This is a genomic window from Profundicola chukchiensis (assembly GCF_029664245.1).
In the GTDB taxonomy this organism is placed as follows: Bacteria; Bacteroidota; Bacteroidia; order Flavobacteriales; family Weeksellaceae; genus Profundicola; species Profundicola chukchiensis.
Map to the genome: position 1 here is coordinate 346029 of NZ_JANAIE010000002.1, position 112796 is coordinate 458824.

A 112796-nucleotide genomic window follows, 5' to 3' on the forward strand; every position below is an offset into this window, starting at 1 on the left:
GAATCGTATCTTTGGTTTCTTTAATACTAACGTGATAATTCTTGATACGTTCAAATGATTTCGCCATTTCATTTAATTCATGATAATGAGTGGCAAAAAGTGTTTTAGGTTTTCCTTTATTTTCATGAATAAATTCTGTAATCGACCATGCAATAGAAATTCCGTCGTAGGTGCTTGTTCCGCGACCAATTTCATCTAAAATAATAAGACTGCGATCGGTTAAGTTATTTAGAATTTGAGCTGTTTCATTCATTTCTACCATAAAAGTAGACTCACCTTGAGATAAATTATCGCTTGCACCTACTCTGGTGAAAATCTTGTCAACATAGCCAATCTGAGCAGCTTTTGCAGGAACATAACTTCCCATCTGTGCCATCAATACGATTAGAGCCGTTTGTCTCAATAAGGCCGATTTACCTGACATGTTGGGACCTGTAATCATAATGATTTGTTGGTCGTTGTCGTCTAAATACAAGCTATTGGCGATATAGGGTGAACTTGCCGGCAACTGTTGCTCGATGACTGGATGTCGTCCATCCTCAATATGCAATGATTTAGAATCATTAATTTCTGGTTTTATATAATGATTCTTCTCGGCTAAACCTGCAAAATTCAACAAGCAATCTAAACTTGCTAAAGCGTGCGCTGTTTTTTGAATTTCAGGGATGTAAGGAGCTATATTTTGTATCAATTCTAAAAATAAATCCGTTTCAATTCTTAAAATTTTGTCTTCAGCGCCAAGAATTTGCTCTTCATACTCTTTTAACTCTTCCGTAATATATCTTTCGGAGTTAACTAAAGTTTGTTTCCTAGTCCAATCGCTAGGAACTTTGTCTCTATGCGTATTTCGAATTTCTATATAATAACCAAAAACTTTATTGAAATCTACCTTAATGCTAGGAATTCCAGTTTTTTCACTTTCACGAAGTCGCATTTCTTCTAAAAATTCCTTTCCTCCATGTAAGATGTTTCTCAATTTATCTAAATCCTTCGAAACACCTTCTGCGATTACATTTCCCTTATGAAGAAAATGAGGTGGATTTTCGGTTAAGGTTTCTTTTAATTGACTAAATAAACTATTAAAATTATTGAACTTAAAGTTTATTCCCTTTACCTGAGCAGGATTATATTCTTTAAGAATTTCATTAATTTCTTGAATCGAAGCAATACTTTCTGTTAAGGTAGTTAATTGCTTAGGTGTAATTTTACCAGTGGCAATTTTGGAACAAAGTCGCTCTAAATCTGCCATATTCCGTAACTGCTCCCTTAAAGCAATAGAAACTTCTGTGTTCTGCAATAAAAACTGAACCGTATTTTGTCTTTTTTGAATCGGTTCAATTTGACTTAAAGGCAGCGCCATCCATCTTCTCAACAACCTAGCTCCCATAGGAGTAAGCGTATGATTCAAAATTGAGAAAAGCGTCACCGAATCTTGGTGAGGCGCATGAAATAGCTCTAAATTTCGAACGGTAAAAGCATCTAACCAAACAAAATCTTCATTTACAATTCTATGAATGTTATTGATGTGGTTTAAATCAAAATGATGGGTTTCATCTAAATAAGCAAAAACAGCTCCTGCTGCTGTAATTCCTAAATGCATGTCCTCTACACCAAATCCTTTAAGAGATTTTGTCTGAAAATGCCGTTTCATTTTGTCGTAGGCAAAATCATATTGAAATGCCCAATCATCTAAACCAAAACGACTAATATTGGAAGTAATAAATTCAGGAAATTGTCTTTTCTGGAAAATTATTTCCTTTGGCGAAAAGTTCTGAATCATCTTCTGAACTGTTTCTTGATCACCTTCTTGCAGGAAAAACTCACCTGTAGAAATATCTAACAAAGCAGCTCCAAAATTATTCTTCTCTCGGTGAATCGACATTAAGAAATTATTGGAAGAAGACCCCAAGACTTGGTCGTTTAAAGCAACACCAGGCGTTACGAGTTCGGTTACACCACGTTTAACGATTGTTTTCGTAGCACTGGCATCCTCTAATTGATCACAAATCGCCACGCGTAGCCCCGCACGAACCAATTTTGGCAAATAGGTATCTAACGAATGATGTGGAAAACCCGCTAACTCAATATAAGCTGCCGCTCCATTTGCTCTTCGAGTAAGAACAATATCCAAAATTTTGGCAGCCTTAATTGCGTCCTCACCAAAAGTCTCATAAAAATCACCGATTCTAAACAATAACATAGCATCAGGGTATTTAGCCTTGATTTTATTGTATTGCTTCATTAATGGGGTTTCCTTTTTCTCCTTCTTCGCCATTCCACAAAAATACAATCTTCTTTTAATAATAAAATCCCTTATCTTTGCGTTAACTAAATTAAAGAAAAATACTTATGAGAAAATTATTGTTATTATTCGGTGCATTAACATTCTTGTCGATGAGCTTCATTAGCTGTTCTAGCGATGACGACGGACCATCTGACACAGTAAATAATAGCATCTACGGAACTTGGAAGACAGATTACAAAGTAGTAAATGATATGTTCGTAGAAGGATCAGACCTATGTGATGAGAAGCTAGAGTACAGATTCTCTAACAACGGAAGCTACACCTTAAAAACATTTACAGGAGATAATGAAGATGATTGTTTAATGGATACTGAAACTCACGGATCTTGGGAGTATTTAGGTTCTGATAAATATTTAATTCACAGCAATAATGTTACTATTACAGATAACAACAGAGATATGTACACTTTCTATTTAGACTTCAGAAATAGTAACGAAGTTAGATGGTACACTTTAGCTGACCATAATGCTGATAACAGGACATTTATCGTGTTGAAAAAATAAGCTTTTGTTTATTAAAAAACTTAAAGGTGCTATTTTAGCACCTTTTTTTATTTGAATACTATGAGAAAATTAAAACTTGAAGAACTGGGAAGAGTTGATGTTGAAACTTATCAGCAGCAAAGCAAAATACCTGTTGTGGTTTTATGTGACAATATTAGAAGTATGCATAATGTTGGTTCTATCTTTAGAACAGCTGATGCTTTTAGCATAGAAAAAATACATTTATGTGGCATCACCGCTCGCCCTCCTCATAAAGAAATCAGAAAGACAGCACTAGGTTCAACAGAAAGTGTTGTTTGGGATTATCACGAAAATGCGTCAGAGATATTAAAAGATTTAATATCGCAAGACTATACACCTATCGCTATTGAGCAAGTAGACAAAAGTGTTTCTTTAGAAAGTTTTGCAGTAGAAAACGAAAAGAAATATGTAGTTATACTAGGAAATGAAGTTGAAGGAGTTCAACAAGATTTAATTGATATGTGTAACATTGCCCTAGAAATCCCACAGTCGGGCACCAAACATTCACTCAATGTTAGTGTTTGCTCAGGCATTGTGATGTGGAAGTTTTATCAGGCATTCTTGGATCGCATATAAAATTGAGTTTTTAGGATATTTTCAAAAATTACTTAGTTCACTTGTTTATTTAAGTCAACATAATCACATAATTGTTAATTATTACTAAAAAAACTATATATTTGAGTGAATCTCAACATGATAGTTTTTGTGCGAATTTTCATTTCATATTTACTCCTTTTAATTTCGTTTTGCGCTTATGGCCAAGAAAACGAAAGGGAAGATTTTGATATTAAATTCCACGTAGAACAAAAGACGGACGACTTTAACACTGTCTTTGCACCTCTATATTATGAAAAAGATACGCTGAGGTTTCAAGAATTATTGAAATTATCTAAAAGTAATGATTATGCCATAGGGGAAATTATTGCTTTAAATTTACTAGGAACATATTATCGAGATCAGGCGCAGTATTTCAAATCCGTAGAACTACACAATCAAGCTCTCAATTTAGCAAAAGATAAAAACCTAACAGACGGAGTACTTTACTCCAACAATATGTTGGGGGTTGTTTTCCGAAGAATGGATGATGTTCAAAAAGGCCTGAGATATCATTTTAAAGCCTTAGAAATTGCTGAAGAGGTTGAGGTTAAAAATGATTTCACCATTAGAAATACAGCAATCGCCGTAAATGGTATCGGGAACTCCTATTTAATACTTCAAGAATATGAGAGTGCGAAGAATCAATTTCGAAGATCGTTTGAAATTGAAAAGTCCATTAACAATCATTTAGGCCTAGCTATTAATTATCAAAACATTGGATACTCTTTTGAGAAGTTAAACCAGCTAGATAGCGCACAACTAAATTATTTTCAATCGTTAAAAGAAAATAGTTTTATCAATAATGATATCGGTAAAATGATATGTTACAACAGCATCGGTCGTGTTTTTCTACTTAAAGAAAATTACAAAGAAGCCCTTGTTTTCTTAGATCGCGCTGAAGTCATTGCTGAAGAGACTGGTGATAGTTTTTATACGGCTACCATTTATTACCTAAAAGGATTAACATTATTAAACCTTGATCGTAAAAAAGATTCCAAACGTTACTTGAGCAAAAGTGTTGAACTCAGTACAAAACATAATTTAAAATCAAACCTTTCTGAGACTTATAACGCTTTTGCAACCTACTACGAACGTATTGGGGACTATCAAGAGGCTTTAAAGTATGTAAGAAAGAGCAAGGAAGTTGAGGCTGATTACTTAAATGAAAATAATCTAAGAATTAAAAATAATCTTGAGATTTCTTACGAAACAGAGCTAAAAGCCAATCAAATTTTAAATCTTAAAAAGGAAAAAAGTCAAATAATAGAGGAAGCTAGTAAAAAGCAAAGGACTATTTTATTTTTAATTTTATTATTAGCTGTACTTGCTTTATTAGGGATGCTATTTTATCAAAGAGATAAATTAAGAAAGGAAAAACAACTACTAGAGTTAGAACAAAAAGTTCTTCGCGCTCAGATGAATCCTCATTTTACCTTTAATGCGTTGAACTCAATTAAAACCTATATCATTTCACAGGATACTGAAGAAGCTGTAAAATACCTTAATAAATTCGCAAAACTTATTAGAGGGGTTTTATATTCTAGCGAAAAGAAGGTGGTTTCTTTGGAAGAAGAACTAGAAACTGTTGAATCCTATCTAAGTATAGAGCGCCTACGCTTTAACGATCCTATTGAATACCAATTAGATATTAAAGATATTGATCCCGCCAATGTGGAAATTCCTCCATTGCTTCTACAACCTTTTATAGAGAATGCATTATGGCATGGACTCGCCCCCAAAAAAGGTGAGAAAATTATACGCTTAGAAATTTTTAAGCAATCTAAAAACATTGTCTGCATCAATATCATCGATAATGGTGTCGGTCGAAAAAACTCCAAGAGTTCTGATAAGGAGAAAGGTTATAAATCTTTAGGTGTTGCTATTTCAAGAAAACGACTCAGCAATCATTTTAATATTAAGAATGATGACACCACTTTAATGTTTACTGACCTCAAAGATGAGAACAATAATGCAACTGGCACTAAGGTTACAATTTGCATCCCTATTCGCTCACATGATTGAGTAGTAAAGTAAATATATTTTTAGTCCTTTTCATTAATCAGCGAAACCTGTGGCTGAGCTAATAAGGAATCATTGATTTGTTTTTCAACAAAGACATTCGCCCTTTCAGTATCAACTTGATACTGATTATAATAAGTAGAGAAATCATCTGTTTGTTGATCACTTTCAAAAGCTGATGTGTGACAAGATGTGATAAATAAGAAGCATATAAGAGTAAAGAGTAGAGTTTTCATAACATAAATAGGTTTTACTAGGTTGATTAATTAGTTTATATCTATAAGTTAGAGTTTTAGGTTATGTAAATATCAGCAATCTTTTCCTTACTTAAAGAGGAAAATGTATAAACGGTAGGAAAAACTGTATAAACTGCCTAAAACCGATGATTAAGTGTAATTTTATCAATCTGAAGATTTAAAGTTTCTAGTTAAAGGCTGTGTGTTTTGTTGAATTTTAAAGCATAGAGTCAACTTTGATAACTCCGATTAAAATCAACTTCATAAAAAAAGTGTCGATTTCTCGACACTCCAAAAAAATTAAATAATATAAAAAATACTTTTACGCAAATAATTGCCGAATCATAAGATGAGATATCAACATTATATTTTAAAATCTACCACAATAAATATGGAAAACATTTACACTTTCATCATAATCACCGTGGTAGATTACAGAGTTAGTTGAATTCTCATAAGACAAATATGATACATTTTTTCAATTCCTAGTTCAAGAAATGTATGAAGTGTATGAAAAATTGTATAAACGGTCAGAAATCGTTGATTAAGTGCATAAAACTCGTTTTTAACTGTATTTAAAATTTGACGAAAAATCTTTAGATTTCAATAATATATTAAGACTTCTAAGTCTCGCACTATTGTTGCAGTTAACTGAACAAAAACCAATCATTTATGAAATTATTATTAATAGGCGCTGGAAATATGGGTTTAACCTATGCAGAAGGCATGCTAACCTCATCATTACTCAACGGGAATCCCATTCGCGTACATGATAAATCCCCAGAAGTGAAAGAGAAAATATTAAAAGATGATCGATTTATCTTCGAGGAGGATTTACAAACTGCACTTCCAGAAGCTGATATCGTTTTCTTAGCAGTGAAGCCCTATCATAAAGAAGACGTTTTCGAAGAAATCAATGAGTTAGTGAAACCTGGGCAAATGTTTGTGTCGCTTATGGCGGGAGTAAACATCAAAACCTTATCAAAGGGCCTGAATGCTAAAAAGATCGTTAGAACCATGCCTAATCTGCCTGCACAGGTTGGAAAGGGTGTTACTTCCTTTACAGTCTCCAAGCATGTCTCTAAACTAGAAGCTAAGCTCGTGAAATCCTTACTGGACACGACTGGTGTTTCAGTTAAAGTGAAAAATGAAAAATTCATTGATGCTTCTACCGGAATTTCGGGTAGTGGCCCAGCTTATGTCTTTTATTTTATGGAATCTATGATGCAAGCCGCCAGAGACATGGGCTTTTCAGAGAAAGTATCTAAAGTGCTAGTTTCTCAAACTTTTGAAGGAGCTGTTGAGCTATTCAACCAAAATGACTTATCACCAAAAAAATGGATGGACCGAGTAGCATCTAAAGGTGGAACAACGCGAGCAGCGCTCGACTCAATGGAAGACAACAATATCCGGGAATTAATTCATGATGCTGCTTATGCCGCATTTGATAGAGCCGTTGAGCTTGGCAAAGAGTAATTAAAACAACAAAGGCTTTTAGATAAACTAAAAGCCTTTATTTTCGGACAAACAATCTTTTTCATCGAGTAGCATTACTTAATTCAGGTCTGAGACATTTAGTTTTTCTATATAAGAATACAACTCGTCCGTTGTCATATTCTTTCCGTTTGCATTTACAAAAAACCGATCATCTACTGTAACTCTAATAGATGAGTCATTTTTATCTTTATAATAAGTTTCAACAGATTGAACTCCATTTCGATCTACTATCTCTTCTTTTTTGGTATCAGATTCAGATTCAAAGTTACCATATAAGGCACCTAGCATACCCTGAGAGGCATATACTGCTGAACCAGTTTCACCCGCTCCGTCCATGATCGTAACCTCTAAAGACCTTTCTTCATTTTCATAAGACAACTCTCCAGTAGAGCCCATAACTGTATTAAATTTATAGGAATTTCTTTTTAAATCCCCTAAATCATCAGGCATCCAATCTTTAAATTCATCACTGGTAATCGGAGTTAACTCTTTTAGTGATTCCATTCGAGATTCGATATTCTTGGCATTCTTTTCCATATTTGAAACATTTCCTACCATCGTAGAAGCTGTATTCACTTTGCTTTTAACATCCTTAATTTTATCCATCGTCTCGCTCTCACATGAGTAAGTTATGACCAACATTAAGGCAAATAAGCTTAAATATACTTTTTTCATTTTCTTTAATTTTTAATTGAATTATTCTTTTAAATACCCTCTAACCATTCGTTATACTTCTCCCCTAATACTGGAACAGGCTCCATTTTTCCGTTAATGGCATTCATTAAACCCATGATCCAAAGAAAAATTATGAAAAGTGAGCCTAGAATGGATATAATCCAACCTATAATCGGTATCATTCCGACGATCATTAAGGCTAAACTCGTTAGTCCAATTCCGAGCGACTGTCGAATATGGTAGCTGGTAAGCTCTTCTTTATCCTTATTTGAAATAAAGGCGATAATCAATCCTATAATAGTAATGTATGCAATAATATGCATTGAACTATTAGCTTTTGTAGTTGTTTGTGTTTCCATTTTGTTTAGTTTTTATTGTTTTTTAAATTCTACTCTTCTATTTTTTGCTTTTCCTAAAGACGTTGAGTTGCTAGCAATAGGCTCTGATTCTCCTTTTCCTACAACATTAATTCTATCAGAGTCAATATTGTATTTAGTAATTAAATATTTCTTAACCGCGCTAGCTCTATCTAGAGATAATTTTTGATTTGTATTGGCATCACCATCACTATCAGTATGCCCAATGATTGTTAGTTTCCAATTATCAGATGAATTTTGCATGAGTTCACCAACTTCATTTAATATCGAGTTAGAAGAAGGTTCTATATAATCAGATCCAGTTGCAAATAATATATCACTAGAAGAAAAACTCCCTTTCTCCATCAGGTCTTTTTGAATACTACTTCTTCTATCTGTATCGCCCGCTGCAATTACTACATTCGAGAAATAGAAATAGTTATAAATAGTATCTCCATCTCCATGAGTCATAGCGTTAATTATTAAATTGTTTGCATACTCAGGTTTAAATACTTTTGGCATATCAGATACTTTAGTACCATCCACATAAACACGTACGCGCTCATTATTATTAACTTGAATAGCCACATGAACTTTTTTATCAAAGGGATATTCATATCCCGTTTTCATCCAACCCGTAGTTCTATTACCTACTTCAAGAGAAGGTTGTTGTTTATGACTATAGAACATAACTCCAAATCCGTCCGTTGAAGACATAGAATGATGAAATCCTTTCTTATTTTCGCTAAACCCAAGCCCTGCGATAGCGTATCGCACATCGCTCGGAAGGATTATATCCATTTCGAAAGTGTAATTTGCAGGCATTGGCTTAGGTAACTCTAAATTGATTACACTCTTAGCTGGAACCTTCAACCATTTTCCTGGAATTCCAGATAGTTTCTTAATATCTCCACCTAAATTCGTGTCCCACTTAGCCGGAAAATCTCCAATGGCATCTTGTAAAAAATCATCTTGAAAGATTATTTGATCACCACGCACAAAGCCAACTTCATTCACACCAATTTCTTTTAATGATGTATCCTCTAAACTTCCTCCTGTTGGTTGAGGGTTATTAGGGCTTTGCTGATTTGTAGTTTTAGACTTTTTCGATTTAGATTTCTTTTTCCCTAAAACAGTATCAATGGCATCATCTGTAGTCGCAGAGGCCTCTCTTTGAGATCGATTTTCTAAAGTTCTTTCTACGCCACGTTCAGCAGCCTTTTTTACTTTTTTCCAAATTTGCGCATCAGCCTGAGTACTTATTGACAAGCTAAAAACGAGTGCTATAATTATTTTAAGTTTCATTTTGTTAGGTTTTATTAAGAACATTTACCCAAGGAATTAGGTTGGTTAGTTAGTCGATATACGTTTTATAGGAATTTCCTTGGGCGATGTTCATAAATTTAATTAATCTTATTCCATACGAAATTGAGGAAAATTTGACCTATTTAGAGCAAAAATTGTATGAAGTGCATGATTTATTGTATAAAATGCACGAAATCGATGATTAACGGTTTTTTGCAAATATTAATTTTAGCCCAAAATCACCTACTTCTATCGTTTTAGTAGGTTGAAATTTAATTTTAAATCAAATAATTGATTAGATTTAATGGTGAGAAAGCCAATTTTATAGTTCTTAAAGCAGATTTTTAAATAGATGGTTTGAACCGTTTATACATGAAATCCTACCGTTTATACTGGAATTCATACCGTTCATACAATTTAATGGACACTTGGTTTATTTTTTAATACTTTTAATCAAAATTGACAATGCGCTGTATAATAATAGATGACGAAGTAAATGCTATAAAAGCACTACGTTGGGAGATTGAAAATTATCTACCAGAATTAACTATTGTATCAACATTTAATTCTGCAATTGACGCTTTAGAATATTTAAAGTCTCATCCAGCTCCTGATTTAGTATTTCTAGACATTGAGATGCCAGAAATGAATGGCTTCGATTTTATTAATAGTGTTCCAGATAGAGAGTTTGAAATTGTTTTCACTACCGCCTATAGCGAATTCGCATTAGAAGCAATTAAAAAAGAAGCGGTTGATTATTTATTAAAACCGATCGATTCTGAGGATTTACGAAAAGCCGTTGAAAAATTAAAGAAAAGATTAGCGCCTATTCAAAAGCAAGAGAATATAACCGAAAATTTAAAAGCTATTAAAGGTTATAATTCAAATGAATCTGATAAGGTTAAGATTAGTTTTGATGGTAAGATTAATTTCATGAACCCTGAGGAGATTGTCTATTTAATGAGTGATGGAAACTATTCTAAGCTTTATTTACAAGATGGCAAAGAGATTCTATTGACATTTAAACTCAAGGAAATGCAACAAGAATTACCAGAAAAATATTTCTTTAGAGTGCATAAGTCATACATAATTAATGTTCAAAAAATAAGTTCGTTTTATAAAAACGAGAACTTTATAGTTTTAAATGAAAAGATAAACATTCCTTTAGCTAGAAGTAGAAAGGCAGAGTTTATAAGGAAATATTTATAGAAATTGGTTTTTGAATTACACATATTCCTTTGGCATATTACCATGGCAGTCTTATTTGTTTATGGTTGTATCTCAATGGCATTGTTTTTCACCTCAAGGAGAAACTTATTCTTGTTTTATTCACTCTATTTGTTTCTTCTTTCCATTTATATATTTGATAAAAACAGCTATACTTTTCAGATTCCAGCCAATACTTTTACCAAGATTTTCAATTGGTATATACAAGTTATTTATCATGTGGCTTACATATGGTTCAGCGTTTCGTTTGTCAATTACCTAACACATTATCCTGGGCATAGAAAGGTTATAAAACAGTATTCATATATACTCCTTGGCTTAGGAAGTATCATGTTCGTTTACACGCTAATCACCGCCAATGTTGTTTTATATATAGACTACTTTACATATATTCACGTGCCGCTGATAATTCTGGGAATTATTTATGGAATTTATAAAACCTTATTGGTTAAAGAGCCGATGACGTCCTTCTATTTTCCAGGCCTGATATCTTATATCATATTTTCACTTAGTGCGCTATATCTTACACTTTACCCCGACCCAAGCATTTCATTTGAGCCAATATCGTATTTATATATTGGGATTTTGATTGAAACAAGTTTGTTTGCGATTGGTATTGGATATTATACACAACAAATTTATTCTAAATCTCTTTTGGTTGAAAAAGAACTGAATACTGCACAAAATGAATTAAGAGAAAAATTAAGATTACAACTAGATCAAACGGAATTAGAAAACACGATTAGCAAGCTTAAGATTAACTCACTACAAGGCCAAATGAATTCTCATTTCATATTCAATATTCTGAATTCTATTAAAACCTTTATAGCTGAGAATAATCAAGAAGCTGCCATTAATTTTTTAAATAAATACGCCAAATTAGTGCGAGAGTATTTAAAAGGGAGTGATCTTGAGACCAATGATTTAGAGGATGAAATCAACACCGTTAAACTTTATGTTGAATTAGAAAATATGCGCTTAAATAATTCACTTGATTTTAAACTAAACATCAGCGAGGAACTCAATCTGAGATCCATAAAAATTCCTACGCATGTTTTAATTCCTTTTATTGAAAACTCTATTTGGAAAGGATTATTTAGACAAAAAGAGCAGAAATTTCTTTCTCTAGATATTGGAAAAGAGAATAATATGGTTGTGATTCGTATAGAAGATAATGGGATTTATAGCGCTCAAGAGTCCTCGAGAAATAATTTAAACTTGGTAAAGAGCATGCAAGTGGCTGAAAAGAAGATCGATACCTTCAATAAATCCAATGAAGACAAAATCTCATATTATCATGAACTCAAAGAGGATGGCGGAATTCAAAAACTTGAAGTTCCAATACCATCCTCTTTTAAAATTCAGATTTAGTGTCGATTAGTTTTAAATCAATATTCTCATCTTAGAATCCGAACTTCGCTCCTATCATAAAGTTTCTTCCAGCTTGTGGGAAATAATAAGGTCCTTCGTAATAATATGCATTGTTAACATATAACTTATCGAAGATATTGTTTACCATTAATCTCAAGTTTAAGTCATGCTTATTAAACTTAAAGGTATAGCTAGCTAAGAAATCAGCTAGGAAGTAAGAATCTAATAAACCATCTTCTGCCTCGAAATTGGTTATAAACTGCTCAGAAACATATTTATTAGTTAAATTCAATTTTAAAGCTTCTACTGGATAAACATCAAGTCCAAATGAAGTAACAATTTCTGGCGTATATGCAATTTTTGTACTTCCCATATCTACAATAGTTCCATCATCTTTCAGCAACTGATAATCTAAGTTTCTACTATGATTATAAGCAAAGTTTCCGAATAGATTCACTTTGTTTTGTAGTACTCTTTTGCTGAAATCTAATTCAATTCCAGATCTAAAGCTTTCTCCCACATTCTCTCTTACAGGGTTTCCAACATCATCAATTTGCCCTGTTAAAACTAATTGATCTAAGTAGTACATATAGAATACGTTCACACCAAAGTTCAACCAATTTTGAGTTCTAAATCCAAGCTCAAAATCGTGTAAAGTCTCAGGTTTTACTTTGTCAACATTTGCTAAAATATCTGAACGAGTTGGCTCTCTATGTGTTAATCCATAGCTTAAATACATTCTACTTTGAGGCATTCTATAAGTAATACCCGCCTTTGGGTTTACGAAAGTCCAAGAGAAATCATAAGGCACAAAGTCTTTAAATGAATTATCCCCGCCATTCTTATAATCTGCATCATAGTTAATCGTTCTTACCTGAACATCTCCGAACAATTCGAAATTATCCATTTTGTAGTTCGCTTTAGCATAACTAGAAAACTCTGTTTTCAAAGACTCATTCTCATAGTATCTGTGTCCAGCAGCAAAATTTACATCTGAATCAACTAAATCCTCTACGGTTCCATAATGGCCACCGATATAGTGATTTAAAGCAGCTCCAAAATATAAATCGAAGTCATTTAAGTTTTTAGCTTCTAAGTTAAATACTCCACCAAAGAAATGATTATCTAAGTATTGTCTTCTAATCACATCCGCTTCATCATCTGATGCTAACCAGTAATTTGATAATGTAGCATCTTGCTTATATTCTTCGTAATATCCTTTTCCACGGGTCCAATGAAGTGTAGCTGTAGAACGCCATGTATCATTCCATTTTTGTCTCCAATAAGTATGTAAGTGGTTTTGAACATAATTATCTGTTTGATTATCATAGTAATCAACCACATTCCAGTTTTCATCGTAGATAGCACCTGCTGGGTTATGCGTTCTATCATCTTCCATGGTTTGACCATCTATACCATACCAGGCTTGATATGTTTTTTGTGCTCCAAATAAGTTCATTACTTGGAATTCCGTTTTCTTATTTGGTCTATAATAAGCGTTTAAGGCAGCAGAAAACAAATCGCTGCTAGCTCTGTCGATATAACCATCTGTCTGGATATAACTTACTCGGGTATCTACATTAAATTTATTCTCTGCAAAATCACCTGTTCCCGCATTTAAACCATATTTCATAGTATTAAAACTACCATATGCAGCTTCTAAATCGGCATAAGGCTTTCTATTTCTGGCATTGGTTTCTAAATTCACGCTACCGCCAAAAGCTGCAGCACCATTGGAAGAAGTTCCAACCCCTCTTTGAATTAAAACATCCTGTGCAGAAGAAGCTACATCTGGAAAGTTAACCCAGAAAATTCCGTGAGATTCACTATCATTAACGGGAACTCCGTTAAACGTCATATTCATCTGATTTTGATCAATCCCACGAACACGCATAGACGTATATCCAATTCCGTTACCTGCATCAGATGTACTAACTACCGATGTCGCGTTCTTTAAAAGAATAGGCAAATCTTGACCTAAACCCTTCTCTCTTAGGGTTCTATTTGTAATTTTCTCACTAGTAATTGGAAGTTCAGCCATAGCATGTACGGCTGATAGCTGAATCGTATCGCTCTCCATTAATTCCTCTACTTCTTGCGCAAAGCCAAGTGTGCTTGCTCCAAGAATTGAACATAAAAAAATCCTCTTCAACATTTTAAAATTGTTTAGAAAAGGAGTACGATCGTTCACGAAATCGAAAAACTTAAATTCCTTGGCAGCATTACCTGCCCAGGTTCTAGAGTATTATCTCAGCTTTTGCGAACAAAAGCACCCCTTTTAATTATTCTGCAAATCTAGGTATAAATATTCGAATAAATCGAAAATAATTCAATAAACTAAAGTCTTAAATAAATTTACCTTAATCGTTGAGGTCGTAATTATCATCGTCTTTCTTAATATACTTATAGTAAATAAATAAGCCGATCACCATTCCTACGCCTCCACCAAAGGCATTCATTAAGGCTTGTTCTTGTGTTGCACCATCTTGTCTAATCATAACAATATACATTACAACCACTGCTACAACAAAGCTAAAGGCAAAAAATGGCCAATTCAATTTTTTCATAGACACAAATATACAGAATTAGGGATTAGAGCTAGAAATTAGAGTAAAATTAATGCCTCGAAAACCAAGTCACTTTCTTCTGAATGCCTAAATTAAATCAGATATAATTCATCTTTTTAAATTCATCTTTCATCAACGAACTCCTTATCTTTGCAAAAATTTTACTTCCATGCAATTATTAGACGGTAACAAAACTTCTAAACAGATCAAAGAAGAAATTAAAACTGATGTAGCTAAACACGTAGCAGATGGATATCGTCCACCTCATTTAGCCGCTGTTTTAGTAGGTAGCAATCCTGCAAGCCAAAGCTATGTTAACTATAAAATCAAAGATTGTAGCATGGTTGGATTTAAATCTACCTTGCATGAATTAGCTGATGATGTTAGCGAAAAGGATTTATTAATTTTAATTGATGAATTAAACCGTCAAGAAGATTTAGATGGTTATATCGTTCAATTACCTTTGCCTAAGCATATTAATGAAGACAAAATCATTCAAGCGATTGATCCAATTAAAGATGCTGATGGATTCCACCCAACCAACTTAGGTAGAATGGTCTTGGATTTACCAACCTATTTACCAGCAACTCCTTACGGAATTATGGAAATGCTAGAGCGTTATCACATCGATACCAATGGTAAAAATGTTGTGGTTTTAGGTAGAAGTAACATTGTTGGTAGACCGATGAGTATTTTGTTAAGCCAAAAAGGTAATCCAGGAAATGCTACGGTTATACTTTGCCACAGTAGAACAGAAAATATTAAAGAATTTACGCTAAATGCAGATATTATTATTGCTGCATTAGGTGTTGCTAACTTCTTAACTGCTGATATGGTGAGCGATGGTGCAGTTATTGTAGATGTTGGAATCAACCGAGTAGAAGACAATACTTCAAAAAGTGGCTTTAAGTTAATTGGTGATGTTGACTTTGACAATGTTAAAGAAAAAGCATCTTATATAACACCGGTACCTGGTGGTGTAGGTCCAATGACGAGAGCTATGTTATTGAAAAACACATTACACGCTTACAAGCGAAATTATTTAAACAAAGAAGATTAATATATGACACAATCCCTAAGTGAGGAACAGAAAAGACGAATGAATGAAGGGACCTTGTTACCCATCATGGAGCATTTTTACACTTTACAAGGTGAAGGTGCACATACTGGCGTTGCATCCTATTTTATTAGAATAGGTGGATGCGATGTGGGTTGCCATTGGTGTGACGTAAAAGAAAGTTGGGAAGCAGGAAAACATCCACTCACTGAGGTTGATAGTTTAATAGACGAAGTAACTAAATATACTAAGACCGTTGTATTAACTGGCGGCGAGCCATTAACTTGGAACTTAGATTACATAACTTCTAAGTTAAAGGAAAAAGGCTGCAGCATTCATATCGAAACTTCGGGAGCCTATCCATTAAGCGGACAATTAGATTGGATTTGTCTTTCTCCAAAGAAAACCATGCATCCAAAACCTGAAGTAATTGCTAAGGCCAACGAGTTGAAATGCATTGTTTATAACCATAGTGATTTTGATTTTGCAGAGAAGTTTGCAGCTCAAGTTTCTGATTCTTGTGAATTGTACTTACAGCCAGAATGGAGCAAAAGAGAAGTTATGATGCCTAAGATTGTTGACTATATTTTAGCCAATCCAAAATGGAAGGTTAGCTTACAAACACATAAGTATTTAAACATTCCATAGATCTTAGAATATTTAGATTTAACCTATAAAAAAAGAGCGAAGTGATATACTTCGCTCTTTTTATTTATTATTTCTTTTGGGGAGGATATTTACTCAATAGCTTATTCATAGCTGTAGAAATAACCTCTGTATTATCTGCGTTTGGTGAAATATCTTTTTCAAATACACCTTGCCAAACCAAATTGTTAGTTTTAGAATCTACCATTTCTATGATATAGTTTTTATGAAGACGTTTTCTAGAAATCGGAATTCCTACAGAAACACCAACTCCACCTCGTCTACCATAGTTACCCGAACCTATTCCGATATTACCAGCATTGCGCTTAACTTCATTTTCATGTGTTTTAATATCGATTAATAAATCAGGCGCCTCTACCTTGGACATTCCTTTGGCGTTTAATTCATGTTCAATCGCATTTAAAATCCTAGTTTGATCTAAACCGTTTGTTTTTCCCCACTGAATATTTGTATAAAAATTATAAGTTTTATACTGAGAAAAATCTACGTTTCTGTCGTAATCTGTAGCTACATCGGCTGTTCCACAAGAAGTAAGAACAAAAAACATAGCAACTAGAGATAATAAATATTGAATTTTCATGATCATACGATTATATTCACTTCTCGCTCTAACTCTATGCCAAATTTCTCCAACACATCTTTTAGGATTTTCTCTGATAAATCATACACATCCTGTCCCGAACCATGGTTATGATTTATTAAAACCAAAGCTTGTCTCTCATGAACGCCCACTTTGTCATTTCTGAAACCTTTCCAACCTGCTTTTTCAATCAACCAACCTGCTGGAACTTTAGTTCGTCCATCCTCTACAGGATATCCTGGAATATCAGCGAAATCCCTTTGAAGAAGTATATACTCTTCGTTCATTATCGTTGGATTCTTAAAAAAAGATCCCGTATTCGGAATTTCTTTAGGATTTGGTAATTTACTTTCTCTAATAGCAATTACCACCTGACTCACCTCTTGAATACTAGGTTTTTTAATCCCCATTTCTTCTAATTGAGCTTGAATAGCGCCATAAGAAGTTTTTACTTCATGATAGTTTTTAGTCAACTTAAAAGTAACAGAGGTAATAATATATTGTCCTTTTAAATCATTTTTAAAAACTGATTCTCTATAACCAAATTTACACTCGGCGTGAGAAAATGTTCTTATCTCACCAGTTGCAATTTCAATAGCTTCAAGTTCAACGAAATTATCTTTAATCTCAACACCATAGGCGCCTATATTCTGCATAGGTGACGCGCCCACCTTTCCTGGTATCAATGATAAATTCTCTAATCCACCGAAATCATTTTGAAGGGTGTACATAACGAATTCGTGCCAGTTCTCGCCAGCATTCGCTTTTACCCAAACATGTGTTTCATCTTCTTTAACTACTTCTCTTCCTAGAATATTGATATAAAGAATCGTTCCTTTAAAATCTTGAAGAAATAAAACATTACTTCCTCCACCCAATATATAAAGAGGCGATTGGTAGTTTTTACTAACCAATAATTCCTTCAAGTCATTTATCGTATTTATTTCAATAAAATAACCTGACTGCACCTCCACTTGCATGGTGTTATAGTCGCGAAGAGAAAAATTGGTCTGTGTTTCGATCATCTAGATTTATTAATCAAGTATTACCTATCTAGCTCTATAAGCCTCTAATCCTTTTTCTAAAATTTTAACCGCTTTATCTAATTCAGATATTTCTAATACATAAGCGATTCTAACTTCATCTAAACCAGAATTTGGTGTTGAGTAGAAACCTGTATTGGGAGCAACCATAACGGTTTCACCATTGTATTCAAAGTCTTCTAGCATCCACTTAGCAAAATCTTCTGCGTTCTCAACAGGAAGTTTAGCAACACAATAAAACGCACCTTTTGGTTTTGGAACAAATACACCATCAATTCGGTTTAGCGCATCAACAACAAAGTTTCTTCGCTGTGAATACTCAGCCTTAGCTTGCATTAAATATCCCGCAGACTCCCTATGTGCAGCTGTTGCAATAATTTGGCTCACTAGAACTGGACTCAAACGAGCTTGTGCAAACTTCATTGCTGCTGCCAATAACTCTTCATTTCTACTAATCATAGCCCCCAAACGAATTCCGCACATACTGAAACGCTTAGATTCTGAATCTATAACGATTGCATTTTGCGCTAAATCTGGGTAAGCTAAAACGGATATATGATTTTCATCGTAAGTAAATTCACGATAAACCTCATCTGAGATTAAATACAAATCATGCTTCAGAACTAAATCACGAAGTTTATCTAATTCTTCTTTTGAATATAAATATCCAGTTGGGTTTCCTGGGTGACAAATAACAATCGCTCTTGTTTTGTCTGTAATCTTTTTCTCGAAATCAGCAATATCTGGTAAAGCAAAACCACTTTCAATTGAAGCAGAAATAGGAACTACATTAACGTCTGTTTGCACAGAAAAGCCATTGTAGTTTGCGTAAAAAGGCTCTGGAATAATGATTTCATCACCAGCATTCGCAATTAAACTTAAAGTAAATAACAAAGCTTCTGATCCGCCATTGGTTACCATAAAATTACTTGGAGTAAGATCAGAAAAACCTTTTCCGTGATAATAAGTAGTTAATGCTTCGCGATATTCTAGCGTTCCTTCTGATCGTGTATAGGCCAAAACCGGAATATTCCATTCGTGCATAGCCTCAATAGACTGAATTGGACTTGGTATATCGGGTTGGCCAATGTTTAAGTGATAAACATTCAATCCTTTCTGCATGGCAATATCTGCACTCGGCATCAATTTTCTGATTGGCGAAGCAGGCATTTGATCTGCTTTATGTGATAATTTCGGCATAAAAAAATATTCTTCGGTAAAAGTAAGAAATATGGTATTGTTTTTGTAAATTTAAACAGAGAAAATATTAAAACTAATTAACTAACATTAAAAAATTGAATATTATGAGTAGATACAATGAAACTGGAGCAATCCTAGGAAGTCTTTTTGTAGGCGCATTAGCAGGAGCAGTAGCTGCCTTATTATTAGCACCACAAAGTGGAAAAGAAACTAGAGACAAATTAGCTGACGAAGCTGAAAAGTTAAAAGAAGAAATCGAGAAATATGCTAGCGACTTTAGCGACAAAGCTAAACAAGCAAAAGCAGATCTTGAAGACAAGCTTAAACGCACTGAAGCTCAATTGAGAGATGTTGAGGAAGAGTTAGGAGTATAATAATATTATACCTTAACTATGCTAGGACTTAACTCAATTAAAACTTACGTACAGGACCAAATAGCCTTGGTGAAACTTGAAGGAATCGAGGCTGTTGGTCGTGTAGTATCACGGATAGTTTATCTTCTATTAATTACCATGTTTGCAATGTTTTTTGTATTGCTACTTAGCTTTGCAGGAGCGTTTTATTTAGGTGAAATATATGGAAGAGGAAATGGGTTTTTGATGGTAACTGGAATATATCTATTGTTGATAATACTTCTAGTGATATTAAAAAAGCCAATACAGAATTTAATCTTAAATATCTCAATCGCTGCTTCTATGGCAGACAATAATGATGACTAATTATGGCGAATACTAAAATAAATACTTTAAACGAGCTAAGAGCGAGAAAAGAACAATTAAAACAAGAGTTGGAAGGAGGTTTTGAAAATCCTTTTGATAATGTTAAACAACTTCTTGGGAAATACACCTCGGGTGATGCAAATCCAGTTGCTCTTTTTGATAAATCCGAAAATGGACGAAATGAGCTTATGGATGAAGGCGTTAAAGCTATTCTAACGATTGTTGCGAGTACAGCCGTTACTAGATTTAAATTAGGCCCGATTCCAAAACTATTAATTACAACGGGTGTTGCGATCGCAACTCCTTACATAGTAGATAAAATTCAAGAAAAAATTCGTGGAAATAAGAATTAAAAATTAAATCTTTCACGTTTTTATCACTTCAATTTTTTACCTTTAATACATTATGGGTAATGGATTGAAGTTTTTTTATGCCTTCGCTATTCTAGGAATATTTTCCTACAGCCAAATTACAAGCGATTTTCAATCTGATAAAAATTGCTTTACTGTTACTTTCACAGAAATTAATAACCTTATCATCTTCCCAGTAGTTCTCAATGAATCGACTGCTATGAATATGATTCTAGATAGCGGCTCTCCATTTACCCTCATCCTAGAAACCGCTGGTTTAGACGAACTCACCATTAAAAAAGGAAAGAACATTACCATAGGTGGGCTGGGGCATGGTTACACTATTGAAGCTTATGATTCTAGGTTCAATCATCTAAAGGTTGGAAAAGCGCTGAAAGAGGATACAAACCTTATTCTTATCATTGACTCTCCGATCAATCTACAGAAATTTCTCGGAATGCCAGTTCATGGTGTGGTAGGCTATGATGTTTTAAAAGATTTTGTGGTTGAGATAAATTATATCTCGAAAAAACTAAAATTCTATAAACACGATTACTTTTACGCTAAAAAGAAACATAAAATCAGAAAGCATGATTCTTTTCCACTAACTTTCCATGAGAGAAAACCCTATATTCAGGCTAAAGTGGGATACAAATCCTATCATGCAGAGGCTGCTAATTTATTAGTTGATACGGGTGGATGGGATGCAGTTTGGTGGTTTGAACAATCTGAACCACATATACCTTTACCTACTCGAAATTATCAAGATACTTTGGGTTATGGAATCAACGGCCCCATTACAGGTCATCGCAGCAAGACAGACTATATAGAATTAGGCGAATATAAATTTAATCGTCCTACCACGAGTTTTCCAGATAGTGCTTCTATCGCTTATGCCATTTCACATAAAAGCAGAAATGGTAGTATTGGAGGTGAAATTTTAAAACGATTTAACGTTGTGTTTGATTACAAGAATCAACTTCTATATTTAAGGCCAAATATTAACTTCAAGAATGCATTTCATTATGACATGAGTGGTCTTAAATTAGAGAAACCCTTTATTCCACTACCATTTTTAGAAATAGTTTCAATTAGACCAAATTCTCCGGCCTATCATAGCGGTTTAAAAAAAGGGGATTTATTGGTTTCAATAAATGGTGACGACATCAAGCAAGGAGAATTAGGGAAAGTAAATAAACTTTTCTCCTCAAAACCAGGCAAAAAAATAACCGTCTCTTTGTTAAGAGACGGTCAAAAGCTTTCTAAATCTTTTTATTTAGCAGAGCCGTTTTAGCTTATAGCTGCTCTACTACTCTACCTTTAATTCTTACAATCTTACGTCCGTTTTCTTGTGCGTTAGAATGAACTTCGATGGTTTTGTTAAAAGGTCCAACACGTTTTGTGTCATATCCAACTTTGATCTTTCCAGATTCTCCTGGAGCAATAGGCTCTTTTGGATAATCTGCAACAGTACAACCACAAGATGGCTTCACCAGTCTAATTACCAATGGCTTATCACCAGAGTTTTTAAACGTATAAGATCTCGCTCCATCTGCACCTTTGGTTATATCTCCATAGTCAATAACTTCTTGCTCAAATGCAATCTCTTGTGCTTGTAATCCAACAAATGCAACAAGAGTGAATACTAGGGAATAGAATAATTTTTTCATAATACTTATTTTCAATTACTTTTAAAGAAATTCAAATTTAAAGAAATTTTTTTTAAATCTAACTTATCTTACTTTTGCAACTCATCACAAAGTTATTCAAAATACATACCAATCTATGAATATTCCTTCAAAGTACAACCCTAAGATTACCGAAGAAAAATGGTATAACTTCTGGCAGGACAATGGTTTCTTTCACTCAGAGCCCGATGATCGTCCATCTTATACGATTGTAATTCCACCTCCAAACGTTACAGGTGTTTTACACATGGGGCACATGTTAAATAATACCATTCAGGATATTCTTATTAGAAAAGCTAGAATGTCAGGCTTTAATGCTTGTTGGGTACCTGGAACCGACCATGCTTCAATTGCCACAGAGGCTAAAGTTGTACAAAGACTAAAAGAAAAAGGTATTTCTAAAGCAGACTTAACAAGAGAAGAGTTCATGGACTATGCTTGGGAGTGGACACACGAGCATGGTGGAGTGATTTTAGAACAACTTAAGAAGCTAGGTGCTTCTTGTGACTGGGACAGAACTAAATTTACTTTAGACGAAGATTTATCTGCATCTGTTATTAAGGTTTTTGTTGATTTATACAACAAAGGTCAAATTTACCGAGGCTTTAGAATGATTAACTGGGATCCTCAAGCTAAAACCAATATCTCGGACGAGGAGGTAAATCACATAGAGCAAGCAGGTAAATTATACTACGTTAACTACCCTATAGAAGGTGAAGATGGCGAATTTATTACCATTGCCACTACGCGTCCTGAGACTATCTTAGGTGATACTGCAATTTGTGTTAATCCCAATGATGAGCGTTTCACTAAATATCACGGTAAAAATGTGATTGTTCCTATCGTTGGCAGATCAATTCCTATCATTCAAGATGATTATGTAGATATGGAATTCGGAACGGGTGCCTTAAAAATTACACCTGCTCACGACGTAAATGACTACGAAATAGGGAAAAGACATGAATTAGAAATCATTGATGTACTTGATGATGATGCTAATCTAAATGAGCATGGACTTCACTATCAAGGAAAAAACAGATTTGTCGTTCGTAAAGAGTTTTCTAAAGAATTAGAAGAAAAAGGATTCCTAGCGAAGGTTGAAGATTATAAAAATAAAGTTGGAACTTCTGAAAGAACGGGTGAAGTTATTGAACCTAAATTATCAGTTCAGTGGTTCTTAAAAATGGATGAGATTACCAAGCCAGCTTTAAAAGCTATTGCTGATAAAGAAATCAACTTATATCCAGAAAAATATAAAAACACTTGGAATCACTGGTTGGAAAACACTTTCGACTGGAACATTTCTCGTCAGTTATATTGGGGACATAGAATCCCTGCTTATTTCTACGGTGAAGGAATGGAAGATTTTGTTGTTGCAACCACCCCAGAAGAAGCTTTAAAGTTAGCTCAGGAAAAATCTGGAAAAGATTTAAAATTAGAAGATTTACGTCAAGAAGATGATGTTTTAGATACTTGGTTCTCTTCTTGGTTATGGCCTATCTCTGTATTCAATGGAGTATTAGAGCCAGATAATAAAGAAATTAACTACTACTACCCTACGCAAGACTTGGTTACAGGACCAGATATTATTTTCTTTTGGGTAGCTAGAATGGTAATGGCCGGATACGAGCTAAGAGACGAAAAACCATTCTCTAATGTTTACTTCACAGGAATTGTGAGAGATAAACAAAGAAGAAAAATGTCTAAATCTCTAGGAAACTCACCAGACCCTATTGAGTTAATGAACAAATACGGTGCAGATGGTGTTCGTGTTGGTTTGATGTTGAGTTCTTCTGCTGGAAACGATTTATTATTTGATGAAGATTTATGTTTACAAGGTCGAAACTTCGCCAATAAAATCTGGAATGCTTTCCGTTTGACACAAGGATGGGAAACAGCAGATCTTGAGCAAGAAAAAGCTGCAGCTACAGCAAATCAGTGGTTTGAATCTAAAATGAATGAAACCATTGCAGATATGGACGCCAACTTACAGAAATTCCGTATTTCTGATGCCTTAATGAGCTTATATAAATTAATTTGGGATGATTACTGTTCAACTTATTTAGAAGCAATTAAACCTGCTTACCAACAGCCTATCCCAGCAGCTACACAAAAACAAGCTACAGAGTTTTTAGAAAATCTGATTAAGTTATTACATCCTTATATGCCTTTCATTACAGAAGAAATCTGGCAATTAATGGAAGACAGAAATGCAGAAGATGCTTTAATTGTTGCTGATTATCCAAAAACTAAAGAAGTTGATTCAGCTATTTTAGAGAAGTTCAACGTTTCTACCGATGTGGTTTCAGGAATTAGAAATATCAGAAATGAGAAAAACATTCCTAACAAAGAAGTTTTAGAATTATTTACAGATAGTGACGAAACTTTCTTTTCAGAAATTATAGAAAAGCTAGGAAATGTTAATTTAAACATCTCAACCGAAGTTCCAGAAAATGCGCAGTCTTTCAGAGTGGGCACCCAAGAGTTTTCTATCCCATTAGAAGGATTTATTGATACCGAAGCAGAAATCGAGAAATTAACGGATGAGAAAAAATATTTAGAAGGTTTCTTAAATTCAGTTCGCAAAAAACTAGGTAACGAAAAGTTTGTTAATGGTGCTCCAGAAGCAGTTGTTAATGCTGAACGCAAAAAAGAAAGTGATGCATTGGAGAAAATTGCAATGATTGAGGATCAGTTGAGTAAATTGAAATAAATTCAATCAAACTAAATATAGACAACTGCTACAATTTAAAATTGTAGCAGTTTTTTTATGTTGAATTTCAAGCCTTTACTCTGATAAAAACTCCTTCAGAGGCTCAACACTCGTTTTAGGAATTTCCTCCATAGGAACGTGACCTGCTTCATCAAAAATCACCAACTTACTATTTGGTGTATTCTCATAAAACTGTTTTGCATCCTCTACGGGAAGTACATTATCTCGCTGTCCCCAAAGGATTAAAATAGGCTGCTTAATGTTAGAAATCTTATCTATTCTTGGGTCAACTTTGTCTTTAACGAATTCTAAAGTTTTACTAATATCTACCATAGCCTTCATATTTCCCTCGCGCTTAATTAAATCTATGTATCTATCAACTGTTTTAGAATGAATTCTATCTCGATTGGCATAAACTTCTTGCACCGTTCGTTTAAAAACCGAACTCGGCGCATAATTTCTAATCATGTAATCAATCTTGGGAATTCTAGCTAAATGTGTCAACATGAGAAGTTTCTTATTTGTAATTCTACATCCAGCTGCATTGATTAAAATAAGTTTTTCTACCATATTTGGATAATCTAAAGCAAAATTCCATGCAATATTTCCACCCATTGAGTTGCCACCAATAATGCACTTTTCGACTCCAAGTTCAGTCAAAAACTGCTTCAGAAAACTGGTATATCGATTTGTGCTATAATCAGCATCTGGAAATGCACCCGTCAAACCAAATCCCGGTAAATCTAAACGTATAATCCTAAACTCACTACTCAATCTATCTACCCAAGAATTAAAAGTATAAAGATGAGCTCCAAAACCATGCAGCAATACCAATGGTGTCCTATCATCAGCTATACCTTCATCACGATAATGAACCTCTAGGTTATTCAATTTTAAAAACTGAGAAGGAGCTTGAGCGTATTTTTCTTTAAGATCTTCTATACCTAAAGGCTTTTTGGTACTAAAATTAAATTTCATCATCTAAGGTTAAACTAAGTTCTTAATTACTTTTAATGTATAATATCCCTGCAAATTCAAGTCCTATTTATTCAAAATCATAAGATTAAATCAAAACTTAACGATTCCTTTAATTTATAAATAAAATTCAAGCCCAAGCTTAGTTCAAGTGAACTCATCTAAAATTCATATCTTTGTAGGGATATGAGCAAACTTTTTAAGGGACATACAACGCGCAAGTTCAATTATATTCCTCGTTATTATGACAAGGAAAATAACGACTTGATTTACAATCGTATTGGCGATGGTAAATTCGCGCAGAATTATGTTAGAAAAAAGAAAATGAAGGGAGATCAAGAATTAGATAACGAAAAGCGCATTGACTTTTCTAGTTATAGAGTTCGTCCCAAAAGAAGTAAATCTTCGCCTCAGTTTAATACCATGATAATTTTGGTAGCACTCATGCTTTTGCTAGCTATCATGTGGATTATTACCAACCCCAACTTTACCAATATTTTTAGCGAATGAGTGATGTGATTCGATTATTGCCTGACCATGTTGCAAATCAAATTGCTGCAGGTGAGGTAGTACAACGACCTGCGTCTGTGGTAAAAGAATTATTAGAGAATGCCATTGACGCCAAGGCAACTTCAATTCAATTAATCATAAAAGAGGCCGGCCGACAATCTATTCAAGTGATAGATAACGGTAGCGGAATGTCTGTAACAGATGCGCGTATGGCCTTTGAGCGCCACGCAACTTCAAAAATATCTACTACAGATGATATTTTCCACATCCAAACCAAAGGATTTCGTGGAGAGGCACTAGCTTCGATTGCGGCAGTTGCCCAAGTTGAACTTAAAACTAAACAAGAAGATGAGGAAGTTGGTCATTTATTGAGGATTCATGGCGGAGAAGTCAAGGCACAAGAAGCCACAGTTACGCCAACTGGAACGATGATTAGTGTTAATAATCTATTTTTTAATGTTCCAGCGAGACGAAACTTCTTAAAATCAAATCAAGTAGAGTTTCGTCATATTATGGACGAGTTTCATCGTGTTGCTCTATCGCATGAAAATATTGACTTTAGCTTAATTCATAATGACAATGAGGTTTTTAGACTTAATGGAACTCATTTAGCACAAAGGATTTTACATGTCTTTGGCAAAAAACTCGAAGGTCAATTAATTCCGATTTCAGAAGCCACCGATATCGTTAAAATATCAGGATTCATCGGAAAACCAACCACTGCTAAGAAATCCCGTGGCGAACAGTTTTTCTTTGTTAATCATAGATTTATCAGAAGTGGCTATATGCACAAAGCAATTCAAAATGCTTTTGAAAATTTAATTGCTCCAGGCGAACATCCTACTTATTTTATTTTCATGGAAATCGATCCAGAAAATATTGATATTAATATCCACCCTAGTAAAACAGAAATTAAATTTGTTGAAGAAGCAGCCATTTATGCACAACTTAGAGCGGCTACTAAACATGCTTTGGGTCAGTTTCAGGTAACTCCAACGATTAATTTCGATCAACCTGATTGGGATTTACCTGTAGTGAATAAGCAAAAAGAAATTAAAGCTCCACAGATCAGTGTAGACAGAAACTATAATCCTTTTCAAACACAGCCAAAAACTACTTATATACCCTCCACTCCTTCTCCGAAGCCAGGCGGGTCTTATAATTATTATGAATTAGAAAAGGAGCCCGAACCAACTCAGGCATTTTTTCTAGAGAAAGAAGAAACTAAATCGAACCAGTTAATGCAATGGCAAAATGCCTACATTATTACTGAATATGCCGGAGAGCTTATTATCATTGACCAACATAGAGCGCATCAGAGCATTCTATATCAATCATTTATAAAGAAAAGCAAGGGTAATATTTTGAGTCAACAACTGCTTTTTCCAATTGAAATGGATTTATCGAAAAATGAATCCTTAAAAGTAAAAGACGCAGAGCAATATTGGATTTCCTTTGGTTTTGACTTAGAAATTGAAGAAGAATATTTAAGAATTAAAGCCATTCCAGGGGATTTACAATCTGAAATGATTACTCCATTGTTCACAGATTTTCTATCCGCTGATTTAGATATAGAAGAAGTTGAATACAGTTCTATCTTGGCTAAATTCATGGCTAAGGCGGCAGCTATTAGAAAAGGAACTCCAATATCACGTGAAAAACAACAAGATCTAGTGCAACAACTATTTGCTTTAGAGCAGTTTAATTATTCTCCCTTTGGAAAAGTAATTTATAAATCCTTTACTTTGCAGGATATCAAAAAGCAATTAGACTAATTTACAGGTCTTTAATAACTAAAATCCTATGTTTCAAAATATACCAACCATTACAAAGAACTTGCTGATTATAAATGCATTATTCTTTTTAGCCAAATTTGTATTTGGTGAAACAGGTTATAATTTAGATGTATTTTTCGGTGCATTTTATCCAGAGTCAGTTAACTTTAAAAGTTATCAGATTATTAGTCACATGTTTATGCATGGTGACACGATGCACTTTTTCTTTAATATGTTTGCCTTATGGATGTTTGGTAGCGCTGTAGAGAAAGCCTTAGGTGAGAAAAGATATGTTATTCTCTACTTTGTAGCAGGATTGGGTGCATTTGCCTTATTTAACCTTACCAATTACTTTTCTATTAACGAGTTTAAAGCTGCCGTAACCAATCAAGGCTTAATTGATTCAGTGAATCAATTTGCCAAGTTAGAAGTCTTAGGAGGAAGTACATCAGATCAGATAAATAATAACTTTAATACTTGGCTTCAAGCTAATAATACGGTACCAACAGATGCCAATCAAGAATTATTTTTAGGCTATTCAATCCCAATGGTTGGAGCATCTGGAGCGATTTTCGGCGTTTTAGTTGCCTTTGGAATGATGTTCCCAAATGCTATTTTAATGCTCATCTTCCCTCCGATTCCATTAAAAGCCAAATATTTTATTCCTATTTACATCATTATTGAACTTTACTTAGCGGTTCAGGCACATCCAGGCGACAATGTGGCACATTATGCACATTTGGGTGGTGCTTTGCTAGGATTTATAATGATTAGATACTGGAAAAAAACAAGTTTAAATTAATAATGCAACAAATCTTAGAAGATTTAAAAAGGAGATACGCTAATGGTCATTTGGCCATGAAACTAATTTATATCAATGTAATCATCTACATTGTGGTTGCCCTTTTGGGGTCGATTAGTCCCATCAATATTGTAGAGCACTTAAGTCTAAATGATAATTTTGAATCATTACTAAAGAAGCCTTGGTCGATTGTTACCTATATGTTTTTACATAATGGATTCTTTCATTTACTATTCAACATGATCATGTTGTACATCATGGGCGAGTTCTTTTATCGCTATTTTGGCGACAAAGCTTTCGCGAGATTTTATTTTATTGGAGGAATATGTGGAGGAATTTTATTTATGCTATTTTATCTCCTGCTAGAATCTCTAAACTTGACTGCAACCATAAATAAAACCATGCTAATAGGTGCTTCTGCGGCAATTTATTCTGTTTTATTTGCCATGGTTGCCTATCAGCCTGATTTAAAAGTTAGATTATTTTTCTTTTCTCAACCCATTAAATTGCTACACGTTGCTATCGGGTTTATTGCATTAGGCTTTATCATGAGCGCTGAAAATTTAGGTGGAAACATTTCTCATGTTGGTGGGGCTTTATTCGGGTACTTCTACATGAAGAAATTTGAACGCGGTAATACTTTACTCTCTGATTTTCAAGATAAATTGAGTAATCTATTTAAGAAGAGACCAAGTAAATCTACCTTTAAAACAGATGACAAACCGCCTAGAGATGATTACGACTACGCGGATTGGAAAAAGAAGAATGAAGATAAGACTAATCGAATCTTAGAAAAGATTTCAAGGTCTGGATATAGTAGTCTAACTGCCTCTGAAAAAGAGTTTTTATTCAAACAAGGCAAAGGAAAATAGTAATTTTTAAATTCTTACTTGTAACTTCAAAACTTATTGATTAAATTTGCCATCCTTAAGCTCACAAACGGTTCCGTGGCCGAGCGGCTAGGCATAGGTCTGCAAAACCTCGTACAGCGGTTCGAATCCGCTCGGAACCTCTACAAAACCCTTAATAATTAGATTATTAAGGGTTTTTATTTTATCTTCCATTTAATGAAGAATCTATACTACATAAACAATCTCGATTGGTGGGTACTTCTTCTACCTCATCCCAAAATTGCGTCTAGATTCGATTATGAGGTTTATAAAACAAAAACTTCTTGTTTTCCACTTTTAAAAGGCATTAAAACCGAAAATCACCCCATTCGTGTTCAACAAATTTCTGTAGGCATTACCAAAAAGCAAGTACAATTGCTTGACATTGAATTAAATAAATTAATTGAGGATCTATTATCTTAAATTATAGCTTGTCTTCAAGATTTCTTAACTTTGAAGCTGATTATTTTACTATGTCAACAAGCATTGAAACAGCTCCAAAAGAAACTAATACTCCACTTGCAAAACCAAAATGGTTACGCGTAAAGCTACCTACTGGTAAGAAGTATCGTGAGTTAAGAGGTTTAGTAGATAAATACGAACTAAACACCATTTGCCAAAGTGGTTCTTGTCCAAACATGGGTGAATGTTGGGGAGATGGTACAGCTACCTTTATGATATTGGGTAATATCTGTACACGCTCTTGCGGTTTTTGTGGTGTTAAAACAGGTCGACCGCTAGCGGTGGATTATACGGAACCAGAAAAAGTTGCCAATTCTATTAAATTAATGCAGATTAAACATGCTGTATTAACTTCTGTAGATAGAGACGACATTAAAGACATGGGATCGTTTATTTGGGCAGAAACAGTGAATGCAGTACGTAGAATAAGTCCTGGCACAACCATGGAAACTTTAATCCCAGATTTCCAGGGGATTCATCAGCATATCGACCGTCTATTGGAAGTTTCACCAGAGGTTATTTCTCATAATATGGAAACCGTTAAACGATTGACAAGAGAAGTAAGAATTCAAGCGAAATACGAACGCAGTTTAGATGTTTTAAAATACCTTAAAGACCAAGGTCAGCGCAGAACCAAAACAGGCTTAATGCTTGGTTTAGGGGAAGAAAACGAAGAGGTTTTTGAAACTATTCAAGACATTAGAAATGCTGGCGTAGATATCATTACGATTGGACAATATTTACAACCAAGTAAAAAGCATTTACCAGTTAAAAAATTCATTACACCAGAAGAGTTTAAAGAATTTGAAGTATTTGCAAAAGGGCTTGGGTTCAGACATGTTGAAAGTTCTCCTTTAGTAAGATCTAGCTACAAAGCAGCAAAACATATTGAGTAATCACAAGTTACTTAGTTATTGCATAGCACCCTTTTATTCTTGTATTAGATAATCTTAGTGGTATAGAATTATCTAATTCTTAGACTTATCTAATTTACAATTTGATTTTTATTTGATTGTATAGAAACTTTTTGTTTTTAAATCTCATAAGATAGACGTAAATTAGAAGTATGAAGAAAAACACAACAGCTCATGTAATTATCATCGGTGATGAGATTTTATATGGTCATACGATGGATACGAATTCCCACTTTTTAGCAAAGGAATTTAGTAACATTAGTATTGATTTAATTCAGATTTCGGCGATACAAGATAAAAGAGAAGATATAAAAGATGAAATCCACAGCTCTAAAGCGGATATCATCTTAACTACAGGTGGATTGGGGCCCACACGAGATGACAGAACCAAATATGTTTTGTCTGAAATATTAAACCAGCCATTAGAAATGCATTCTCAGGCATTGCGATGGACGGAAGAGTATTTTAAGAATACGCTAAAACGCCCCATGAACGCCCTCAACAAGAATCAAGCATTGGTTCCCGTTGGCACTATTCCTATTAGAAATAAGGTAGGGACCGCGCCAGGCTTATGGGCTGAATATGGCCGAAAATTGCTAATAAGTCTTCCGGGAGTTCCCTTTGAGATGAAATATCTAATGAAAAATGAGATTCTCCCTCGTCTACTGAAAAAATATGAGCCAACTTTTATTGAGCATGAGTTTGTTCAAACCTTGAACATTCCAGAAAGTGAATTAGCTGAAGTCCTTCGTAATTTCGAACAACAGCTTCCAGAAAATATTACGCTGGCTTATTTACCGAGAGGAAATAAGATTAAACTTAGATTGACTGGTAAAGGCGATGTTCAAAATAAATTACAAGAACAATTATCTGAATACGCTGAACTCTTAATTTCTGCAATTCCAGAGGAAAACTTTTTAAGCCAAGATGCTTTAACGGTAGAAAGAAAAGTAGGTGAACTTTTATTGCAAAATAATAAGACGATTTCAACTGCAGAGAGCTTTACATCCGGTAAAATTGCAGCTGCTCTAACAAGCATTAGTGGTAGTTCGCAATATTTTAAAGGTGGATTTATTGCCTATTCTCCCGAACTGAAGGAACGCCTTCTGAATGTCTCTCCAGAGCTTATGAAGGATAAAGGCGTTGCCAATGCCGATGTTGCCTTAGAAATGGCTAGAGGAGCTCGAGAAACGACAAAATGTGATATTGGGATTAGTTCAACAGGTGTTGCAGGACCGTCTAATGACCAATTTGGGATAGAACCTGGAGTTGCCTTTGTTGCTATCAGCAGTAAAGAGAAAGAGCGTGTTTTTGAGTTTAATTTTCCGCATTTAGAGAGAAAAGATTTCACATTAAAAATGACTGAAGCAGCACTGCAAAAGCTTTATATTTTCCTTAGAAATTAAACTAAAATTGATGTTAAGCGTTTAACAACTTAAACAACGACAAAAGCGCACAATTACTTAGATAATTGTGCGCTTTTTTATTATCTCCTTTCAATCTATACAGCATAAAATAAAAATTTACTATTGTAAACTTTTCCAGTTCAGTTTACCTTGAACCATAACCTACCTATTTACACCATCAATACAAGGATTACAGAATCTCGCAAAAGCAGAACGCTTAGTTTAACTCTGATATATATATAGCTATATAGCCTTCATACTACCCAACTATGATAACTATCATTCAACCCAAAGTCCTATAACTAACAAATATCATTACTTAAATAACTGTATTTCAGTAATTTTGAAATAGATAAAACAAAGGTTTATCTCCATTCAATAAACAAACAGAGTTTTATTGAAGTGCTTTGAAATCCTAAAATAAGAAAATGTAAATTTTACTTATATAAATTTTAATTTAAAGAAAAACTAATAAAACCTAATTTTTAAATTTAATTACTATGAGAAAAAAAATTGCACTTTTGTTTTTAGTAGGGTTAACACTAGGAAGTGTAAACGCACAAGTAGGAGTAGACACTGAAACTCCAACAGAGATGCTTGACGTAAACGGTAAACTGAGAGTTCGTAGCTTACCTAAGAAAGGGGAAAGCATTAATACACTACCAGATGGTACCGAAGGAACCAATACTTTTAAATCCACTGGGATGGTAGTTGCCAATGACCAAGGAGTATTAGGCGTTGCTCCTTCTAGCTACGGAATCGCAAGCGTGTGTATTAATTCAGACCAGGGTACAAGCCCACAAACATCATCAATCATCGAGCTTGATGGCATTTCTATCAGATATAGCATTAATGATAACTGGTCAAATCCTGCCTTAGCACGAATACAAGGCACAACGGACACCCCTAGACAAGTGAGTATGACACTGCCTATTGGAGGCGCTGGATTTAACGGAAGACAATTCGTAGACCTAACCACAGGCTCTTGGGAACGTCTTGCTGCATTGAATTACGACACGGAAGAAGCTGGAACAGGACTAGTAATAGATCATACCAACAATAGAATGTACAGATACTCCGCATATGGCTGGAAAGAAAAAATTAACAGCCCGGGTAGCTTCTGTCATGCCTTAGAAAGAATTGGAGAATTGTAAAATCCTAAAATTAAATTAGCAACAATGCCTTTTGAATGATTCAAAAGGCATTGTTTAATTAAAGATTTTATTCAGAAAATTACAAATAATATTTATACCACACAGTTAATCTAAAGAAACTGAAATAAGGACAGCATTGATAATTGGATTACTTATTGCTGTAATACCTAAAAATCAATTACCATGGCTGATACTTATTCTAACATGTTGCCACTTGGCACAAAAGCACCGAACTTCGATTTAATGGATGCTAAAGAAAATAGATCCTTTAGTTTGTCAGATGTAAATTCCGACAAGGGTTTACTTATAATTTTTGGATGTAACCACTGTCCTTTTGTCTTGCATGTAATGCCTAAATTAAATGAAGTCGTAGGCGAATTTCATGAAAAAGGAATTAGTTCATTTATGATCAACTCAAATGATCCAAAAATTAAACCTGAAGACTCATTTGAAAAAATGGGTGAGTTTGTAGATAAATACAACCTTAATATGCCTTATCTATATGATGAGACTCAAGAAGTAGCTAAAGCTTATGATGCTGCCTGCACGCCAGATATCTTTTTGTTCGATAAAGATCTTAAATTAGTTTATAGAGGCCAATTCGATGATTCTAGACCAGGCAAAGGTGAAGCAACCGGTGATGACCTTAGAGCTGCATTGGAAGCACTAGTATCAGGGAATCCGATTTCTGAAGCTCAGAAACCGAGTATAGGTTGTAATATAAAATGGAGAGAAGCTTAAAATTAGCTTCGTTTAGAAAATATCTAATAAACCATCCGGTAGGCTTACTGTGATGGTATTTTTATTGTGATCTACTGAAACTATAAATTCATCAATAACAGGAATTAGGATTTCCTTTCCATCAGGTGAATTAACTTCAAATAAATCTTGTGCTGTAGTATCTCTTACATTGACGATTTCTCCAACAACAACGCCTTCTTCTGTTAGCATTGAGTAGTTTTTGACCTCGTGATAATAGAATTGATCCTCGTCTAAAGGTGGCAATGTTTCGAGAGGTAGATAAATACTTCTACCAATTAGGGTTTCTGGATCTTCGAAATCTTCAATAATAATTCGAAGGTGATTCCCTTTGTGAAGTTTAGCTTTTTTCAAAAAAAATGGAACCAATAATCCATTCTTTTCAATGAATATTGATTCCAAGTTTTTGTATGCATTAGGCTCGTCTGTATCTAAGTGTACATTTAGTTCACCTTTATAGCCATGAGCTTTGGTGATTGTTCCAAGAAAGTAACAATCTTCTAGTTGCATTTATTAATCTTCTTTACCTTCTTCTGAAGCTTCTTGAGCTACGTCGTCGATAGATTGTGCACCTTCTTCAGCTTCTGTAGCAGCTTCTGCTTCTGCAGCAACTTCTTCCTCAGCAGCTTCAGCAGCTTTTCTAGCTTCAGCAACTTTTCTTTCAGCCTCTAATTGAGCAGCTTTTTCTTCTTGTTGCTTTTTAGTTAAGCCTTCTTTCTTAGCTTCGATTTTGCTTTCTTTGCTTTCTAACCAAGCATTGAAACGCTTTTCAGCTTCTGCTTCGTCAAAAGCACCTTTAGCTACACCACCCATTAGGTGTCTTTTTAACATCGCACCTTTATAAGACAAGATGTTACGAGCTGTATTGGTAGGTTGAGCTCCTTTATTTAACCATTCAACTGCTTTATCGATGTCTAAATCAATGATAGCAGGATTTGTAATTGGATTGTAAGTACCTAATTTATCGATAAACTTACCATCTCTTTTTACTCTTGAGTCAGCTACAACAATGTGGTAAAATGGTCTACCTTTTCTACCGTGTCTCTGTAATCTAATTTTTACAGCCATAATTTTTCTTTAATTTTGAGGATCTCTGTCCTCGATTAATGTTATAAATTTTTCGTGTGCAAATATAGAGCATTTATTATGAATCAAAAAGAAATATTAAACAAAATAAAAGCAAGTGTTTTTAATTTATTAAAAAACGAAGGAACAGGACACGATTACTTTCATATTGAACGAGTTGTAAACAATACAAAAAAGATAATTTCACATGAAAGTTGTGATCATTTCCATGCAATTCTACTAGCTTATTTGCACGATGTTGGTGATTATAAATTACATAATGGCGTAGACAAAACTGCAGAAATTGTTGATCAAATACTTTCTCCCATCATTCAAGATAAGGAATATATAAAAAAAGTTATAGATGACATACAGCTCATTGGTTTTAAAGGTGGACTCAATCAAAAGCCAAAAAAAATAGAAATTCAGATTGTACAAGATGCCGATAGACTAGATGCTATTGGAGCTATTGGCATTGCTAGAACCTTTGCATATGGTGGTAGAAAAGAGAGGTTATTATATGATCCTAATTTTAAACCCGAAAACTTCAAAAGCGTAGAAGATTATAAAAACTCGAAAGCGCCTACAATTCAGCATTTCTATGATAAATTATTAAAACTTAAAGATTTAATGAACACAAAAACAGGAAAGGAAATGGCCGACGAGCGTCATCGTTTTATGGAAGTATATCTAGAGCAGTTTTATAACGAATGGAATGCCTAACTTTAATTTTATCATTAAATTGAAACTTTCTAGCCAAAACTAAAACAAGTTATATGTATAAAACTGCATTTTTAAAATTAAAAAATCTATTAAAAGAAATTGGTAGCAATATCGTTTTCATTCCAGCGGTAGGTGGATTCTTTGGTTCTGTACTTGCGGTTATCATGTACTTTATGGAAGACTTTGGGATTTCATCGTTTTTAATTGAAAGACTTCCCTATTTAGTTATAAACAATTACGACACTGCTTCTACCCTATTAAGTACTTTTTCTGCCGGGGTATTATCTATTTTAGTGTTTAGTTTTTCCATGGTAATGCTTTTGCTGAACCAAGCCGGAACAAATTTCTCTCCTAGAGTTTTACCAGGATTAATTTCTGTAAAACGACATCAATATATAATTGGACTTTTTCTAGGATCTATTCTATACAATACCATTGTTTTAGTTGGCCTACGTCCTACCACAGATAAATATCAACTTCCTGGATTTTCTGTGCTTTTAGGCATCGCAATTACCACTTTCTGCTTATTTGCTTTTATTTATTTTATTGATTCAATTTCAAGTTCTATTCAGGTTCAGAATATTATTTCTAAAATATTTGGACAAGTAAAGGATCGCATGGCCTACATAAAAGAAGACGAAGGGAATTATAATGATGAATTGAATGTCACAGAAAGTTGGACTTGGATTCAAGCTAATGATTCAGGGTATCTACAGGGAATATTAGATCAAGACTTATTAGAATTTGCCCAAGAAAATAAAGTTGAAATTTCAATTGATAGAATTGAAGGAGCGTTTATAATGGAGGGTGAAAATCTAGTAAGAATAAGTAAGGAACTTAATGATGAACAAGTAGAAATGCTTCTCAATTGTTTGATTATTAACAGAAAAGGTGAAGATATTGACCAGAATTATCTTTATGGATTTAAGCAAATTACTGAAATTGGTGTTAGAGCTATGTCGCCTGGTGTGAACGATCCTGCAACGGCAATCACCACGATTGAATATTTAACTGAACTTTTTGCCTTTAAAATGACTATGAATGAAGGGTTTCGTTATTTAAAAGATGATAAAGAGCAAGTTTGGGTTCAATTAAGAAGCGTGACATTAAAGGAGCTTTTATATCAAATTATGGTGAGTTATAGAACCTACTGCAAACACGATATGAGTTGTGTTCAGAAACTTCTAATTATGCTATTGAAATTGAAATCTCTGCCTTATGCGACTGAAGAGCAGCGTAAAACTATTGATGCAGAAATTGACTTGTTAAATTTTGATGTTAAAGAAAATATTAAAAACCCTACAGACTTAGCTTTTTATAAATCTATACAAGAAAACTCTCATCAACCATTTATTCAACAGTAAGGTATAGATAAAGAAAAATCCCTTTGCAATTGAATTACAAAGGGATTTTTAATTTTTATAATTATTCTTAGAATTTAAACATCACACCACCCATGGCCGTTACGCCTTGTACAGGGTAATCAAGAAACCTGTCATAATTCTTATTCAAAGCATTTTGGATTTCGATAAACGCTGCCCAACGATCTAAAATTAAATACGTTGCATTTAAGTTTAAATCAATATGTGGTTTAATTTCATAAACTGGCAATTCCGAAGGAGCGAAAGTCATCGATCCATGTTCTGTAGCTTTCACTTGGTCAACATAGAAAAGATCTCCACCTAGAATCAAACGATCATCTAACATTTTATAGTCAGCAGAGATAGTTGCTTTAATAGCTGATTCTCCCCAAGCCTCTTCGAAATTATCTAAAGAATACCCTTGAAACATCAATTGACCGCCTAAATTTAAATTAGCAACTCCTAAATAATTCACATTAGCTTCTATCGCGGTTCTTTTACCGTCGTCATATATAGTAGAAAAGGAATTACCTTGTTTATAAGGCTCTCCAAAACTCAAATAGCGAGAGAAAAATGGCATGTTTTCTAAATCTTGATATTTAGCAGACGCATCATATTTAAAATCAGCTCCAATATCACCTCTTACTCCAACATAAACTTCCATTTTATTGATAGTAGATCTTAAGTCTTGATTTGGTAATAGATATGGGTTTTTATTATACATAGCCTGATATCTATTTTGTTTAACTCCACCTAGAATACCACCATATAAACCAAACTCTGGAACTGCTGTAACGAATACTTCAGCCATTGGAAACACATGAAACTCACTAATATCTGCCTCATATTCTGAGTTATACTGTAAGTTAGCTCCTACTTTTAAGTTTAAAATATCACCACCAAAATGCAACATTGGAGCAATTCCCAAAGTCATTTGAGTGAATTTATTATCAGCAATTTGCTCGAACTTTGTATTCGCAAAGTTTAAATTAACGTCAGCTGATGCACCTAATTCTAAATCGCCCAAGTAGGTAAGTTCAGTTAAGTTCTCTCTTCCGAGGCTTGCTAAAACATCAAAGTTTGTTTCATTGGCATCATATTTATCTCCAAAGAAACCAGCTTTTAAGCTTACTTTATCTAAAAATGCATGATTGAATGCATCATATTTTGCGCTAGTATATACATTTGTATATCGTTGAGAAACGTCATCTAAGCCTGCATTTTCAATTTCTTGCTGTGTCAATGAAGTTCCATAGTAATTTAATTTATGCATTCCTCCACCCAAGCGAACATCAGCCTGTGCATTCTCAAAATTCATTTTAAAGAACCCTTCAGCCGCCATTTTAGAGTTTTGGGTATCTAGCTCAACATCGGGAATACTACCATTAGTTGATAGATATTCTAAAGATGCTCCCACACTTTTATCATCATCTAACTCATATTCGGCATAGCCATCCAAGATTAAACTTGCTCGGTTACCGTATCCCAATCTAATGTAATTATTATATGGATTTTGGTCATTTACCGGCAACTCTTCAGCGCCAATAGTGGAAGTCTCAAAGTCTGATTCAGCTTCAACGTCTTTTAATGCATATTCTACATACATTTTATCGGTTGCCACACTATCAATTTGTGGGGTTTGTTTAATTTTTTCAGCAGCTTCTACTTTAGGCTCATAATTTCTTTGAACCGTAACTGATTGTTGCTCAAAATCCTCATCTCGATTTACAGTTGTTTCGCCTTGCTGAATTTGAGCAAAAGCAATCGATCCAAATAAGAGGCTTATATATGTTATGTGTTTTTTCATTGTATAAATTTGAAATCTATATATTTTGGTTTAATCGACCTTTAACGGTCAAAGACTTAGCTTTAAAAATATTTATCTTTTAATTTTCTTTTTTAAGCTAGTAGCCTCCTCTATCACATCTGGATAATCCTGATAATTTTCAATCACAGCATCCAAGGTTGCATTGGCTTGATAGATATCTTTAAGATTGTAATAGTTATCCGCCATTACCACCAAAGCCTTACTTCCCCAATATTGTTGCTCTGAATATCTTGATGCCAAACCAAATACAACTTCGTTTGAATCTGAATATTTTTTGTCTTTGTTTAAGAACCAAGCTTTGTAGTATAAAGCCTCTGCCTTAACTGCACTAGAAGCTGCTTTTTCTAATTTAGCATAAGCGTCTCTCGCTTGATTTTTCTTGTTAGAATTAAATAAACTTCTTGCTAAAGTCAATTCTGCTTCTTGTAAAACGGCTGTTTCGTTCTTAGCATTTGCCAAAACCATGTTCGCCATATCTACAGCCTTAGAATGCTGACCTTTTGCACTGTATAAACGCATTAAGTGAATTTCGGTAAATGTTTTATAAGCTGGATTGCTAGTGATTTTATTCAAGTTTTCTAAAGCAAGAAGTGCTTCAGTTTCTTGTTTCTCTTGAATATAAATCTGAGATAATCTCAACAAAGCATCCTCTTGGAACTCATTATTAGATCCCGCTACAAATAATAGAGATTCTTGTGCTGCACTATAATTTTCGGTTAAGTAATAACTCTCACCTAAACTATAATGTGCTGCATTAGCATAAGCAGATTTTGGATATTTACTTAAGAATGACTTTAATTGCGCAATCGCATCGTGATATTTTTTATCATCAAAAGTCTTTTTAGCAGATTGATAAGCTAAATTTTCTAATTCAGATTGATCGATAGCATAATAACCTAAGCTATTTGCCCAACGCTCGAATTCACTTAAATTATTTTCTTCAATATAGATGCGTTTTGCATTATCCACAGCTTGAAGCGCCAATTGAGTTCTAGGGTAATCCTCAGCCACCGACTTGAACTCACCCAAAGCTTGACTGTTCTTCTCCTCGTTGTAATAAACCAAACCTTTGCGCAGTTTAGCTCTTGCCACCATTTCGGTCTTACCATGTCTAATCAATGCATCTAATTGATTCATTGCTTTGGTATTATCTCCTTTTCTTAGGTAAGCCTCTGCCAATTCCAAACGAGCATTCTCGAAATACTTAGAGGTTTGATAGTCTTTAATAAAATTTTCTAAAGCGACAATCTTCTCATCATTTTGACCTAAGATTCCTAAAACAACAGCGCTATTAAAGGCTGCTTCATCAGATAAATTTGATTTTTGCTCGGCGATTTCTTGGTATAAACCTAAAGCTTTAGCTGTCTCTTTGCTACCAATATAAGCATCGGCTAAACGTAATTTGGCATCTGCTTTAAACTCTCCCGGAGGATTTGTGGCAATATATGTTTCAAAAGCATCAGCTGAGTTTTTATACTGTCTTAATTTTAAATAAGTATAACCCAATTGATACTCTAACTCTTTTGTTTCAGGCACTTTATGACCTAAAGTTTTAAATGCTTTGAAATTAGTTAGTGCCCTATCAAACTTATCTTGACGATAGTTTGCCTCACCTTGCCAAAATAATGCTCTTGCTTTGAATTCCACTTTTGAATTAGAAGCTGCTGCCATAGCAAAATAAGGTTCTGCCGGTGCAACTTTTCCTTCTTTCATCAATTCAGTTCCGTATAAAAATGCCGCTTGTTGCTCGGCTGCACTTTGATGAGAAGTTTTGGATTTAACTTTAGCTAAAACATCTAATGCATTCTTATAGTTACCAGAACTAATAAATGCATCTACCAAATATTCATTGATTTCTGAGTTGTATTTAGAACGCGGATACTTTTCGGTAAAAGCTTGTAGAACTTGAGGAGTTCCAACAAAAGGGTTACCGATTTCATAACTCAATTTTGCATAGTTGTAAGCAGCATCCTCTTGAACTTCTTTATTAAAGTCCATTTCTGATGCCGACTTAAAGGCAGTTAATGCTTCTCGCTGCATTTCACTTTGCAAATAAGCATTACCTAATTGATAATAAGCAGTTTGAGCTAAAGGATTCTTTTCTCCAGTAATTTTATTAAATAATGAAATTGCAGTAGGATAATCATTCTTTTGGTAATATGCATATCCTAATTGGTAATAATCTGCATTCGTTTTTTCACCTGTATAGGCTTCTAGATAAGGAATTGCCTCATCATATTTTTTAAGTTTAAAGTAACTTTCTCCAACAATTTTAGAAACTTCAGATTGGATAAATTTATCTCGATTCTGATTTAATAAAGTTTGCCCATCCGCAATGGCTTGGTCATATTGTTCATTATTGAATTCAATCTGAACCATGTAAGGCAATACTTTGGTTTCATATTTTGGATTGCGATTACGTAACTCATCAAAATAGGTAAAGGCTTTGTCAAAATCTTTATCAGCGTAGTATATATGTCCAACATAATAACTCGCCTCGTCTTGATATTTACCCGATCTTGTAAGTGGTTCTAATTGACGCAAACCTTCGCGTTTATTACCTTTCATTACACTTACATAACCCAATTTGAATTGATATTCCATACGCTTACGCTCTGGCAAGTCGTTTAGATTACCCATTCTCAGATATTGATAAGCTTTGTCGTAATCCCCATTTCTAAGATAAAAACTTCCTAACTCCCACGAACCTTCTCGTACGTAGATGCTTTTAGGATAATTATCTTGAAACGCCAGGAAACGCTCTTCTGCACCGCGCTCATTATTAATCAAAGCCACCAATGAGGCATAAAATTCAGAAGCTTCTTCAGTATGCCTTGGCACATCTTGGTTATCAAGAACCTTTTCGAATTTATCTTGAGCTGCTTTATAGGTTTCAGTTAGATAAAGGTATTTAGCCTTCCTGAAATCTTTGTCTTGATCAAAATTTATATGGGTAGTTTGTGCATAAGTCCACATAGAAGCGGAAGCCAGCACACTAAGTAATATCGATTTTTTTCGCATAGGAAAAATTTAAGTAATAAAAATATCAACTTCTATGCTAACGTTGTGCCAATGCGTTTAATTGTATCAACAACTTACTAAAGTTGAGTTAAATCATATAGGACTCACACTACAGTTATGCATAAATTAGGATCTCGTTTTTAAGTTATAACAGAAAAACAAAGACCAAAAAAAATGTCATCTTTAATAAAAGATGACATTCGTAGCCCATAGGAGAATCGAACTCCTGTTTCCAGGATGAAAACCTGGCGTCCTGACCACTAGACGAATGGGCCAAAAGAAAGTAATTAATTACTTCTTTATGATAATGAATTAACGTGTTTCGTTAATTTACTTTTTAAGTTACTAGCTTTCTTCTTGTGGATAATGTTGCGTTTAGCTAACTTATCGATAAGAGAAGAAACTTTTGGTAAACGATCTACCGCTACTGTTTTATCAGTCTCCTCACGCAATTGTGTAATTGCAGTACGAGCAGATTTGTGGTAGTATCTGTTTCTCAAGCGTCTTACTTGAGATTGTCTAATTCTTTTTAAGGCTGACTTATGATTTGCCATAGTCTAATAATTTTCTTTTTAGTAGCCCATAGGAGAATCGAACTCCTGTTTCCAGGATGAAAACCTGGCGTCCTAACCACTAGACGAATGGGCCATTTATTTTTCAAATGGTGTGCAAATTTAAATCAATATTTCTAATTCACAAATATTATTCGAAAAAAATTCACTTTTTTCTCAATTTATTTTTTGCACTAAAAATTAAAGCTCTGAAATCCACCTTTATAAGTGTATTAAATACACACCTAAAATCTTGCATTAAAATCACAGAAATGCCTTAAAATTTTGGTAAATATATTTTTTTCGTGTTAAAGTGTTGCTAAATAAACATAATAAGTTTGGCTGATACCTTTATAAACTTAAATTCGCAGCTAGTTAGAAAGTTAGAAATAAGTATGAAGTTTATTATCACCCTACTATTTGTAGGCCTATTTTTAGGTTCTTGTAGTACTCAGAGTTATTTAACACAACAAAATTACAACGTTCAAAACAACAAATCAGGATTGGTGGCAGCCAAAACGGCCTTAGAAAGACCCATGATTACCCCTGATGAGTTGAGAGAAGAAATTTTCACAAACCATGCCAAAACGGCCGAAGAATTAGAGAAAAATATTTTTGTATCTAGTTTAGAAAGTTCTTTCAGTAATATACTAACTGAAGCTAAATCATTTTTAGGGACTCCTTATAGATATGGAGGGACTACAAGAAACGGAATCGATTGTTCTGCATTTATGCAACAAATCTATGAAGTAGAAGGTATTGAATTACCAAGAGTATCTTCTCGCCAAGCTAAAGTTGGACTTCCTGTTAACAAAAGTGATTTACAAAAAGGAGATTTGATTTTCTTTTCTACTACATCTAAATATAGAATTACTCATGTAGCCATGGTGATGGAAGTAAAAGAAAACGAAATTAAATTTATCCACTCAGGATCATCAAAAGGAGTTTCGGTTGAATCTTTAAACCACCCTTACTGGAGCGCTCGTTATAGAACAGCTCGTAGACCAGAGAAGTTTGCACAACCAATGATGGTTAAAATGTCTGAACTAGATAGCGTTCAAGAAATTGCTACTAGATACCCATAAAACATAAAATATCTGTTTTTCTAGATTTAGAAAAACATTTTAAAGCTTCACATTTAAGACTTAATAAAAGTTGGAATGTGAAGCTTTTTCTTTGCCTTATATTTTTATTGTTAGCCTTGAGCCCAAACATTCTTAAAAATAATTATCAAAGCATCTTAAAACTTCTCTATTTTTGTCGATATGAACATTAAAATCAATAAATATCTAGGCATCGTAGCTATGTGCTATGTTCTAGTTAATGTTTTACAATCTCTTTTTATGCCTCTTATTAACGATGAGGCTTATTATTGGGTATGGTCTGAAAATCTAGATTGGGGTTATTTTGATCATCCGCCTATGGTAGCGCTTTGGATTAAGATAGGTTTTACTTTTTTTGAAAGTGAATTAGGAGTAAGACTAATTACTATACTTGCTGGAGCTCTTGGCTATTATTTTCTAGGTAAGATGCTGCAGATAAAGAATATTAACCAATTTTGGCTTTATACTGCTTTATTTACATCTTTTGTGTTATTCCAAGCCTTTGGTTTTATAACTACACCTGATGCTCCACTGCTTTTCTTTGGGATTTCATATTTCATTTTCTTGAAAAAGTTCCTAGAACAGCCTAATTATCTTAATTCATTAGGTTTAGGATTAATCATGGCTTTATTACTCTACAGTAAATATCATGGAATTCTTCTGATAGTTTTTTCACTGCTTCCATTGAGCTTGAAATTAATTAAGAATAAATATTTCTATGTTGCTGTTCTGTTTGGAGTCTTATGCTACGTACCACATCTTTGGTGGCAATTCGACAACGAATTTGTATCCGCTCAATATCACTTGGTAAGAAGAAATGTATTCAATCAATTTAAGATTAGTAATACCACCGACTATCTCGCGAGTTTAGCCTGGGCAAGTTCTCCGCTCCTATTTTGGTTCACAGGAAAAGCCTTATTTAAAACAAAATATAATACTGACTTTCAAAAAGCTATGCTAGGAGGATTTGCAGGAATTGTAGTTTTCTTTATCCTCATAACTTTCAAAAGATATATTCAAGGTCAGTGGTCCTTATTGGCTTTTATTCCACTTCTTATTATTACTTATCAGTATTTTAAAGATAGACCTAAGGATATTAAGTGGATTAAAATTTTAGGATTTGCGACAATAATTTTAATGATTGGCGCTAGAATCTACTTTATTATTCCTAACGTTCCTTTCAAAACACAATATCATGGTTGGAAAGAGGCTATGCAAAAAGCAGGAGAAGTGGCAGAAGGAATTGCTGTTTTTGAGAAGTATCAATACACCTCCTTATATAAGTTCAACAACTATCCGAAACCTGATGCTCGTAACTTTATTACCATAGAAAATCGCCATTCTCAGTATGAATTATGGGATTCAGAAGCTGATTTAGAAGGTCAAGACATTACTTATTTTTCAAGATATATTAAAGCTAATGACAGTATACAAGTAAACTCTAGGGACAACGAGGTTTTCTATTATAGGAAAATTAAAAACTTTCACACAGCTTATTTCCTAGAATTAGAAATGAAGAATTATCGCATAGAAGAAGGTGTACTATCTGGTGAAATAGAAATTCACAATACAGGTGATTTTGCAGTAGATTTAAGCCAGGAAAATCAATTCTCATTGATTCAAGCCTATATTGAGTATCCTTACTCTGAAAGAATTAAATGTGAAAAGAAAGTAAGCTATGATGATGTTCTAGTGGAGCCTAACGAAAGAAAAACTATAAATTTCTCTACCGAGTTATGTAATGTTTTACCAGGAGACTATTTTACTTATTTTGGTTTTGTGAATCAAAATGTTCCACAAAAGAAACAATCTAATTACGTTGAAATAAAAATTGATTAATTTGCAATATGATTAAGGCACAAAACATTCATAAGAAATTCGGGGAATTAGAGGTTTTAAAAGGCGTATCCTTATTGGTTAAAAAAGCCGAGGTTATTTCGATTGTGGGTGCTTCTGGTGCCGGAAAAACAACTTTACTACAAATTTTAGGCACATTAGATAGACCTAGCACGCCAAAGGAGTTCGACACGAAGATCGAGATTAATGGAATTGATGTGACATCTTTAAACGATAAAAAACTTTCTAAATTTAGAAATGAACACATCGGTTTTATTTTTCAATTTCATCAATTATTACCAGAGTTTACCGCTTTAGAAAATGTTTGCATTCCGGCCATGATTGCTGGCAAGAAGATGAAACAAGTAGAAGGTCGCGCCCAAGAATTATTAAAATACTTTGGGATGTCTCATCGTGTTTCCCACAAACCCAATCAGTTATCTGGAGGTGAACAGCAGCGAATTGCCGTAGCACGTGCCTTAATGAATCAGCCGAGTGTTGTGTTCGCTGATGAGCCTTCAGGAAATTTAGATTCGAAAAATGCAGAAGAGCTTCACCAGTTGTTTTTCGACTTACGTGACGAGTTCGATCAAACCTTTATGATTGTAACTCACAACAAAGAGTTAGCTGATATGGCCGATAGAAAACTCGAAATGCTCGACGGAAATCTGATGCGCTAAACCCCATTTTTCAGATTTTTTTCATAGATTAGTTGAAACAAATAAATTCAACTATTATGACAACACTTATTATTCTATTAGTTTTACTAGGAGTTATCGGTTTCGCTGTTATGTATGGCGTGGGGATTTACAACCGTTTGGTAAAACTTAAGGTCTTAGTCGAGGAAGCATGGAGTGGCATTGACGTACAGCTAAAAAAACGTCATGACTTAATCCCCAACTTAATTGAAACCGTAAAAGGTTATGCTACTCACGAGAAAGAAACTTTTCAAAATGTTACCGAAGCTAGAAATCAAGCTGTAGCAGCAAAAACTGTGGAACAACAACAAGCCGCAGAAAACAAATTAAATTCGTCTTTAATGAATTTATTCGCGGTTGCTGAGCAGTATCCAGATTTGAAAGCCAACACTAATTTTATGCAATTGCAAGATGAACTGACAAGTTTGGAGGCCGACATTGAAAAGTCTAGAAGATACTATAATGGAACGGTTAGAGATAAAAACATTTTAATCGACACTTTCCCGAGCAATATCGTAGCTAACATCTTTGGATTTGTTAAGTCTGCTTTCTTTGAGTTAGATAATGTTGCAGAAAGAGCGGTACCTAAAGTGAGTTTCTAATGAAATCCCTTATACTATCTTTATTTTTAGTCTTTTCCACCTTAGGTTGGTCACAGACCGAACAAGTCACGCGCTTTCATTCCGAAATCAAAATAGACACCAGCGCCCTAATTACAGTATCCGAGGATATTGATATTATATCTGCTGGAAATATTTTCAAGCGTGGAATTGTACGCTATCTGCCTATGCATAAAACTGATAGCCTAGGAAATAAACTGGCTATGAATTATGAAATATTATCTGTTTTTAAGGATAATAATATAGTCTCTTATCATACCGAAAAGAACAATGACAACTTAGTTATTTATGTAGGTGATAAAAACAGTTTTATTCCCAATGGCGAGCATAGCTACACAATAGTTTATAGAGCAGAAAACACCTTAGGATTCTTTTCTGATTTCGATGAGTTATATTGGAATGTAAACGGTTTCGGATGGGATTTTGCCATAAACGAGGTTTCAGCCAATGTTTATTTGCCCAATAATGCCGAACCTATTCAAGTGAAGTGTTATACAGGTAGAGCTGGCTCTACGGCCTCTAATTGTACTTCGACACAAAAAGATGATCATGTCCATATCTCATCTACACAAATAGGTAAGAATCAAAACTTAACAATTGCAGTAGGTTTTGAGAAAGGAATCGTTAATGAACCTCCACCTCCTCCACCGCCATCTTTTTTAGAAACTTATGGACTATTTATTTTAGCATTATTATTCTTCTTGGGCTTAGGTGCCTATTATTTAATAACATGGCAAAAACATGGTATAGATCCTCCGAAGCCTACAGTATATCCTTTATTTGAGGCACCTGAAAATTTATCACCTGCTAGCGTAGGAATACTACATAAAGAAAATTATTGGAGTGACTTAATCACTTCCTCTATTGTTAGCTTAGCTACCAAAGGATATTTAAAAATTGAGGAAAACACTAACAAAGCCCTTTTCGGTTTAGTTACTTCACGAACATTTAACCTACTAAAGTTGAAAGAACCTAATGATTCTTTACCTCTAGAAGAGTTGGAGATTATGAATAATCTTTTCGCTACTAGTAGTTACAAAACATTAAATGGCACCTATGATTCTGAATTAAAAAAAGTAGTCGATAAATACCAAAGTAGTATTAACAAGAAACATAAAAAGTTAATTAATGAAGGAAATAATTACAAATTCGTCATTTTACCTGCAATTTTGATCATAATTTTTATGGCCATAGGTATTTTCCTAGGTTTTAAAACTAATTCTCTAGACATTCAACAATTTATTTATGGAGCTATTAGCATCTTTCCTTTTATATTCATTGGATTTATCTTCACATCTCGTTTATGGAGCTTGAAATGGATTTTTATTATCGTATGTGTGGTAGCGGTTGGATTGTTCATTGTATATATGATGAAGAATCCGCTTACGAAAGATAATCTTAATTTGTATTCTTTATTTGGATTTTTAACTTTTGGTGCTATTTCTTTAGGAGCCTACATCAAACTAATCAAGCGCCCATCTGAGGAAAAACTAAGAATTCAATCACTGATTGAAGGCTTTAAAATGTATTTAACTACCGCTGAAACTAAACAACTACAGCACTTTAATCCACCTGAAGTTACTCCCGAAGTTTTCGAGAAGTTTTTGCCATATGCCATTGCGCTCGAAGCCGATGATGTTTGGGGGTATAAATTTCAGGAATTTCTAGATAAATCTGCCTTGGACAAAACAGCTTATCAGGCAGGTTGGTACTCGGGTTCCTCGTTTAATGCCTTGAAATTTGGACATTCATTGAACTCAAATTTATCAAATTCTTTGAGCGCGTCCTCTACTCCACCATCTAGCTCTAGTAGCGGTTCTGGTGGTGGCGGATTCTCCGGTGGCGGAGGAGGTGGCGGCGGAGGTGGCGGCTGGTAAACTCAAATAACTTAAACTCAATATGATGAAGAAATTTAAATTACATTCAATTGTTGACGAAAGTCAATTAAACAGTATTAAAGAATTGGCTGAAGAAATTTGGCCTTCTACCTATAGTCCCATTTTATCTAATGGACAGATTAGCTATATGATGGATTTAATGTACTCCGAACGTGCTTTGCAGGAACAACTGGAGAATGGAGTCCTATTCTATCTAGTTCTGTTTAATGATAAAGAAGTAGGCTATACAGCGGTTGAACCAAATTATAAAGATGGTGATCAACTCTATATTCATAAACTTTATATCCTACCTCAGCTCCAAGGCATTGGTCTTGGCAAAAGCGTAATAGAAAGTATTGCCGAGATAGCTAAGAAAAAGAAATTAAGTTGTATTTCTCTCAATGTAAATCGATATAATAAGGCATTGTATTTTTATGAAAAACTTGGCTTTAAAATAGAGAAAGAAGAAGACATTGATATTGGCAATAATTACTACATGAATGACTATGTAATGCAAAAAAAGGTTTGATTCCGAGGAATCAAACCTTTTTTATTATCTCTTAGATTATAAGATTTAATCGAATAATTCTTCTAATACGTCTCCCTCAGATCCATTTGGAATTGAAATATTCAACAATTGAGAAACCGTTGGAGCAATTTGAGTAATCAATTTCTTTTTAGCTGATTTTCCAGGTTTAATTCCCCATCCAAACCATAAATTCGGCACATGTGTATCATACATATAAGTAGAACCGTGCGTAGTTCCTGTTGCAAAATACTCCATATACTGAGGATCTAATAAAACTACCAAATCACCATTTTGCTTTGGATCAAAACCGTTTGAAATTAAAGTTAAATGATAATCACTCGCATTACCGTTTAAGATATTGTCTCTAGAGTAAGCTCGAGCAACAAAGTCCTTTTTCTCTAAAAATCTTTGAATTTCTTTTATAATTTGATCGTAATCCTTGTTTTGAGCCAAAATGGTTTCTTCATTTAAGAATACATTTTGATTTGAATAGTTATTGTAAATTCCTTCACCAAACTTCTCATCCACAAAAGCTTTCAACTCTTTATCTAAATCTTTTCTGTTTAGGTTTTCAACCATATAACCGTGATCCGATAAATAATTTGGATTTTCAGCTGCAGCATGATCCGCAGTTAAAAACATTAAATAATTTCCTTCTCCAACATGTTGGTTTAAATAAGAAATTAAACCCGCTATCGTACGATCCAATCTTAAATAGGTGTCTTGAACCTCCATAGAACGAATTCCAAAACTATGTCCGATATAGTCTGGCGACGAAAAACTAATAGCTAAGAAATCTGTTTCAGTTCCTTGACCTAATTTTTCATGCTTGATAGCTTCCTTACTCAATTCAGCGACAACTTCGTTACCATAAGGAGTAGTTTTAATAATGTCTAAGTCCCCTTGCAATGCTGCGATTTCTTTTAAGTTATATGGAAATGTAGGTTTCGTTTTTGGCTTAAATATTCTTTCGTATCGCGTATCATCAGCTGTACTTTGAGTATAAGTATTAGCTGGTTTTAATAAGTCCCAACCTTGGTTGATATATTTTTGAACTTGCTTCTTGTCATTGTATTTATTTACCCAATCTGGTAATTTATCAAAATAGAAACTACTTGAAATAAACTTTCCATGAGTATCCATCCAATAAGCTGCATCAGCAAAATGACCTGCTGGTAGAATCGCTCCTCTATCTTTTAGTGAAATACCGATTACCTTAGATCTATGATTGGTAGCAAGTTTCAATTCATCTGTGACAGTAGTTGTCTTCAATCTATGTGGTGACATACGACCTACCTCATCATCAGCCTTTGTCCCAACACTGGTCATAGATAAATCCGTAGTACAATAAACGGTTTCTTTTTCGCTTTTATGATACCATGAATTCCCAACGATTCCATGCACTGCAGGAATAGCTCCAGTATAAACCGAGGAATGGCCAGGCGCTGTATAGGTTGGCTTATAATTGAATTGCGTATTTTGAAAGCTATAACCCTCTTTCAATAATTTCTTAAATCCATCTTCACCATAATCATCATAATAACGATATAGATAATCATATCGCATCTGGTCAACAACCACACCTACAACTAATTTAGGGCGTTCATTTTGTGCAAATCCTATCGTTAAAAACAGAACGAAGAACTGCGTTATCCACTTTTTCATATCTTAAAAATTATAAGGCTAAATTACGGAATTATATGCGTCTGCCTAAGCAGCTTGCTTGAATAAATTCTTAAGAAATTTAATGCATAAAAAAATCCTCTACTTCCAAGAATCTAAATCATCATGAAAATAGAGGATTGTATCATTTTAAAAAATGAATTCTAGTATCTAATCCACTTTAACCACTCTTTGAAAGATGGTTTTTTACCATACATTAAGATTCCAATTCTGTAGATTTTAGCGGCAAACCAAACCATGGCCAATACCGTTCCTATTAACAGAGCTATGGATAACAATAGTTCCCAAATCGGAACACCATAGGAAATCCTAGCCATCATAGCTACAGGAGAAGTGAATGGCACCATTGATAACCAAAATCCAACCGGACCGTCGGGATTTTGAATAATTGAAATCGCTCCATATACACCTAACATTAATGGAATTAAACCTACCCACATAAATTGTTGTGTTTCGGTTTCGTTGTCCACTGATGCTCCAATCGCTGCAAAGAATGAGCTATATAATAAATATCCGCAGAAGAAATAAATAAGGAATGAAATAATGATTAAAGGGTAATTCAAGCTAAATAAAGTATCAATCACATCTTGAATATCACCTGTAATCGAGTCAACTTGCATTCCCTGTGATTGAGCCTGCATTTCGCCAACCATTTCCGCTCCACCACCAAAACTTCCAACTAGAAGTGGGAAAAGAGCCATGATTACTAGAATAATTCCAATCCATATAATAAACTGAGTTAAAGCAACGAAAGTGGTTCCCAATATCTTCCCTAGCATCAAGTTAAAAGGCTTAACCGAGGAAATGATAATTTCAACAACACGGTTGTTTTTTTCTTCAATTACACTACGCATTACTCTTACGGCATATATCATGATGAACATAAAGATTGCATACATCAATACATAAGAAAGCGCAGATTTAACTCCTTCTCCCATTTGGCTGGTTTGTGAAGTTCCAGAAGCTGAATCCTTTTGAACCACCAAAGAGATAGGGAATTTAGCATTCGCTAGATCCTCGTCTGTAATCCCTTGTCGAGAAAGGTTGATGCGTTCGAGTTCATTACTTAATTTACTTTGCAAGGATGAAATTTGCATGACACCAAAACTCTTATTAGAGCTTAATTCGATTCCATTTTTTAACGAGCTAAATGTGCTATCAGTTTCGGGTATATGCAAAACAGCTTGCAAATACTGACTATCTTTTAATGTATCCTTTAATCCTTTTAAATCTTCAACAGGATAAAAAGCGTAGCGATCATATTCTGTAGACTTAAAAGTGGTTGTGAATAAACCTGACTCATCTACAATCGCCATGTAGTTGGTTTCTTGATTGGCTTGGGTTAATAAAACCACCAAAGCCACCAAGGCTATCATCAATAAAGGTGTGAAAATCGTTAATAAGATAAAAGACTTCTTTTTTACCTGAACCAGAAATTCTCTTTTTGTAACTAACCAAATTTGATTCATATTCTTATTTTACAGCGTTTATAAACACATCATTCATGGTTGGGATTTCCTCTGCGAATTCCCTCACATTTCCTACTTGTGTTAGTTGATTGAGTAAATTATTATTGTTGTGATCGTGAGATAAAACATAAAAGGAAGTCATTCCATGATGTGTTTGTAAATCACGAATTTCGTATGAATTAGACAAACTATCCATTGCTAATTGATTGTTTATTTCTAATTCAACTTTGAATTTACCTTCTTTAAATTGATTTCTGATTTCTCTAATAGGACCGTCTAGCACCTTGTTCGACTTATTAATTAAAGCCACATGATCACACATTTCCTCTACAGACTCCATTCTGTGTGTTGAGAAAATAATGGTTGCACCTTTATCTTTTAATTCAATAATCTCATCACGAATTAAATTGGCGTTAACAGGATCAAAACCACTAAATGGCTCATCGAAAATCAATAATTCTGGTTCGTGAAGAACGGTAACAATAAACTGAATCTTTTGTCCCATTCCTTTGGATAGTTCACTCAGCTTTTTATTCCACCAATCTCCAATATCTAATTTATCAAACCAAAATTTAAGTTTCTTAACCGCTTCAGCATGGGATAAACCTTTTAATTGAGCTAAATAAACTACTTGTTCACCAACCTTCATGTTTTTATAAAGCCCACGCTCCTCGGGCATGTAGCCAATTTTAGAAATATGTTTAGGATGAAGAGGTTCGCCATTCAAAAACACTTTACCCGTATCTGGCATCGTGATCTGATTGATGATTCTAATAAAAGTTGTTTTCCCTGCTCCATTGGGTCCTAAAAGACCATAAATAGTGCCCTTAGGAATAGAAAGACTAAAATCATTTAGAGCGACTTTGCTACCAAATGACTTTGATATATTCTGTGCAACCAATAAGTTGTTATTGTCCATGCATTCGTTTTATATATAAGACCCAAAATTAATGAAAATGTTACACTTTAAGTATAAAGTCGAAGGTAGGTGGTGAGGGTAGTAGAATGATGTAGAAAATTTGAATTTTAAAGGTTCAATGGGAAACTACCTCCAAAACAGTGAAAGATGACTCGAAAACTTAAAATATTAAACCTTGAGTCTTAAATTACCAATAAAAAAACCGCCTCATTTGAGACGGTTTTAAAATATAATTTAATTTGATAAATTACTGAGCAATAATAACATATCTACCGGTTAGGTCATTAAACCAAATATCATAAGTTCCTGCAGAAACCGGAATATTTGGACCACCTTCAGTTCCTTGTCCAAATGGGAAGTCTACTGCACCCCAATTATTATCCCAACCATCGTTGGCTCTAAATTTAATCTCACCATCACCTAAAGTGATTCCATTTACATACCATTGGTGAGGATCGAAAGCTGATTGCGTCATATCTTGATCGCTATCCCAACCATTGGCTGTTGCATCTCCAATAATACCAATTGTTGACCACTCTGCCGCTGAAGAAGCGTCAAAAGGCTCCATCGTAAAGCTTCCGCCACTACCATCTGTTTGGAAAGTAAATGTATAGTATCCCTCGCTAGGGCTATTGAATACATCAGGATCGTTTCCACTACCATCATTCATAGATAGGCTTGAACCATCATTAGTTCCCCATTGTGGTTGCCAAGATCCTAATTCTTCAATCACCTTAAATCCACCTGGATTAAATTTACCAGTAAAATAAGCTGTTGATGGATTGTTTGGATCATTAAATAATGGTTGATTATTATTTCCTGGATCCCATCCAGCTGCAACTGCCTCTCCTACTAAATAGAAGAACTTAATACCAGATTCGTGAGTAGTAATTGAAATTCGAACAGGTGCACTCATAAACTCTAAAGACTCACCTGTATTAGCATTAACGTTAGAGATAATTCTAATATCCACTTCACCAGTTGTGTTTTCAGCGATTCCCAATGCAGTAGCATAAGAGTTTAAATCTGAATGAGAAACACTAATACTTGTATTTCCTGTGTTGCTTAAAGTAGCAGGACTTCCAAAGTTGGTGTCAGCCAAAGCCATTTGTACAACATAATTAACGCTTGCATCTGTTCCTACATAAGAGAAATCATCCCAAGATATCATTAATGCTTCCTCGTCTGGTGTTTCTGGGTCTAATGTAACTGCCGCCCCACCTTCAGGTGTAATAATTACTGGCCCTGCTTGTGGATATGATTTAACGGTAAATGATACCTCATTTGAAGTTAATGTACCGTTAGTAACTCTCAAATAAACTGGAGTAGCCAAATAAGGCGTAAAGTTTAGTTGATTTACATAAGCATTTAAGGCTGCCATGCTCACTCCAAAGTGGTTATTGGCAGTCGTCCCTAAATCAATCACATTTTCAAAAGCAGCATCATCTGACATTTGAACTGTGTAGTCACCTGAAAAGTTTGAATAATCATCCCATGAAAGCATTACTGCATTCGCTTCAGGTGTATTAATATTTAAGTTAACATTGGTGATACCTGGATCTACCAACCTTAAATCATTTGCTTCTATTATTGGATCTATATCGTCATCAGAACACCCCACAAATGTAAGTGGGATAGCTAATGCGATGAATAATTTAAATATTGTTTTCATATTATTTAGTCTTGTGGAATTAATTGATACTCTCCTGTCAAATCATTAAACCAGATATTATATACTCCTGATGTAACTGGAATATTTGGTCCACCTAATTCACCAACACCGCTATAAGACGTAGTTGATCCCCAACTTACATCCCAAGCATTATTTGCACGGAATTTAATTTCACCATTCTCTAATTCAACATTATGTAAAAACCAGTTATGTGGATCGAATTCAGTATTTCTCATCATTGCCGTATCTCCATCCCAACCAGTAACTGTTGCATCTCCAATGATTCCAACTCTATCGTAAATAGTTGCGCTAGAAGCATCAAAAGGAGTAATAGTATAAGTCAATGTATTGAAGTTGATTCCGAAAGTATAGTATCCAGAAGCTGGAACACCAAATCTACCTGGGTCTCCATCTTGAGTTCCTGGGTTACCTGCTACATCGCCAGAAGTTGCGAAAGCATCTTCTCCTTCATTACGAGCATCACCCCATTGTGGTTGCCACATACCTAAAATTTCGATTAGTTTAAATCTACCTTCATTCATATCACCAGCACTAGCGCTATCGAAATATCCCGTGAATGAAAATTCATTCTCACTATTCGGGTTTCTGAATAATGCTTGGTTGTTATTGTTTGGATTCCAACCAGCAGCTGTTGCGTTACCTACTAAATAATAGTCATTAAAACTATAGGTAGTATAAGGAGTCATTTGAAAAGAAACCACATTAGATTCCATGGCCAATTGTCCTTGATCACCAAGGCTAGAAATAACTTTGGCATAAAGTGTTCCCACTTCGTTAGGCGCCATTCCCATTTCTTGTACTAAGACGTTAATTTCTTCAACCGTCCAAGTTTTATTTCTATTCGATGTATTAAAAACATTGTTTGGGTTTTCGAAAGCTTCGCTTAAAGAAAATAGAATTTCATACTGTGGAATTACTTGAACATTATAATTTGCATGTGACCATATTAAAGTCAAAGCTGGGTTGTTCTTATAATTCGGATCTAAGTTTACCGCATTGCTTTCCGCCTCCAATACAATCGGAGCAGAAGTTGCGCTTGCTATTACCTTATCGTCATCATCTTGGCAGGACCAAATGAATAAGATGGGGATTAATAGCATTATGTATTTAAATATATTTTTCATTCTTAAATGTATTATTTATTAATATCCAGGATTCTGTACATAATTTGGATTGGCTACCATAGCATCTGTAGGAATAGGGAATAATTTTCTATAACTTGGAACAGAAGTACCTGTTGGCACACCTCCTTTGAAAGGCCACAAATAATTACCTGTCGTAAACAAATCATATCGAATTAAGTCAGTTCTTCTGAACCCTTCCCAATATAATTCTCTCGCTCTTTCGTCTAAGATAAAGTCTAAAGTCAAGCTAGATGTATTGATATTTCCACTTGCATCACCGTAAGCTCTAGTCCTTAATTCATTAATTAAGTTTACAGCAGTACCAGTGTCACCTCCACCTCCGCGTAATACAGCTTCGGCATAATTTAAATAAACTTCAGACAATCTGATTAATGCTAAATCTGTATCCGTGAATGTGTCATCACTTCCTCTTGTTCCATCACTTTTTAAGTTAGAAAACTTAACGACAGCATATCCGTCTTGGAATGCGTTTGGAATAACACCGATTTCATATGAATGATCGGTTGTGTAGAACATCGCTCTTTTGTCTGACCATGCAATTGGATAACCATCAGCATCGTATTGAGAAGCTTGGAATTTCTCTACCAAAGCTTTGGTTGTTCTCATTCCGTCCCAACCACCGTTAATTCCTAAAGCAGATGGGTCCATATCACCACCTGTTGCTCCGTGAATTAAGAAAGTTGTTCCACCATAGGTTCTAGAGTTAATCCCATCGAATCTAACAGGAAAAATAAACTCATTTTGAGCACCATTGGTATCATTATCTGCCAAGAATAATTCGTCGTAAGCAGTTCCATTACCGTTCGCATCATTCATGTTGATTTGGTAAGATGAGTTAATAACCATTTCTGAATATGTAACTGCATCATTATAACGTGGAGTTCCTGTGTACACCTCAGCGTTTAAGTACATTCTAGAAAGTAATGCCCATGCTGCTGCTTTGTCTACTCTACCATATTCGTTAGCTCCTGGCTCTTTAAGACCTGCAACTAAATCTAGCAATTCAGATTCAACAAAGTTGAAAACCTCAACTCTTGAACTTTGAGTTGGTAATTCAGCTGAAACTTGTGTTACGATAGGCACATCACCATAAACATCTAATAAAACTGAATAAGCATAAGCTCTTAAGAATCTTGCTTCGGCAATAAAGTGTGTTACCTCTTGAGAATCTAATTGACCAGCTTTGTCAATGAATGAATTCGTAAAAGAAACTTCCTGCGCTAATCTAAACCAAAGTCCAGTTACGAAATCATTTCCTGCTCCCCAGCTCATGGCATGGAAATCTGGTAAACCTGGGTCTCCCCAACCAACTACCGCCTCATCTGTTGTTAAAACCTGATGCGTGTAGTGCATACGTGTAAATTGAGAAGTTCCCTCATCAATCCCTCCAATATCTGGATTACCCGCTGGACCTTCTTGACCTGTTAAGGCTAAAGCTGCATATAATTTTGCTAAAGCTCCTTTAGCTTCCTGTTCGTTCGCAAATACGTCTAACTCAGTTGATGAATCTGGATCTAATGGTGTTTGATCTAAATCGTCTAAGCACGAAGTCATACCAAATGAAAGGATAACTACTGCTAAATATGTTTTTATATAATTTAATTTCATTTTCTTAAATTTTAAAAGTTAACATTTACACCAAAACTCCAAACTCTTGGTCTTGGATAAAAATTATTATCAATTCCACCAAAAACTTCTGGATCTAATCCTGAGTAATCTGTGAAGATAGCTACGTTATTAACTGATCCGAAAACTCGCATATCAACATTATTGATTAATCCTTCTGGCAATGTATAGCCCAAAGTAATATTATCAATTTTGTAGAAAGAAGCATCTTCTAAATAATAGTCACTCATTAAAACTTCTTCCGTCATCGCTGTGAAGCCAGAATTAGCTAAATCACCTGCAACGTTTCTAATGATACCATTTTCGAATAATCTTCCGGTGTATGCATTAGCCGAAACAGTGTTATTGTAAACATAGTTTCCTAAACTTGCTCTAGAAGCTAAAGAGAAATCAAAGTTTTTGTAGCTCATGCTGGTATTGATACCCATCGTTACATCAGCAAAAGGAGTCTTGCTAATATATCTATCGTCATCGTTGATTTGTCCGTCGCCGTTTCTATCAACTACCGCATTATCTATTGGGTTTCCGCTTTCGTCGTATACCTGTTGGTAAACATAGAACGCATTAGCGCCATAACCTTCTTGTTGTGTTTGAATTTGGTTACCTGTACCACCCGAGATTCCTCCAGTGTTGGTTGGTGTATTTAACTTAGTAATCTTGTTATCATTAAAGTTAACATTGTAACCGATTTTCCAGTTAAATTCTTCTGCTTTAATTACATCATAATTTAATGCAAACTCAACTCCTTTGTTTTCCATGTCACCGAAGTTAGATTCGATAACGTTACCAAAGTTGGTGAATACATCAATTACAGTTGCAGCAATTAAATCTTCAGATTTTCTAATATAGAAATCAACATAACCATTTAATCTATTATTGAATAAACCATAGTCGATTGCGATATTGGTTGTATTACTAATCTCCCATCTTAAGTTGTCGTTATAAACGTTCGGTCTAACGGTTGGAATAAAGGCATCACCAAAATGATAATAAGCACCTTGAGTGTTTCCAGAGTAGTTCAATAAGAATTTATAATCTCCTAAACCATTTACGTTACCAACTTTACCATAACCAGCTCTTAATTTTAAAGTATTCAACCAAGGAATTCCATTAAAAGCATCTTCTTTATGCAAGTTCCAAGCAGCTGCTACTGAAGGGAAATAACCCCATCTATCATCTGGATTTAATTTAGATGAAGCATCCGCTCTCAGGGTTGCAGTTAATAAGTATTTATCGCTTAAGTTAACACTTGCACGCCCAAAGAATGATTGTAAATTAGATCTCCAAGGAGTAGTTTTCTCTGGATTCTCATTACCATCTGAATAACGGATATAGTAATTAGTGTTTCTGTTATAGAAATCTTGATATGAATATCCACCAGTTAAAGAGAAGTTACTATTCTCAGCAAAATCTTTGTCATAAACCATATAGTAATCTAACAACTTGTTGATTCTAGCATTTGAATACTTACTGAAATCTCCAGCCCAACCTACTGTAGCAGAAGGGTGCATTTCTGATCTCTTAACTCTACCGTGAGAGTTTGTAACATCATATCCAACATTTAAAACAGCTGATAAACCATCTACCCAAGGCAAAGCATAATCAAACTTAGCATTAGAAATCAATCTTCTAACTTCTGAAGTATCATCTCTGTACTCTAACATCGATAACGGGTTCACGTTTACCACATCACTCAATAAAGTATTTGTTCCTTCGCGATTCCAGTTCCAGAAAGAACCATCAGCATTGTAAATAGGTTTTGTTGGATCAAAGCTAATCGCTTGTCCAATCGCTCCTTTATCCGCAAATTGATTCTCGATATAAGAAGCTTTTGTGTTTAATTCAATTTTTAATGCATCATTGAATAATTTTGGAGACAAACTCAAAGCACCTGTATAACGATCCATTTGATCAGTTTTTAAGATACCCTCGTTTGTTGCATATCCCATAGACGCTCTAAACGGAACACCGTATGCTCCACCCATAACGCTAAAGTCGTTGGTCCAACCAAATGCATTTTGGAAAATTTCTTTTTGCCAATCCGTGTTTTCTGAACCTAATTGAGCAATTTGACTTGCATTTCCATATTGGTTAACCCAATCTCTAACCTGATCACCTGTAAATACATCTACGTAATCAATCACTTCTGAGAAGGATACTTGTGAAGATAACTGATACTTAAGCGCTCCTGTTTTTCCTTTTTTAGTTTCAATAATGATAACACCATTACCACCACGAGAACCGTAGATGGCTGTTGCAGATGCATCTTTTAAAACAGAAATACTAGCGATATCATTTGGGTTGATAGAGTTCAAAATGTTTCTTGAACCTCCTACTCCATTTTCGCTAATTGGCACACCATCGATAACGATTAAAGGCTCAGAGTTTAAAGATAAAGAACCAATACCACGAATTCTGATACTCTGACCTTCACCTGGAGCTCCACCTCCGGAAGTAATATTTACACCAGCTGATTTACCTTGAATCATTTGTTGTGCAGAAACCACAGGACCTTTATTAAAATCTTCTTCGGTTAGTAAATCCACCGAACCTGTTAAGTCACTTTTCTTAATAGCACCATATCCAATAGCGACAACTGAACCAAGTTCAATTGCTCCAAGTTTATAGTCTTTAGTAATTCTAGCACCTTCTTGGTAAGCAAAAGAATCATTAGCCTCGCTACCATCTATACCCAGTATTGAAAGCTGAATACTACCATCTACTGCATCTAATGCAGTTACCTCTAGCTCGTAATAACCATTGAAATCTGATTCAACTTCAACATCTCCGGCTCGAACCAATGCACTTGTCGCTGGAAAATCATTGGCATCTGTAATCGTTCCCTCAATAACCATCTGTGCTTGCACAAATGTGATAGAACCTACCAATAAACAAACAGCCAAGGCATATTTCATAAAAATATTGCTCATGCTCATATGTTATAATTTTAACATTTATTTTTTATCATTATGTATCAAATTTAACAATTTAAAAACAAATAACAATGAAATAAATGTATATAATACACTTTAACAATATTATTGATATACAGCAGATTGCTATAACAAAGTGTACATAGTACAATTCCTTAATTTTTCTATCCCACTAGGGAAAAAATTGTGAAATAGAAAAATTCATAAAACAAAAAAAATCACCTCTCGCGAGGTGATTTTTTATATTCTTAGTTTGCCTTTAAATTAAGACAATACTTCTTTTACTTTAGTTGCTGCTTCTTCTAATGTAATTGCAGAGTGAACTTTTAATCCAGATCCGTCAATCATTTCTTTAGCTTCTACTGCGTTAGTTCCTTGTAATCTTACGATAATTGGAACTTTGATAGCATCTCCCATGTTTTTATAAGCATCGATAATACCTTGTGCTACTCTATCACAACGCACAATACCACCGAAGATGTTTACTAAGATAGCATCAACATTATCATCTTTTAAGATAATTCTGAAAGCTTTCTCAACACGCTCAGCATCTGCAGTACCACCAACGTCTAAGAAGTTGGCAGGACTACCACCAGCTTGCTTAATCATATCCATAGTTGCCATTGCAAGACCAGCTCCGTTTACCATACAACCAACGTTTCCGTCTAGTTTAACGAAGTTTAATCCAGCTTCACCAGCTTCTACCTCTGTTGGGTCTTCTTCTCTTTTGTCTCTTAACTCAGCTAAATCTTTGTGACGGTACATTGCGTTGTCGTCTAAAGTAACTTTACTGTCAACCGCCATAATTTGGTTGTCAGAAGTTTTTAAAACTGGGTTAATTTCGAACATAGAAGCATCTGCACCTACGTAAGCGTTATATAATGAGTGAACAAATTTCACCATTTCTTTGAATGCTTGTCCGCTTAATCCTAAGTTGAAAGCAACTCTTCTTGCTTGGAATCCTTGTAATCCAACAGCAGGATCAATCTCCTCAGTGAAAATCTTATCTGGCATAGATTCAGCTACCTCTTCGATATCCATTCCACCTTCTGGAGAGTACATAATCATATTAGTTCCGTTCGCACGGTTTAGTAATACAGATACGTAAAACTCTTCTGGCTCGCTATCACCTGGATAATAAACATCCTCTGCAACTAATACCTGATGAACTTTTTTACCTTCAGCAGAAGTTTGTGGCGTCACCAACTGCATTCCAATAATGTCATTAGCAATTTCCTTAACTTGATCTAAATTCTTTGCCAACTTAACGCCGCCTCCTTTTCCGCGTCCTCCAGCATGAACTTGTGCTTTGATCACATGCCAGCCTGTTTCGGTTTCTTCGGTTAATTTTTTAGCTGCTTCCACAGCTTCTTCTGGTGTTGTTGCAACTATTCCGCGCTGAATTTTAACGCCATATTTACTCAACAATTCTTTGCCTTGATATTCGTGAAGATTCATGAATGTTTAAAATTTTAAGATTTCCTACAAAAATAGCCATTCTCATGAGAATTTACATTTTAAATCCTAAAAATTATTGAAATTGGACTTAAATTATACTTATTATTATTCAATATTTTCTTTAAATAGGTACTATCAAAAACTCATATCATTGCTAAATGGCAAAGTCAAAGACTATTGAATATAGACTCCTTTCGCCGAAAACATGATAGGAGGATATGCCAATTTTTTCCAAAAGGCATCAGGAAGTTTTGGTCGCATAATTAATATATCTTCTGTGTCTAAACAGGAAAATTTAACCTTACCCTGCGGTATTGCATCATCAATGTAAATTGCAATAAACACTTCGGAATGAGCGGGAATTAAAATTTTATCATCAAATTCTATTCGATTTTCACCTCTTTTGAAAACTGATAAAGGTATCTTCTTTAAATCTTCATCTATCCTATTTTTGGGCATTCCATATTCGCCATCCCACAACTGAAAGACGATATTAGCTTTATCCCAATTCATTTTACGGAAAAATAAACTTATTTCAGTAATATATAAGTCAGAAGCTTCATTATTTTTTAAGCTTAAAGCATATTCACTTTGATGGCTAAAGCCAATTGCATTACCATTTTTCTTCTGGGCATCTATGCTCGCTTTTTCGACATTAGAAATGAAAACACTATCTAAAACAATTGTGTCATTTATCTGAGCTACACCATTTAATGAAAATAAAATTGTAAAAAAGGAGAACATAAATGTTCTCCTATTGCTATTTAAAAACAAGTTTAACATCCTATCCAATTACCTGTTGGCTCGCTGGATCCAATTGGTACCCATAAAAAATAAAATTGTTGAAATTCTGCTTGTTGATAAACACCAGGAGATACTTGCATACAAGGTCCATAGGTTGTTTCCGTTCCAATAAATTTACTTTCATTTGAAGATGAATCATTTCCAGCTAAACTAAAACTAAAGGTAATAATAAAGAATAAAGAAAAGAAACTTCTGGTAATACTTTTTGACATAATAAAATTTTTTAATTGTTTAAGGAAACAAAAATCTAAAACCAAATTTTTTTTCGATAGAACAAATAAAGTTATGAACAATTAATGCAAAGCGTATTATTCATCACAAATAGTCAGCGCAAATTATTTCTCCTTTTCCTAAAACTCATATCTTTGTGAAATGGCGAAGTCAAAGACTATTTATTATTGTCAGAATTGTGGTGCACAACACGCTACTTGGATGGGAAAATGTTCCCAATGTAAAGAATGGAACACGATAATTGTTATGATTGTACAAATGTAAAAGTAAGTTTTCAATATGAAAATTTAACAGTTAAAGATTTGTACGATTTTTTTTTATAAATATTTGAGGATTAAAAATTATAGATATGTACAGAATGTCTTAATCAAGTATAAGATCTTTATTAAATCATTTTTGATTTTTTTTAAATAAAGAAACTATAAATGGAGCAACAAGACCACCAATTATAATTGACACAATTAATATTGTAATTTCAATTTTACTCATATTACCTTGTTATTAATTTTGCAAGTCTACCCACCGCACCTGTTGAACCAGAAACAGCACCGCCTACTGCAGCCCAACCTACCATACCCCAATCTACACTTCCTGTCAACACGTATTGACCAGATGCCGCAATACCACCACTTATCACTGCGCCTGCTATATCTAAACCTACCCATGGTGCTATTAGCAAACTGTTTTCTTTTAATATAACATCTCCATTCGGACCATTACTGGCTAAAATAAAATTAGGTTCAGGTAATATATAAGTAACTGAATTTTCATTTTTCACCCACCATTCCATAGATTTTATGGATATAGCTAGTGTTATTGCCAAAACATGACCAGCATTTTCATTTTTAGCATATTTTTTTGAGTTAAATTCGTCTTTATAACTGTTTAATTCTTTTAAAATTTCTGATGCTGTATTCAGCCCATCTATGTTATTATCTATAAGCTCTTTGATTTTATTAAGCGTTGAAAGTTCATATTCATCAATTAATTCATTTCTTAAGGAATTAGATAGTAATGTAGAATAAGTCGGTTCATTATCTTTCAATCCAGCACTTTCATTTAATGAACTTATTGACTTAAACGCTTTATTACTTAAATCTTTATAAGCATAAGCACCTTCGTTTAAATAATTATAGAAATTATCCTTCACCATAAAGTACTTATACTTTTCTGAGTTTGAAATATCTAAATTATATTCTGCGTAAAATTCAATTAGTAATCTATTTACATAATCTACATTTTCATCAACATTTTTTGAAAACTTAGATTCGTCAAGGTTGGATAGAACATAATCTAAAGCTTTGTTGTGTAAATCACCACGATTAAAATAGTCTTCTACTTTAATTTGACTATATCCAACATTTAATAATAAAACTGTGGCTAATAAGCCTAAAAAATACTTTTTCATAATAGTTTAAATTAATATGAAAAACAAAAATCTAAAATCTAAAAACAAATTTATTTTTAGATAAAACAAATAAAGTTATGAACAATTATTTCGAAACACATTGTTCATCACAAATAATCAGCGCAAATTATTTCTCCTTACTCTTTTCCTAAAACTCATATCTTTGCTAAATGGCGAAGTCAAAGACTATTTATTATTGTCAGAATTGTGGTGCACAACATGCTACATGGATGGGAAAGTGCTCACAATGTGGAGAGTGGAATACTATTGTAGAAGAAGTTGTGGAGAAGAATGCAAAGAAAACTCCATGGCAAGAAGACAATACCAAAAAACCTGTTTTGTTTAATATTAAGGATATTCCCGAAACTAGTGAAACGAGAATCATTACGCATAATGATGAGCTAGATCGTGTTTTGGGAGGTGGAATTGTTTTAGGTTCTGTAATTTTATTGGGTGGAGAACCAGGAATCGGAAAATCAACCCTATTATTACAAGTTGCTTTAAGCCTTAAACATTTAAAGGTTTTATATGTTTCTGGTGAGGAAAGTGCTTCTCAAATTAAATTACGCGCAGAGAGAATTGGTATCGAAACAGAAGATTGCTATATCTTAACCGAAACTCAAACACAAAAGATTTTTAAACAAGCCAAAAGCATACAACCTCAGATTTTGATTATTGATTCTATTCAAACGCTACAATCTGAATATGTAGAATCTTCGCCAGGCAGTGTTTCTCAAATTAGAGAATGCACTTCTGAACTAATAAAATTTGCAAAAACAACAAATGTTCCAGTTATTTTGGTAGGACACATCACCAAAGAAGGTTCGATTGCAGGACCTAAAATCTTGGAACACATGGTAGATGTTGTGCTGCAATTCGAAGGCGAAAGAAATCATTTATATAGATTGCTACGATCGCAAAAAAACAGATTTGGATCCACCGCGGAATTGGGTATTTATGAAATGCAGGGTTCTGGATTGAGAGAAGTTTCAAATCCCTCTGAAGTATTGATTTCCCCAAAAGACACTCCTCTCAGTGGAAATGCGATTGCAGCTACTTTAGAAGGAATTCGTCCCATGTTGATTGAGATTCAAGCATTGGTGAGCACAGCGGTATATGGAACACCTCAGCGTTCTACCACAGGATTTGACATTAAGAGATTAAATATGCTACTCGCTGTTTTGGAGAAACGAGCTGGTTTTCAGCTTGGATCTAAAGACGTTTTCTTGAACATTACGGGTGGAATTCGGGTAGATGATCCAGCGATTGATTTGGCGGTTTTATGCGCTATTTTATCATCTTATGAAAATGAGCCTTTACCCGATAATTGTTGCTTTGCCGGAGAAATAGGTTTGAGCGGAGAAGTTCGTCCGGTGAATAGAATAGAAAAACGAATTATAGAAGCCGAAAAATTGGGTTATGATGTAATTTTTATTTCAAAACATAACAAAGTTAAAACTTCTAATTTTCAGATTCGGGTAGAAATGCTAGGAACCGTTGGGGATTTGTATCGAATGCTGTTTTGAGTTTTAAATTCTGAATTTATATCAAACAGTTGTAGATGCGAAGCGCAATAGGGATAGTAGCAAGTAGCCCACAGCTAAAGCACGCAAACAAAAAGAGGCACAAAAGAGTGGAGTCCCTTAGGACAAACTCCTTTTGTGCCTACTTTTTTGTAAGTGATTTTGCGAGGACTACTGCGGATAGCCCGCAATTGCCCTAATTATATTATAAATTATGCACCATTTCTGACACCATATGTGCCGCCAAACGGGCCGTTCTATTGTCGATATCGTATTCTGGGTTATACTCGGCAACATCCATTAACCTCACCTTATTTGACCCAAGAATATGTTTTAGAATTCCTTTCACTTGGAAAGCATTTAGTCCATTAGCCGCTGGAGCACTAACACCAGGTGCATAGGCTGCATCGAACACATCCATGTCCAAGCTCAGATATATAGCATCTACTTTCTCTAAGAAAGCATCGATAGCAATCGACCATGCACGTCTATCTTCGTGAATTTGATCTGCTAAAACATAATGTGCACCTAGTTTCTCTGCTCTTTCGAAAATTGCTTTTGTATTAGCCGTTTTCTGAACTCCTAGACACATATAATTGAACTCTCTATTATTCTTTTCACAGAATTGAGACATCTCGTAAAAACCTGTCCCTGAATTGGTATCTGGATGCGGTAAACGCAAATCAAAATGCGCATCAATGTTAATGATTCCTATCTTTTTGTATTTATCACTAAGCGCCAAAAAGTTACCATATGCCACTTCATGACCTCCTCCTAAAACTAGTGGATAGGTTTTTTTAGCGATTAAATTTTTAAGAATTTGCACTTGCTCATCGCGTGCTTCTTCTAAATTATTACCTACACATACCACGTTTCCGTAATCGTATAAAGCGTTAACATCTGAATCTTGCTGCGGCAAAATAGATAGCATTTTTCTAATGGCATCTGGCGCCTTGGCTGCTCCTACTCTACCTTTATTTCTTCTAACACCTTCGTCTGAAGCAAATCCTAAAAAGACAACGGATTTTTCTAAATAAGCTTGATGCTCTTTAGGGAATTCCTTGACAAGTTGATGCCATCTTTTTCCAAGCATTCCATCTTCTACATCCACACGACCGTGCCAATGCGATTTATCGAAAGGTTTAATCATAGTTTTCTAATTTTAGCCCAAATTTAACGAAATGCTTTGTATTTTAAACACAATTCTAAGAAGTGTTGTGTAAATTAAATATTAAGCATTATCACGTGGCTGGTGTTTTTCTTTTCTTTGCTCTACCTGTGGATTCACTTGTTTTCCATCGGTAGCTTTCTCGTTGATTGCCTTTTCTTCTAGGCTTTTGTTTACTTTTCTTTGTTCTGGGTTAACGTTCTTATCCTTATTCATAATAATATATTTAACCTAAAGATCTCAACAACTGTTCCGAGATAATTTACTGTGCATGAATGCTTAACTCTAAGCAGTAAATGAAATTTATCATATTTATAGAAAACCTGATGGTATATAGTTTGAATCTTTTTATACAAAAAATTATATACCTATGAGAAATTTTAAATTATTGACCTTATTTGCGATTATGTTTAGTTTGTTAGTAAGATGTACTACTGATGATGAAGGAAATCCTGCGGTTCAATCTCCGATTGATATCCCGACAAAGATTAACAACATCGAAATTCCTTTTGCGACTATAGATGGAACAACTTTGCCTGGCCCTATCAACATTAGACTTAATGTTGATTTTGATGAAGCCATTGGTGATGCAGTGCCAGGTTTAGGCTTGAACAATGTAGCATCGGCTGAGTTAGTTGACTTTTATGTAGAATTAGATGATAGTTCTTTTGTTGGAGATTTAACAGCTATTGAGGACATGGACATCTATGTAAAAGCTAACGGACCAGATTTGGAAGAAATTAAAGTTGCTGAAGTTAGAGGCAACACCGCAGCAGATAGAATTAATTTTGAGGTGGTTTCTAATGAGGATCTAATCGATTATTTTAAGGCGGATGATTTATATTTAGTATTAAGAGATATTAAAGCTGGTGATAGTTCTTTAACAACTTTCACCATTAGTGCCACGCCAGTATGGAAAGCTAGTTTCCAGTTATAGAATTTTTGTTTTTAGAAATGAAAAGCCGACGTTTTCTGACGTCGGCTTTTCAATTTTAAATCTATTTTTCATTACTGAATCACACCTGATCCAATCAATTCTTCTCCATCATACCAAGCAACAAATTGCCCCGAAGTGATGGCACTTGGCGCTTCGTCGAACTCCACATACAATCCATTATCGAATTGATGTAAAGTTGCTTTTCTCAAAGGCTGACGATAACGAATTCTCGCCATATACTCTTTGGTTTCACCTGGTTTTAATGCCAAATCTTCTCTCACCCAATGCAATTCTGCATTAGATACAAATAACGCTTTCTTGAACAAGCCTGGATGATCTGCGCCTTGACCTGCGTAGATTATATTCTTTTCAACGTCAGTAGAAATCACAAATAATGGTTCTACCATACCGCCAACGCCTAAACCTTTTCTTTGTCCAACCGTAAAGAAATGAGCTCCATTATGTTTTCCAACGATTTTGCCGTCATTCGCATCATAAGTATAATCCTTAGCAAGGAAAGCTAATCTTTCTTTTTCAGTTTCGAACTCAGTTTTTTGTGGTAAACCTTGATAGAAATCTTTTTTAATTTCTATGATAACACCATCTTTCGGTTTTAATTGCTGTTGTAGAAAGTCAGGTAAACTCACTTTTCCGATAAAGCATAAACCTTGTGAATCTTTTTTATCTGCTGTAACTAATTCTTGCTCTTTGGCAATTTTTCTCACTTCAGATTTATCTAAATGCCCAATTGGGAACAAAGCTTTTGAAAGTTGCTCTTGACTTAATTGACACAAGAAATAAGACTGATCTTTATTTTTATCGTGCCCAGCCAAAAGTTGATAAATTTCTTTACCATCTTTTTCAATAATTCCTTTTTGGCAATAATGTCCTGTAGCTACATAATCAGCCCCAAGTTCTAAGGCTGTTTTTAAGAAAATATCGAACTTGATTTCACGATTACACAAAACATCAGGGTTTGGAGTTCTACCAATCTGATATTCGTTGAACATATAATCAACGATTCGTTCTTTATAAATCTCGCTTAAATCAATTACCTGAAATGGAATTCCTAGTTTTTCTGCTACCAACAAAGCATCTGCACTATCCTCAATCCATGGACATTCATCATCTAAGATCACTGATGAATCATTCCAATTTCTCATGAATAGTCCGATCACATCATAACCTTGCTGCTGCAATAAATATGCGGATACACTACTATCTACACCTCCCGAAAGTCCTATGACTACTTTTTTACCTTTCACCGCTTTTAAATTCAAGTTGCAAAGTTACGGCTTTATTAGTTTTAATGACAAAATCCCCTTTTTTTTTAGGATTTATTTAATGAATATTCAAGGATTTGTGAGTGCGACGAATCGCTTCTTGATTTTTATATTCTATCCAATCATTTCCTTTTAACTTTCGCATCACACTATCATAATGTCGCATGAGTATAACATTATATAAAGCTTCGGCTAAATGATTAGGTCTCTTGGCGATTGACCTTAAACTCATAGAAAAACCTGGCGTTATGTATTTCATATAATGCCAATACGCTTCTGGCATATAGAGCATTTCGCCATGAGAAAGTGTAGTTTTATAAGGCTTAAGATTCTTTAATGCTGGAAATTTCTCAAAATCTGGATGATCGAAATCTATGTCCTCGCGACAAATTACAGAATGTGGAATTTTATACATGAATTTTGATTGACTCGGCGGAACCAAAATACATTCCTTTTCGCCGTGAAAGTGAAAATGAAAAATATTAGCCAAATCAATGTCATAATGCATAAACACATTACTACCAGCTCCTCCAAAAAATAACATTGGCAAGCCTTTCATTATTTTCAATCCTAATTCTGGATATTTATAATCTTGCTGAAGTTGCGGAACTTCCTTCATTAAATTATACAGGAAAATACGCAAATCGGTAGGTTCTGATTTCAATAAATCGACATAGTCAACTAAACTCATTTTGGCTTTTGGCTCATTGAAACCATCTTCTGCTTTTACAGGTTCGCTATTATATAAAGGAACAATTCTTTCACCCGCAATTTCTTTGATGTAGTCTAGATTCCACTTAGCATAAGCAGGCCAATCTTTTGTTATGTTCTTAATAACAACTGGCTTTTGAGGTTTATAATAATTTTCTATAAACCCCTGCTTATCAATAGAATCAATTCTATCTATAGACTTAAAATCAAACTGCATTTTCGTGAATTAACCCACAAATTTACATTAATTTAATATGTATGAATAGAACTTTATGATTTGATTTGGTTCTTTTAAGAAATCATAAAGATATTTTTGAGTTAAGTTAGAGGTCTATATTTGGTTTCATTCTTCAAAAACGAGACACATTAATTATCTTTACCACATGAAATCCCTGACAGAAGAAAACTATCTAAAAGCCTTGTTTATGCTTTCCCAGAAAAGCCCAGATGTTTCTGTGAATGAATTAAGCAAAGAATTGGATATTACGATGCCCACTGTAACGGCCATGATGAAGCGATTTGCTAAGAAAAATTGGGTGATTTATGAAAGCTATAAACCTATTAGACTTTCTGAAGAAGGAGCTAAGGAGGCGGCCTTAATCGTTAGAAAACATCGTTTAACCGAAATGTTTTTAGTGGATGTGATGGACTTTGGCTGGGCAGATGTACACGAAGTAGCAGAGCAAATTGAACACATAGAATCACCTATGTTTTTTGATAAAATGGATAAAATGCTCAACTATCCAAAGGTAGATCCACATGGCTCGCCTATACCTGATAAACATGGAAATACAATTGAATTAAATTACAGCAAACTTTCGGATTGCAAAGCGGGAGACATTGTTATTTTTAGAGCTGTTGAGAATTCAACTGATGATTTTTTAACCTTTTTAAATGATAGAAATCTAGCTTTACAAACTAAACTTCATATCAAATCTGTTGAATCATTTGATAATAGTATGTTGGTTGAATATAATGATAGAACCTACACCTTTAGCAAAAAAGCTTGTGAAATGATGTTAGTTGAAAAGACATCTTAAAATTTAAAATATTAGATAAAGAAAAGCGGGAACTTCGAAATGAAATTCCCGCTTTGTTTGTTTATAAAAATAGGTATGATTAAAGAATAAATTTACATTTTTCTTCATCGTAACCGAACATTCCTTTATCTTTAATAATCGCTGCAACATCTCCTGGCAAGCTTCCTTCCCATCCTGTTTCACAATTATTAATTTGTTTAAGAATCTTTCTTGAATGAATCTTTAAATTTTCTGGATTATAATCTTCTATATCTTGAATCTTATCATTTAGTTTAAAGAATTTATATAAATCCTTAAGATTATCACTAACCTTCAGATTTTGAGCAGTTAACAATACTCCTTCTTCCTTATCTTGATAAGGATATAAATATACTTTTACGTTACGTTTGAATAATTTACCGAAGGCCTCCATAATTCCTCCACTCAAATCAGAATAATATTCTTCTTTAAATACAGCTAATAAATTATTGACACCCATAGCAAGTCCAATTTGGGTTCTATTTCTCGTGTATTCAGAGAAATAATCCACAAGCTTATAATATTCTTGATAATTAGAAATCAATACATTATAACCTAATTTACATAAAATATCAGCTCTGTTTAAAAAGTCTCTTTCATCAATTTCACCTTCTTGTCTAAGGTTGGTCAATGTAATCTCAAATAAGACTTGTAAATTCTCATCTGTAATTTGAGGATGATCTTTTCTAAACATATCCAAACCGCTATGTAACATATCGATATTAACATTGGTTACCGGTCTGAAACTTCCGCGCATCGCGAAAATATTCTTTTTATATAGTAAATCTGCTGGCAAAATATTATATCCATCAGGCCCAAACATTACCGCTTCCGTCATTTCATTTCTCAACAAGTGTAAACTCATCAAGCGATTGTCTACATAACGGAATCTAGGACCAGAAAAGTTGATCATATCAATCTCCAACTGATCTTTATCTAAAGTATCATACAAGGAAACGACTAATTCTCTTGGATTGTCGGTGTGATGATAAGCTCCATAAATTAAATTTACCCCTAAAACACCTAAAGTTTCTTGTTGTAATTGCGCCGAGTTTTCTTTAAATCTAACATGAAGAACTATATTATTATAACCCTCGTTTGGAGCCGCTTGGAATCTAAGCCCAACCCATCCATGACCTTTATACTTTTTAGCATAGTCGATGGTTGTCACTGTATTAGCATAACTAAAGAAGCTTTTACCAGCATGTTGTTCTTTATCTAAACGTTCTTCCATAAGACCAATCTCATGGTCTAACATTTTGTTTAGACGATCCTCTGTTACATATCTCCCATCGTACTCTTTACCATAAATAGCATCACTAAAATCTTTATCATAAGCAGACATTGCTTTTGCAAGCGTACCAGATGCTCCACCTGCACGATAAAAGAACCTAACAGTTTCTTGTCCAGCACCAATTTCCGCAAAGGTACCATAGATGTTGCGGTCTAAATTAATTTTCAGGGCTTTTTGCTTTGGAGTTAGCTCTCTAAGAATTTGAGACATAGCTTTTCTAGAATGAATTATATTGGGTAAATTTACCAAAATTATGTCGGATAATTCGAATCAGTTTATATTTTTAGGAACAGGAACTTCACAAGGCGTTCCCGTAATCGGCTGCACAGATCCCGTTTGTCTCTCTAACGACCCGAGGGACAAAAGGTTACGAGCTTCGGCTATGGTGATATATAAAGGCATGCATATTTTGATAGATTGCGGCCCTGATTTTAGACAACAAATGTTACGAGAAAACTTGAGCGATGTTGATGCAATTTTAATTTCGCATGAACATAATGATCACATTATTGGTTTAGATGATGTGCGTCCGCTTAATTTTAAAATGAAAAAAGACATGCCAATATATGGTATGCCTCGTGTTTTAAACGACATTAAATATAGATTTCCATATGTTTTTTCGGCTGTAAAATATCCTGGGACTCCATCTATTGAATTAAGACCTATTACCGATGATAAGTTTAATATTAATGGTGTCGAAATTACTCCATTACCCGTTAAACACGGCAACTTAGATATTTATGGTTATCGTATTGGGAATATGGCATACTTAACCGATATAAGCGAGATTCCAGACGAAACCATGAAATTATTAGAAGGCTTAGACATTCTGATAATTGATGCGCTAAGAAAGGAATATAGCCATCATTCTCATCTCATTTTGGATGAGTCAATCGATTATGCTAAAAGGATAAAAGCAAAAAAAACCTATTTCACACATATTAGTTATGAAATGGGTTTTTATGAAGAAGTGGAAAAAGAATTACCACCTCATATGCATTTAGGCTATGACGGTTTAAAGTTGAATTTTAGTTAAGATTAAAATTCAGTTTAAATATCTTCAAAGCTGATATCAGTAAACTTATTCAAACCATCTCTTGAATCATCTTGATCCTCATTGGCATCAACTTTTTCATTATAATCTGGTTGATGTCTTTCGGAGATAACTTCTTCTCCTTTTTCTCTTGTAATAAAATCTGTAGCTTCTTCTAAGTGCTCTTTAAAACTCTGGAAATCTTCTTTATACAAATATATTTTGTGTTTTTTGAAGTAGAAAGTTCCATCCTCATTAGAATTCTTTTTACTTTCTGTAATGGTTAAGTAGTAATCGCCGGCGCGAGTTTCTCTAACATCAAAGAAATAAGTCCTTCTTCCTGCTCTTAGAGATTTCGAGAAAATCTCTTCATGTGAATTCTTTTCATTATTATCCATATCCGCCATCTTAAAAAATTCTAATATGTTAAACTATTACAAACAAAACTATAAATTTTAATAAAATTAAAAAATAATTCAATTAGAAAATCAAGCTCTTAAAAGCTATTTATTTAGATTCTAATTAAAAGAAGTTGCTTGCTTTTGAGCATATCGAACACAAGTGGAAGTAAGTGTGAATTATAAGGATTTAATGAAAGCTCTAAATTCGGCTTCATCCTTTTGAATTTGTGCGACAAGATGATCTTTACTTTCGAATTTTCTCTCATCACGAATTCTTGTGATTAGCTCAACACGGATTTCCTCTTCATACAAATCACCGTCGAAGTCTAAAATAAATACTTCTACCCTATGCTGAACATTGTCAATAGTTGGCCTGAATCCAATATTCATAAGACCAAAGTAATTCTTATTTTCAATTTCTAGTTGGACTCCGTAAACACCATCTTTAGGTAGTAATTTTAGCTTATCTACTTCTAAGTTGATAGTTGGAAAGCCTAATGTTTTCCCGATTCCATCCCCATGAATTACTTTACCGGTTATACTATATTGATAACCCAAAGCTTCGTTAGCGTAGTTTAAGTTACCCTCTAATAAGGCGTTTCTAATTTTGGTAGAACTGATAGGTCTATCACCTTCAATAATGGCTTCTAGCTGAACTACACTAAACTGGTATAATTCTGATAATTCCTCTAAAAGTTCAAAACTACCTTCTCTATTTCTACCAAAACGATGATCATAACCTATTATTAAGGTATGAACATTTAATTGTCCTACTAAAAAATCTCTCACAAATTCGATAGAAGACATTCGAGAGAAATCATGATCAAATGGTTGAACATATAATAAGTCGAGGTCAAATTTCTCTAGTAAACGAATTTTCTCTTCGTGTAGCGTTAGGAGTTTTAAATCATAATCTTGATGTAAAACCAATCTAGGATGTGGCCAAAAAGTAAGCAAACAAGATTTGGCATTTGTATCCTTGGTAATTTCATTCAGATAGCGAATGATTTTCTGATGGCCTTTGTGCACACCATCGAACATCCCTAAGGTCAAAATTGTCCTTTGATTTTCAGGTATAGTTTGAATATGTGGTATTACATCCATAGAAGGTTGGCAAATTTATCAATTCTAAAATTATAAAAACAATTTATTCCTATAATAAGATAATTCCTAGATTTAAATTGCCCTGATTTTTAAGAATAAATAGGGATTTCGAGCCTTCTGATAAAGATATAAATTAAGGATATGATAAATATCCTAATTTTGGATTCAGTTAACTCAAAAAAAACCATATATTTGCACAAAATTTTATAGAAGTACCTAATTTAATACAAATGGCACATAACACAGGAAAAATTGCTCAGATTATTGGACCCGTAATCGACGTTGTTTTTGATAAAGTAGAAGAATTACCTAACATTTATGACTCGTTAGAGGTTATAAAAGAGAATGGCGAGAACTTGATTCTAGAGGTAGAACAGCACATCGGTCAAGATACGGTAAGATGTATCTCTATGGATTCAACAGACGGTTTACAAAGAGGACAAAAAGTAATTACTACAGGTCAACCTATTGCTATGCCAATTGGCGACGAAATCAAAGGTAGATTATTCAATGTTGTGGGTAATGCTATTGATGGATTAGGAAACTTAGACAAAACTAATTCTTTACCTATTCACCGTCCAGCTCCTAAATTCGAGGATTTATCTACATCTTCAGAAATTTTATTTACTGGTATTAAGGTAATCGACTTAATTGAGCCATATGCAAAAGGTGGTAAGATTGGTTTATTCGGTGGTGCTGGTGTTGGTAAAACTGTATTAATTCAGGAGTTAATTAACAACATTGCAAAAGGACACGGTGGTTTATCTGTATTCGCAGGTGTTGGTGAGAGAACTCGTGAGGGTAATGACTTATTACGTGAGATGTTAGAGTCTGGTATTATTAGATACGGTGATGACTTTATGCAATCTATGGAAGAAGGCGGATGGGATTTATCTAAAGTAGATAGAGAAGAATTAAAAGAATCTAAAGCTACCTTCGTATTCGGACAGATGAACGAACCTCCAGGAGCACGTGCTCGTGTTGCTTTATCAGGTCTTACATTAGCTGAGTACTATCGTGATGGTGACGGAGAAGGACAAGGTCGTGACGTATTATTCTTCGTTGATAACATCTTCCGTTTTACACAGGCTGGTTCTGAGGTATCGGCTTTATTAGGTCGTATGCCATCAGCGGTAGGTTACCAACCAACTTTGGCAACTGAGATGGGTGCGATGCAAGAGCGTATTACTTCTACTAAAAACGGATCTATTACATCAGTACAGGCGGTTTACGTACCTGCGGATGACTTGACTGACCCTGCTCCAGCGACAACTTTCGCTCACTTGGATGCTACAACGGTATTGTCTCGTAAGATTGCTTCATTAGGTATTTATCCTGCGGTGGATCCATTAGATTCTACATCAAGAATCTTGACTCCAGAAATCGTTGGTAAAGAGCACTACGATACTGCACAAAGAGTAAAAGAAATTCTACAAAGATATAAAGCACTACAAGATATTATTGCGATTCTTGGTATGGAAGAGCTTTCAGAAGAGGATAAATTAGTTGTACACAGAGCAAGACGTGTACAGAGATTCCTTTCTCAGCCTTTCCACGTAGCAGAGCAGTTTACAGGTATCCCAGGTGTATTAGTTGACATTAAAGACACAATCAAAGGATTCAACATGATCTTAGACGGAGAAGTTGACCAATATCCAGAGGCTGCGTTCAACTTGAGAGGTTCTATCGAAGAGGCTATCGAGGCAGGTGAGAAAATGTTAGCAGAAGTATAATAAAATTATTATGGCATTAAAATTACAAATCATAACTCCAGAGTATGTGATTTTCGATGGCGAGGTTGACTCGGTAATTGTTCCAGGAAAAATGGGACAGTTCCAAATGTTAGAAAACCACGCGGCTATTGTTTCTACATTAGAAGCAGGTAAAATCGAGATTCATACACATACAACTGAGTTTGTAGATTACAACAACGAAGACGGAATGTTAGAAATGTCTCCAAGCGATTCTAAAGTAATGTTCCTACCTGTTAACGGTGGTATCGTTGAAATGAACAATAATAAATGTATTATTCTAGCTGAATAACACAAATTATATAAAACTAAAAAATCCACAAATTTCGATTTGTGGATTTTTTTTATGCTTTAAACTTTCTTTTTATTCAATAATTTTAATTACTCCTGCTCTTCAGATAAATGATCATAGTAGTTGAATAAGTAATTATTGTACGGGAATCTAGTTTCATGGATTCCTTTGATTTCTTCGTACATCAACTTTCTTAATTCTTCTAAATTCGTTCCTTTTACCGCAGAAATAAAGATACTTGGATCTTGTGATTTATTCACCCACATTCTCTTTAACTCCTCTAGCGTATAATTATCTTCTAAGACTTCATCATCTGCAACAGCTTCTTTCTTGGCTTGTTTAAACTGGTCAATCTTATTAAACACAAGAATCGTTGGTTTATCTCTACTATCGATGTCCTCTAAAGTTTCATTTACTGATCTAATATGATCTTCAAAGCTTGGATGTGAAATATCAATCACGTGCACAATCAAATCTGCCTCTCTCACCTCGTCTAGGGTTGATTTAAAGGACTCAACTAATTGCGTAGGTAACTTTCTAATGAATCCAACCGTATCGGTTAAAAGGAATGGTAAATTACCAATCACCACTTTTCTTACCGTTGTATCTAATGTAGCAAAGAGTTTATCCTCAGCAAATACGTCAGATTTGCTCAAAACGTTCATCAAGGTTGACTTACCAACGTTGGTGTATCCAACTAAAGCAACACGAACCAATTGTCCACGGTTGCTACGTTGTGTAGCCATCTGCTTGTCAATCTTCTCTAATTTCTTCTTCAATAAGGTAATCCTATCACGAATAATACGTCTATCCGTCTCAATCTCTGTTTCACCAGGACCACGCATACCAATACCACCTCGCTGACGCTCCAAGTGAGTCCACATTCGAGTCAATCGTGGCAATAAATATTCATATTGAGCTAACTCAACTTGTGTTCTCGCATAAGAAGTTTGAGCTCTTTGCGCGAAAATATCAAGAATCAAGTTTGTTCTATCCATAATCTTGATCTCCATTAACTTCTCAATGTTTTTCAACTGAGATGGTGTCAATTCGTCATCAAAGATTAATGTATCTACCTCGTTTTCTTGAACGTATTCTTTTATTTCTTTTAATTTTCCACTACCAACGAAGTATTTAGCATCTGGTTGTGAAAGTTTTTGTGTATAACGCGCCAAAGTTTCAGCCCCTGCTGTAAAGGCAAGGAACTCTAGCTCGTCCATGTATTCTTCTAATTTTTCTTCTGGCTGGTCTTGAGTAATTAACCCGACCAAAACCACTCGCTCGAATTGAGCGTCTTTAATTTCTAGCATATGACACAAATATATCAAAAACTGTGCTGTAATTTGAAAACCGAACTATTAGAAATTTGATGTCAGTCCGTGGATTTTTAAAATTTAAATTGAATAAAAGTATTCACTTCAATCTAAAAGTTTAATTAGGTAGTTTATGTAGTATTAAAAAGCCAACAATGGATTAACAACAATTAGCGCGTATCTTATAAAGTCCATTCCACATTTCCCCTTCTAATCTCTACCTGATAAGCGCGGAGCCGCGAAAGGGATTGGCGTGGAAATCCTTGTGATGATTTAGGGCAACAAAAAACGAAATAAAAAAGCGACCTTAGAAGCTCTTTTTATGAGATTTTTTGTCTCTAAATCATCACAAGATTGGAACAAAAAGCCCGGTTTTTGTTTCGTCAAAACATTGACGAAACAAAAATTCGCCCTAAAATTTATTCATTAAATACCGCATAAGTACAATTTAGACTCGAGGTTGATGACTTCCAAAAGCATTATTCCATAGTATCAACTAAATTCTTACCCTATTTTTATCTTTTCTCATTATCTTTGCCAACCTAAGAATTTTATATGGTAAACATTACTCTTCCCGACGGTAGCATTCGCTCTTTTGAAAGTCAGGTTACTCCTATGGAAGTAGCAAAGGACATTAGCGAAGGTTTAGCGAGAAACGTTATTTCTGCTTTGGTAAACGATCAACAAGTAGAGGTTACAACACCTATAACCGAAGATAGCCAATTAACCCTTCTTACCTGGAACGATAAACTAGGTAAAAAAGCATTTTGGCACTCATCGGCTCACCTGTTAGCTCAGGCTATTTTGGAGTTCTTTCCAGATGCGAAGTTAACCATCGGACCGGCAATTGATAATGGTTTTTACTATGATGTAGATTTTGGAGATACGCCTCTTTCTGAGAAGGATTTCGAGAAAATCGAAAAGAAAATGCTTGAAAACGCTAAAAAGAAAAGCGAATTCAATTTATATCCTGTTTCTAAGGCAGAAGCTTTGGAAATGTACAAGGACAATCCATTCAAAACTGAGTTGATCGAGAACTTGGAGGATGGTGAAATTACTTTCTGTTCGCATGACAACTTTACCGACTTATGTCGTGGTGGGCACATACCGAATACGTCTATCGTTAAGGCAGTTAAGATTCTTAATGCTGCTGGTGCTTATTGGCGTGGAGATGAGAAAAACAAGCAGTTAACGCGTGTTTATGGTATCTCATTTCCAAAACAAAAAGAATTAAAAGAATATTTACATAATCTAGAAGAGGCTAAAAAACGTGACCACAGAAAAATTGGTAAGGAACTAGGAATCTTCACTTTCTCTGAGAAAGTTGGAGCAGGCTTACCACTTTGGTTACCAAAAGGTGCAGCCTTAAGAAGAAAATTAGAAAACTTCCTAATGCGTGCACAGCAAAAAGCTGGCTACGAAATGGTGGTTACGCCTCATATTGGTGGAAAGGAGTTGTACATAACTTCTGGACACTATGAGAAGTATGGTGAGGATAGCTTTAGACCTATTACTACGCCAAACGAAGGAGAAGAGTTCATGTTAAAACCAATGAACTGTCCACACCACTGTGAGATTTATAAGAGTTCACAATGGTCTTATCGTGATTTGCCAAAGCGTTTTGCAGAATTTGGAACGGTTTATCGTTATGAACAATCAGGTGAGTTACATGGATTGACTCGTGTACGTGGGTTTACGCAGGATGATGCGCATATCTTCTGTACACCAGATCAATTATTAGAAGAGTTCAAAAAAGTAATTGACTTAGTATTATATGTATTTGGCTCTTTAGGTTTTGAAGATTTCTCAACTCAAATTTCTTTGAGAGATCAGGAGAATAAGGAAAAATACATTGGATCTGACGAAGATTGGGATAAAGCAGAAAATGCAATTAAGCAAGCTGTAGAGGATAAAGGATTAAAAGCTGTTGTAGAATATGGCGAAGCTGCGTTCTACGGCCCTAAATTAGACTTCATGGTGAAGGATGCTTTAGGAAGAAGTTGGCAATTAGGAACGATTCAAGTAGATTATAACTTACCTAAGAGGTTTGATTTAACTTACATTGGGTCTGATGGAGAAAAACATCGTCCGGTGATGATTCACAGGGCTCCTTTTGGTTCATTAGAAAGGTTTATCGCAATTTTGATAGAAAACACAGCAGGCGAATTCCCTATGTGGTTGACGCCAGAGCAATTTATTATTCTACCAATTAGCGATAAGTACTTAGAATACAGTAAAAAAGTTTTAAATTCCATAGAAAATTCCGATATTTGTGGCCTTATAGATAGTAGAGCTGAGAAAACCGGAAGGAAAATTCGCGATGCAGAGGTAGGGAAAATCCCTTATATGTTGATTGTAGGCGAAAAGGAAGAAGAAAGCAATACGGTTTCTGTAAGGAAACACGGCGAGGGAGATTTAGGAACATTTACGATTGAAGAGTTCAAAAGTCGTCTCGAAAATGAAATGAGAGTATAACCAAAACATTATAGATTATCGCAATAAGAAGACGTGGTGGATACCGACCACCAAGAAGAAAACAGGAAGATCAACACAAAATTAACGAGAACATTCGTGTTCCAGAAGTGCGTGTTGTGGGTGATATAGAAGACCTAAAGATAGGTGTCTATAAAACTAAAGATGCATTAGCATTAGCCAAGGAAAACGAGTTAGACCTTGTGTTAATTACTGAGAATGCAAAGCCTCCAGTAGCCAAAATTTTGGACTACAAAAAATTCCTATATGACCAAAAGAAACGTCAGAAGGAAATGAAGGCCAAACAAACTAAGGTAACGATTAAAGAGATTCGATTCGGCCCTAATACGGACGAGCATGATTACGAATTTAAAAAACGTCATGCAGAAAGTTTCCTTAAAGATGGATCTAAGTTAAAAGCCTATGTTTTCTTTAAAGGTCGTTCTATTGTGTTTAAGGATCAAGGAGAAATCTTGTTGCTTAAATTAGCACAGGACTTAGAAGAGTTTGGTAAAGTAGAACAAATGCCAAAACTAGAAGGAAAAAGAATGATTATGATGATGGCTCCTAAAAAGTAATTTTTAGTTCCATTTAAATAATTAAACAAATAAAAAGGGACAAGAAGAAATCGCTTGTTCCTTCATTTTTTAAAACATAAATCAGTTCAATAAATATAGAAATTATGCCAAAGCAGAAAACAAAATCAGGAGCTAAGAAACGTTTCAAACTTACAGGAACTGGAAAGATTAAGCGCAAACACGCTTTTAAAAGCCACATCTTGACTAAAAAGTCTAAGAAACGTAAGAAGAATTTAACAAAAATGACATTGGTTGCAGATCCAGATATGCACAGTGTTAAACAACAATTAGGATTGAAATAATATTTCAACCGGTTTATTAATTAATATTAACCCGACCGCAGGCAACAATCAAAGAGGTGATTAAATTCATCCGCCCACAGTCAAAAAATTAAAAATTATGCCAAGATCAGTAAATTCAGTAGCGTCAAGAAGAAGACGTAAAAAAATCATCAAACAGGCCAAAGGTTACTACGGACGTCGTAAAAACGTTTGGACAGTGGCTAAAAACGCGGTAGAAAAAGCAATGCTTTATTCTTACCGTGATAGAAAAACCAAAAAGAGAAATTTCCGCGCTTTGTGGATCCTTCGTATTAATGCAGCTGCGCGCCAACATGGAATGACTTATAGTCAATTTATGGGTGCTATGAAGAAGAGCAATATCGAATTGAACCGTAAAGTATTGGCTGATTTAGCGTTAAATCACCCAGATGCTTTCAAAGCAATTGTAGAAAAGGTAAAATAAATTAAAAATATTGAACTGTATTTATAAAAGTCGTCTAGAAATAGACGGCTTTTTTTATACCTATATATAGCATAAAAAAACTCCCCTATTGGAGAGCTGTATGTTTTATTTTAAAAGCTTTGTATTTGTTTAAACCATTGATAGAATGTACATAATGAGATAAACAATTATACAAGTTGGAATCTCAACTCTACACCATATACACTTAACCCTACTCTAAAATCTAAAACCTTTCGGCTAGTTGTTTATTATAATGGTCTATATCAGCTAAAATATTTTCAGCGCCTAATTTAGATGCAGCTGATGTAGTATAAAAAGGTGGTAATTCTGCCCAAGTCTTAAGTAACTCAGATTTATATTTAGCTAAATTCTTACCTAACTTAGCCGAGTTCAGCTTATCAATTTTTGTCATTACAATTGTAAATGGAATTCCATTTTTGCCTAAAAATTCCATAAACTCTAAATCGCTCTTTTGAGGGTCATGGCGACTATCTACCAACAAAAATACATTCACTAAATTCTTACGTTTTGTAATGTAATTGGTAATTAATTTCCCGAATTTCTCGCGATCTTTCTTAGATACCTTAGCGTATCCATACCCCGGTAAATCGACCAAATACCAAGATTCATTAATCAAAAAGTGATTGATTAACTGCGTCTTTCCTGGTGTCGAAGACGTTTTGGCTAATTTCTTTTGATTGGTAAGTAAGTTAATCAAAGACGACTTACCTACATTAGATCTACCAATAAAAGCGTATTCAGGAATATTCGGTTCTGGGCATTTAGACCAATCCGTATTACTCTCAACAAAAGTTGCGGTTTTTATAATCATTTTTCCTTTTTCACCTTAGGATCTAACCACTCAAACAATATTTGGTTAAACAATTCAGGATGTTCCATCATGGCTGCATGGCCACATTCATCTATCCAATGCAAAGTAGCATTAGGCAATCCAGCTTCAAACTCTACAGCAACTTCAGGTGGCGTTACACCATCTTGCTTACCCCAAATCAAACATACTGGGACCTTAATATTCACTAGGTCATTCTTCATATTATGTTTAATGGCGCTACGTGCAATGTATAAAATTTTAATCGCCTTCTTCGAGTTATTTACCGTATCGTAAACCTCATCTACAATTTCTTTCGTCGCTACTTTCGGATCAAAGAAAACCTCCTCAGCTTTCTTTTTCACATACTCATAACTTCCTCTTTTTGGGAAAGTCTCCCCAAAAGATTTTTCGTATAGTCCAGAACTTCCAGTCAAAACAAGTGAATGCACTAAATCTGGATGATCCTTAGTCACTACCAGTCCCACATGACCACCAAGAGAATTTCCTACCAAAGTAGCTGGTTCTTTAACAATATCTTTCAAAAAACCACTAACAAACTTAGCAATATTCCCAACATTGGTATTCAGAATTGGCATGTCAAGGATTGGCAAATTAGGTGCGTAAACTTTGTAACCACGCGACGAAAAATATTTCATCATCGCATCAAAATTACTCAAACCTCCCATCAAACCATGAAGTAATACAATTGGATGACCTTCACCCTCCTCTATAAAACTATACTTTTTCTGTTTTTTTATCTTAAATAACATGCACGTTAGTTTGGAACTAAGCTACAAAAATACATTATTTTAGGCAACTATGCATTCATAACAATAATAATGCTCATTTAGGCAACTCTTTTCGATTGTTTCTTTCTCATTTTCTGCAACTTAACATCACTAAAGCAATCGAAAAGACCGCGCTTTCCTTCCAATCTTTTGTTGGCATGGCGACAAAAAATCTCGTAGAAGGAGTTTGTGCAAGCACGCCACTCTTCTACTTCGTTTTTTATTGCGCCCTCCCAACAAAAGGATTTCCATACAATCGCTGTTGCATGCTTCGTGTCATAAAATGCATCAGAAATTCTAGAGTAAATACCTTGTTTAATATTTACTTCCACAAAATCCCACTTTTAATTCCAAATCAAAATTCTGATGAATGAGAAGAAACAATTACAAGAGATATAAGTCTTTGATTTTCAAATTAAATCTACTTGAAACATGATGTTTAAGAGAAAAATCTAAAAACTCATTAAAACACCCTAAAATGTCAATAAGATTTGGGAACCTCTGTATTAGCTTATACATCAGCTTTTCAAAGCTTCTAAGAGAGCTTAAAAGTTAAAGTTTTCAACAAAAGTGGGAAAATGTGGTGAAATGTGGGAAAATGTTCTAATTCTTTCCTATTTTTGAAGAAATTAATTGGTAGTGTTAAATCTCATCGGAACATATGAATGTAAAGTCGATGCCAAAGGGCGTCTGGCTCTTCCTATGGGGTTACGCAAACAATTAGGTGACATCACTGATGAAGGTTTTGTATTAAAACGCTCCGTTTTTCAACCTTGTTTAGAGCTTTATCCCATGAGCGAATGGAATAATGTTATGCAACAAGTTGGCAAACTTAATCGCTTTAAACAAAAGAACAACGAATTCATCAGAAGATTTTCTGCAGGCGTTAAACCTGTTGACATCGATAGTAGTGGCCGCGTACAAATCGCAAAAGATTTAGTGGCATTTGCTAATATCGATAAAGAGGTTGTGGTCTCTTCGGCCATCAACATCATCGAGATATGGGACAAGGAGTTGTATGAAAAAGCTGTTAATCCAGACGATATGGATTTCGCAGCACTGGCAGAGGAAGTAATGGGAAATGAAGACGACAATGACATATCATGATCCAGTTTTACTTAAAGAAAGCGTTGACCAATTAGTTAAGAATCCCGACGGAATTTATGTGGATGTTACTTTTGGCGGCGGCGGTCACTCAAGAGAAATCCTTTCTCGTTTGAGTGATAAAGGTAGACTTATATCTTTTGATCAAGATTTAGACGCAAAACAAAACATAATAGATGACCCGAGGTTTCAATTGGTCATGTCTAATTTTAGATATGTAAAAAACCAATTGCGCTTTATGGGCATCAAACAAATAGATGGACTTTTAGCCGACCTGGGTGTTTCATCTCATCAATTTGATACAGGTGAGAGAGGTTTTTCTACACGCTTCGAGGGTGATTTAGACATGCGCATGAACCAACAACAAAGCAAAACTGCTGCGAGTTTCTTAATGGAAGCAGATGAGTCTGATATTGCTAGAGTATTTGCTAACTACGGCGAATTGCGTTCTGCTAAAAAATGGGCAAACAAAATTGTTCACGAACGCAAGGAAAACGAAATCAAGACGACTACAGATTTAAAGAATCTATTTGCTGGTTTTATTCCAGATCATAGAAAAAACAAAATATATGCTCAATTATTTCAAGCGCTCCGCATTGAAATAAATGATGAAATGAAAGCTTTAGAAGAATTATTGCTTTCAACGCCAGACATCATTAAACCTGATGGTAGATTGGTTCTTATATCCTATCACTCCTTAGAGGATAGATTAGCGAAACGATTTATCAGAAGCGGAATGTTTGAAGGCGAACCCGAGAAAGATATATATGGTAATTGGTATGCGCCATTTAAGCCATTACAATCGAAAGCCATGACGGCTAATGAAGATGAAATAGCAAAAAATCCTCGCGCTAGGAGTGCTAAATTAAGAATTGGAATTAGAAATCATGCCGAAGAAGAAAAATAAATCTAGCATCTCGATAAAGGATATTCTTAAAGGAAAATTCTTAGTAGAAGAAGGTTCTTTTGGGAATTGGCGTTTTGTCTTTTTCCTAGCAGCTCTTGCTTTTATAAGTATTAGTAGCTCGCACTGGGCAGACAAGAAAGTTGTAAAGATTAGAAAGTTGCAAAGAGAGGTTGCTGATTTAAAGTCAGAATATTCTGATTTACACAAAAGTGTAATGCAAAGCAAAATGGAATCTTTTGTTGCAGAAAAAGTTTTGAAGGATAGTATTAAGAAATCAACGGTTCAACCCTACAAGTTGACACAAAAATGATTAAGAGTAAAAAGGAAATATTACTTAAAGCATACGCCATAGGTCTTCTATTGGTGATTATGTCTGTGGGTATTGTTTACAAATTAATCAACCTTCAGACAGATCCCGAGCAAAGAGAAAAGTTGGAAAGCTTCACTCAGCGAACTAATTTCCGCGAAGCCATTATTCCAGCACAAAGAGGAAATCTATATGCATCGGATGGAAGCTTATTAGCAACTTCTGTACGTCATTATGATATTGCTATTGATGCTAAAGCTATGCGCCAAGAATTAGTAGACCAACATTTAAATGCTCTTGCGGATTCGTTGAGCAAAATGTTCGGAAAAGATTCAAAGCATTATGCTAAAATCATTTTGAATGCTAAACATAACGAAAAGCAATATTTAAGATTAGCTAGAAACCTCAACTTTAGACAACTTAATCGTGTTAAGAAATTTCCAATCTTCGATCAAGGACAAATCAAAGGTGGTTTTATTGTAGAGGATAAATTGATTAGAGAGCGCTCAGTTAAGGATATTGGAGCCAGAACATTAGGATACGTAAAAGGAGATTCCATTAAAGTTGGCTTAGAAGGAGCTTATAATGATTTACTTTCTGGCCACGACGGTAGAAGATTAGAGCAAAGAATGGGTGGCGGTAATTGGCGACCTATTAGTGTTTCTACCGAAGTAGACGCCGAGGAAGGAATGGATGTGGTTACCACCATAGACATTGGATTACAAAACGTAGCTTACAATACATTATATCAACAGCTTACCGATTACGAAGCACATCATGGATGCGTTATAGTAATGGAAGTTAAAACAGGTGAAATTAAAGCAATTGCTAATCTAACTAGATTAGATGATGGCAATTATGCTGATATCCAGAACTTTGCTGTAGGTGAAGCTAGCGAACCAGGTTCAACCATTAAAACGATATCATTATTAGCAGCTTTAGACTCTGGAAAAGTAGATACCGCCACAACGGTTGCTACACATGGTGGTAGAATGAGATTATTCGGAAGAACCATCTCCGACTCTTATGGCTATGGAGAATTAACCGTTAAGCAAATTCTTGAAAAGTCTTCGAATATCGGAACAGCTAAAGTCGTGACTGACATTTGGCAACAAGAACCTGAGGATTTCATGGATATCATTAATGGCAGATGGAAACTTAACCAAAAGCTTGACGTTGATATTCCAGGTGAAGCAGAACCTTATATTCCAGATCCAGACGGAAAATCATGGAGTAAACAAACTTTATCTTCCTTCTCTTTTGGATATGAAAGTAAATTAACGCCTTTACAATTGCTGACTTTTTATAATGGAGTAGCGAATAATGGTATCATGCTAAAGCCTTTGTTTGTAAAGCAAATTCGCAAACATGGAGATATTGTAAAAGAATTTCAACCAGTGGTTCGTGTTAAGAAAATGGCAGCTGATAGCACCATCAAAAAGATGCAGGCCATGCTAGCTGGTACGGTTAAAACCGGTACAGGTAGAGCGTTCTATAATGAGCACTATTCTGCAGCAGGTAAAACAGGTACAGCAAGAGTTGAATATTGGAGAAAAGATATTCCTATTCAGTATAGAGCATCTTTCGCGGGTTATTTCCCAGTAGAAGATCCAAAATACTCTGTGATTGTTGTAGTTCATAAACCATCTAGAACAAAAGGAATCTATGGCTCTACCGTAGCAGGACCTGTTTTCCAGGCATTAATGGAGCACGTTTATGTAAGTACACCAAAGCCTTATTTAATACCAGACACATTACAGCTGAAAACAACTTACGCTGCTAAAAAGCCATTCAATATCAATTCAAACAAAAAGACCATTCCTAATTTATTAGGTAAGAAAGGTTATGAAGTAATTCCAGCCTTAGAGAATCTTGGCTTTGAGGTGACTTATACCGGTGTTGGAAAAGTGAAAAGTCAATCGATTGAACCAGGATCGGCTTTACCAAAAGTTAAAAAAATACATTTAGAACTAGACAATATATGAAGTTAAAAGACCTGCTATATAAAACCCAAATTTTGGACATCATTGGCACAACCGATCAAGAGATTAAAGCAATAAGCTTTGACTCGCGTAAGGTTGAGCAAGGATGTGTCTTTGTCGCCATTTCGGGATTTGCGGTAGATGGTCATGAATATATTGATCAAGCTATTAACAAAGGTGCCGAAGTAGTTGTTTGTTCTACTTTACCTAAAAATAGAAAGGAGCATATTACTTATATTAAAGTAAAAGATACTTCTATCGCATTAGGCGCGATGGCTGCAAATTTCTATGACAACCCAACCAAAAAATTAAAGTTAGTTGGAGTTACAGGTACGAATGGTAAAACGACTACAGCAACTTTACTATATGAGTTAAGCGAAAAGTTGGGCTATCCTGCAGCGCTTATTTCTACAATTAACATTAAAATCCATAAAGAGGAAATACCTTCAACTCATACTACGCCTGACATTATTGAAATCAATAGAATATTGGCTCAAGCTGTAGAAGAGGGAATTGAATATGCTTTTATGGAAGTGAGTTCACATGGGATTCACCAAAATAGAATTGCAGGTTTAAAATTCGCGGGTGCTGGCTTTACTAATATCACGCACGATCACTTAGACTACCACGAAACATTCAAAAATTATATTGCGGCTAAAAAAGCTTTCTTCGATAATTTATCTAAAGATGCTTTTGCTCTTACCAATATCGATGATAAGAATGGTTGGGTAATGCTTCAAAACACTCACGCGAAGAAATATAGTTATGCCTTAAAAACTTCAGCCGATTTCAAAGGAAAGGTTATCGAAAACCAATTCCACGGCATGTTGTTGCAATTTAACGATAAAGAATTTTGGACTACTCTGGTAGGAACCTTCAATGCATCCAACCTTTTATTAGTTTATGGTATTGCCAATTTATTAGGCTGGAACGAAGAAGAAATTTTAACTTCTTTAAGCGAACTTAAAAACGTTGAGGGAAGATTTGAAACTTTCACGTCACCTCAAGGTATCATTACCATTGTAGATTACGCACATACACCAGATGCTCTGGAAAACGTAATATCTACGATTCAAAATATTAGAACTCGAAACGAAAAACTATATGTTCTTGCCGGATGTGGTGGAGATCGCGACAAAAACAAACGTCCAGAAATGGCTCATGTTGTTACGTCACAGGCAGATCAAGCTATTTTAACTTCTGACAACCCAAGAACAGAAGACCCTAATGAGATTTTAAAAGATATGGAAGCTGGCGTTCAACCTCAGCATTATAAAAAATATCTAAAAATCGCAGACAGAAAAGAAGCTATTAAAACTGCTTTCAAATTAGCAGAGAAAGGTGATATCATCTTAATAGCAGGAAAAGGACATGAAACCTATCAAGAAATTCATGGTGTTAAATATCCTTTTGATGATATGCAAATTGCCATTGAAACCGCAAAAACCTTAAACAAGTAAGCCATGCTATATCACCTATTAGAATACCTAAGTACTTATTTTGATATTCCTGGTATCAACATGATGCGCTCTACGACTTTTCGTGCAGCGATCACAGTGATTACCTCTTTGTTAATTGCCTTAATTTTCGGAAAAAGGATGATTAACTATTTGCGTAAAATGCAATATGGTGAAATCGTTCGTGATTTAGGTTTAGCTGGTCAAAAAGAAAAAGAAGGAACTCCAACTATGGGTGGTTTGATTATTATCATTTCTACCATTGTTCCTGTTTTACTATTTGCTAAGCTAGACAACATTTACATCATCATCCTTTTAATTTCAACTGTTTGGATGGGAGTTATCGGGTTTTTAGATGATTATTTAAAATACTATCGAAAAAACAAGGACGGATTAGCGGGTAGATTCAAGGTTTTAGGTCAAGTTGGTTTAGGTGTTATAGTGGGAAGCATTATGTACTTTAATGATAATGTAACCATTAGAGAAAAAATGGAAAACCCTATCAATACAACCGAAAGAGTAAGCTCAAATGAATTATTCAAACCAGCTGCTCAATCGAACAAAACGACTATTCCATTCTTTAAAAATAACGAATTAGACTATGATTCTCTCCTATTTTGGATGGAACCAGAAGAAGCCGCAAAATATGCTTGGCTTGTCTTTATTCCTATTGTAATTTTCATCATTACAGCAGTTTCCAATGGAGCAAACCTTACAGACGGGATAGATGGTCTCGCCGCAGGATCCTCTGTAATTATAGTAGGAGCTTTGGCTCTATTTGCATGGGTTTCGGGTAACTTCATTTTCGCAAATTACCTCAACATCATGTATATACCCAATGCCGAAGAGGTAATGATTTTCTCAGGAGCATTCATTGGTGCATTAATCGGATTTTTATGGTACAACACCTATCCTGCTCAAATTTTTATGGGTGATACAGGTAGTTTAACCATCGGAGGCTTGATTGCTGTAATAGCAATTATCGTTCGCAAGGAACTTTTATTACCGATTCTATGTGGAATTTTCGTAGCCGAGAGCTTATCGGTTATGATGCAGGTATCCTACTTTAAATACACAAAAAAGAAATTTGGTGAAGGAAAGCGCATTTTCTTAATGTCGCCATTACATCATCATTTTCAATTACAAAAATATCACGAAAGCAAGATTGTCAATAGATTTTTAATCGTTGGGTTCATGCTTGCCATTTTAGCCATTATAACACTTAAAATCAGATAATTGAAAGAGAGAATTGTCATATTAGGAGGAGGCGAAAGCGGTACTGGTGCAGCATTATTGGCGCAGCAGCAAGGCTATGATGTGTTCTTATCTGATTTCGGCAAGTTGAAGGAATCACATGCTGAAGTATTGAAACAAAATGGAATTGATTTCGAGACAGGGAGCCATACAGCAGACAAGATTCTAAACGCTGATTGGATTATTAAAAGCCCTGGAATCCCAAAGAAGGCAGCTATTATTAATCAAATTAAAAAAGCTGGAATCCCAATTATCTCTGAAATAGAATTTGCATCTAAGTTCACTGATAAAAAAATTATTGCGATTACAGGAAGTAATGGCAAAACCACTACCACAAGTTTAATCGCATTTATGCTCGAAAGAGCCGATTTGAAGGTGGGACTTGGTGGCAACATTGGACATTCATTCGCTAAAATGGTGATGAACGACCAAGATTACGACTTATATGTTTTGGAGTTGAGCAGTTTTCAATTAGACGACATCGACACATTTAAACCTTATGTATCGATTCTATTGAACATTACACCAGATCATTTAGACGAGTATGACTATGACATTAAAAAATATGGTCAAGCGAAATTAAGAATCGCAAAAAATCAAACAGAAGACGATTATTTCATTTTCAACGCAGACGATGAGATTACTTCTGAACTATTGAAAGACACAAAAATTAAAGCCCAAAAACTAGGATTTTCATTAACAGATGAAAAACAAGCGGCATTTGCCGACGACATAAACTTTAACATTAATCATCCAGATAAATTTAATATGACGGTAGAGGAATTAGCATTAAACGGTAAGCATAATGTTTCCAATTCATTAGCAGCAGCCATGAATGGTAACATTTTGAAATTGAGAAAGAGTATTATCAAGGATAGCTTGATGGAATTTGATGCTGTAGAGCATAGATTAGAATCAGTAATTAGCGTACATGGAATTGAATTCATCAATGATTCAAAAGCCACCAACGTTAACTCTGTATTCTATGCTTTGCAAAGCATGAAAACACCAACCATCTGGATTGTTGGTGGAAAAGACAAAGGAAACAACTACGAAGAGTTGATTCCTATGGTTAAAAAGAAAGTAAAAGCAATCGTTTGTCTAGGTTTAGACAACAGCAAAATTGTTGAAACATTTTCACCATTTGTGGATCAAATCATTGAAACCAACAACATGAAAGATGCTGTAAATACAGCTTATCTTTTAGGTAAAAACGGAGAAACTGTATTGCTATCACCTGCTTGTGCAAGTTTTGATTTATTTGAAAGCTACGAGCACAGAGGAAAATTATTTAAAGAAGAAGTACATAAACTATAGTCGTGAAAAACTTTTTCCAGAAAATATTAGTCGGAGATAAATATCTAATAGCATTCATAATGTTATTGGCCATATTCTCCTTGTTACCTGGTTTCTCGGCCAGTTCTAGTATTGAGTATGCCGCTCAAACAGGAACTGTATTTGGGCAATTCGGAAAACAATTGGCTTTCTTAATCATAGGACTTGCCATACTATTTTCTGTTCAAGTTGTTGACTATAAATACATAGGTGGAATGGCTGTAATAGCCTTGCCTATAGTCGTGATTTTATTAATTTGGACCTTACTCCAAAACAATTCAATTGATGGAGCCAATGCATCTCGTTGGTTAAAAATACCAGGCATACCGCTCACCATACAGACCTCTACCTTTGCCGGACTTGTGTTAATGATCTATGTTGCGCGGTATTGCACCATCATTCGAGATAAAAAAGTAACCTTCCTTGAAACCTTGATTTGGGTTTTATTACCTGTATTTGCGGTAGTTGGATTAATTTTCCCTGCCAACGGGTCCACCGCCATCATCTTATTTACGATGGTAATGATGATGTTATTTATTGGAGGTTATCCTATTAAATATTTAATAGTTATTGGAGGAATTATCATATTCTGCGGAACCCTATTCGTAATGGGTGCACTAAAATATGGTGATGACATGCCAAATACGCGTGTGCATACTTGGAAAAACAGAATCGAAAGATATATAGATCCATCGGATAATAGTATCGAAGAGTGGCAAGAAACCAACGCCAAAGCAGCCATTGTAGAAGGTGGTCAATTTGGGAAAGGTCCAGGAAAAAGCGCTATTAAACATACCTTACCACAAGCCTCTTCAGATTTTATTTATGCAGTAATTATAGAAGAATATGGCGCTATTGGAGGTATTGCTTTAATATTTATATTCTTAATGATTTTGTTTAGAATCATGGTAATCGCCACAAAAGTCCATACCTATTTTGGGTCTTTATTGGTAATTGCCGTCGGGATACCCATCATTTTCCAAGCTGTAATTAATATGGGAGTTGCCGTAGGATTATTCCCAACAACAGGACAGCCATTACCTATGATTAGCTTTGGAGGAACATCTCTATGGATTACCTGTTTAGCATTAGGAATTATATTAAGCGTAAGCAGTCAAATTAAAACAAAAGAAGAATTAGAAACCAAAAAAATAAGTGAAGAAGTCATCCAAGATATCGCCTAAAATCATCCTAAGTGGAGGAGGCACGGGTGGACACATCTACCCTGCAATTGCCATTGCGAACGAAATTAAATCTCGTTTTCCGCAAGCGGATATCTTATTTGTTGGTGCTAAGGATAAAATGGAAATGGAAAAAGTTCCAAAAGCTGGTTATCCTATAAAAGGTCTTTGGATTTCTGGAATCCAAAGAAAAAACATGTTAGCCAATGCTTCTTTCCCATTTAAGTTAATTGATAGTGTTTGGAAATCTAGAAAGATTGTCAACGAGTTTAAACCAGATATTGCCATCGGGACAGGCGGATTCGCGAGCGGACCTATGATGTATGCTGCAGCACAAAAAGGAGTTCCAGTTTTAATTCAAGAGCAGAATTCTTTTCCAGGTATTACAAATAAATTATTGAAGAATAAAGCTTTCGCTATTTGCACAGCTTATGATAATATGGGGAATTATTTTCCAAAGGATAAAATTCATCATACTGGAAATCCCATTAGATCGGAACTGTTCACCAATTTACCAGAACAAAAAGCTGCTAAGGAGAAACTAGGTTTTAATCCAAATAAACCTTTAATTCTATCTGTCGGTGGTTCTTTGGGGTCAAGAACATTAAATAATACGTGGACAAAAGCAGTTGAGCAACTTATTGACACAGACATTCAGCTTCTTTGGCAAACTGGAAAGTTAGAATGGAATAAAATTAATGCTAATCAAGATTTAAAACATGAATTAATTCAAGCCACAGAATTTATTTATGAGATGAATCAAGCTTATGCTGCGGCTGATATTATTGTTTCACGTGCAGGCGCTATGGCAATTTCGGAGTTAACCTTAATTGGAAAGCCGACTATTTTAGTTCCTTTCCCATATGCAGCAGAAGATCATCAAACTAAAAATGCTGAAAGTTTAGCAAATGTAGACGCGGCCATAATGATTGGCGATAAAGATGCTGAGGAGCAATTAACGCAAGCTGCCATCAATTTAGTGCAAGACGTTGAAGCACAGAAAAAGTTGATGGAAAACATGAAAAAATTAGCGAAACCAAACGCTACCAAAGACATTGTAGATTTAATCGAAGCGAAATTAAATGAATATTAAAGATTATACATATTATTATTTCATCGGAATCGGTGGCATAGGCATGAGTGCTTTGGCTCGCTATTTCAAACTGATGGGCAAAAATGTTTTGGGATACGATAAAACCCAAACCAAATTGACCGAGAAGTTGATGGAAGAAGGTATGCCTATTCATTTTACAGACAATGTCGAAAACATTCCTTCAGAAATCAACAAAGAAAACACGGTTGTCATTTATACGCCTGCAGTTTTTAAAACACATTCCGAACTCGTTTATTTCCAAGAAAATGGGTTTAATGTATTTAAACGCTCAGAAGTTTTAGGTTTAATTACAAAATCTACGACTTGTTTAGCGGTGGCCGGTACTCATGGTAAGACAACCACCTCTAGCCTATTAGGACATATTCTTAAGGTTGCAGATTTAAAATCTACCGCATTTGTTGGTGGAATTGTTGAAAATTATAATTCAAATATGATTTTCAATGGGGATGAAATCTCTGTAGTAGAAGCAGATGAATTCGATCGTTCTTTCTTAAGATTAAGTCCAGACATTGCTTGTATTACTTCTATGGATGCCGATCATTTAGATATTTACGGCGAAAAAGAAGAGCTTGAAAAGAGCTTTAAAGATTTTGGGAATATTGTTTCTCAGAAATTATTTGTTCAGAAAGATATTGACATTCCAAATGCATTGAAATATGCAGTTGAGGAAGAGGCCGATTACTTTGCAGACAATATTCAATTAGAAGATGGATTTTTCACTTTTGATTTAACTTATCCAAAAGGGAAAATCAATCATATTAAAATGACGCTTCCAGGTAGACATAATATTGAAAATGCTGTAGCTGCAATTGCTATGTCAATGGAAATAGGTGTTACGGAAGAGCAAATTAAAGAGGCCTTGGCTTCCTTTAAAGGAATTAAAAGAAGATTTAGTCGCCATGTTGCCGCAGATGGAAAGGTGATTATAGATGATTATGCACACCACCCAACTGAATTAAATGCTATCATTCGTGCTACTAAAAACTTCTATCCAAATAAATCTATTTTAGGAATTTTTCAACCTCACCTATTTAGTAGAACGAGAGATTTCGCAGATGATTTCGCTCAAAGCTTGTCTAAACTTGAGAATTTAATTTTAATCGACATCTACCCTGCTAGAGAAGAACCTATAAATGGCGTTACTTCGGACTGGTTAGCCGATAAAATTGAGAAAATCAATGGAACTCGCCCAAGTGTAGTTTCATTAGATAATGCATATGATAAAATCTTGGAGCATTCAACCGATATTATACTATTGATGGGTGCTGGAAATATTGATATATTATACGAACCGCTTAAAACTAATTTCGCATGAAAAGGAAGTGGATCTTATTAAAAATAACATTGCTTTTAGCAGGTTTGATATTTCTATTGGCGTTTACTAACAAAAAATACCAACTTAGAGAGGTACATACGGTTAAGAAAATGATTGATTATGCCCATGGTAATCATTTTGTTACCGAAAAGATTGTGGATTCCATTTTAAAGAAAGCTCATCCCGATTACCCTCATATGCAAATGAAGCGAGTAAACACAAGAGATATGGAGTATTTACTCAATAAAGATGATTATATTTCGTATGCTAATGTTTATTTAGAAAATGATGGTGTATTACATGCAGAAATAAAACAACAGATCCCAGTTCTTCGTGTGCATAATGGCGAAGAGGAATACTATATCACAGACCGAAAAAAGAGAATTCCATTATCCAAAGAATTCTCTGCAAAAGTACTCATTGCAGATGGAGAAATCGATCTAAATGACTACAAAGGTTTGGTGGAATTGGCTCAAAACATAAATGAGGATAACTTGTTGAAAAACCTCATAGCCGGAATACGCAAAGAGAGAGAAAATTCTTTTATTTTGTTTGTTGACGATGGAGATTATATCCTAGAGTTAGGAGAGCTCGAAAATCTTAAAACAAAATTGGAGAATTTTAAGGTATTTCACACCGAGTATGTGCAGAAGTCGGCTGATATACCTTATAAGAAATTTAATTTAAGATTTAATAACCAAATAGTTGCAACCAAATAATATGAAATCACAGAAAAGTAATATCGCAGTAGGATTAGACATAGGAACTACGAAAATCGTAGCCATGGTCGGTCGTAAAAACGAACATGGAAAACTAGAAATTTTGGGTGTTGGACGCGCAAAATCACTAGGTGTTCATCGTGGAGTAGTTAATAATATTACTCAAACCATCAACTCTATCAAAGAAGCCGTGGCTCAAGCTGAGGCCGATTCAGGTTACAAGATTAAAGATGTGACCGTTGGGATAGCAGGTCAACATATTCGCAGTTTGCAACATAGCGACTATATTACAAGAAATAATTTTGAGGAAGTCATTGACGAAAATGACCTTAAAAAATTAATTCAACAAGTCTATAAATTGGTTATGCTTCCTGGTGAGGAGATCATTCATGTTTTGCCACAAGAGTTCAAAGTGGATAGCGAGGGTGAAATTACCGAACCAATGGGTATGTACGGTAGCAGATTAGAAGCAAATTTCCATGTGGTTGTTGGACAAATTACTTCTATTAAAAACATTGCACGATGCGTAAAGAGCGCTGGATTAAATCTTGCAGACATTACACTCGAGCCTATCGCCTCTTCTATGGCTTCATTGAGCCAAGAGGAAAAAGAAGCTGGTGTTGCCTTGGTTGATATTGGAGGCGGGACAACGGATATTGCTGTTTTCAAAGACAATATTATTCGTCATACTTCTGTAATTCCATTTGGTGGCAATGTTATTTCTGATGATATTAAGACGGGTTGTTCTATTATCGAAAGACAAGCCGAGCAACTAAAAGTTAAGTTTGGTTCTGCATGGCCAGGCGAAAACAAAGAATCTGAAATCGTTGCGATTCCAGGTTTAAGAGGACGTGAGCCAAAAGAAATTTCACTTAAGAAATTAAGTCAAATTATCCATGCACGCGTTCACGAGATACTAGAGCAAATCCACATGGAGCTTAAGCACTATGGATGTGACGAGCAAAAGAAGAAATTAATTGCAGGTATTGTATTAACAGGTGGCGGATCTAAATTAAAACATATTAGACAGCTTACTGAATACATTACAGGTATGGATGCCAGAATTGGTTATTCTAATGAGCATATTGCAGGTGGACAATCTGATTTGATTCAGAGTCCAGAGTTTGCAACAGCTGTTGGGTTAGTAATGAAAGGCATCGAGAAACAAGAAGATGACGCATTTGAGGAAGAGATTCTTTTACAAGAAGAAATGGCTCGCCAAGCACCTATAAATGTAGAACCTTCTAGACCAGCGCCAACGCCTGAGAATAACACAACGGCAGAAACTCCAAAACAAGCTGAGCAAGCTCCAGAGGAGGAGAAGAAAAAGAAAGTTAGAGCGCAGGAGACCATGAGAACTAAATCTTCCATTTTCCAGATTTGGACAGATAAGTTTATTAAAATGATTAACGAAACCGACTAAAAAATTACAAACAAACTACACTATGGATTTTAATACAATAAATTTCGATTTACCAAAGAACAAATCGGCATCTATCAAAGTTATAGGTGTTGGTGGTGGCGGTAGTAATGCCGTTAATTACATGTTCCAACAAGGGATAACGGGCGTAGACTTCGTTATTTCAAATACTGACAATCAAGCTTTAAACAACTCACCTGTTCCTACCAAAATTCAATTAGGTGCTTCTATCACAGAAGGTCTTGGAGCTGGTGCAAACCCAGAAATTGGAGAGCAAGCTGCATTGGAAAGTATAGATGACATTAAAAACTTACTAGATACAAATACCAAAATGCTTTTCATTACAGCAGGTATGGGCGGTGGTACCGGTACAGGTGCGGCGCCTATCATTGCTAACATTGCAAAAGACATGGGTATTCTTACGGTAGGTATTTGTACAGCACCTTTTTACTTTGAAGGTAAAATGCGTGTTGAACAAGCTAAAAAAGGAATTGAAAAATTCAGAAATAGCGTTGATTCATTAATTATCATCAACAACGATAAATTAAGAGAATTATACGGTAACCTAAGCTATAAAACCGGTTTTGCTAAAGCAGACGAAGTCTTAGCAACTGCAGCAAAAGGAATCGCTGAAGTAATTACTCACCACTACTCTACCAATATTGACTTGCGTGATGCGAAAACTGTATTAGCAGATAGCGGTACAGCTATTATGGGTTCTGCAAGAGCACATGGTGAGCAAAAAGCGAAAAAAGCTATTGAATTAGCCTTAGATTCTCCATTATTAAATGATAATAAAATCACAGGCGCAAGAAATGTGTTGTTATTAATTGTTTCTGGAAATGATGAAGTAACCATGGACGAAATCGGAACTATCAACGATTACATTCAACAAGAAGCGGGTCACAATGCCAACATTATTATGGGTATTGGTGAAGACGAAGATTTAGGTGATGATATCAGCGTTACTGTTATTGCAACTGGTTTCCCTGTAGATCAGCAAGACTTTAACGGTAAAGAAGATGAGCAAATTGTTCATGTTTTAGAAGATGAACCAATCAGCACATCATTTAAAAAGCCTGTTTCTCCAGAAAGCAAATTAGAAGAGAAAAAAGCTGAATCTAAACCTGTTGAAAAAACAGAACCAAAGGAAACTCAACCAAAAGTTGAAGAGCCAAGACTTTTATTTGAAGAAGAGGACGAAGATGATATCTTAGATTTTAAATTTAAATCTCTCGATGATACTCCTTCTACGGAAAGAGACAGCGGACCATCATTTAATTTTTCATTAGACGATGATTTCCAAGCTCCTTCAAGCTCTTCACAACCGAGAAATAATCCTAATCCAACTCCAGAAGTTAAAAAGGACAACACTACTCAAGCTCACGCACAAAGTAGTAAATACACTTTGCACACTTTAGAAGATGATTGGGAGGATGAATTTGATACACCTATTTCTGTTAACACCAAGGAAGAAGAAGTTGAAGAAGAGCCAAAACTTACTTGGGAGGAAGAAGCTCCAAAAGTGGAGGAAAAGCCAGAAGTGATAGAAAAAACAATGGATGAGGAGGCATTCGATGCTCCAATTTCAGCGAATATTAGTCAACAAATTCAAGAGCGTAGAGAAAGATTGAAGAAATTTAACTTCAAGTTCAAGAATAAATTAAACGACTATGATGTGGATGAAGTAGAGAGAATTCCTGCTTATAAACGTAATCAAATTGAGTTATCTGAGCACAAAAGAGAAAAATCAGGAGGTTACATTATAGATAGAGATACTTCGAACGAGATTAAAATTCGTCCAAATAATTTCTTACATGACAATGTAGATTAAAAATATTACATGAGGACTATGTAGTTTGTTAGGAAGGCCACGATTTATTCGTGGCTTTTCTGTTTTTAAAAATATGCGATTAGAATTAAACTTAATCTTTCTTATACATTTTATAATGTCAAAAAAATCGAAATATAAAGCTTTAGTTTTCCTTTAAAATGCAATAACTTTGAAGCTTAACTTCAAAAACACAAGGCATGTCATTAGAAAAAACCATCATGGAGGATATTAAAACAGCCATGAAAGCCAAAGATAAAGTAGCATTAGAGTCATTACGCGCAGTTAAAACAGCGTTGTCTTATGCAAAAACAGAAGCGCAAGTAGATGAACTATCAGAAGCTGATGAAATTAGCATTTTACAAAAACAAGTAAAAATGCGTAAAGAAGCAGCCGAACAATTCACTTCTCAAGGTAGAGATGATATGGCTGAAAAAGAATTACAACAAGTAACTGTTATCGAAAAATTTCTTCCACAACAATTGAGTGAAGAAGAATTAGCTGCAGAAATCACTGTCATTATTCAACAAGAAGGAGCTTCCGGAATGAAGGATATGGGCAAGGTTGTGGGGATTGCTAACAAGAAATTAGCGGGTCGCGCAGAAGGAAAAGCCATAGCTGGAGAAGTCAAAAAACAGCTAAACGCCTAATAATCAGTGAATATTAACATTTTTTGAAATTTTTAACTTAAGATTAACAACGTCTATTTTAACGTTTAATCATACGGCTTAGCGCAAATCTTTGCCGATCCGTATTGAGTTATTTAGAATGAGTATAAGGTTCGTTTGAGCTTTCGAGTTTACATTTGCCCCCGTAAATAAAAAGTTACAGTAATGAAACGAAGTTTATTTTATACTTTTATTCTGTTCATGAGTCTAAATTTTTCTTTAGCAAACATGAACGCACCAGAAAACAATAGCGAAGAAGTTAGAGTTTCTTGGTACGGAGGCAAATTCCATGGTCGATTAACCGCAAGCGGTGAAGTTTACAACATGAATGATTTCACAGCCGCACACAAGAAATTACCATTCGGAACCAAAGTTAGAATTACAAACATTAGAAATAACAAATCGGTGATTGTTACCATTAACGACAGAGGACCATTTGTTGGGAATAGAAAGTTTGATCTTAGTAAGGCAGCATTCCATGAGATTGCATCAGCAGGAAGAGGAGTGATAACAGCAACTTACGAAATTTTATAAAACGAAATAATAACATTTAATCCAATCCACTTAGTTTACTAGGTGGATTTTTTTATTCATCTTATTTAGATTCAAATTGAATTATATGGATATGATGAATTTCATTGGTGATTAGTCGATTGATTCTTTAAATTTGTCCAATACCAAAAGTTAAAAATAGAAACTAATGGCTAAAGGACTGTTTAACTCATCAATTGGACGAAAGTTTGCAATGGCACTTTCGGCCTTTTTCTTGCTGATTTTTTTACTTCAGCATTTTTTAATTAACATGTTATCTGTTTTCTCAGAAGATTTGTTTAATTCTGTATCCCATTTTATGGGAACTAATCCATTCATTCAATTTGCAATGCAACCTATCCTAATTGCGGGTATTGTATTACACTTTGTTTTAGGATTTATCTTAGAATTACAAAACAAAAAAGCAAGACCTGTTGCTTATGCTAAATCTAACCCTTCACACAACTCAACTTGGATGTCGAGAAATATGATCTGGAGTGGATTAGTGATTTTAGCTTTCTTAGGTTTACACTTTTATGATTTCTGGTTACCAGAGATAACACACAAATACGTGAATGCACTTCCTGCAGATGAAACACGTTATTTTGGTGAATTAGCAGAAAAATTTCATAGTCCAGTGAGAGTTGGATTATATGTAGTAGCTTTTGTATTGTTAATGATGCACTTGTTACACGGATTCCAATCTGCTTTTCAATCAATGGGTGCGAACCACAGAAAGTACAATGGTTTAATTAAAGGTTTCGGTAAAGTTTATGCAATCGTAATCCCGTTAGGATTCATCTTTATCGCTGTATATCATTTCCTTAATCAATAAGTAGTAGAACATGACGAAATTAAACGCAAAAATTCCTCAAGGAGATATAGCTGACAAATGGTCAAATCACAAAGCAAACATTCGCCTTGTATCTCCTAACAATAGAGATAAAATTGATATCATCGTAGTTGGTACTGGTCTTGCCGGTGGTTCAGCTGCTGCTACTTTGGCAGAATTAGGATATAAAGTAAAAGCATTTTGTTATCAAGATTCACCTAGACGTGCGCACTCTATTGCAGCACAAGGTGGTATTAATGCTGCTAAAAACTATAAAGGTGATAACGACTCTGTATATCGTTTATTCTATGATACTGTAAAAGGTGGTGACTATCGTTCACGCGAAGCCAACGTACATAGATTAGCAGAAGAGTCTAGAAATATTATCGACCAATGTGTTATGCAAGGTGTTCCATTCGCGAGAGATTACGGTGGAATGTTAGATAACCGTTCATTTGGTGGTGTACAAGTAAAACGTACATTCTACGCTAAGGGACAAACAGGTCAACAATTATTATTAGGTGCTTATTCAGCAATGAACCGTCAGATTAACTTAGGTCACATTACCATGTACAACCGTCATGAGATGTTAGACCTTGTAGTAGTTGATGGTAAAGCACGTGGAATTATCGCTAGAAACTTAGTAACTGGTGAAATCGAAAGACACTCTGCACACGCAGTAGTTATCGCTTCTGGGGGATACGGAAACGTATTCTTCTTATCTACCAACGCAATGGGATCTAATGCCACTGCAGCATGGAAGATTCACAAAAGAGGTGCAACTTTCGCAAACCCTTGCTTCGTTCAAATTCACCCTACTTGTATTCCAGTTCACGGAACCAATCAATCTAAATTGACATTGATGTCTGAGTCATTACGTAACTCAGGTAGAATTTGGGTTCCTAAGAAGAAAGAGGATGCAGAAGCAATTAGAGAAGGTAGAAAGAAAGCGGCTGATATTCCAGAAGAAGAAAGAGATTATTATTTAGAGAGAAGATATCCTGCATTCGGTAACTTGGTACCACGTGACGTTGCGTCTAGAGGTGCAAAAGAAAGATGTGATGCTGGATTCGGTATTGAAAATAACGACACGAACGAAGGTGTATTCTTAGATTTCTCTACAGAGATTCAAAAGAAAGGTAAAGAGGTTGCATTCTCACAAGGTAACCACAATCCTACTCCAGAAGAGATTACTAAATTAGGTAAGGCTTGGGTTGAGGAGAAATATGGTAACTTGTTCCAGATGTACCAAAAGATTACCAACGAGAATCCATATGAAACACCGATGAAGATTTATCCTGCGGTTCACTACACTATGGGTGGTATTTGGGTTGATTACAACTTAATGAGTACTATCCCCGGATGTTATGTAGCTGGAGAGGCTAACTTCTCAGATCACGGTGCTAACAGACTTGGAGCTTCGGCTTTAATGCAAGGTTTAGCAGATGGTTACTTCGTTCTACCATATACAATGGCTGATTACTTAGCTGATGATATTAGAACAGGTCCTATCTCTACTTCTACTCCAGAGTTCGAACAAGCAGAGCAAGAAGTGAAAGATAGAATCAACTCACTTATCAACAACAAAGGAACTAAGTCAGTAGACCACTTCCACAAGCGATTAGGTTTAATCATGTGGAACAAGGTTGGAATGGCTAGAAATGCTCAAGGATTACAAGAGGCAATTCACGAAATCGCTGAATTAAGAGAAGAATTCCACAGAGATGTTTATGTTCCTGGATCAGCAGACGAATTCAACCCAGAGTTGGAAAAAGCTGGTAGAGTTGCTGATTTCTTAGAGTTAGGTCAGTTAATGGCAATGGATGCACTAAGAAGAAATGAGAGTGCTGGTGGTCACTTTAGAGAAGAGTACCAAACAGAAGAAGGAGAAGCATTACGTGACGATGAAAACTTTGCGCATGTTTCTTGCTGGAACTATAACGGACCAGATATTTCAAAAGAAGAATTTTTTAAAGAAGAATTAGAGTTTAACTACATTGAGTTGAAACAACGTTCATATAAATAAGAATTAATATGGCTGATAAAATCATAAATATTACACTCAAAATTTGGCGTCAAAAAAACGACAAATCTAAAGGGAAAATTGAAACTTATAAGTTGAACGGTGTTTCTCAAGCGAGTTCTTTTCTCGAAATGTTAGATCAATTAAACGAACAATTGATTGCTGAGAAAAAAGAGCCTGTAGCTTTCGACCACGATTGTCGTGAAGGAATTTGTGGAACTTGTTCTCTATATATTAACGGACGCCCTCACGGACCTGACACAGGAATTACAACTTGTCAATTACACATGAGAATGTTCAATGATGGAGAAACTATTTATATCGAGCCTTGGCGTTCGGCTGCGTTCCCAATTATCAAGGACTTAGTTGTTGATAGAAGCTCATTTGAAAGAATTCAACAAGCAGGTGGATATGTTTCTGTTGACACGACAGGTAACACGGTAGATGCAAACGCACTTCCAGTTCCTAAATTTGATGCAGACCGCGCATTTGATGCTGCAGCTTGTATTGGATGTGGAGCTTGTGTTGCGGCTTGTAAAAACGGTTCAGCTATGCTATTCGTTGGTGCTAAAGTATCTCAGTATGCTTTATTACCACAAGGTAAAGTTGAAGCTACTAAACGTGTTCAAGACATGGTTCAACAAATGGATATCGAAGGATTTGGTAACTGTAGTAATACAGGTGCTTGTGAGGTTGAATGTCCAAAAGGTATTTCTTTAGAGAATATCGCAAGAATGAACCGCGAATACTTAAGCGCAAAAGTTTCTAGCGAACAATAAGTCTAGAACTTAATTATAAAATTAAAGTCCCAATTCAGCTGAAGTGGGACTTTTTGTTTTATTAAAGATTATACTTTTAATTAAGAATCTTCAGCAGTTTTTTCATTGCCCTTTCTAGCACTACATAATCTGGCTTTTCTGTAGGAAGATAAACAAAAACCATCGCCATATTTTTGTCTAATGTAGATTTATTCAAGCGATAAGCCTCCTTCATTTGTCTTTTAATCCTATTTCGATCAGTTGCATTCTTAAACCTTCTTTTGGGTACAGAGAAAGTAACCTGCGTATTTTCAGCAATATTTTTACAATCTTTAAAGTTGTCTGGAGTAAACTCAAGATAAATGACTCTAATCGGATAAGCTTTGATAGATTTACCTTTAGAAAACAAGGTATCGAAATAGCATTTTCGTTTTAATCTTTCGTGTTTCTTAAAGGTATTTTTCAAAATTTATATCTTCTTTTAATTGTGGTATTAAATCCACTTATCCAAATTTAGAATAAGTACAAATAACTTTCGTAATTTTGTAGTCAATTGCAATTAAGCAATTACAAATTTAATTTAAAAAAACAAGATATATGTATCCAGAAGATTTAGTTATGCCAATGAAGGCTGAATTAACAGAAAATGGGTTTACTGATTTAAGTACAGTTGAGGCAGTAGAAGAATTCTTACAAAAGAAAGGAACTACCCTAGTTGTGGTAAACAGCGTGTGCGGTTGTGCTGCAGGTGGAGCTCGCCCAGGTGTGGTTCACTCATTAACAGGAGATAAAAAACCAGATAACTTAGGGACTGTGTTTGCAGGATTTGATATCGATGCTACGAATACAGCGCGTGCTGCTATGATGCCTTTCCCTCCTAGTTCACCATCAGTTGCTTTGTTCAAAGACGGTGAATTAGTACATATGTTGGAGCGTCATCATATTGAAGGACATTCTCCTCAAATGATTTCAGAAAACTTACAACAAGCTTATAACGAGTATTGTTAATTTACTTTTTGGGTTAAGTAAGATGTATTTAAAAAAGTTTTGATAGTAGTGAATGCTATTTTCAAAATGCTAAATTATCTTACTTAACCTTTTTTTTTAATTTCAAACATAAATTCATTCAATGAAAGTAGCTGTAGTTGGCGCCACCGGAATGGTTGGTAAAATCATGTTGCAAATTTTAGAGGAACGTAACTTCCCTGTCACGGAATTAATTCCGGTAGCTTCAGAAAGATCTGTTGGTAATACAATTGATTTCAAAGGAGAAAAAGTTGCTATAGTTTCTATAGAGGATGCAGTTGATGCTAAATGTGATATTGCCCTATTTTCGGCAGGTGGTTCAATTTCTTTGGAATATGCACCAAAATTTGCTGCCCAAGGAACCACGGTCATAGACAACTCTTCTGCTTGGCGAATGGATAAAAACATTAAGTTAGTTGTTCCTGAGATTAATGCCTCTCAACTTACGGCAGAGGATAAAATTATTGCCAATCCAAATTGCTCAACCATTCAATTGGTCATGGCATTAAAACCTTTGCACGATAAATACACAATTAAACGTGTCATTGTTTCTACCTATCAGTCTGTAACAGGAACCGGAAAAGAAGCGGTTGAACAGCTAGAAGGCGAAATTAGAAATGAAAAACCTAACATGGTTTATCCTTATCAAATCTTCAAAAATGCACTTCCACATTGTGATATTTTCGAGGATAATGGCTACACCAAGGAGGAAATGAAGCTCACCAATGAGACCAAAAAGATATTATCTGACGATAGTATACAATTAACGGCGACAGCAGTTCGCGTTCCGGTGCAAGGTGGACATTCTGAATCTGTAAATATTGAATTTGAAAATGATTTTGACTTAAAAGAGGTTAGGCAGTTGATGCATAACACGCCTGGAATCGTTTTAAAGGACAATCCGGACACCCAAATCTATCCGATGCCACTTTATTCAGAAGGTAAGGATGATGTCTTTGTAGGGCGTATTAGACGTGATTTCTCGCAGGAGAATACCATGAATATGTGGATTGTTGCAGATAACCTTAGAAAAGGAGCTGCCACCAATACCATTCAAATTGCAGAATACTTGATTGCTATTGGCTTGATTAAACAAAATTAAAAGCCCATGCTAAAAAAATATTAAAGAATGTGTCTCAATAATTACACAACCGATCTGAGAGTTGAATATTTGAGAACTATTCTCGGACAACTGTACGAGAGAAAAACATAAAAAAAGCCGTTTCAATTAGTTTTGAGACGGCTTCTATTTTTTGTTTGAAATATTTTAATCACTAATTTAATAAGCAGTGATAACTAGGGGAAGGGTATAATGTTAATTTCACAAGTGTAGATAAATCTACCAAAGAACGCCTAAGGCTCATCGCTCAACTGGATGACGAAGATAAAGATGCTATCTTTCGTATTATTGACAGCATGCTTACCAAAACTAAATTTAAAGACTTCTTTAATAAAAATGTGGCTGCACTATAAAAGTAAAAAAGCCACCCCAGTATTGAGACGGCTTCTTTTGATTTTCTTATTCATCAAATAATTTATTGTGCCTGACTTTCCCTGTGCTTTCGCCCTCTTTCAAAGTTTTTGTTTCTGAATATGGTTCCCATTTTTTAGACATAATTTTTGCCCAATACTCACTATCCTTGGGTTTACCAATAATAAACCAGTAATCATTTGCATAACCTGCACTATATGCATAAATATCTTTCTGATTTAAGGTATCTTTCCAAACCTTGTCAGAAGGTAACAAATACTTTATCTGTTTTCCATTTTCTTTCTGATACTTAATATCTCTCCAACCTTCTTGAAATTTGAATTGCGTTTTTAAAACTCCTGATTTTGGAACTTCATAAACTCTGTTGCCTTCGCTATCATATTTTACTGCCTTACCGTCCGCTTCATTAAACAAAACGATAACAGCTCCTTCAAAATCATTTGGCACAATGAAAACTTCATTTTCGCCTTGATTACCCCAATATGATAATACTAACCACAAAACATATAAAAGAAGTAATGACCCTAATACTAACCCTATAATCTTAAAAAATCTTTTCATTAGTTCTGAGGGTTAGGGTTCTGATTCAAAAATGTCTTATTCCATTCGTCAGGTTTTACCCATTGACCATTTCGCATAACGCCAATAAAATTACCATTATCAGGGTTAATACGAATCTGCATATTGATATTCATTATTTGTTCTGTGGCAGGTCCAAAAAGAATAGTTGGGTTTTGGTCTTCACCAGCAGCTCGCACGTCCACACCAATAAAGAGTTTTTGCTTACCACTAGGGTCAGTAATAAATGCTTCTGTATTTGGAAAGTCATCACCAGCAACTTGTCCAGTAATGCTTAGAATATCACCGTCTTGAACAATACTAAGCCTTGCATCTACGTCAATATCTGGTGTTGGTCCATATGCAAGTGGATTTGTGCCTTCGTAACCAGTCTCAAAAGATACGCTATTGCTACCTGTTCTAATACGACCTACATAACCATCTGGTGTATCTGTATCAGTACCAAAATAAGGATGATGTGAAGCGTCTGAAAAAGTTCCATTTCTACCACGCCCAGCATATGTAACAGTTCCTTTTTCGGGATCTGCTACAACTCTGTGCGTAATTCGAGATGATGCACCATCCAATAAGCTAAAACCTCTGCTATCTCCAGAAAAATCTCGCCCTAAACCAATAGGCACAAACCATCTTCCTTTACCAAAAGATTCGCTTGGATGAAATGAACGGAATGTTACAGGATATGGCCATCTACCATCAGGGTCAACAAAAAGTATTGGATTGTTGAAAGTGAAAACATATGGTGAGTACTGTGGGCCTTTCTCCGCCAACGGATCCACATTCATCCAACGCCCCAAACTTGCATTATAATTTCGCCAACCGTAGGCACAAATTGCAACTCGCCCCCTTTGTATTGAAAACCATCTATATATTGGGTTGTTTCGCCTGAAACCACTATTCTGAGTTTGATACTGTTAATTTACAGAAATTTTTAAAGCCTTTAAAAAATTTTTATTCATTTATCCTTGATAAAAAACGAAACAAAAAATCAAGAAGGCTTTAAAATGTTTTGCTAAAGCAACGTCAAACTTTCTAAAATTGAATCGCCTAACGCTAAATCCAACCGCAGTCAATTTTTTAACGAAAGCCTGACTAAACATAAAAGCCTTCATCTGCTTCGTTTTTAAATTATAGGGTAAGGCTTTATTATTTTACTCAAAAGGAAATAGTGTTTTTGCTTATTTTTAATTTAATTTTTTATAAATATTAATGGTTCTGTTTTCTGGGGAGGTTATAATGGTTCTTCAATTCCTTGACCTGGTTATTCGCGATTTTAAAGCTAAACAAACGTATGCTTCTGAAATGAAAGCTTTTTGCATTAGTTTTGACTTTTGTGAAATACCCCAAGCTGATTCTCTACCAGATGTTCCTCATATTACATTAAAATATTGTAGTATAAAAAATATGAGGATTATTGCAATGTAAGAAACAATACTATATTTAATATTCTTATTTCTATCATCTTCCACAAGTTCCTTGAGTTTAGCTTTATTTAAAGTACAGTTATATTCAAAAACCCACCTGACTAATATCCCTATAAGGTTGAAAAATACGTAAGTCATTATTTTTCTTCTATGTTGTCAATTACATAGTTTACAACTTCGGTAGCCCCAAAACCAATACCTAAATTTTTCAATAATGAACTCGAAAATTCTAATGGCGCCATCATTGCAGATAAACCTGGCTTAAGAAAAGCCTCCTTTTTTTCTTCAAAACTCATTCCTCTGTCTTTATACGTTTTTGTGGTTAATTTTCCATTTTCAAAGCCTATAATATTTAGATCTCCTTCTATATGGATATTTTCTGCTTTTCCAGTTCCTAAAATTTTTTTAGGAATATCGTAAAGCCCTCCCTTGACGATTGCTCCTATTACCTGAGCTCCCTCAATTACCGGAGACACTACTTCGTCTGTTATATTATTTCTAATAGCCCTACCCATGGAAGTATGGGAGGTAATGGTAAAGCCACTATCCAATGTGACAGACTGCCCTCCTGAATAATTTTTTCTGGTATCCGTATTGGTAAAAGATCCATCTACACTTAATTGGTAACTTCCCGAATTATCTGCAACCGATGGAGTTCTTCCAACATAAGATTCATTTCCTTTCAGGACTGTAGAGGCGTTTTCTTTTGTGAGTTTAGGGTTGTACTTTAAGTTACCATTTCCATCATCATACCAATCCTGTCCACTTCTACCATCTGGGTCTATCATAAATATTGGATTGTTCCAAACATATCCGTATGGATCTAATGTTTCTTCACTTAAAGGATCATGTTGTGCCCACCTCCCAATTTCTGGCATATAAAAACGTGCGCCATAATCATAAACATTCAACCCCAACTCATCCTGCAGTTCTTTCCCGTTATATTTATACTGATACGGATTTCGATCCACCGTTTCAATTTCTCTAGCATCGCCTATGGAGCAGTAGTCGCGCGCTGGTGTGTTGTAGCTTCCGTGTTGTAGGCCGAAGGGGTAATAGTTACTCTCCTCTAAAATTTTGATGTTGCTTGGACTTTGTGGATCGGTGGTGTAACTCAAACGTATATTACCAAGGTGGTCTGTATAATTATATACGTAATCAAAATATTGTTGGCGACCATTGCCTTCGGTTTTTCTCACATAACCTCCCGAAACAGGGAAAAACTGTAATTCTCCATCTATGTACTGAAATGAATCCAAATATTCAGTTTTGCTTATGTCACTACGGTTTGTCACTGTTTTTTCTATTTTCGTACCTAGTGCATTATAAATATAGGCTATTTTCTGATGGTTAGAAAATTTAATTTCTGTTGGTAGGTTTAAATGGTTATAATTTATTTCTGTAATCCCTTTGTTTTTATCCTCTTTCATATTAGCATTGGGATCATAAATATATTCCGTAGATAGATTAACGCCATCATTAAAACCTTTTGTAGAGGCAACTCCATCCGATACTTTTCGTAATTTATTTGAGTTCGGAAAATAAGTATAGCTAAGGTCATCCATATTGGGTATGGCTGGTACTGTCCCATAATCTTCCGGAACTCCCCACCTTTGTAAGCTCAAGATATTACCATTTTTGTCATAAGACAAGGACTCATTAAAATTATTACTATAAGTGGTTCCTTTTCTATAATAGGCAGTATTTAAACGATTTAAAGCATCATATGAATAGGCATATCCTCGTAATTTATTATCGTTAGCGGTCCGCCAAAAAGTTTGTGATATATTGCCGTTGTAGAGAGGTTTTACATTACCATGATGCAGGTTCGCTGGATTTTGATAATGCAACTCAAATCCAAAGAATGTCTACTCTAGATGCTGCGGGTTATTTATGCGGGTGAGCTAGCCATGGAGGTAATATTGTTTAGCTTTCAAATCCTTTGATTTAAGCTATTAATTATTAGGTTTCTGCTCGTGGTCAATAGAATAAGCACTCTACCAGTTTTTTACTTTTATTGGCATTATTGCAATCACAAAAAGAACTAATGATAATAAAATAAAAGAAACGTTTTGTTTGTTTCCAGCTGATTCTAATCTCAGATAATTAAATTCTTTTGAATGATAAAATCGTTGAGAACTTCCTATGATTAGAGATTCACATTTATTTGTTGATACACTTATTTTTCTTTTTTCATTTTTAAACTCTACAAAAATAGCTGCCCTTAAACCGCAGTGTTTTTCAATTATTTCGAGTTCTATTGGCAAAGTATTACGCTTTATTCCTTCAAAATAAACATAACTGATTATTGAGAAAACCAACATAAAAGAGCTAATAACAATAAGCAGAACTCTTCTTTTAGAGTATTTAGGTAGTTTAATCACAAATTTCACACTCTAATGGGCCAAAAATGACAGTACCTTTTTTGGGTTCATCCTTCTTAAACAAATCTAAATCAGTCAAAGCATTAGCGCCACCTTCTTTAAAAGCATCATTTACTGTCTTGACGCTTAGGTAGGCTCTTTCATAATTCTTCATAGTATTCTGAATGCTGTTCAATTCCTTTTCTAATGCTATTACTTTATCATTCATTCGCCCTGTTTTTTTTGCTTGTCTTTTATAACGCGCTATTCTTCTTCTAACAACATTTGCCCTATTTGGTGGGACTTTACTTTTTTTCAAAAGTTTTGCCTCTAACTTATCTACATACTTGGCTGGAATAACTTTACCAATGCCAGCCTCTATTAGACCTCCAGCTACGGATTTCCAGATATCAATATCCCCTTTCCCTGCATCTTTAAGTACATTTTCAGTTGTTTCTATAAGAGCATCAATTCCATAATCCACAACTTTACCAAATGCTTTTCGACTAATTTTATTTGTTGCAATATTTTTAACAGAACTCAATCCACCCGAAAAAGCTCCGAGAGTTCCAGCAACTCCTAAATCCAAAAAACTGATATTGTTGTAGTGTACTGATTGTTCAAATGATAAGTCATCTACAAAATAATTTACTCCTACCTGTGCAACGTAATCAGAGACAACACCAAGTACAAAACCTACAGGACCTGGTAACTCCCCATCCTCGTCAATAAAACTAATTGGATCATTATATGCATAATTATATGGTGAATAATCATACATAAATTCACTTGCTGGGTCATGTACGCCCCATCGTCCAAGGTCAGGCATGTACATTCTAGCCCCATAATCATAAACGTTTAGTCCCAACTCATCTTGCCACTCTTTTGCGTTGTATTTGTACTTATACGGATTACGATCCACCGTTTCAATTTCTCTAGCATCGCCTATGGGGCGGTAGTCGCGCGCTGGTG

At 34.9% G+C, this 112796-nt stretch carries 105 protein-coding genes and 3 tRNA genes (1 of these 108 only partly in view); 62 read left to right on the forward strand and 46 right to left on the reverse strand.

Going from position 1 to position 112796, the window contains the following annotated elements; all coding sequences use genetic code 11:
- Window positions 1-2275 carry the 5' portion of a DNA mismatch repair protein MutS gene (gene mutS / locus NLM59_RS03805; protein WP_304416416.1) on the reverse strand. 317 nt of this gene lie to the left of the window's left edge, so the window shows 2275 of its 2592 coding nt (coding positions 1-2275); it begins with the start codon at window positions 2273-2275; its stop codon lies beyond the left edge, outside the window.
- 74 nt (window positions 2276-2349) lie between these two features.
- Here mutS and NLM59_RS03810 point away from each other — a divergent pair, with 74 nt between their 5' ends.
- The 3 genes from NLM59_RS03810 to NLM59_RS03820 all read left to right on the forward strand — a co-directional run bounded on the left by NLM59_RS03810 (window position 2350) and on the right by NLM59_RS03820 (window position 5448).
- On the forward strand, window positions 2350-2808 hold the full coding sequence (locus NLM59_RS03810) for a hypothetical protein (RefSeq protein ID WP_304416417.1): 459 nt from the start codon (window positions 2350-2352) through the stop codon (window positions 2806-2808).
- A gap of 60 nt (window positions 2809-2868) precedes the next feature.
- Entirely contained in the window at window positions 2869-3405 is a 537-nt protein-coding gene (locus NLM59_RS03815) for an RNA methyltransferase (protein WP_304416525.1), read from the forward strand.
- Between the two features lie 303 nt (window positions 3406-3708).
- The gene (locus tag NLM59_RS03820) at window positions 3709-5448 is read left to right on the forward strand and encodes a tetratricopeptide repeat-containing sensor histidine kinase (RefSeq protein WP_304416418.1); all 1740 of its coding nucleotides are present in this window, start codon (window positions 3709-3711) and stop codon (window positions 5446-5448) included.
- A gap of 20 nt (window positions 5449-5468) precedes the next feature.
- On the opposite strand, the gene NLM59_RS03825 is transcribed toward NLM59_RS03820, so the two are convergent.
- Window positions 5469-5681, reverse strand: a complete 213-nt coding sequence (locus NLM59_RS03825; protein ID WP_304416419.1) for a hypothetical protein — start codon at window positions 5679-5681, stop codon at window positions 5469-5471.
- A 672-nt stretch (window positions 5682-6353) separates the two neighbouring features.
- Between NLM59_RS03825 and proC the strand changes: the two genes are divergently transcribed.
- Window positions 6354-7157, forward strand: a complete 804-nt coding sequence (gene proC, locus NLM59_RS03830; protein ID WP_304416420.1) for a pyrroline-5-carboxylate reductase — start codon at window positions 6354-6356, stop codon at window positions 7155-7157.
- Window positions 7158-7235: 78 nt separating this feature from the next.
- Here the strand turns inward: proC and NLM59_RS03835 are convergent, their stop codons facing one another.
- Genes NLM59_RS03835 through NLM59_RS03845 form a run of 3 tightly spaced genes read right to left on the reverse strand, consistent with a single transcriptional unit; the run spans window position 7236 to window position 9514 of the window.
- Complete coding sequence (locus NLM59_RS03835; RefSeq protein WP_304416421.1) at window positions 7236-7853, reverse strand: hypothetical protein; 618 nt, start codon at window positions 7851-7853, stop codon at window positions 7236-7238.
- 29 nt (window positions 7854-7882) lie between these two features.
- Window positions 7883-8176, reverse strand: coding sequence for a hypothetical protein (locus tag NLM59_RS03840; RefSeq protein WP_369426759.1), 294 nt, complete (start codon window positions 8174-8176; stop codon window positions 7883-7885).
- A 48-nt stretch (window positions 8177-8224) separates the two neighbouring features.
- Complete coding sequence (locus tag NLM59_RS03845) at window positions 8225-9514, reverse strand: OmpA family protein (protein ID WP_304416423.1); 1290 nt, start codon at window positions 9512-9514, stop codon at window positions 8225-8227.
- Window positions 9515-9979: 465 nt separating this feature from the next.
- Between NLM59_RS03845 and NLM59_RS03850 the strand changes: the two genes are divergently transcribed.
- Complete coding sequence (locus tag NLM59_RS03850; protein WP_304416424.1) at window positions 9980-10723, forward strand: LytR/AlgR family response regulator transcription factor; 744 nt, start codon at window positions 9980-9982, stop codon at window positions 10721-10723.
- 3 nt (window positions 10724-10726) lie between these two features.
- Window positions 10727-12112: a sensor histidine kinase gene (locus tag NLM59_RS03855; protein ID WP_304416425.1), complete on the forward strand. Its 1386-nt coding sequence runs from the start codon at window positions 10727-10729 to the stop codon at window positions 12110-12112.
- Between the two features lie 31 nt (window positions 12113-12143).
- Here NLM59_RS03855 and NLM59_RS03860 read toward each other — a convergent pair whose 3' ends face one another.
- Window positions 12144-14267: a TonB-dependent receptor gene (locus tag NLM59_RS03860; protein ID WP_304416426.1), complete on the reverse strand. Its 2124-nt coding sequence runs from the start codon at window positions 14265-14267 to the stop codon at window positions 12144-12146.
- Window positions 14268-14472: 205 nt separating this feature from the next.
- Window positions 14473-14679 (reverse strand): hypothetical protein, encoded by a 207-nt coding sequence (locus NLM59_RS03865; RefSeq protein ID WP_304416427.1) that lies wholly within the window; start codon window positions 14677-14679, stop codon window positions 14473-14475.
- A 169-nt stretch (window positions 14680-14848) separates the two neighbouring features.
- On the opposite strand from NLM59_RS03865, the gene NLM59_RS03870 reads away from it, so the two are divergent.
- Window positions 14849-15739 carry a bifunctional 5,10-methylenetetrahydrofolate dehydrogenase/5,10-methenyltetrahydrofolate cyclohydrolase gene (locus NLM59_RS03870; RefSeq protein ID WP_304416428.1) on the forward strand — a complete coding sequence of 297 codons (891 nt, stop codon included), beginning with the start codon at window positions 14849-14851 and terminating at the stop codon, window positions 15737-15739.
- 3 nt (window positions 15740-15742) lie between these two features.
- Complete coding sequence (locus NLM59_RS03875; RefSeq protein ID WP_304416429.1) at window positions 15743-16384, forward strand: 7-carboxy-7-deazaguanine synthase QueE; 642 nt, start codon at window positions 15743-15745, stop codon at window positions 16382-16384.
- 67 nt (window positions 16385-16451) lie between these two features.
- On the opposite strand, the gene NLM59_RS03880 is transcribed toward NLM59_RS03875, so the two are convergent.
- Genes NLM59_RS03880 through NLM59_RS03890 form a run of 3 tightly spaced genes read right to left on the reverse strand, consistent with a single transcriptional unit; the run spans window position 16452 to window position 19225 of the window.
- A complete protein-coding gene (locus NLM59_RS03880) occupies window positions 16452-16982 on the reverse strand; it encodes a DUF4136 domain-containing protein (protein ID WP_304416430.1) in 531 nt (176 codons plus the stop codon).
- Between the two features lie 2 nt (window positions 16983-16984).
- Complete coding sequence (gene murB / locus NLM59_RS03885; RefSeq protein ID WP_369426760.1) at window positions 16985-18007, reverse strand: UDP-N-acetylmuramate dehydrogenase; 1023 nt, start codon at window positions 18005-18007, stop codon at window positions 16985-16987.
- Between the two features lie 24 nt (window positions 18008-18031).
- On the reverse strand, window positions 18032-19225 hold the full coding sequence (locus NLM59_RS03890; protein ID WP_304416431.1) for a pyridoxal phosphate-dependent aminotransferase: 1194 nt from the start codon (window positions 19223-19225) through the stop codon (window positions 18032-18034).
- Between the two features lie 104 nt (window positions 19226-19329).
- Between NLM59_RS03890 and NLM59_RS03895 the strand changes: the two genes are divergently transcribed.
- From NLM59_RS03895 to NLM59_RS03910, 4 genes are read left to right on the forward strand one after another with little or no spacing between them, the layout of a single operon-like run.
- Window positions 19330-19599: a YtxH domain-containing protein gene (locus NLM59_RS03895; RefSeq protein WP_304416432.1), complete on the forward strand. Its 270-nt coding sequence runs from the start codon at window positions 19330-19332 to the stop codon at window positions 19597-19599.
- A gap of 18 nt (window positions 19600-19617) precedes the next feature.
- Window positions 19618-19944: a phage holin family protein gene (locus NLM59_RS03900; protein ID WP_304416433.1), complete on the forward strand. Its 327-nt coding sequence runs from the start codon at window positions 19618-19620 to the stop codon at window positions 19942-19944.
- A gap of 2 nt (window positions 19945-19946) precedes the next feature.
- On the forward strand, window positions 19947-20297 hold the full coding sequence (locus NLM59_RS03905; protein WP_304416434.1) for a hypothetical protein: 351 nt from the start codon (window positions 19947-19949) through the stop codon (window positions 20295-20297).
- A 52-nt stretch (window positions 20298-20349) separates the two neighbouring features.
- Window positions 20350-21588: a PDZ domain-containing protein gene (locus tag NLM59_RS03910; protein ID WP_304416435.1), complete on the forward strand. Its 1239-nt coding sequence runs from the start codon at window positions 20350-20352 to the stop codon at window positions 21586-21588.
- 1 nt (window position 21589) lies between these two features.
- Here NLM59_RS03910 and NLM59_RS03915 read toward each other — a convergent pair whose 3' ends face one another.
- Window positions 21590-21964 (reverse strand): DUF1573 domain-containing protein, encoded by a 375-nt coding sequence (locus NLM59_RS03915; protein ID WP_304416436.1) that lies wholly within the window; start codon window positions 21962-21964, stop codon window positions 21590-21592.
- Between the two features lie 115 nt (window positions 21965-22079).
- Between NLM59_RS03915 and NLM59_RS03920 the strand changes: the two genes are divergently transcribed.
- Entirely contained in the window at window positions 22080-24695 is a 2616-nt protein-coding gene (locus tag NLM59_RS03920) for a valine--tRNA ligase (protein ID WP_304416437.1), read from the forward strand.
- A 75-nt stretch (window positions 24696-24770) separates the two neighbouring features.
- Here NLM59_RS03920 and NLM59_RS03925 read toward each other — a convergent pair whose 3' ends face one another.
- The gene (locus tag NLM59_RS03925; RefSeq protein WP_304416438.1) at window positions 24771-25676 is read right to left on the reverse strand and encodes an alpha/beta fold hydrolase; all 906 of its coding nucleotides are present in this window, start codon (window positions 25674-25676) and stop codon (window positions 24771-24773) included.
- A gap of 180 nt (window positions 25677-25856) precedes the next feature.
- Between NLM59_RS03925 and NLM59_RS03930 the strand changes: the two genes are divergently transcribed.
- From NLM59_RS03930 to NLM59_RS03975, 10 genes are all read left to right on the forward strand, one after another.
- The gene (locus tag NLM59_RS03930) at window positions 25857-26180 is read left to right on the forward strand and encodes a hypothetical protein (protein WP_304416439.1); all 324 of its coding nucleotides are present in this window, start codon (window positions 25857-25859) and stop codon (window positions 26178-26180) included.
- Window positions 26177-27955 (forward strand): DNA mismatch repair endonuclease MutL, encoded by a 1779-nt coding sequence (gene mutL, locus NLM59_RS03935; protein ID WP_304416440.1) that lies wholly within the window; start codon window positions 26177-26179, stop codon window positions 27953-27955. Before NLM59_RS03930 ends, mutL begins: the two co-directional genes overlap by 4 nt.
- 28 nt (window positions 27956-27983) lie before the next feature.
- Window positions 27984-28757: a rhomboid family intramembrane serine protease gene (locus NLM59_RS03940; RefSeq protein ID WP_304416441.1), complete on the forward strand. Its 774-nt coding sequence runs from the start codon at window positions 27984-27986 to the stop codon at window positions 28755-28757.
- 2 nt (window positions 28758-28759) lie between these two features.
- A complete protein-coding gene (locus tag NLM59_RS03945) occupies window positions 28760-29629 on the forward strand; it encodes a rhomboid family intramembrane serine protease (protein ID WP_304416442.1) in 870 nt (289 codons plus the stop codon).
- A 69-nt stretch (window positions 29630-29698) separates the two neighbouring features.
- A tRNA-Cys gene (locus NLM59_RS03950) sits at window positions 29699-29769 on the forward strand.
- A 55-nt stretch (window positions 29770-29824) separates the two neighbouring features.
- Window positions 29825-30070 (forward strand): hypothetical protein, encoded by a 246-nt coding sequence (locus tag NLM59_RS03955; protein ID WP_304416443.1) that lies wholly within the window; start codon window positions 29825-29827, stop codon window positions 30068-30070.
- A 50-nt stretch (window positions 30071-30120) separates the two neighbouring features.
- Window positions 30121-31005, forward strand: a complete 885-nt coding sequence (lipA, locus tag NLM59_RS03960) for a lipoyl synthase (RefSeq protein WP_304416444.1) — start codon at window positions 30121-30123, stop codon at window positions 31003-31005.
- A gap of 170 nt (window positions 31006-31175) precedes the next feature.
- The gene (locus NLM59_RS03965) at window positions 31176-32429 is read left to right on the forward strand and encodes a CinA family nicotinamide mononucleotide deamidase-related protein (RefSeq protein ID WP_304416445.1); all 1254 of its coding nucleotides are present in this window, start codon (window positions 31176-31178) and stop codon (window positions 32427-32429) included.
- 500 nt (window positions 32430-32929) lie between these two features.
- On the forward strand, window positions 32930-33583 hold the full coding sequence (locus NLM59_RS03970; protein WP_304416446.1) for a hypothetical protein: 654 nt from the start codon (window positions 32930-32932) through the stop codon (window positions 33581-33583).
- A 183-nt stretch (window positions 33584-33766) separates the two neighbouring features.
- Window positions 33767-34324, forward strand: a complete 558-nt coding sequence (locus NLM59_RS03975) for a thioredoxin family protein (protein WP_304416447.1) — start codon at window positions 33767-33769, stop codon at window positions 34322-34324.
- Window positions 34325-34336: 12 nt separating this feature from the next.
- Here the strand turns inward: NLM59_RS03975 and rimM are convergent, their stop codons facing one another.
- Window positions 34337-34852 carry a ribosome maturation factor RimM gene (gene rimM / locus NLM59_RS03980; protein ID WP_304416448.1) on the reverse strand — a complete coding sequence of 172 codons (516 nt, stop codon included), beginning with the start codon at window positions 34850-34852 and terminating at the stop codon, window positions 34337-34339.
- 3 nt (window positions 34853-34855) lie between these two features.
- The gene (locus NLM59_RS03985) at window positions 34856-35410 is read right to left on the reverse strand and encodes a 30S ribosomal protein S16 (RefSeq protein ID WP_304416449.1); all 555 of its coding nucleotides are present in this window, start codon (window positions 35408-35410) and stop codon (window positions 34856-34858) included.
- Window positions 35411-35488: 78 nt separating this feature from the next.
- Here NLM59_RS03985 and NLM59_RS03990 point away from each other — a divergent pair, with 78 nt between their 5' ends.
- Entirely contained in the window at window positions 35489-36130 is a 642-nt protein-coding gene (locus NLM59_RS03990) for an HD domain-containing protein (RefSeq protein ID WP_304416450.1), read from the forward strand.
- 53 nt (window positions 36131-36183) lie between these two features.
- Window positions 36184-37494 carry a DUF2254 domain-containing protein gene (locus tag NLM59_RS03995; RefSeq protein WP_304416451.1) on the forward strand — a complete coding sequence of 437 codons (1311 nt, stop codon included), beginning with the start codon at window positions 36184-36186 and terminating at the stop codon, window positions 37492-37494.
- Window positions 37495-37561: 67 nt separating this feature from the next.
- On the opposite strand, the gene NLM59_RS04000 is transcribed toward NLM59_RS03995, so the two are convergent.
- The 5 genes from NLM59_RS04000 to NLM59_RS04020 all read right to left on the reverse strand — a co-directional run bounded on the left by NLM59_RS04000 (window position 37562) and on the right by NLM59_RS04020 (window position 42988).
- Complete coding sequence (locus NLM59_RS04000) at window positions 37562-39298, reverse strand: TonB-dependent receptor (RefSeq protein WP_304416452.1); 1737 nt, start codon at window positions 39296-39298, stop codon at window positions 37562-37564.
- 72 nt (window positions 39299-39370) lie between these two features.
- Window positions 39371-42340 carry a tetratricopeptide repeat protein gene (locus NLM59_RS04005; protein WP_304416453.1) on the reverse strand — a complete coding sequence of 990 codons (2970 nt, stop codon included), beginning with the start codon at window positions 42338-42340 and terminating at the stop codon, window positions 39371-39373.
- Between the two features lie 203 nt (window positions 42341-42543).
- Window positions 42544-42615: transfer RNA gene (locus NLM59_RS04010), tRNA-Glu, on the reverse strand.
- A 24-nt stretch (window positions 42616-42639) separates the two neighbouring features.
- Window positions 42640-42894: a 30S ribosomal protein S20 gene (gene rpsT, locus NLM59_RS04015; RefSeq protein WP_304416454.1), complete on the reverse strand. Its 255-nt coding sequence runs from the start codon at window positions 42892-42894 to the stop codon at window positions 42640-42642.
- Window positions 42895-42916: 22 nt separating this feature from the next.
- Window positions 42917-42988 (reverse strand) — tRNA-Glu (locus tag NLM59_RS04020).
- Window positions 42989-43286: 298 nt separating this feature from the next.
- Here NLM59_RS04020 and NLM59_RS04025 point away from each other — a divergent pair.
- From NLM59_RS04025 to NLM59_RS04050, 6 genes are all read left to right on the forward strand, one after another.
- Window positions 43287-43976, forward strand: a complete 690-nt coding sequence (locus tag NLM59_RS04025; RefSeq protein WP_304416455.1) for a C40 family peptidase — start codon at window positions 43287-43289, stop codon at window positions 43974-43976.
- Between the two features lie 180 nt (window positions 43977-44156).
- Entirely contained in the window at window positions 44157-45833 is a 1677-nt protein-coding gene (locus NLM59_RS04030; protein WP_304416456.1) for an ArnT family glycosyltransferase, read from the forward strand.
- Window positions 45834-45841: 8 nt separating this feature from the next.
- The gene (locus NLM59_RS04035; protein WP_304416457.1) at window positions 45842-46510 is read left to right on the forward strand and encodes an ABC transporter ATP-binding protein; all 669 of its coding nucleotides are present in this window, start codon (window positions 45842-45844) and stop codon (window positions 46508-46510) included.
- Window positions 46511-46566: 56 nt separating this feature from the next.
- Complete coding sequence (locus NLM59_RS04040) at window positions 46567-47130, forward strand: LemA family protein (protein ID WP_304416458.1); 564 nt, start codon at window positions 46567-46569, stop codon at window positions 47128-47130.
- Window positions 47130-49025 (forward strand): DUF2207 domain-containing protein, encoded by a 1896-nt coding sequence (locus NLM59_RS04045; RefSeq protein ID WP_304416459.1) that lies wholly within the window; start codon window positions 47130-47132, stop codon window positions 49023-49025. Before NLM59_RS04040 ends, NLM59_RS04045 begins: the two co-directional genes overlap by 1 nt.
- Before the next feature lie 22 nt (window positions 49026-49047).
- Complete coding sequence (locus tag NLM59_RS04050) at window positions 49048-49554, forward strand: GNAT family N-acetyltransferase (protein ID WP_304416460.1); 507 nt, start codon at window positions 49048-49050, stop codon at window positions 49552-49554.
- A 45-nt stretch (window positions 49555-49599) separates the two neighbouring features.
- Here the strand turns inward: NLM59_RS04050 and pafA are convergent, their stop codons facing one another.
- The 10 genes from pafA to NLM59_RS04100 form a co-directional block, all read right to left on the reverse strand.
- Entirely contained in the window at window positions 49600-51219 is a 1620-nt protein-coding gene (gene pafA, locus NLM59_RS04055) for an alkaline phosphatase PafA (protein ID WP_304416461.1), read from the reverse strand.
- 161 nt (window positions 51220-51380) lie between these two features.
- On the reverse strand, window positions 51381-52706 hold the full coding sequence (locus tag NLM59_RS04060) for an ABC transporter permease (RefSeq protein WP_304416462.1): 1326 nt from the start codon (window positions 52704-52706) through the stop codon (window positions 51381-51383).
- Window positions 52707-52710: 4 nt separating this feature from the next.
- The gene (locus NLM59_RS04065; protein ID WP_304416463.1) at window positions 52711-53625 is read right to left on the reverse strand and encodes an ABC transporter ATP-binding protein; all 915 of its coding nucleotides are present in this window, start codon (window positions 53623-53625) and stop codon (window positions 52711-52713) included.
- 247 nt (window positions 53626-53872) lie between these two features.
- Entirely contained in the window at window positions 53873-55297 is a 1425-nt protein-coding gene (locus NLM59_RS04070; protein WP_304416464.1) for a SusE domain-containing protein, read from the reverse strand.
- Window positions 55298-55302: 5 nt separating this feature from the next.
- Window positions 55303-56442 carry a SusE domain-containing protein gene (locus NLM59_RS04075; protein WP_304416465.1) on the reverse strand — a complete coding sequence of 380 codons (1140 nt, stop codon included), beginning with the start codon at window positions 56440-56442 and terminating at the stop codon, window positions 55303-55305.
- A gap of 18 nt (window positions 56443-56460) precedes the next feature.
- Entirely contained in the window at window positions 56461-58071 is a 1611-nt protein-coding gene (locus NLM59_RS04080) for a RagB/SusD family nutrient uptake outer membrane protein (protein ID WP_304416466.1), read from the reverse strand.
- A gap of 11 nt (window positions 58072-58082) precedes the next feature.
- Entirely contained in the window at window positions 58083-61019 is a 2937-nt protein-coding gene (locus tag NLM59_RS04085; RefSeq protein WP_304416467.1) for a SusC/RagA family TonB-linked outer membrane protein, read from the reverse strand.
- 267 nt (window positions 61020-61286) lie between these two features.
- Entirely contained in the window at window positions 61287-62480 is a 1194-nt protein-coding gene (sucC, locus tag NLM59_RS04090; RefSeq protein WP_304416468.1) for an ADP-forming succinate--CoA ligase subunit beta, read from the reverse strand.
- A gap of 174 nt (window positions 62481-62654) precedes the next feature.
- Entirely contained in the window at window positions 62655-63263 is a 609-nt protein-coding gene (locus NLM59_RS04095; RefSeq protein ID WP_304416469.1) for a hypothetical protein, read from the reverse strand.
- Window positions 63257-63496 carry a hypothetical protein gene (locus tag NLM59_RS04100; RefSeq protein ID WP_304416470.1) on the reverse strand — a complete coding sequence of 80 codons (240 nt, stop codon included), beginning with the start codon at window positions 63494-63496 and terminating at the stop codon, window positions 63257-63259. The genes NLM59_RS04095 and NLM59_RS04100 overlap by 7 nt, the downstream gene beginning before the upstream one ends.
- A gap of 160 nt (window positions 63497-63656) precedes the next feature.
- Here NLM59_RS04100 and NLM59_RS04105 point away from each other — a divergent pair, with 160 nt between their 5' ends.
- Complete coding sequence (locus tag NLM59_RS04105) at window positions 63657-63779, forward strand: hypothetical protein (RefSeq protein WP_369426761.1); 123 nt, start codon at window positions 63657-63659, stop codon at window positions 63777-63779.
- Window positions 63780-64005: 226 nt separating this feature from the next.
- Here the strand turns inward: NLM59_RS04105 and NLM59_RS04110 are convergent, their stop codons facing one another.
- Window positions 64006-64923, reverse strand: coding sequence for a hypothetical protein (locus NLM59_RS04110; protein ID WP_304416471.1), 918 nt, complete (start codon window positions 64921-64923; stop codon window positions 64006-64008).
- Between the two features lie 170 nt (window positions 64924-65093).
- Between NLM59_RS04110 and radA the strand changes: the two genes are divergently transcribed.
- Window positions 65094-66449: a DNA repair protein RadA gene (radA, locus tag NLM59_RS04115; RefSeq protein ID WP_304416472.1), complete on the forward strand. Its 1356-nt coding sequence runs from the start codon at window positions 65094-65096 to the stop codon at window positions 66447-66449.
- Window positions 66450-66651: 202 nt separating this feature from the next.
- Here radA and hutG read toward each other — a convergent pair whose 3' ends face one another.
- Complete coding sequence (gene hutG / locus NLM59_RS04120) at window positions 66652-67596, reverse strand: formimidoylglutamase (RefSeq protein ID WP_304416473.1); 945 nt, start codon at window positions 67594-67596, stop codon at window positions 66652-66654.
- A gap of 81 nt (window positions 67597-67677) precedes the next feature.
- On the reverse strand, window positions 67678-67830 hold the full coding sequence (locus NLM59_RS04125; protein WP_304416474.1) for a hypothetical protein: 153 nt from the start codon (window positions 67828-67830) through the stop codon (window positions 67678-67680).
- Between the two features lie 154 nt (window positions 67831-67984).
- Between NLM59_RS04125 and NLM59_RS04130 the strand changes: the two genes are divergently transcribed.
- A complete protein-coding gene (locus NLM59_RS04130) occupies window positions 67985-68551 on the forward strand; it encodes a hypothetical protein (RefSeq protein WP_304416475.1) in 567 nt (188 codons plus the stop codon).
- 71 nt (window positions 68552-68622) lie between these two features.
- Here NLM59_RS04130 and mnmA read toward each other — a convergent pair whose 3' ends face one another.
- Both mnmA and NLM59_RS04140 read right to left on the reverse strand, forming a co-directional pair.
- Window positions 68623-69831 carry a tRNA 2-thiouridine(34) synthase MnmA gene (mnmA, locus tag NLM59_RS04135; RefSeq protein ID WP_304416476.1) on the reverse strand — a complete coding sequence of 403 codons (1209 nt, stop codon included), beginning with the start codon at window positions 69829-69831 and terminating at the stop codon, window positions 68623-68625.
- A 61-nt stretch (window positions 69832-69892) separates the two neighbouring features.
- The gene (locus NLM59_RS04140) at window positions 69893-70762 is read right to left on the reverse strand and encodes a cupin-like domain-containing protein (protein ID WP_304416477.1); all 870 of its coding nucleotides are present in this window, start codon (window positions 70760-70762) and stop codon (window positions 69893-69895) included.
- A 166-nt stretch (window positions 70763-70928) separates the two neighbouring features.
- On the opposite strand from NLM59_RS04140, the gene NLM59_RS04145 reads away from it, so the two are divergent.
- Window positions 70929-71585: a metal-dependent transcriptional regulator gene (locus NLM59_RS04145; protein ID WP_304416478.1), complete on the forward strand. Its 657-nt coding sequence runs from the start codon at window positions 70929-70931 to the stop codon at window positions 71583-71585.
- A 79-nt stretch (window positions 71586-71664) separates the two neighbouring features.
- Here NLM59_RS04145 and NLM59_RS04150 read toward each other — a convergent pair whose 3' ends face one another.
- Complete coding sequence (locus NLM59_RS04150; protein WP_304416479.1) at window positions 71665-73107, reverse strand: TonB-dependent receptor; 1443 nt, start codon at window positions 73105-73107, stop codon at window positions 71665-71667.
- A gap of 43 nt (window positions 73108-73150) precedes the next feature.
- Between NLM59_RS04150 and NLM59_RS04155 the strand changes: the two genes are divergently transcribed.
- Window positions 73151-73933 carry an MBL fold metallo-hydrolase gene (locus NLM59_RS04155; protein ID WP_304416480.1) on the forward strand — a complete coding sequence of 261 codons (783 nt, stop codon included), beginning with the start codon at window positions 73151-73153 and terminating at the stop codon, window positions 73931-73933.
- 14 nt (window positions 73934-73947) lie between these two features.
- On the opposite strand, the gene NLM59_RS04160 is transcribed toward NLM59_RS04155, so the two are convergent.
- Both NLM59_RS04160 and NLM59_RS04165 read right to left on the reverse strand, forming a co-directional pair.
- Complete coding sequence (locus NLM59_RS04160; protein ID WP_304416481.1) at window positions 73948-74328, reverse strand: PUR family DNA/RNA-binding protein; 381 nt, start codon at window positions 74326-74328, stop codon at window positions 73948-73950.
- Window positions 74329-74508: 180 nt separating this feature from the next.
- Window positions 74509-75435: a bifunctional riboflavin kinase/FAD synthetase gene (locus NLM59_RS04165; protein ID WP_304416482.1), complete on the reverse strand. Its 927-nt coding sequence runs from the start codon at window positions 75433-75435 to the stop codon at window positions 74509-74511.
- Between the two features lie 230 nt (window positions 75436-75665).
- Here NLM59_RS04165 and atpD point away from each other — a divergent pair, with 230 nt between their 5' ends.
- Window positions 75666-77168, forward strand: coding sequence for a F0F1 ATP synthase subunit beta (gene atpD / locus NLM59_RS04170; RefSeq protein WP_304416483.1), 1503 nt, complete (start codon window positions 75666-75668; stop codon window positions 77166-77168).
- Window positions 77169-77178: 10 nt separating this feature from the next.
- Window positions 77179-77478, forward strand: coding sequence for a FoF1 ATP synthase subunit delta/epsilon (locus NLM59_RS04175; RefSeq protein WP_304416484.1), 300 nt, complete (start codon window positions 77179-77181; stop codon window positions 77476-77478).
- An 89-nt stretch (window positions 77479-77567) separates the two neighbouring features.
- Here the strand turns inward: NLM59_RS04175 and hflX are convergent, their stop codons facing one another.
- Window positions 77568-78788, reverse strand: coding sequence for a GTPase HflX (hflX, locus tag NLM59_RS04180; protein ID WP_304416485.1), 1221 nt, complete (start codon window positions 78786-78788; stop codon window positions 77568-77570).
- Window positions 78789-79346: 558 nt separating this feature from the next.
- Between hflX and thrS the strand changes: the two genes are divergently transcribed.
- From thrS to rplT, 4 genes are all read left to right on the forward strand, one after another.
- Window positions 79347-81266, forward strand: coding sequence for a threonine--tRNA ligase (gene thrS / locus NLM59_RS04185; protein ID WP_304416486.1), 1920 nt, complete (start codon window positions 79347-79349; stop codon window positions 81264-81266).
- Window positions 81267-81289: 23 nt separating this feature from the next.
- Window positions 81290-81841: a translation initiation factor IF-3 gene (infC, locus tag NLM59_RS04190; RefSeq protein ID WP_304416527.1), complete on the forward strand. Its 552-nt coding sequence runs from the start codon at window positions 81290-81292 to the stop codon at window positions 81839-81841.
- Between the two features lie 104 nt (window positions 81842-81945).
- Window positions 81946-82143 carry a 50S ribosomal protein L35 gene (gene rpmI / locus NLM59_RS04195; protein ID WP_304416487.1) on the forward strand — a complete coding sequence of 66 codons (198 nt, stop codon included), beginning with the start codon at window positions 81946-81948 and terminating at the stop codon, window positions 82141-82143.
- 97 nt (window positions 82144-82240) lie between these two features.
- Window positions 82241-82585: a 50S ribosomal protein L20 gene (rplT, locus tag NLM59_RS04200; protein ID WP_304416488.1), complete on the forward strand. Its 345-nt coding sequence runs from the start codon at window positions 82241-82243 to the stop codon at window positions 82583-82585.
- A gap of 223 nt (window positions 82586-82808) precedes the next feature.
- Here rplT and yihA read toward each other — a convergent pair whose 3' ends face one another.
- Together yihA and NLM59_RS04210 are read right to left on the reverse strand one after the other, a co-directional pair.
- Window positions 82809-83417, reverse strand: coding sequence for a ribosome biogenesis GTP-binding protein YihA/YsxC (yihA, locus tag NLM59_RS04205; protein ID WP_304416489.1), 609 nt, complete (start codon window positions 83415-83417; stop codon window positions 82809-82811).
- Entirely contained in the window at window positions 83414-84187 is a 774-nt protein-coding gene (locus NLM59_RS04210) for an alpha/beta fold hydrolase (protein ID WP_304416490.1), read from the reverse strand. Before NLM59_RS04210 ends, yihA begins: the two co-directional genes overlap by 4 nt.
- A 657-nt stretch (window positions 84188-84844) precedes the next feature.
- Here NLM59_RS04210 and mraZ point away from each other — a divergent pair.
- The 18 genes from mraZ to NLM59_RS04300 all read left to right on the forward strand — a co-directional run bounded on the left by mraZ (window position 84845) and on the right by NLM59_RS04300 (window position 104964).
- Window positions 84845-85312, forward strand: coding sequence for a division/cell wall cluster transcriptional repressor MraZ (mraZ, locus tag NLM59_RS04215; RefSeq protein WP_304416491.1), 468 nt, complete (start codon window positions 84845-84847; stop codon window positions 85310-85312).
- On the forward strand, window positions 85287-86216 hold the full coding sequence (gene rsmH, locus NLM59_RS04220) for a 16S rRNA (cytosine(1402)-N(4))-methyltransferase RsmH (RefSeq protein WP_304416492.1): 930 nt from the start codon (window positions 85287-85289) through the stop codon (window positions 86214-86216). Before mraZ ends, rsmH begins: the two co-directional genes overlap by 26 nt.
- Window positions 86197-86526 (forward strand): FtsL-like putative cell division protein, encoded by a 330-nt coding sequence (locus NLM59_RS04225; RefSeq protein ID WP_304416493.1) that lies wholly within the window; start codon window positions 86197-86199, stop codon window positions 86524-86526. Before rsmH ends, NLM59_RS04225 begins: the two co-directional genes overlap by 20 nt.
- Window positions 86523-88508 carry a penicillin-binding protein gene (locus NLM59_RS04230; RefSeq protein ID WP_304416494.1) on the forward strand — a complete coding sequence of 662 codons (1986 nt, stop codon included), beginning with the start codon at window positions 86523-86525 and terminating at the stop codon, window positions 88506-88508. Before NLM59_RS04225 ends, NLM59_RS04230 begins: the two co-directional genes overlap by 4 nt.
- Entirely contained in the window at window positions 88505-89965 is a 1461-nt protein-coding gene (locus NLM59_RS04235; protein ID WP_304416495.1) for a UDP-N-acetylmuramoyl-L-alanyl-D-glutamate--2,6-diaminopimelate ligase, read from the forward strand. Before NLM59_RS04230 ends, NLM59_RS04235 begins: the two co-directional genes overlap by 4 nt.
- A gap of 3 nt (window positions 89966-89968) precedes the next feature.
- Window positions 89969-91198 carry a phospho-N-acetylmuramoyl-pentapeptide-transferase gene (gene mraY / locus NLM59_RS04240; protein ID WP_304416496.1) on the forward strand — a complete coding sequence of 410 codons (1230 nt, stop codon included), beginning with the start codon at window positions 89969-89971 and terminating at the stop codon, window positions 91196-91198.
- On the forward strand, window positions 91199-92533 hold the full coding sequence (murD, locus tag NLM59_RS04245; RefSeq protein WP_304416497.1) for a UDP-N-acetylmuramoyl-L-alanine--D-glutamate ligase: 1335 nt from the start codon (window positions 91199-91201) through the stop codon (window positions 92531-92533).
- 2 nt (window positions 92534-92535) lie between these two features.
- Window positions 92536-93735, forward strand: a complete 1200-nt coding sequence (locus NLM59_RS04250) for an FtsW/RodA/SpoVE family cell cycle protein (protein ID WP_304416498.1) — start codon at window positions 92536-92538, stop codon at window positions 93733-93735.
- A complete protein-coding gene (gene murG, locus NLM59_RS04255) occupies window positions 93707-94825 on the forward strand; it encodes an undecaprenyldiphospho-muramoylpentapeptide beta-N-acetylglucosaminyltransferase (protein WP_304416499.1) in 1119 nt (372 codons plus the stop codon). The genes NLM59_RS04250 and murG overlap by 29 nt, the downstream gene beginning before the upstream one ends.
- On the forward strand, window positions 94815-96161 hold the full coding sequence (gene murC, locus NLM59_RS04260; RefSeq protein ID WP_304416500.1) for a UDP-N-acetylmuramate--L-alanine ligase: 1347 nt from the start codon (window positions 94815-94817) through the stop codon (window positions 96159-96161). Before murG ends, murC begins: the two co-directional genes overlap by 11 nt.
- A complete protein-coding gene (locus tag NLM59_RS04265) occupies window positions 96158-96880 on the forward strand; it encodes a cell division protein FtsQ/DivIB (protein WP_304416501.1) in 723 nt (240 codons plus the stop codon). The genes murC and NLM59_RS04265 overlap by 4 nt, the downstream gene beginning before the upstream one ends.
- 1 nt (window position 96881) lies before the next feature.
- Window positions 96882-98303 (forward strand): cell division protein FtsA, encoded by a 1422-nt coding sequence (gene ftsA, locus NLM59_RS04270; protein ID WP_304416502.1) that lies wholly within the window; start codon window positions 96882-96884, stop codon window positions 98301-98303.
- A 22-nt stretch (window positions 98304-98325) separates the two neighbouring features.
- A complete protein-coding gene (ftsZ, locus tag NLM59_RS04275) occupies window positions 98326-100134 on the forward strand; it encodes a cell division protein FtsZ (RefSeq protein ID WP_304416503.1) in 1809 nt (602 codons plus the stop codon).
- 197 nt (window positions 100135-100331) lie between these two features.
- The gene (locus NLM59_RS04280; protein ID WP_304416504.1) at window positions 100332-100781 is read left to right on the forward strand and encodes a GatB/YqeY domain-containing protein; all 450 of its coding nucleotides are present in this window, start codon (window positions 100332-100334) and stop codon (window positions 100779-100781) included.
- 183 nt (window positions 100782-100964) lie between these two features.
- A complete protein-coding gene (locus NLM59_RS04285) occupies window positions 100965-101333 on the forward strand; it encodes a septal ring lytic transglycosylase RlpA family protein (protein WP_304416505.1) in 369 nt (122 codons plus the stop codon).
- A gap of 166 nt (window positions 101334-101499) precedes the next feature.
- Window positions 101500-102165, forward strand: coding sequence for a succinate dehydrogenase cytochrome b subunit (locus tag NLM59_RS04290; RefSeq protein ID WP_304416506.1), 666 nt, complete (start codon window positions 101500-101502; stop codon window positions 102163-102165).
- 10 nt (window positions 102166-102175) lie between these two features.
- Complete coding sequence (locus NLM59_RS04295; RefSeq protein WP_304416507.1) at window positions 102176-104188, forward strand: fumarate reductase/succinate dehydrogenase flavoprotein subunit; 2013 nt, start codon at window positions 102176-102178, stop codon at window positions 104186-104188.
- Between the two features lie 8 nt (window positions 104189-104196).
- Window positions 104197-104964: a succinate dehydrogenase/fumarate reductase iron-sulfur subunit gene (locus tag NLM59_RS04300; protein WP_304416508.1), complete on the forward strand. Its 768-nt coding sequence runs from the start codon at window positions 104197-104199 to the stop codon at window positions 104962-104964.
- A gap of 76 nt (window positions 104965-105040) precedes the next feature.
- On the opposite strand, the gene rnpA is transcribed toward NLM59_RS04300, so the two are convergent.
- Entirely contained in the window at window positions 105041-105409 is a 369-nt protein-coding gene (gene rnpA / locus NLM59_RS04305; RefSeq protein ID WP_304416509.1) for a ribonuclease P protein component, read from the reverse strand.
- A 131-nt stretch (window positions 105410-105540) separates the two neighbouring features.
- Here rnpA and NLM59_RS04310 point away from each other — a divergent pair, with 131 nt between their 5' ends.
- Together NLM59_RS04310 and NLM59_RS04315 are read left to right on the forward strand one after the other, a co-directional pair.
- Window positions 105541-105951: a BrxA/BrxB family bacilliredoxin gene (locus tag NLM59_RS04310; protein ID WP_304416510.1), complete on the forward strand. Its 411-nt coding sequence runs from the start codon at window positions 105541-105543 to the stop codon at window positions 105949-105951.
- Between the two features lie 121 nt (window positions 105952-106072).
- Complete coding sequence (locus tag NLM59_RS04315; RefSeq protein WP_304416511.1) at window positions 106073-107071, forward strand: aspartate-semialdehyde dehydrogenase; 999 nt, start codon at window positions 106073-106075, stop codon at window positions 107069-107071.
- Between the two features lie 417 nt (window positions 107072-107488).
- On the opposite strand, the gene NLM59_RS04320 is transcribed toward NLM59_RS04315, so the two are convergent.
- The 5 genes from NLM59_RS04320 to NLM59_RS04340 all read right to left on the reverse strand — a co-directional run.
- A complete protein-coding gene (locus NLM59_RS04320) occupies window positions 107489-108022 on the reverse strand; it encodes a DUF6843 domain-containing protein (RefSeq protein WP_304416512.1) in 534 nt (177 codons plus the stop codon).
- Window positions 108022-108909 (reverse strand): RHS repeat-associated core domain-containing protein, encoded by an 888-nt coding sequence (locus NLM59_RS04325; protein WP_369426762.1) that lies wholly within the window; start codon window positions 108907-108909, stop codon window positions 108022-108024. The genes NLM59_RS04320 and NLM59_RS04325 overlap by 1 nt, the downstream gene beginning before the upstream one ends.
- A gap of 689 nt (window positions 108910-109598) precedes the next feature.
- Window positions 109599-111311: an RHS repeat domain-containing protein gene (locus NLM59_RS04330; RefSeq protein ID WP_304416513.1), complete on the reverse strand. Its 1713-nt coding sequence runs from the start codon at window positions 111309-111311 to the stop codon at window positions 109599-109601.
- 147 nt (window positions 111312-111458) lie between these two features.
- The gene (locus NLM59_RS04335) at window positions 111459-111845 is read right to left on the reverse strand and encodes a hypothetical protein (protein ID WP_304416514.1); all 387 of its coding nucleotides are present in this window, start codon (window positions 111843-111845) and stop codon (window positions 111459-111461) included.
- Window positions 111838-112796: RHS repeat-associated core domain-containing protein (locus NLM59_RS04340; RefSeq protein ID WP_304416515.1), on the reverse strand; the 959-nt coding region annotated here is incomplete at its 5' end. The genes NLM59_RS04335 and NLM59_RS04340, both read right to left, overlap by 8 nt.

What these genes read in the sequence shown, in the direction of transcription:
- rpmI (WP_304416487.1), top strand. Translation starts at nt 81,946, where the DNA reads ATGCCAAAGCAGAAAACAAAATCAGGAGCTAAGAAACGTTTCAAACTT.
- lipA (WP_304416444.1), top strand. Translation starts at nt 30,121, where the DNA reads ATGTCAACAAGCATTGAAACAGCTCCAAAAGAAACTAATACTCCACTT.
- proC (WP_304416420.1), top strand. Translation starts at nt 6,354, where the DNA reads ATGAAATTATTATTAATAGGCGCTGGAAATATGGGTTTAACCTATGCA.
- NLM59_RS04300 (WP_304416508.1), top strand. Translation starts at nt 104,197, where the DNA reads ATGGCTGATAAAATCATAAATATTACACTCAAAATTTGGCGTCAAAAA.
- rimM (WP_304416448.1), bottom strand. Translation starts at nt 34,852, where the DNA reads ATGCAACTAGAAGATTGTTACTTTCTTGGAACAATCACCAAAGCTCAT.
- NLM59_RS04035 (WP_304416457.1), top strand. Translation starts at nt 45,842, where the DNA reads ATGATTAAGGCACAAAACATTCATAAGAAATTCGGGGAATTAGAGGTT.
- NLM59_RS03905 (WP_304416434.1), top strand. Translation starts at nt 19,947, where the DNA reads ATGGCGAATACTAAAATAAATACTTTAAACGAGCTAAGAGCGAGAAAA.
- murB (WP_369426760.1), bottom strand. Translation starts at nt 18,007, where the DNA reads ATGATCGAAACACAGACCAATTTTTCTCTTCGCGACTATAACACCATG.
- NLM59_RS04225 (WP_304416493.1), top strand. Translation starts at nt 86,197, where the DNA reads ATGCCGAAGAAGAAAAATAAATCTAGCATCTCGATAAAGGATATTCTT.
- NLM59_RS04070 (WP_304416464.1), bottom strand. Translation starts at nt 55,297, where the DNA reads ATGAAAACAATATTTAAATTATTCATCGCATTAGCTATCCCACTTACA.
- atpD (WP_304416483.1), top strand. Translation starts at nt 75,666, where the DNA reads ATGGCACATAACACAGGAAAAATTGCTCAGATTATTGGACCCGTAATC.
- NLM59_RS04100 (WP_304416470.1), bottom strand. Translation starts at nt 63,496, where the DNA reads ATGTCAAAAAGTATTACCAGAAGTTTCTTTTCTTTATTCTTTATTATT.
- NLM59_RS04145 (WP_304416478.1), top strand. Translation starts at nt 70,929, where the DNA reads ATGAAATCCCTGACAGAAGAAAACTATCTAAAAGCCTTGTTTATGCTT.
- NLM59_RS04005 (WP_304416453.1), bottom strand. Translation starts at nt 42,340, where the DNA reads ATGCGAAAAAAATCGATATTACTTAGTGTGCTGGCTTCCGCTTCTATG.
- NLM59_RS04295 (WP_304416507.1), top strand. Translation starts at nt 102,176, where the DNA reads ATGACGAAATTAAACGCAAAAATTCCTCAAGGAGATATAGCTGACAAA.
- NLM59_RS04155 (WP_304416480.1), top strand. Translation starts at nt 73,151, where the DNA reads ATGTCGGATAATTCGAATCAGTTTATATTTTTAGGAACAGGAACTTCA.
- NLM59_RS04140 (WP_304416477.1), bottom strand. Translation starts at nt 70,762, where the DNA reads ATGCAGTTTGATTTTAAGTCTATAGATAGAATTGATTCTATTGATAAG.
- NLM59_RS03970 (WP_304416446.1), top strand. Translation starts at nt 32,930, where the DNA reads ATGAGAAAAAAAATTGCACTTTTGTTTTTAGTAGGGTTAACACTAGGA.
- ftsZ (WP_304416503.1), top strand. Translation starts at nt 98,326, where the DNA reads ATGGATTTTAATACAATAAATTTCGATTTACCAAAGAACAAATCGGCA.
- NLM59_RS04285 (WP_304416505.1), top strand. Translation starts at nt 100,965, where the DNA reads ATGAAACGAAGTTTATTTTATACTTTTATTCTGTTCATGAGTCTAAAT.
- NLM59_RS03965 (WP_304416445.1), top strand. Translation starts at nt 31,176, where the DNA reads ATGAAGAAAAACACAACAGCTCATGTAATTATCATCGGTGATGAGATT.
- NLM59_RS04235 (WP_304416495.1), top strand. Translation starts at nt 88,505, where the DNA reads ATGAAGTTAAAAGACCTGCTATATAAAACCCAAATTTTGGACATCATT.
- NLM59_RS04160 (WP_304416481.1), bottom strand. Translation starts at nt 74,328, where the DNA reads ATGGATAATAATGAAAAGAATTCACATGAAGAGATTTTCTCGAAATCT.
- NLM59_RS03945 (WP_304416442.1), top strand. Translation starts at nt 28,760, where the DNA reads ATGCAACAAATCTTAGAAGATTTAAAAAGGAGATACGCTAATGGTCAT.
- NLM59_RS04030 (WP_304416456.1), top strand. Translation starts at nt 44,157, where the DNA reads ATGAACATTAAAATCAATAAATATCTAGGCATCGTAGCTATGTGCTAT.
- NLM59_RS04280 (WP_304416504.1), top strand. Translation starts at nt 100,332, where the DNA reads ATGTCATTAGAAAAAACCATCATGGAGGATATTAAAACAGCCATGAAA.
- NLM59_RS03990 (WP_304416450.1), top strand. Translation starts at nt 35,489, where the DNA reads ATGAATCAAAAAGAAATATTAAACAAAATAAAAGCAAGTGTTTTTAAT.
- NLM59_RS04085 (WP_304416467.1), bottom strand. Translation starts at nt 61,019, where the DNA reads ATGAGCAATATTTTTATGAAATATGCCTTGGCTGTTTGTTTATTGGTA.
- NLM59_RS04315 (WP_304416511.1), top strand. Translation starts at nt 106,073, where the DNA reads ATGAAAGTAGCTGTAGTTGGCGCCACCGGAATGGTTGGTAAAATCATG.
- radA (WP_304416472.1), top strand. Translation starts at nt 65,094, where the DNA reads ATGGCGAAGTCAAAGACTATTTATTATTGTCAGAATTGTGGTGCACAA.
- NLM59_RS04125 (WP_304416474.1), bottom strand. Translation starts at nt 67,830, where the DNA reads ATGAATAAGGATAAGAACGTTAACCCAGAACAAAGAAAAGTAAACAAA.
- NLM59_RS03815 (WP_304416525.1), top strand. Translation starts at nt 2,869, where the DNA reads ATGAGAAAATTAAAACTTGAAGAACTGGGAAGAGTTGATGTTGAAACT.
- NLM59_RS04150 (WP_304416479.1), bottom strand. Translation starts at nt 73,107, where the DNA reads ATGTCTCAAATTCTTAGAGAGCTAACTCCAAAGCAAAAAGCCCTGAAA.
- NLM59_RS04320 (WP_304416512.1), bottom strand. Translation starts at nt 108,022, where the DNA reads ATGAAAAGATTTTTTAAGATTATAGGGTTAGTATTAGGGTCATTACTT.
- NLM59_RS04110 (WP_304416471.1), bottom strand. Translation starts at nt 64,923, where the DNA reads ATGAAAAAGTATTTTTTAGGCTTATTAGCCACAGTTTTATTATTAAAT.
- NLM59_RS04075 (WP_304416465.1), bottom strand. Translation starts at nt 56,442, where the DNA reads ATGAAAAATATATTTAAATACATAATGCTATTAATCCCCATCTTATTC.
- hutG (WP_304416473.1), bottom strand. Translation starts at nt 67,596, where the DNA reads ATGATTAAACCTTTCGATAAATCGCATTGGCACGGTCGTGTGGATGTA.
- NLM59_RS04040 (WP_304416458.1), top strand. Translation starts at nt 46,567, where the DNA reads ATGACAACACTTATTATTCTATTAGTTTTACTAGGAGTTATCGGTTTC.
- NLM59_RS03840 (WP_369426759.1), bottom strand. Translation starts at nt 8,176, where the DNA reads ATGCATATTATTGCATACATTACTATTATAGGATTGATTATCGCCTTT.
- NLM59_RS03880 (WP_304416430.1), bottom strand. Translation starts at nt 16,982, where the DNA reads ATGAAAATTCAATATTTATTATCTCTAGTTGCTATGTTTTTTGTTCTT.
- NLM59_RS03920 (WP_304416437.1), top strand. Translation starts at nt 22,080, where the DNA reads ATGAATATTCCTTCAAAGTACAACCCTAAGATTACCGAAGAAAAATGG.
- NLM59_RS03895 (WP_304416432.1), top strand. Translation starts at nt 19,330, where the DNA reads ATGAGTAGATACAATGAAACTGGAGCAATCCTAGGAAGTCTTTTTGTA.
- rplT (WP_304416488.1), top strand. Translation starts at nt 82,241, where the DNA reads ATGCCAAGATCAGTAAATTCAGTAGCGTCAAGAAGAAGACGTAAAAAA.
- hflX (WP_304416485.1), bottom strand. Translation starts at nt 78,788, where the DNA reads ATGCTAGAAATTAAAGACGCTCAATTCGAGCGAGTGGTTTTGGTCGGG.
- NLM59_RS04060 (WP_304416462.1), bottom strand. Translation starts at nt 52,706, where the DNA reads ATGAATCAAATTTGGTTAGTTACAAAAAGAGAATTTCTGGTTCAGGTA.
- murC (WP_304416500.1), top strand. Translation starts at nt 94,815, where the DNA reads ATGAATATTAAAGATTATACATATTATTATTTCATCGGAATCGGTGGC.
- NLM59_RS04065 (WP_304416463.1), bottom strand. Translation starts at nt 53,625, where the DNA reads ATGGACAATAACAACTTATTGGTTGCACAGAATATATCAAAGTCATTT.
- mutL (WP_304416440.1), top strand. Translation starts at nt 26,177, where the DNA reads ATGAGTGATGTGATTCGATTATTGCCTGACCATGTTGCAAATCAAATT.
- rsmH (WP_304416492.1), top strand. Translation starts at nt 85,287, where the DNA reads ATGAAGACGACAATGACATATCATGATCCAGTTTTACTTAAAGAAAGC.
- NLM59_RS03910 (WP_304416435.1), top strand. Translation starts at nt 20,350, where the DNA reads ATGGGTAATGGATTGAAGTTTTTTTATGCCTTCGCTATTCTAGGAATA.
- NLM59_RS03955 (WP_304416443.1), top strand. Translation starts at nt 29,825, where the DNA reads ATGAAGAATCTATACTACATAAACAATCTCGATTGGTGGGTACTTCTT.
- mraY (WP_304416496.1), top strand. Translation starts at nt 89,969, where the DNA reads ATGCTATATCACCTATTAGAATACCTAAGTACTTATTTTGATATTCCT.
- NLM59_RS03890 (WP_304416431.1), bottom strand. Translation starts at nt 19,225, where the DNA reads ATGCCGAAATTATCACATAAAGCAGATCAAATGCCTGCTTCGCCAATC.
- thrS (WP_304416486.1), top strand. Translation starts at nt 79,347, where the DNA reads ATGGTAAACATTACTCTTCCCGACGGTAGCATTCGCTCTTTTGAAAGT.
- yihA (WP_304416489.1), bottom strand. Translation starts at nt 83,417, where the DNA reads ATGATTATAAAAACCGCAACTTTTGTTGAGAGTAATACGGATTGGTCT.
- NLM59_RS04105 (WP_369426761.1), top strand. Translation starts at nt 63,657, where the DNA reads ATGGCGAAGTCAAAGACTATTTATTATTGTCAGAATTGTGGTGCACAA.
- NLM59_RS03925 (WP_304416438.1), bottom strand. Translation starts at nt 25,676, where the DNA reads ATGATGAAATTTAATTTTAGTACCAAAAAGCCTTTAGGTATAGAAGAT.
- NLM59_RS03985 (WP_304416449.1), bottom strand. Translation starts at nt 35,410, where the DNA reads ATGGCTGTAAAAATTAGATTACAGAGACACGGTAGAAAAGGTAGACCA.
- NLM59_RS04230 (WP_304416494.1), top strand. Translation starts at nt 86,523, where the DNA reads ATGATTAAGAGTAAAAAGGAAATATTACTTAAAGCATACGCCATAGGT.
- NLM59_RS04210 (WP_304416490.1), bottom strand. Translation starts at nt 84,187, where the DNA reads ATGTTATTTAAGATAAAAAAACAGAAAAAGTATAGTTTTATAGAGGAG.
- NLM59_RS04025 (WP_304416455.1), top strand. Translation starts at nt 43,287, where the DNA reads ATGAAGTTTATTATCACCCTACTATTTGTAGGCCTATTTTTAGGTTCT.
- NLM59_RS04130 (WP_304416475.1), top strand. Translation starts at nt 67,985, where the DNA reads ATGAGAAATTTTAAATTATTGACCTTATTTGCGATTATGTTTAGTTTG.
- rpsT (WP_304416454.1), bottom strand. Translation starts at nt 42,894, where the DNA reads ATGGCAAATCATAAGTCAGCCTTAAAAAGAATTAGACAATCTCAAGTA.
- NLM59_RS03940 (WP_304416441.1), top strand. Translation starts at nt 27,984, where the DNA reads ATGTTTCAAAATATACCAACCATTACAAAGAACTTGCTGATTATAAAT.
- NLM59_RS03995 (WP_304416451.1), top strand. Translation starts at nt 36,184, where the DNA reads ATGTATAAAACTGCATTTTTAAAATTAAAAAATCTATTAAAAGAAATT.
- NLM59_RS03850 (WP_304416424.1), top strand. Translation starts at nt 9,980, where the DNA reads ATGCGCTGTATAATAATAGATGACGAAGTAAATGCTATAAAAGCACTA.
- NLM59_RS04310 (WP_304416510.1), top strand. Translation starts at nt 105,541, where the DNA reads ATGTATCCAGAAGATTTAGTTATGCCAATGAAGGCTGAATTAACAGAA.
- NLM59_RS03860 (WP_304416426.1), bottom strand. Translation starts at nt 14,267, where the DNA reads ATGTTGAAGAGGATTTTTTTATGTTCAATTCTTGGAGCAAGCACACTT.
- NLM59_RS04165 (WP_304416482.1), bottom strand. Translation starts at nt 75,435, where the DNA reads ATGGATGTAATACCACATATTCAAACTATACCTGAAAATCAAAGGACA.
- NLM59_RS03930 (WP_304416439.1), top strand. Translation starts at nt 25,857, where the DNA reads ATGAGCAAACTTTTTAAGGGACATACAACGCGCAAGTTCAATTATATT.
- NLM59_RS04265 (WP_304416501.1), top strand. Translation starts at nt 96,158, where the DNA reads ATGAAAAGGAAGTGGATCTTATTAAAAATAACATTGCTTTTAGCAGGT.
- NLM59_RS03975 (WP_304416447.1), top strand. Translation starts at nt 33,767, where the DNA reads ATGGCTGATACTTATTCTAACATGTTGCCACTTGGCACAAAAGCACCG.
- NLM59_RS03870 (WP_304416428.1), top strand. Translation starts at nt 14,849, where the DNA reads ATGCAATTATTAGACGGTAACAAAACTTCTAAACAGATCAAAGAAGAA.
- NLM59_RS03915 (WP_304416436.1), bottom strand. Translation starts at nt 21,964, where the DNA reads ATGAAAAAATTATTCTATTCCCTAGTATTCACTCTTGTTGCATTTGTT.
- NLM59_RS04000 (WP_304416452.1), bottom strand. Translation starts at nt 39,298, where the DNA reads ATGAAAAAACACATAACATATATAAGCCTCTTATTTGGATCGATTGCT.
- NLM59_RS03835 (WP_304416421.1), bottom strand. Translation starts at nt 7,853, where the DNA reads ATGAAAAAAGTATATTTAAGCTTATTTGCCTTAATGTTGGTCATAACT.
- NLM59_RS03825 (WP_304416419.1), bottom strand. Translation starts at nt 5,681, where the DNA reads ATGAAAACTCTACTCTTTACTCTTATATGCTTCTTATTTATCACATCT.
- pafA (WP_304416461.1), bottom strand. Translation starts at nt 51,219, where the DNA reads ATGAAAAAGTGGATAACGCAGTTCTTCGTTCTGTTTTTAACGATAGGA.
- NLM59_RS04050 (WP_304416460.1), top strand. Translation starts at nt 49,048, where the DNA reads ATGATGAAGAAATTTAAATTACATTCAATTGTTGACGAAAGTCAATTA.
- NLM59_RS04095 (WP_304416469.1), bottom strand. Translation starts at nt 63,263, where the DNA reads ATGTTAAACTTGTTTTTAAATAGCAATAGGAGAACATTTATGTTCTCC.
- ftsA (WP_304416502.1), top strand. Translation starts at nt 96,882, where the DNA reads ATGAAATCACAGAAAAGTAATATCGCAGTAGGATTAGACATAGGAACT.
- NLM59_RS03875 (WP_304416429.1), top strand. Translation starts at nt 15,743, where the DNA reads ATGACACAATCCCTAAGTGAGGAACAGAAAAGACGAATGAATGAAGGG.
- NLM59_RS04080 (WP_304416466.1), bottom strand. Translation starts at nt 58,071, where the DNA reads ATGAAATTAAATTATATAAAAACATATTTAGCAGTAGTTATCCTTTCA.
- NLM59_RS03865 (WP_304416427.1), bottom strand. Translation starts at nt 14,679, where the DNA reads ATGAAAAAATTGAATTGGCCATTTTTTGCCTTTAGCTTTGTTGTAGCA.
- NLM59_RS03845 (WP_304416423.1), bottom strand. Translation starts at nt 9,514, where the DNA reads ATGAAACTTAAAATAATTATAGCACTCGTTTTTAGCTTGTCAATAAGT.
- NLM59_RS03900 (WP_304416433.1), top strand. Translation starts at nt 19,618, where the DNA reads ATGCTAGGACTTAACTCAATTAAAACTTACGTACAGGACCAAATAGCC.
- NLM59_RS04045 (WP_304416459.1), top strand. Translation starts at nt 47,130, where the DNA reads ATGAAATCCCTTATACTATCTTTATTTTTAGTCTTTTCCACCTTAGGT.
- NLM59_RS04175 (WP_304416484.1), top strand. Translation starts at nt 77,179, where the DNA reads ATGGCATTAAAATTACAAATCATAACTCCAGAGTATGTGATTTTCGAT.
- NLM59_RS04290 (WP_304416506.1), top strand. Translation starts at nt 101,500, where the DNA reads ATGGCTAAAGGACTGTTTAACTCATCAATTGGACGAAAGTTTGCAATG.
- sucC (WP_304416468.1), bottom strand. Translation starts at nt 62,480, where the DNA reads ATGAATCTTCACGAATATCAAGGCAAAGAATTGTTGAGTAAATATGGC.
- NLM59_RS03810 (WP_304416417.1), top strand. Translation starts at nt 2,350, where the DNA reads ATGAGAAAATTATTGTTATTATTCGGTGCATTAACATTCTTGTCGATG.